88 protein-coding genes and 1 other RNA gene (1 of these 89 only partly in view) are annotated in these 109057 nt (G+C 62.7%); 59 read left to right on the top strand and 30 right to left on the bottom strand.

The genetic code is table 11. The features are described 5' to 3' along the window. Positions 1 to 214: 214 nt before the first annotated feature. The 3 genes from aspA to ACXAF3_RS06080 all read right to left on the bottom strand — a co-directional run bounded on the left by aspA (position 215) and on the right by ACXAF3_RS06080 (position 3813). On the bottom strand, positions 215 to 1675 hold the full coding sequence (aspA, locus tag ACXAF3_RS06090) for an aspartate ammonia-lyase (RefSeq protein ID WP_475111400.1): 1461 nt from the start codon (positions 1673 to 1675) through the stop codon (positions 215 to 217). 207 nt (positions 1676 to 1882) lie between these two features. Continuing rightward, entirely contained in the window at positions 1883 to 2698 is an 816-nt protein-coding gene (locus ACXAF3_RS06085) for a helix-turn-helix domain-containing protein (protein WP_475111399.1), read from the bottom strand. 107 nt (positions 2699 to 2805) lie between these two features. Further along, a complete protein-coding gene (locus ACXAF3_RS06080; protein ID WP_475111398.1) occupies positions 2806 to 3813 on the bottom strand; it encodes a type I asparaginase in 1008 nt (335 codons plus the stop codon). A gap of 367 nt (positions 3814 to 4180) precedes the next feature. Between ACXAF3_RS06080 and ACXAF3_RS06075 the strand changes: the two genes are divergently transcribed. The 10 genes from ACXAF3_RS06075 to lysS all read left to right on the top strand — a co-directional run bounded on the left by ACXAF3_RS06075 (position 4181) and on the right by lysS (position 15499). Next, positions 4181 to 5518 carry a homoserine dehydrogenase gene (locus tag ACXAF3_RS06075; protein ID WP_475111403.1) on the top strand — a complete coding sequence of 446 codons (1338 nt, stop codon included), beginning with the start codon at positions 4181 to 4183 and terminating at the stop codon, positions 5516 to 5518. A gap of 122 nt (positions 5519 to 5640) precedes the next feature. Continuing rightward, positions 5641 to 7032 (top strand): threonine synthase, encoded by a 1392-nt coding sequence (gene thrC, locus ACXAF3_RS06070; protein WP_475111397.1) that lies wholly within the window; start codon positions 5641 to 5643, stop codon positions 7030 to 7032. A 10-nt stretch (positions 7033 to 7042) separates the two neighbouring features. Next, positions 7043 to 8770 carry a single-stranded-DNA-specific exonuclease RecJ gene (gene recJ, locus ACXAF3_RS06065; RefSeq protein WP_475111396.1) on the top strand — a complete coding sequence of 576 codons (1728 nt, stop codon included), beginning with the start codon at positions 7043 to 7045 and terminating at the stop codon, positions 8768 to 8770. A 71-nt stretch (positions 8771 to 8841) separates the two neighbouring features. After that, positions 8842 to 9771: a DMT family transporter gene (locus ACXAF3_RS06060; protein WP_475111395.1), complete on the top strand. Its 930-nt coding sequence runs from the start codon at positions 8842 to 8844 to the stop codon at positions 9769 to 9771. Beyond that, positions 9771 to 10409 carry a LysE family translocator gene (locus tag ACXAF3_RS06055; RefSeq protein ID WP_475111394.1) on the top strand — a complete coding sequence of 213 codons (639 nt, stop codon included), beginning with the start codon at positions 9771 to 9773 and terminating at the stop codon, positions 10407 to 10409. The genes ACXAF3_RS06060 and ACXAF3_RS06055 overlap by 1 nt, the downstream gene beginning before the upstream one ends. 36 nt (positions 10410 to 10445) lie before the next feature. Then, a complete protein-coding gene (locus ACXAF3_RS06050) occupies positions 10446 to 10877 on the top strand; it encodes a hypothetical protein (RefSeq protein WP_475111393.1) in 432 nt (143 codons plus the stop codon). A 65-nt stretch (positions 10878 to 10942) separates the two neighbouring features. Next, entirely contained in the window at positions 10943 to 11338 is a 396-nt protein-coding gene (locus tag ACXAF3_RS06045) for a MerR family transcriptional regulator (RefSeq protein ID WP_475111392.1), read from the top strand. After that, complete coding sequence (locus ACXAF3_RS06040; RefSeq protein ID WP_475111391.1) at positions 11331 to 12428, top strand: permease; 1098 nt, start codon at positions 11331 to 11333, stop codon at positions 12426 to 12428. Before ACXAF3_RS06045 ends, ACXAF3_RS06040 begins: the two co-directional genes overlap by 8 nt. Positions 12429 to 12789: 361 nt before the next feature. Beyond that, a protein-coding gene (prfB, locus tag ACXAF3_RS06035; protein ID WP_475111390.1) for a peptide chain release factor 2 occupies positions 12790 to 13885 on the top strand; the annotation gives its coding sequence in 2 pieces (ribosomal slippage) (positions 12790 to 12861 and positions 12863 to 13885; 1095 coding nt in all). 120 nt (positions 13886 to 14005) lie between these two features. Beyond that, on the top strand, positions 14006 to 15499 hold the full coding sequence (gene lysS, locus ACXAF3_RS06030) for a lysine--tRNA ligase (protein ID WP_475111389.1): 1494 nt from the start codon (positions 14006 to 14008) through the stop codon (positions 15497 to 15499). Between the two features lie 111 nt (positions 15500 to 15610). On the opposite strand, the gene ACXAF3_RS06025 is transcribed toward lysS, so the two are convergent. From ACXAF3_RS06025 to ACXAF3_RS06010, 4 genes are read right to left on the bottom strand one after another with little or no spacing between them, the layout of a single operon-like run. Then, positions 15611 to 16471, bottom strand: coding sequence for a PDZ domain-containing protein (locus ACXAF3_RS06025; protein WP_475111388.1), 861 nt, complete (start codon positions 16469 to 16471; stop codon positions 15611 to 15613). A gap of 5 nt (positions 16472 to 16476) precedes the next feature. Further along, positions 16477 to 17088 (bottom strand): TPM domain-containing protein, encoded by a 612-nt coding sequence (locus tag ACXAF3_RS06020; protein WP_475111387.1) that lies wholly within the window; start codon positions 17086 to 17088, stop codon positions 16477 to 16479. Beyond that, the gene (locus ACXAF3_RS06015; RefSeq protein WP_475111386.1) at positions 17088 to 17831 is read right to left on the bottom strand and encodes a TPM domain-containing protein; all 744 of its coding nucleotides are present in this window, start codon (positions 17829 to 17831) and stop codon (positions 17088 to 17090) included. The genes ACXAF3_RS06020 and ACXAF3_RS06015 overlap by 1 nt, the downstream gene beginning before the upstream one ends. Positions 17832 to 17849: 18 nt before the next feature. Then, entirely contained in the window at positions 17850 to 18464 is a 615-nt protein-coding gene (locus ACXAF3_RS06010; RefSeq protein WP_475111385.1) for a LemA family protein, read from the bottom strand. Positions 18465 to 18564: 100 nt separating this feature from the next. Between ACXAF3_RS06010 and ACXAF3_RS06005 the strand changes: the two genes are divergently transcribed. Further along, entirely contained in the window at positions 18565 to 19101 is a 537-nt protein-coding gene (locus ACXAF3_RS06005) for a YaeQ family protein (RefSeq protein WP_475111384.1), read from the top strand. A 30-nt stretch (positions 19102 to 19131) separates the two neighbouring features. Here the strand turns inward: ACXAF3_RS06005 and ACXAF3_RS06000 are convergent. Next, positions 19132 to 19209, bottom strand: a non-coding RNA gene (locus ACXAF3_RS06000) — sX9 sRNA. Between the two features lie 115 nt (positions 19210 to 19324). Here ACXAF3_RS06000 and ACXAF3_RS05995 point away from each other — a divergent pair. The 10 genes from ACXAF3_RS05995 to ACXAF3_RS05950 all read left to right on the top strand — a co-directional run bounded on the left by ACXAF3_RS05995 (position 19325) and on the right by ACXAF3_RS05950 (position 38162). Beyond that, positions 19325 to 19807: a YajQ family cyclic di-GMP-binding protein gene (locus tag ACXAF3_RS05995; RefSeq protein WP_475111383.1), complete on the top strand. Its 483-nt coding sequence runs from the start codon at positions 19325 to 19327 to the stop codon at positions 19805 to 19807. An 11-nt stretch (positions 19808 to 19818) separates the two neighbouring features. After that, the gene (locus ACXAF3_RS05990; RefSeq protein ID WP_475111382.1) at positions 19819 to 20760 is read left to right on the top strand and encodes a hypothetical protein; all 942 of its coding nucleotides are present in this window, start codon (positions 19819 to 19821) and stop codon (positions 20758 to 20760) included. Between the two features lie 8 nt (positions 20761 to 20768). Next, on the top strand, positions 20769 to 21353 hold the full coding sequence (locus tag ACXAF3_RS05985; RefSeq protein WP_475111381.1) for a uracil-DNA glycosylase family protein: 585 nt from the start codon (positions 20769 to 20771) through the stop codon (positions 21351 to 21353). A gap of 123 nt (positions 21354 to 21476) precedes the next feature. Continuing rightward, positions 21477 to 22199, top strand: coding sequence for a uracil-DNA glycosylase (ung, locus tag ACXAF3_RS05980; RefSeq protein WP_475111380.1), 723 nt, complete (start codon positions 21477 to 21479; stop codon positions 22197 to 22199). Positions 22200 to 22709: 510 nt separating this feature from the next. Continuing rightward, on the top strand, positions 22710 to 24848 hold the full coding sequence (locus ACXAF3_RS05975) for a type I secretion system permease/ATPase (RefSeq protein WP_475111379.1): 2139 nt from the start codon (positions 22710 to 22712) through the stop codon (positions 24846 to 24848). Then, a complete protein-coding gene (locus ACXAF3_RS05970) occupies positions 24845 to 26248 on the top strand; it encodes an HlyD family type I secretion periplasmic adaptor subunit (protein WP_475111378.1) in 1404 nt (467 codons plus the stop codon). Before ACXAF3_RS05975 ends, ACXAF3_RS05970 begins: the two co-directional genes overlap by 4 nt. 203 nt (positions 26249 to 26451) lie before the next feature. Next, complete coding sequence (locus tag ACXAF3_RS05965; protein WP_475111377.1) at positions 26452 to 27264, top strand: hypothetical protein; 813 nt, start codon at positions 26452 to 26454, stop codon at positions 27262 to 27264. Between the two features lie 183 nt (positions 27265 to 27447). Next, positions 27448 to 27666: a hypothetical protein gene (locus ACXAF3_RS05960; RefSeq protein ID WP_475111402.1), complete on the top strand. Its 219-nt coding sequence runs from the start codon at positions 27448 to 27450 to the stop codon at positions 27664 to 27666. A gap of 99 nt (positions 27667 to 27765) precedes the next feature. Further along, positions 27766 to 28785 (top strand): lysozyme inhibitor LprI family protein, encoded by a 1020-nt coding sequence (locus ACXAF3_RS05955; protein WP_475111376.1) that lies wholly within the window; start codon positions 27766 to 27768, stop codon positions 28783 to 28785. 14 nt (positions 28786 to 28799) lie between these two features. Continuing rightward, on the top strand, positions 28800 to 38162 hold the full coding sequence (locus ACXAF3_RS05950) for a calcium-binding protein (protein WP_475111375.1): 9363 nt from the start codon (positions 28800 to 28802) through the stop codon (positions 38160 to 38162). A gap of 94 nt (positions 38163 to 38256) precedes the next feature. Here the strand turns inward: ACXAF3_RS05950 and ygfZ are convergent, their stop codons facing one another. Next, complete coding sequence (gene ygfZ / locus ACXAF3_RS05945; protein ID WP_475111374.1) at positions 38257 to 39300, bottom strand: CAF17-like 4Fe-4S cluster assembly/insertion protein YgfZ; 1044 nt, start codon at positions 39298 to 39300, stop codon at positions 38257 to 38259. A 134-nt stretch (positions 39301 to 39434) separates the two neighbouring features. On the opposite strand from ygfZ, the gene ACXAF3_RS05940 reads away from it, so the two are divergent. Both ACXAF3_RS05940 and ACXAF3_RS05935 read left to right on the top strand, forming a co-directional pair. Beyond that, positions 39435 to 39680: an FAD assembly factor SdhE gene (locus ACXAF3_RS05940; protein ID WP_475111373.1), complete on the top strand. Its 246-nt coding sequence runs from the start codon at positions 39435 to 39437 to the stop codon at positions 39678 to 39680. Next, positions 39655 to 40104 (top strand): protein YgfX, encoded by a 450-nt coding sequence (locus tag ACXAF3_RS05935; RefSeq protein ID WP_475111372.1) that lies wholly within the window; start codon positions 39655 to 39657, stop codon positions 40102 to 40104. Before ACXAF3_RS05940 ends, ACXAF3_RS05935 begins: the two co-directional genes overlap by 26 nt. A gap of 27 nt (positions 40105 to 40131) precedes the next feature. On the opposite strand, the gene nadB is transcribed toward ACXAF3_RS05935, so the two are convergent. Then, entirely contained in the window at positions 40132 to 41739 is a 1608-nt protein-coding gene (gene nadB, locus ACXAF3_RS05930; RefSeq protein ID WP_475111371.1) for an L-aspartate oxidase, read from the bottom strand. 199 nt (positions 41740 to 41938) lie between these two features. Here nadB and rpoE point away from each other — a divergent pair, with 199 nt between their 5' ends. From rpoE to ycjG, 5 genes are all read left to right on the top strand, one after another. After that, positions 41939 to 42553, top strand: coding sequence for an RNA polymerase sigma factor RpoE (gene rpoE / locus ACXAF3_RS05925; protein WP_475111370.1), 615 nt, complete (start codon positions 41939 to 41941; stop codon positions 42551 to 42553). Between the two features lie 111 nt (positions 42554 to 42664). Further along, the gene (locus ACXAF3_RS05920; RefSeq protein ID WP_475111369.1) at positions 42665 to 43369 is read left to right on the top strand and encodes a sigma-E factor negative regulatory protein; all 705 of its coding nucleotides are present in this window, start codon (positions 42665 to 42667) and stop codon (positions 43367 to 43369) included. A gap of 1 nt (position 43370) precedes the next feature. Beyond that, entirely contained in the window at positions 43371 to 44351 is a 981-nt protein-coding gene (locus ACXAF3_RS05915; RefSeq protein ID WP_475111368.1) for a MucB/RseB C-terminal domain-containing protein, read from the top strand. A 6-nt stretch (positions 44352 to 44357) separates the two neighbouring features. After that, positions 44358 to 44816, top strand: coding sequence for a SoxR reducing system RseC family protein (locus tag ACXAF3_RS05910; protein ID WP_475111367.1), 459 nt, complete (start codon positions 44358 to 44360; stop codon positions 44814 to 44816). A gap of 104 nt (positions 44817 to 44920) precedes the next feature. Next, a complete protein-coding gene (gene ycjG / locus ACXAF3_RS05905; protein WP_475111366.1) occupies positions 44921 to 45868 on the top strand; it encodes an L-Ala-D/L-Glu epimerase in 948 nt (315 codons plus the stop codon). A gap of 84 nt (positions 45869 to 45952) precedes the next feature. On the opposite strand, the gene mpaA is transcribed toward ycjG, so the two are convergent. Further along, the gene (gene mpaA / locus ACXAF3_RS05900; protein ID WP_475111365.1) at positions 45953 to 46666 is read right to left on the bottom strand and encodes a murein tripeptide amidase MpaA; all 714 of its coding nucleotides are present in this window, start codon (positions 46664 to 46666) and stop codon (positions 45953 to 45955) included. A gap of 165 nt (positions 46667 to 46831) precedes the next feature. Between mpaA and ACXAF3_RS05895 the strand changes: the two genes are divergently transcribed. The 8 genes from ACXAF3_RS05895 to acpS all read left to right on the top strand — a co-directional run bounded on the left by ACXAF3_RS05895 (position 46832) and on the right by acpS (position 54623). After that, positions 46832 to 48223, top strand: coding sequence for a Do family serine endopeptidase (locus tag ACXAF3_RS05895; RefSeq protein WP_475111364.1), 1392 nt, complete (start codon positions 46832 to 46834; stop codon positions 48221 to 48223). 229 nt (positions 48224 to 48452) lie between these two features. Then, positions 48453 to 50258 (top strand): translation elongation factor 4, encoded by a 1806-nt coding sequence (gene lepA / locus ACXAF3_RS05890; protein ID WP_475111363.1) that lies wholly within the window; start codon positions 48453 to 48455, stop codon positions 50256 to 50258. A gap of 83 nt (positions 50259 to 50341) precedes the next feature. Further along, positions 50342 to 51109, top strand: coding sequence for a signal peptidase I (gene lepB, locus ACXAF3_RS05885; protein ID WP_475111362.1), 768 nt, complete (start codon positions 50342 to 50344; stop codon positions 51107 to 51109). 91 nt (positions 51110 to 51200) lie between these two features. Then, entirely contained in the window at positions 51201 to 51599 is a 399-nt protein-coding gene (locus ACXAF3_RS05880; protein WP_475111361.1) for a DUF4845 domain-containing protein, read from the top strand. After that, on the top strand, positions 51592 to 52284 hold the full coding sequence (gene rnc, locus ACXAF3_RS05875) for a ribonuclease III (protein ID WP_475111360.1): 693 nt from the start codon (positions 51592 to 51594) through the stop codon (positions 52282 to 52284). The genes ACXAF3_RS05880 and rnc overlap by 8 nt, the downstream gene beginning before the upstream one ends. 280 nt (positions 52285 to 52564) lie before the next feature. After that, a complete protein-coding gene (gene era / locus ACXAF3_RS05870; protein ID WP_475111359.1) occupies positions 52565 to 53464 on the top strand; it encodes a GTPase Era in 900 nt (299 codons plus the stop codon). A gap of 27 nt (positions 53465 to 53491) precedes the next feature. After that, positions 53492 to 54247 (top strand): DNA repair protein RecO, encoded by a 756-nt coding sequence (recO, locus tag ACXAF3_RS05865; protein ID WP_475111358.1) that lies wholly within the window; start codon positions 53492 to 53494, stop codon positions 54245 to 54247. Beyond that, positions 54237 to 54623 (top strand): holo-ACP synthase, encoded by a 387-nt coding sequence (acpS, locus tag ACXAF3_RS05860; RefSeq protein WP_475111357.1) that lies wholly within the window; start codon positions 54237 to 54239, stop codon positions 54621 to 54623. Before recO ends, acpS begins: the two co-directional genes overlap by 11 nt. Before the next feature lie 18 nt (positions 54624 to 54641). On the opposite strand, the gene ACXAF3_RS05855 is transcribed toward acpS, so the two are convergent. Further along, positions 54642 to 57515, bottom strand: coding sequence for a response regulator (locus tag ACXAF3_RS05855; RefSeq protein ID WP_475111356.1), 2874 nt, complete (start codon positions 57513 to 57515; stop codon positions 54642 to 54644). 237 nt (positions 57516 to 57752) lie between these two features. Between ACXAF3_RS05855 and cysM the strand changes: the two genes are divergently transcribed. The 3 genes from cysM to mazG all read left to right on the top strand — a co-directional run bounded on the left by cysM (position 57753) and on the right by mazG (position 61813). Beyond that, positions 57753 to 58643: a cysteine synthase CysM gene (cysM, locus tag ACXAF3_RS05850; RefSeq protein WP_475111355.1), complete on the top strand. Its 891-nt coding sequence runs from the start codon at positions 57753 to 57755 to the stop codon at positions 58641 to 58643. After that, positions 58644 to 60890 carry a GTP diphosphokinase gene (gene relA, locus ACXAF3_RS05845; RefSeq protein ID WP_475111354.1) on the top strand — a complete coding sequence of 749 codons (2247 nt, stop codon included), beginning with the start codon at positions 58644 to 58646 and terminating at the stop codon, positions 60888 to 60890. It abuts the gene before it with no gap. 110 nt (positions 60891 to 61000) lie between these two features. Beyond that, positions 61001 to 61813: a nucleoside triphosphate pyrophosphohydrolase gene (gene mazG / locus ACXAF3_RS05840; RefSeq protein ID WP_475111353.1), complete on the top strand. Its 813-nt coding sequence runs from the start codon at positions 61001 to 61003 to the stop codon at positions 61811 to 61813. A 57-nt stretch (positions 61814 to 61870) separates the two neighbouring features. Here mazG and ACXAF3_RS05835 read toward each other — a convergent pair whose 3' ends face one another. Beyond that, entirely contained in the window at positions 61871 to 62869 is a 999-nt protein-coding gene (locus ACXAF3_RS05835; protein WP_475111352.1) for a 2-hydroxyacid dehydrogenase, read from the bottom strand. 193 nt (positions 62870 to 63062) lie between these two features. Between ACXAF3_RS05835 and adk the strand changes: the two genes are divergently transcribed. The 14 genes from adk (at position 63063) to ACXAF3_RS05765 (ending at position 77992) form a co-directional block, all read left to right on the top strand. Then, positions 63063 to 63716, top strand: coding sequence for an adenylate kinase (adk, locus tag ACXAF3_RS05830; protein WP_475111351.1), 654 nt, complete (start codon positions 63063 to 63065; stop codon positions 63714 to 63716). A 154-nt stretch (positions 63717 to 63870) separates the two neighbouring features. Then, the gene (gene hemH / locus ACXAF3_RS05825; RefSeq protein ID WP_475111350.1) at positions 63871 to 64875 is read left to right on the top strand and encodes a ferrochelatase; all 1005 of its coding nucleotides are present in this window, start codon (positions 63871 to 63873) and stop codon (positions 64873 to 64875) included. Between the two features lie 276 nt (positions 64876 to 65151). After that, positions 65152 to 65856 (top strand): hypothetical protein, encoded by a 705-nt coding sequence (locus ACXAF3_RS05820; RefSeq protein ID WP_475111349.1) that lies wholly within the window; start codon positions 65152 to 65154, stop codon positions 65854 to 65856. A 211-nt stretch (positions 65857 to 66067) separates the two neighbouring features. Then, the gene (gene tsaB / locus ACXAF3_RS05815) at positions 66068 to 66781 is read left to right on the top strand and encodes a tRNA (adenosine(37)-N6)-threonylcarbamoyltransferase complex dimerization subunit type 1 TsaB (RefSeq protein ID WP_475111348.1); all 714 of its coding nucleotides are present in this window, start codon (positions 66068 to 66070) and stop codon (positions 66779 to 66781) included. A gap of 13 nt (positions 66782 to 66794) precedes the next feature. Next, positions 66795 to 67592, top strand: coding sequence for an undecaprenyl-diphosphate phosphatase (locus ACXAF3_RS05810; RefSeq protein ID WP_475111347.1), 798 nt, complete (start codon positions 66795 to 66797; stop codon positions 67590 to 67592). Positions 67593 to 67599: 7 nt separating this feature from the next. Beyond that, positions 67600 to 68481, top strand: a complete 882-nt coding sequence (locus tag ACXAF3_RS05805) for an NAD(P)-dependent oxidoreductase (protein WP_475111346.1) — start codon at positions 67600 to 67602, stop codon at positions 68479 to 68481. Between the two features lie 111 nt (positions 68482 to 68592). Next, positions 68593 to 69705, top strand: a complete 1113-nt coding sequence (locus ACXAF3_RS05800) for a tRNA-queuosine alpha-mannosyltransferase domain-containing protein (RefSeq protein WP_475111345.1) — start codon at positions 68593 to 68595, stop codon at positions 69703 to 69705. 173 nt (positions 69706 to 69878) lie between these two features. Beyond that, positions 69879 to 70886 (top strand): tryptophan--tRNA ligase, encoded by a 1008-nt coding sequence (locus ACXAF3_RS05795; RefSeq protein ID WP_475111344.1) that lies wholly within the window; start codon positions 69879 to 69881, stop codon positions 70884 to 70886. 129 nt (positions 70887 to 71015) lie between these two features. Next, on the top strand, positions 71016 to 72584 hold the full coding sequence (locus ACXAF3_RS05790) for an AbgT family transporter (protein WP_475111343.1): 1569 nt from the start codon (positions 71016 to 71018) through the stop codon (positions 72582 to 72584). A 55-nt stretch (positions 72585 to 72639) separates the two neighbouring features. Further along, complete coding sequence (locus ACXAF3_RS05785; RefSeq protein ID WP_475111342.1) at positions 72640 to 72975, top strand: DMT family transporter; 336 nt, start codon at positions 72640 to 72642, stop codon at positions 72973 to 72975. A 280-nt stretch (positions 72976 to 73255) separates the two neighbouring features. After that, positions 73256 to 75406, top strand: a complete 2151-nt coding sequence (locus tag ACXAF3_RS05780; RefSeq protein ID WP_475111341.1) for a TonB-dependent siderophore receptor — start codon at positions 73256 to 73258, stop codon at positions 75404 to 75406. 12 nt (positions 75407 to 75418) lie between these two features. Further along, positions 75419 to 75976, top strand: a complete 558-nt coding sequence (locus ACXAF3_RS05775) for a hypothetical protein (protein WP_475111340.1) — start codon at positions 75419 to 75421, stop codon at positions 75974 to 75976. A 19-nt stretch (positions 75977 to 75995) separates the two neighbouring features. Next, positions 75996 to 77471, top strand: a complete 1476-nt coding sequence (locus ACXAF3_RS05770; protein WP_475111339.1) for a PepSY-associated TM helix domain-containing protein — start codon at positions 75996 to 75998, stop codon at positions 77469 to 77471. Between the two features lie 89 nt (positions 77472 to 77560). After that, positions 77561 to 77992, top strand: a complete 432-nt coding sequence (locus ACXAF3_RS05765) for a hypothetical protein (RefSeq protein WP_475111338.1) — start codon at positions 77561 to 77563, stop codon at positions 77990 to 77992. Positions 77993 to 78218: 226 nt separating this feature from the next. Here ACXAF3_RS05765 and ACXAF3_RS05760 read toward each other — a convergent pair whose 3' ends face one another. The 3 genes from ACXAF3_RS05760 to ACXAF3_RS05750 all read right to left on the bottom strand — a co-directional run bounded on the left by ACXAF3_RS05760 (position 78219) and on the right by ACXAF3_RS05750 (position 81070). Next, positions 78219 to 79208, bottom strand: a complete 990-nt coding sequence (locus ACXAF3_RS05760; RefSeq protein WP_475111337.1) for a transposase — start codon at positions 79206 to 79208, stop codon at positions 78219 to 78221. 613 nt (positions 79209 to 79821) lie between these two features. After that, positions 79822 to 80292: a GNAT family N-acetyltransferase gene (locus ACXAF3_RS05755; RefSeq protein ID WP_475111336.1), complete on the bottom strand. Its 471-nt coding sequence runs from the start codon at positions 80290 to 80292 to the stop codon at positions 79822 to 79824. 58 nt (positions 80293 to 80350) lie between these two features. Then, positions 80351 to 81070, bottom strand: a complete 720-nt coding sequence (locus tag ACXAF3_RS05750; protein ID WP_475111335.1) for an esterase/lipase family protein — start codon at positions 81068 to 81070, stop codon at positions 80351 to 80353. 189 nt (positions 81071 to 81259) lie between these two features. Between ACXAF3_RS05750 and ACXAF3_RS05745 the strand changes: the two genes are divergently transcribed. Beyond that, on the top strand, positions 81260 to 81727 hold the full coding sequence (locus ACXAF3_RS05745; protein WP_475111334.1) for an archease: 468 nt from the start codon (positions 81260 to 81262) through the stop codon (positions 81725 to 81727). A 10-nt stretch (positions 81728 to 81737) separates the two neighbouring features. Continuing rightward, complete coding sequence (locus tag ACXAF3_RS05740; protein WP_475111333.1) at positions 81738 to 83171, top strand: RtcB family protein; 1434 nt, start codon at positions 81738 to 81740, stop codon at positions 83169 to 83171. Here ACXAF3_RS05740 and ACXAF3_RS05735 read toward each other — a convergent pair. Together ACXAF3_RS05735 and ACXAF3_RS05730 are read right to left on the bottom strand one after the other, a co-directional pair. Further along, the gene (locus ACXAF3_RS05735; RefSeq protein ID WP_475111332.1) at positions 83161 to 84525 is read right to left on the bottom strand and encodes a tetratricopeptide repeat protein; all 1365 of its coding nucleotides are present in this window, start codon (positions 84523 to 84525) and stop codon (positions 83161 to 83163) included. The genes ACXAF3_RS05740 and ACXAF3_RS05735 overlap by 11 nt on opposite strands. Positions 84526 to 84593: 68 nt before the next feature. Further along, positions 84594 to 85085 carry a PH domain-containing protein gene (locus tag ACXAF3_RS05730; RefSeq protein WP_475111331.1) on the bottom strand — a complete coding sequence of 164 codons (492 nt, stop codon included), beginning with the start codon at positions 85083 to 85085 and terminating at the stop codon, positions 84594 to 84596. A gap of 185 nt (positions 85086 to 85270) precedes the next feature. Between ACXAF3_RS05730 and ACXAF3_RS05725 the strand changes: the two genes are divergently transcribed. Beyond that, a complete protein-coding gene (locus tag ACXAF3_RS05725; RefSeq protein ID WP_475111330.1) occupies positions 85271 to 86143 on the top strand; it encodes a patatin-like phospholipase family protein in 873 nt (290 codons plus the stop codon). 42 nt (positions 86144 to 86185) lie between these two features. On the opposite strand, the gene ACXAF3_RS05720 is transcribed toward ACXAF3_RS05725, so the two are convergent. Together ACXAF3_RS05720 and ACXAF3_RS05715 are read right to left on the bottom strand one after the other, a co-directional pair. Next, complete coding sequence (locus ACXAF3_RS05720; protein WP_475111329.1) at positions 86186 to 86737, bottom strand: DUF1415 domain-containing protein; 552 nt, start codon at positions 86735 to 86737, stop codon at positions 86186 to 86188. 10 nt (positions 86738 to 86747) lie between these two features. Continuing rightward, positions 86748 to 87284, bottom strand: a complete 537-nt coding sequence (locus tag ACXAF3_RS05715; RefSeq protein ID WP_475111328.1) for a DUF2058 domain-containing protein — start codon at positions 87282 to 87284, stop codon at positions 86748 to 86750. A 330-nt stretch (positions 87285 to 87614) separates the two neighbouring features. Here ACXAF3_RS05715 and gndA point away from each other — a divergent pair, with 330 nt between their 5' ends. Continuing rightward, on the top strand, positions 87615 to 89150 hold the full coding sequence (gene gndA / locus ACXAF3_RS05710) for an NADP-dependent phosphogluconate dehydrogenase (protein ID WP_475111327.1): 1536 nt from the start codon (positions 87615 to 87617) through the stop codon (positions 89148 to 89150). Positions 89151 to 89199: 49 nt separating this feature from the next. Here gndA and ACXAF3_RS05705 read toward each other — a convergent pair whose 3' ends face one another. The 9 genes from ACXAF3_RS05705 to ACXAF3_RS05665 form a co-directional block, all read right to left on the bottom strand. After that, positions 89200 to 89745 (bottom strand): DUF4136 domain-containing protein, encoded by a 546-nt coding sequence (locus ACXAF3_RS05705; protein ID WP_475111326.1) that lies wholly within the window; start codon positions 89743 to 89745, stop codon positions 89200 to 89202. A 37-nt stretch (positions 89746 to 89782) separates the two neighbouring features. Continuing rightward, complete coding sequence (locus ACXAF3_RS05700) at positions 89783 to 92410, bottom strand: S8 family peptidase (RefSeq protein ID WP_475111325.1); 2628 nt, start codon at positions 92408 to 92410, stop codon at positions 89783 to 89785. A gap of 100 nt (positions 92411 to 92510) precedes the next feature. Next, positions 92511 to 93164, bottom strand: coding sequence for a DUF899 domain-containing protein (locus tag ACXAF3_RS05695; protein ID WP_475111324.1), 654 nt, complete (start codon positions 93162 to 93164; stop codon positions 92511 to 92513). Between the two features lie 109 nt (positions 93165 to 93273). Further along, positions 93274 to 94266, bottom strand: a complete 993-nt coding sequence (gene rdgC, locus ACXAF3_RS05690; protein ID WP_475111323.1) for a recombination-associated protein RdgC — start codon at positions 94264 to 94266, stop codon at positions 93274 to 93276. 139 nt (positions 94267 to 94405) lie between these two features. Continuing rightward, positions 94406 to 95476, bottom strand: a complete 1071-nt coding sequence (locus ACXAF3_RS05685; RefSeq protein ID WP_475111322.1) for an alkaline phosphatase D family protein — start codon at positions 95474 to 95476, stop codon at positions 94406 to 94408. Further along, positions 95473 to 96603: an alkaline phosphatase family protein gene (locus ACXAF3_RS05680; RefSeq protein ID WP_475111321.1), complete on the bottom strand. Its 1131-nt coding sequence runs from the start codon at positions 96601 to 96603 to the stop codon at positions 95473 to 95475. The genes ACXAF3_RS05685 and ACXAF3_RS05680 overlap by 4 nt, the downstream gene beginning before the upstream one ends. A 64-nt stretch (positions 96604 to 96667) precedes the next feature. Further along, entirely contained in the window at positions 96668 to 99043 is a 2376-nt protein-coding gene (locus ACXAF3_RS05675) for a TonB-dependent receptor domain-containing protein (protein WP_475111320.1), read from the bottom strand. A gap of 969 nt (positions 99044 to 100012) precedes the next feature. Then, a complete protein-coding gene (locus ACXAF3_RS05670; protein WP_475111319.1) occupies positions 100013 to 101485 on the bottom strand; it encodes an aminoacyl-histidine dipeptidase in 1473 nt (490 codons plus the stop codon). Positions 101486 to 101838: 353 nt separating this feature from the next. Next, positions 101839 to 103803 (bottom strand): VacB/RNase II family 3'-5' exoribonuclease, encoded by a 1965-nt coding sequence (locus tag ACXAF3_RS05665; RefSeq protein WP_475111318.1) that lies wholly within the window; start codon positions 103801 to 103803, stop codon positions 101839 to 101841. A gap of 367 nt (positions 103804 to 104170) precedes the next feature. Between ACXAF3_RS05665 and ACXAF3_RS05660 the strand changes: the two genes are divergently transcribed. After that, positions 104171 to 105247, top strand: coding sequence for a Glu/Leu/Phe/Val dehydrogenase dimerization domain-containing protein (locus ACXAF3_RS05660; protein ID WP_475111317.1), 1077 nt, complete (start codon positions 104171 to 104173; stop codon positions 105245 to 105247). Positions 105248 to 105468: 221 nt separating this feature from the next. Continuing rightward, positions 105469 to 108288, top strand: coding sequence for a M16 family metallopeptidase (locus ACXAF3_RS05655; RefSeq protein ID WP_475111316.1), 2820 nt, complete (start codon positions 105469 to 105471; stop codon positions 108286 to 108288). A gap of 324 nt (positions 108289 to 108612) precedes the next feature. On the opposite strand, the gene ACXAF3_RS05650 is transcribed toward ACXAF3_RS05655, so the two are convergent. Further along, positions 108613 to 109057, bottom strand: partial view of a glutathione S-transferase family protein gene (locus ACXAF3_RS05650; protein ID WP_475111315.1) — the 3' portion only. It continues 167 nt past the right edge of the window; the window shows 445 of its 612 coding nt (coding positions 168-612); its start codon lies beyond the right edge, outside the window — the gene reads right to left on this strand; the stop codon is at positions 108613 to 108615.

The raw sequence follows: 109057 nt of genomic DNA, 5'->3' as shown, positions 1-109057 counted from the left end.
GGGCCCTGAAGGCCGCATCTGCGGCGTTGCAGCTCTTGCAAAGGGCCGGGCCATTCGCGGCGAGCTGCGCCTAACAGCTGCAGCCTTCAGGGCCCGCAGAGGCATTGCGGAATTATTCAGGGGTTCCCTAGGTATCTGAGTGATTCGGGGGTCAGTGACCGGCTGACCACCCGGATCTCTGTCGACCCGGCAGTGTCCATTGCCGGGTCAACAACTACCGCTTCAGCTGCACTTTCCTCGGCTGCGTCATATTCTCCGGCAGGAGAATGTCGTTCAGTTCCTCCTCGCTCAGCAACTTCTCCGCGAGCACCAGTTCCTTCACGGTGCGGCCGCTGGCCAGTGCCTGTGCGGCGATGCGGGTGGCATTTTCGTAGCCGATAAAAGGGCTGACCGCGGTAATCAGGCCGATGCTGTTTTCCACCAGCTGGCGGCAGTGGTCCTCGTTGGCGGTAATGCCCTTGATGCAGCGGTTTGCCAGTGTGTCCATGGCCTGGGTCATCAGGCGCAGTGATTGCAGCAGGTTGAAGGCGATCACCGGCTCCATCACGTTCAGCTGCAGCTGGCCGCTCTCGGCCGCGAGGGTGATGGTCAGGTCGTTGCCGATCACCTGGTAGGCCACCTGGTTCACCACCTCCGGGATCACCGGATTCACCTTGCCGGGCATGATCGAGGAGCCCGGCTGCATCGGCGGCAGGTTGATCTCGTTCAGGCCGGCGCGGGGGCCGCTGGAGAGCAGGCGCAGGTCGCTGCAGATCTTGGAGATCTTCACTGCGATGCGCTTCATCACACCGGAGAAGATCACGAAGGCGCCCATATCGGAGGTGGCCTCCACCAGGTTTTCGGCGCAGACAAAATCGATAGCGGAGATTTCCGACAGGGCGTCGACCACCAGTTGGCGGTAGGCGGGGTCGGTGTTGATACCGGTGCCGATCGCGGTGCCGCCCAGGTTGATCTCCCTGAACAGCATGACCAGCTCTTTGACTCTGTCCACGTCCTCGCGCACGGTGGCGGCGAAGCCGGCGAACTCCTGGCCCAGGGTCATCGGGACGGCGTCCTGTAGCTGGGTGCGGCCCATCTTGATCACATTGGCGAACTCGTCCGCCTTCTTGTCAAACTCCAGGCACAGCTGCTCCATCGCGTGGACCAGGTCGCTGTAGCTGAGCAGTATCGCCAGGTTGATCGAGGTCGGGTAAACGTCGTTGGTGGACTGGGACAGGTTCACATGGTTGTTGGGATGGACTTTTTTATAGTCGCCCTTGCTGTGTCCCAGCAGCTCCAGCGCGCGGTTGGCGATCACCTCGTTGGCGTTCATGTTGGTGGAGGTGCCGGCGCCGCCCTGGATCATGTCCACCAGGAAGTGGTCGTGCAGTTCGCCGGCGATGATTTCGTCGCAGGCGCTGCCGATGGCCGCGGCCAGCTCGTGTTCCAGGTAGCCGAGCTCGCTGTTGGCGCGCGCGGCGGCCTTCTTGACCATGGCCAGCGCCTTCACCAGGTTCGGGAAGTGGTTCAGGGTGATGCCGGTGATCTGGAAATTCTCCAGCGCGCGCAGTGTCTGGATGCCGAAGTAGGCGTCGGCGGGCACTTCGCGTTCGCCGAGGAGGTCGCGCTCCAGGCGCGTCTCGGTGCCGGCGGTGAACAGCGGCATGGGTTTCAGTGTGTGGAAATCGCTCGTCATACTGCTTCCTTTGGGTTATTTGCCTGGCGGTGGTGTTTCCACTTGGGCAGTTTCTGGCGCCCCTGCTGCCGGGAGGCTTTTGCGGGACACGCCGTGAATACGTCCCTGTAGGCTTGTCGGCCGGGTCCCTCCGGCCGACAGTCCCGCAAAAGCCTCCCGGCGGCAGGGGCTTCGCATCTGATCGCAGATGTTGTTAATCACTATCAATTAAAGCGGCGTAGCCAAAAAACTCTGCGGCCCTTCGCCGTCCGAAGCGCGGATGTTCTCGCGGATATTGCGATTGATCTCGTCCGAGTCCGGGCCGAAGACACCGCATAGTTTCAGCGCGCTCCTGACGCTGATATTGCGCCCGAGGGACTCCAGAACCACCTTGGTGCAGACCGGCTCGCGCCTGTCGCTGGCGGAGACGCCCAGCTTCAGGCCGGACAGGTAGCTCACCCGGCTCTTGTAGGTGGGGTAGAGGATCGTCTGCGCAATTTCGTTGCGGGTCAGCGCCTCGTAGCCGATCAGGAAAATGCGCTCGGAGAGGAAAAACATCATGCCCTTGTAGCGCGACTTGTACCACTCTTCGCGGTCCGGGTAGCGCATGCGTTCGAAGCGCTGGAAGTAGTAACCGTCGCCGTCCGACTCGATGCGCAGCAGGCTGCGGATGATATGGTCCTGGAAGGTCATCGAATAGTGGTATTCGAAGTAGAAGCCGAGGTACTTGTCCGCGTGGCCCTGGGAGTCATGCATCAGCGTGTCTATATCCCCGGCGTAGGGGCGCGCGGGCGCGGCGGATATACCCGGAGTGCTGCGCACGCGAATGATCTGCGCGAACTGTTCGTGGGGCATCTGGATTTCATGGGGCTCCACGCCGAAGAAGTCGCAGATCCTGGTCAGGGTGTAGCGGGAGGGCTGGGTGTCCCCGCTCAGGTATTTGTTGAACTGCGCGCGGTTGATATCCATGCGCCGGCAGACCTCGGCGATGGAGCGGTAGTAACTGCATAGCAGGCGCAGGTTGTGCGCTAAGTCGCTGCTCATTTCGGCGGTGTCGTCCAGTCGTCTGTGTTCTGGCTGTGGTTCCGGGTTCTGCTGTGCTTCTGGTGGGGGCCAGGGAGGGGCGGTTTTGCCGCGCCGGTAGAGAATATCTAAGGCGTACACTCTCCACAGAGCGAAGTTGGCATCATTTCCCGTACCTTCTGCGTCGGTACATCCATAGCCAGCAGATGATTCAGCTTCGCGTACGCGGCCTCGGTGGTCATGTCCAGACCGCCGATCACACCGGCCTGCAGCAGCGCCGAGCCGGCCGCGTATTTTTCCAGGTCGACGCGGTTTTCCAGGCACTGGGAGACGGCCACACAGACGGTGCCGCGCGCGCTGGCCTGTTCCAGCAGCCCGGTGAATTGTCTGTCGCCGGTCGGTGCGTTGCCGGTGCCGTAGGTCTCGATGATCAGTCCGCGCGGCCCGTATTCCAGCAGCTTGCCGACGAAGTGGGCGGAAATGCCGGGGAAGAGTTTCAGTATCGCGACGCCGCCATCGGCGCGCTCGGGTATCTGGAAGGCCCGGCGCCCGGCGGCCGGGAGCAGGGTGCCGCGGTCGATCTTCATATGGATGCCGACTTCGCCCAGCAGCGGATAGTTTGGCGATGCGAAGGCGTCCAGGGAGCCGGAGCTGACCTTGGTGGCGCGGTTTCCGCGCAGCAGCTTGCCGTTGAAATAGAGGCACACCTCGGCCAGCGCCTCGTCCGCGCAGAGCAGCAGCGCGGCGATCAGGTTGTTGTGGGCGTCGCTGCGCATCTCCCGCAGCGGAATCTGCGAGCCGGTGACGATGACCGGCTTGTCCAGCCCCTGCAGCGCGAAGGACAGGGCCGAGGCGGTGTAGGCCATGGTGTCGGTGCCGTGCAGCACGATGAAGCCGGCGTAGCGGTCGTAGTGGTCGCGGATGCAGCCGGCGATGCGATACCAGTCGCCGGGCTGCATGTTGGCGCTGTCCAGAAGCTGATCGAACGCGTGGAAATCGTACTCCGGCAGTTCGCCGGCGGTGTTCGCGAGCAGCGTTTCCAGCAGCGCTTCCAGGTCGGTATCCGGCACATAGCCGGAAGCGCTGCGCCGCATACCCAGTGTGCCGCCGGTGTAGAGAATCAGGGTTTTCTTCATAGTGCTCGCCGCTGAACCGGTTTTCAGGTGGCGACATTTTTTGCGAAAGCGGCCCGCGGCGCAATTTCGCGGAGTGACGGCACCTGATGCTAGTAGATGCTTTTATAGCATCTGCTGGCATCTGTGTCTGTTCGGGGCTGGGACGCGCACAGGCTCGACGCTTGTGCGCAATTTTATTGACATTTTCCCCCTTATCTCAGTAAGGTTGTCGTCCTTTTTGTCGATTTCTATACCACTTATTGCGCTGTTGCCTGGCTCGAGTCCGGCGCCGGGGTTTTCGCTATCGCGCCGAGCCCCGCCGCGGCATCGCTCAGGACCTGTTGCGCGGAGGGAAGTTGTGAGCGCACCCGTCGAAGAAACCACCGAACTGGCAAGTCAATCCCCTGCTGCGGACGGCGCGCGGCGCGCGGTGCGCATCGGCATCTGCGGCCTGGGCACTGTCGGCAGCGGCACCGTCAATGTGATGGCGCGCAACTTCGAGGAGATTGCCGCGCGCTGCGGCCGCCCGGTGGAGATAGTGCAAATCGGCGCGCGCCGGGACAATCCGGCCTGCGATACCAGCCACCTGGAGGTCACCCGCGAAATCTTCGACGTGGCCAACAACCCGGACGTGGATATCCTGGTGGAGCTGATCGGCGGCACCACCGTGGCGCGCGAACTGGTGCTGGCGGCGATCGACAACGGCAAGCACGTGGTCACCGCGAACAAGGCGCTGATCGCGGTGCACGGCAACGAGCTGTTCGCCGCGGCCGCGGAGAAGGGCGTGACTATCGCCTACGAAGCCGCGGTGGCCGGCGGTATCCCGATCATCAAGTCCCTGCGCGAAGGCCTGGTGGGCAACCGCATCCAGTGGCTGGCGGGCATTATCAACGGCACCGGCAACTATATTCTCACCGAGATGCGCGAGAAGGGACGCAGTTTTGCCGAGGCGCTGGCCCAGGCGCAGGCCCTGGGTTACGCCGAGGCGGACCCCACCTTCGACGTCGAGGGGATAGATGCGGCGCACAAGCTGGTGATCATGGCTTCGCTGGCCTTCGCGATGCCGCTGGCGTTCGACAAGGTCTACACCGAGGGCATCAGCGGCATCTCCAGCGAGGATATCCGCTACGCCGACGAACTCGGCTATCGCATCAAGCACATAGGGCTGGCGCGGCGCACGGAGCAGGGCGTGGAGCTGCGCGTACACCCGACCCTGATTCCCCAGCGCCGCCTGATCGCGAACGTGAACGGCGTGATGAACGCGGTACTGGTCAACGGCGACGCGGTGGGTCCGACCCTCTACTACGGCGCCGGCGCCGGTGCCGAGGCCACGGCCTCGGCGGTGATCGCCGATATCGTCGATGTGGCGCGCACTCTCGAGGCCAAGCCGGATCAGCGCGTGCCCGCCGCCGGCATCGCCGAGAGCGGCTGGGGCGGCGCCCGGGTGCTGCCGATGGAGGAGGTGGTGACCAGCTACTATCTGCGTATCTCCGCCCACGACAAGCCCGGCGTCATGTCCCAGGTGGCGAAGATCTGCAGCGACCAGGGCATCAGTATCGAGGCGTTGATCCAGCACGAGCCGGCCGAGGGCGAGGCGCTGGTACCGGTGGTGATACTGACCAGCCGCGCCAAGGAGGCGCGCCTGCGCGAAGCGGTGGCGCAGATAGAGGCGCTGGATACCGTCGAGGGGGATGTGGTGCGGATTCGGGTCGAGACCCTAGGTTAAGGCGCTTCCGTTTGCAGGAGTGGCCGTTGGCCGCGATCGATTTCGGAAAATCTCCCAAGAGCGATCGCGGCCATGGGCCGCTCCTACGGAAAATCTTTCAAGTTCAGAAATCGAAAAATACCGTGAAATTTATCAGTACCCGCGGCCGCGCGCCGTCTCTCTCCTTCGCCGACACAGTGCTCACCGGTCTCGCCAGCGACGGCGGCCTCTATGTGCCGGAAAGTCTGCCGACATTCTCCCGCGACGAGATCGCGGCAATGGCCGGCCTGGACTACCGCGCACTGGCCTTTCGCATTATCCAGCCGTTTGTCGGCGATGACCTCAGCGACGGGGAGCTGCGCGGCATTATCGAGCGCTCCTACGCCAACTTCCGCCACAGCGCCGTGGCGCCGCTGGTGCAGACGGATACCAACGAGTGGATTCTGGAGCTGTTCCACGGCCCGACCCTGGCGTTCAAGGATTTCGCCCTGCAGTTCCTCGGCCAGCTGTTCGACCACCTGCTGAAAAAGCGCGGCGAGCGGGTGGTGGTGATGGGGGCGACCTCCGGCGATACCGGCTCCGCCGCCATCGAGGGCTGCCGCCACTGCGACAATATCGACATCTTTATTCTGCACCCGCACAAGCGGGTGTCCGAGGTGCAGCGCCGGCAGATGACCACGGTGCTGTCGGACAATGTGTTCAATATCGCCCTCGAGGGCAACTTCGACGACTGCCAGAATATGGTCAAGGCCAGCTTCGCCGACCAGTCCTTTCTGCCCGACGGGCGGCGCCTGGTAGCGGTCAACTCGATCAACTGGGCGCGTATCATGGCGCAGATCGTCTACTACTTCTACGCCGCCCTGCGCCTGGGCGCGCCGGAAAAAACGGTGAACTTCTCCGTGCCCACCGGCAACTTCGGCGATATCTTTGCCGGCTACCTGGCCAGGCAGATGGGCCTGCCCATCGCGCAGCTGGTGATCGCGACCAACGCCAACGATATCCTGCACCGCTGCATCAGCGACAACGACCACTCGCCCAGACCGCTGGTACACAGCCTGTCGCCCTCCATGGATATCATGGTGTCGAGCAACTTCGAGCGGCTGCTGTTTGACCTCTACGGCCGCGACGGCGGCGCTGTGGCGGAACTGCTGGCGGACCGCGGCGTGCCCATGCGGCTGAGCCAGGCGGCGCTGGACAGGGCGCGCGCGCTCTTCTCCTCCTGCCGCGTCGACGACCTGCGCACCGTCGAGGTGATCCGCGAAGTCTTCGAGGGGAGCGAGTACCTGCTGGACCCGCACACCGCCATCGGCGTGGAGGCCGCGCGCCGGGTGCGGCGGTCGGCGGAGCAGCCGATGGTTTGCCTCTCCACCGCCCATCCGGCAAAATTCCCCGAAGCGGTGGCCCGCGCGCTGCCGACACGTGAAATTCCCCTGCCGGCGCATTTGCACGACCTGTTCCAGCGCGAGGAGCGCATGAAGGTGCTGCCCAACGACCTGTCCCGGGTCCACCAGTTTATGGCGACGGCATTGAAATAGCTGAGCGAGAATGAGTACAAGAATTCAGCGGCGGCCAGTGGATCTCTCCACTGGCCGTTTTGCTTCTGATACCCCGAAAATCCTGCAGCGGGTGCTGCTCGGCCGCGGCGTCACCAGCGAGGCGGCGCTGGATCACCAGTTGGCCAGGCTCCACCCGCCGCAGACCATGCGCGGTCTGGAGGATGCGGTAGCGCTGCTCGCGGACGCGGTGCGGGCGCAGAGGAAAATCCTGATCGTCGGCGATTTCGACGCCGACGGCGCCACCAGCAGCACCCTGGCGGTGCTGGCGCTCGGCGCCATGGGCGCGGGTCCTGTCGACTTCCTGGTGCCGAACCGCTTCGACTTCGGCTACGGCCTGACCCCGGAGATCGTCGAGGTGGCGAAGGACTATGCCCCCGATGTGCTGGTCACCGTCGACAACGGCATCAGCTCGATCGACGGCGTGGCCGCGGCCAGGGCCGCCGGCATGACGGTCATAGTCACCGACCACCACCTGCCCGGAGCCCGGCTGCCGGACGCCGATGCGATAGTGAACCCGAATCAACCCGGCTGCGACTTCCCCAGCAAGAACCTGGCCGGCGTTGGGGTGATTTTCTACCTGCTGAGCCGCCTGCGCAGCCGGCTCGAGGAGATGGGCTGGTTTGCCGAGGCCGGTATCAGCGCGCCGAATATGGCCGAATACCTGGATCTGGTGGCGCTCGGCACCGTCGCGGATCTGGTGCCGCTGGACCACAACAACCGCATACTGGTGCACCAGGGCATAGCGCGCATCCGCGCCGGGCGCTGCCGCCCGGGGATCAGCGCGCTGCTGGAGGTGGCCGGGCGCGATCAGCGCAGACTGTCCACCACCGATATCGGCTTTATCCTCGGCCCGCGTATCAACGCCGCCGGGCGCCTGGACGATATCGGCACCGGCATCCGCTGCCTGCTGACCCGGGATCCGACCGAGGCGCGCGAGCTGGCGGCGGAACTGGACGCCCTGAACCGCGATCGCAAGGCGATAGAGCAGGGCATGCAGCGCGAGGCCCTGGCGGCGCTGGAAAAGCTGCAGCTGGAGGGCGAGATTCCCTGGAGCCTGTGTCTCTACGACGAGCGCTGGCACCAGGGCGTGGTCGGTATTCTCGCCAGCCGCATCAAGGAGAAGTTCCACCGCCCGGTGATCGCCTTCGCCGAGGGGGACAACGGCCTGATCAAGGGCTCGGCGCGCTCGATTCCGGGGCTGCATATCCGCGACGCGCTCGCCGACGTGGCCGCGTCCCATCCGGATCTGATCGCCAAATTCGGTGGCCACGCGATGGCCGCCGGCCTCAGCCTGCGCCTGGAGAACTTTCCGGCGTTTGTGGATGCCTTCGAGATGGCGGTGCGCAGCCGCCTGACGGAGGAGCAGCTGCAGGCGGTCATCGACTCCGACGGCGAGCTGGAGCCCCACGAGTTCACGCTGCAGACCGCCGCCACGCTGCGCGCCTGTGCCCCCTGGGGCCAGGCATTTCCGGAGCCGCTATTCGACGGCGAATTTCTGCTGCTGCAACAGCGTATCGTCGGCGAGCGGCATCTGAAAATGGTCGTCGCGCCGCGGCAGAGCCCGCAGTTGGCGCTGGACGCGATCGCGTTCAATGTGGATACGGACCGGTGGCCGCAGCCGGCGGAAAGGGTCCGCCTGGCCTATAAACTCGACCTCAACGAGTTCCGCGGCCGCGAATCTTTGCAACTATTGGTGAGCTATCTCGAGGCCATTTGATAGCCGTCTGCGCTCTGTGGGAGCCGTTTGCAGGCGCGCGATCGTTTTAAGATTTTTTGGGGATTGATGTAATGAAAGGACAACAGGCAAAGGCCGAGCTGCTTCTGCTGCTGGCGGCCCTGTTCTGGGGGGTCGCGTTTGTGCCGCAAAAGGTCGCGATGGCGCATATGGAGCCGCTGGCATTCAATGCCTGGCGCTTTATTCTCGGCGGCCTGCTGCTGATTCCCATCGTCTACTGGTTTTCCTCGCGGCGGGTGACGGGGCTCGGTGAGGATATCCAGCCCGGAGAGGCGGGCGGGCACCGGATCCGGTCCGGCTGGCGTGCCTGCCTGCCCGGGGGCGCGATACTCGGCTTCTGGCTGTTTCTCGGCGCCGCGCTGCAGCAGGCCAGCCTGCTTTACACCACCGCCGGACGCGCCGGGTTCATCACCGGCTTTTACCTGCTGCTGGTGCCGGTGATCGGGCTGTCCCTGGGGCACAGGACCAACCGCTGGACCTGGGCCGGTATCGCCCTGGCGCTGCTGGGGCTCTATTGGCTCGCCGACTTCAGTGAGGAGTCGCAGCTGATTGGAGACCTGATGGTGTTTGCCAGCGCTTTCGTCTTCGCGGTGCAGGTGCTGTCTGCGGATCACTTCGTAAAGCGCTATGACGCCCTGCGGCTGGCCTGCGTGCAGTTTCTGATGTGCGGGCTGCTGTCCGCTGTGGCGGCGCTGATCGTCGAGCGGCCCACACTGCAGTCGGCCGTGGATGCGGCCTGGCCCATCGCCTATATGATGATATTTTCCACCGCCATCGCCTTCACCTTCCAGCTGCTGGCCCAGCGCCATGCGGCCCCGTCCCACGCGACGGTCATTATGAGCCTGGAAGCGGTGTTCGCGCTGGCCGCGGGCTGGCTGTTCCTCAATGAGGTGCTGAGCGGCCGCGAACTGCTGGGTTGCGGCCTGATGCTGGCGGGGATGCTGGTGAGCCACTATGGGAGCCACAGCGGGACTCACCACTGATGGGCGCTATCGATCTTTCACTGCTGGCACTGTTCGTGCCGACTTTCTTCTTCGTGTCGGTGACACCGGGGCTGTGCATGACCCTGGCGCTGACGATGGGCATGACCCTGGGGGTGCGCCGAACCCTGTGGATGATGGTCGGTGAACTGACCGGCGTGGCACTGGTGGCGGTGGCCGCGGTGCTGGGTATCGCCGCTTTTATGCTGAAGTATCCGGGCGCGTTTCAGATTTTCAAATACTGTGGCGGCGCCTACCTGGCCTGGCTCGGCGTGCAGATGTGGCGCGCGCGGGGCAGTATGGCGGTGGTGGCGCCGGAAGGGCGCGACGGCGCGGCGCCGGCTCCCGGTCGCGGGGCCCTGGCGGCCCAGGGTTTCGTCACCGCGGTGGCCAATCCAAAGGGCTGGGCCTTTTTTATCGCGCTGCTGCCGCCCTTTATCAGCGACAGCCAGCCACTGGCGCCGCAGCTGGTGGTGTTGGTTGCTATCATTCTGCTGTTGGAAACCCTGTGCCTGTTCATTTACGCTGGCGGTGGGCGCACCCTCGGCCGCCTGCTGGCCCGCAGTGAGAATGTGCGCCTCGTTAATCGCATTGCCGGCACACTGATGCTGGCGGTGGGCGCCTGGTTGGCATTCGGCTGATCGGGTAACGACACGCTTTATGGAGGAAGCCCTGTGATGAAAAATACACTGTTGGTATTGCTGGTTACCGCCCTTGCGGTGGGCGCCTGCGGGCAGCGCGCGGAGCAGAAAGTGGAGAAGAGCGACGAAACGGCCGAGCAGAAGCCGGCGGAAACCGAGCAAGCGCCGGTGCAGGCGGAGGAGCTGATCTGGGTCTTCGAGGCCCGCGGCAACCGCCAGTGCGAGGGCGGCGGTATCTCGCTCAAGGAGAGCAGCGCCAAGCTGACCGGCAGCGGCGTGCAGGTGCAGGAGTCCCGCTGCGGCACCCGCATCGACCGCATGTACCCGGCCGTCTGCGGCGGTCCCACCGGTGATATAGTGCTGCACCTGATCGCGATGGGCGCGCTGGACGCGGCTCTGGAGCTGGGGTTTGACCCGGCGGATCAGATCCAGTACGAAAGCGGCGACTGCCCCGACAATAACACTTGACCTTCCACTCGCGGTAACCTTTAGCCTCCTGCATCGCAACGAGATACCCAATCGCGGGAGGTGCCATGAATATTTCCCAGGCGGCGCGGCAATCTGGCCTGACGGCCAAGGCGCTGCGTTACTACGAGTCCATCGATCTGCTTTCCCCGGCGCGCTCGGAGAACGGCTACCGCGACTACGGAGAGCGCGACCTCGAGACGCTGCGCTTTATCCAGCGCGCCCGCGCAGTGGGCTTCACCATCGACGAGGTGCGCGATCTGCTGGAGCTGCACCGCAACCCGTCGCGCCGCAGCCACGATGCCAAGCTGCTGGTGCAGGAGAAGCTGGCGCATATAGAGACGCAACTGCGCAATCTGCGCGAGATGAGAAGCACGCTGCGCAGTCTCGCGGATCGCTGTGCCGGGGACGAGTCGCCGGAGTGCGCGATTCTGGACAGCCTTTGCGGAGGTGCCCGTGACTGAAAAATGCTGTGGACCCCAGCCGCCGCGGGAGGCGCAGGTGGTCGAGTCGCACACCTCCGCCTGCTGCGCGGACGAGCCCCACGGGCGTATCGACTGGCTGCTGTGGATCAGCCTGTCGCTGGTGGCGATTCTCTATACCAGCTATTGGCTACTGGATCTGTCGGCGTTGCCGCAGTGGCTGCACCATATGTCGTCCGGCGTGGTGGAACTGGTGCACACCATGTGGTGGGGTGTCGCGGTAGGCGCGTTGTTTGTCGGCCTGCTGGGCAGGATTCCGCAGGAGCTGGTGATCAAGGTGTTGGGGCGCGGTGGCAGCAAACGCGGCCTGTTTCGCGCGACCCTGGCGGGGCTCTTTTTCGATCTCTGTTCCCACGGCATATTGATGGTGGGCATGCAGCTGTACAAGCGCGGTGCCAGCCTGGGGCAGGTAATGGCCTTTCTGATCGCGAGCCCGTGGAATTCCCTGTCGCTGACGGTGATTCTGATCGCGTTGATCGGCTTTTGGTGGACGCTGCTGTTTATCCTCTGCTCGGCGTTGATTGCGCTGGTGGCCGGTTACCTGGCGGACCGGCTGGTGGATAGGGGCAGACTGCCGGCCAATCCGAATCAGGTGGAGCTGCCGGAGGATTACGACTGGCGCGCGGAGGTGGCTGATTTGTGGGAGCGCGCGGAGCTGACGCCGACCAGTGTCGGCGGCCTGCTGTGGGAGGGTATCCGCGGTTCGCAGATGGTGGTGCGCTGGCTGCTGGTGGGTATCGTGCTGGCGGTGCTGGTGCGCGCCTTCGTGGACCCGGCGGTGTTCCAGCAGTGGTTCGGCCCGTCGCTGCTGGGCCTGGGCGCCACCCTGGTGGCGGCCACGATTCTGGAGGTCTGCTCCGAGGGCGCCACACCGCTGGCGGCGGATATCTTCAGCCGCGCCGGCGCCCCCGGCAACGCCTTCGCCTTCCTGATGGCCGGCGTTTCCACCGACTACACCGAGCTGATGTCGATCAAGGACACCAGCGGCTCCTGGAAGATCGCCTGCGCGCTGCCGCTTCTTACCCTGCCGCAGATAATTGCGGCCGGGTTACTGATGAACCAATTCGCCTAAGCAGCCCTCTCTCCTTTGGGGGGGGGGTGGGGTTGGTTTTGGTTTTGTCTTTTTTGCTGGGATCCTGGGGAGGAACACTCCGTAACTCCTCCCTGGGATTCTTGTCTTTTGTTTCCCCCCTCCCCCCAGTCCCGCAATAGGCTACCGGCATCAGGGCCTTCGCATTGTGCTTCGAAGTTCTTGCAACCTACCGGCTCCGGTGGGTAAGGCGTTGCAGGCGGGTGTGAAGGCGCTGGCAGTGCCGCCCGGGAACCTGCGACGAAGCTCCACTGAACCGGGGAACCGGCGCCCACTGGAACCCCCGGCCCGCGCTGCGGTAGAATGCGCGCCGCTTTATCTTATGTCCGGAATCCGAGAATTCATGGAAATCAATCCCCTCCTCAATCAACTAAAAGACCTCGAAGAGCGCACCGACGTTCTTAGGGGGTATCTTTGACTACGCCAGCAAGAAAGAACGCCTGACCGAGGTCGAGCTGGAACTGGCCGAGCCCAGCGTCTGGGATGATCCCGAGCGCGCCCAGGAGCTGGGGCGCGAGCGCGCCTCCCTGGAGACGGTGGTAAAGACCATCGAAACCCTGGATTCCGGTATCTCCGACTGCCGCGAGCTGCTGGAAATGGCGGTGGAGGAGGGCGACGAGGACTCGGTTGCCGAGGTGTCTGCGGAGATCGAGGGGCTGCAGCAGCAGCTGGGCGTGCTGGAGTTCCGCCGCATGTTCTCCGGCGAGAATGATCCCAACAACGCCTACCTGGAAATCCAGGCCGGCTCCGGCGGCACCGAGGCCCAGGACTGGGCGGAGATGCTGCTGCGCATGTACCTGCGCTGGGGCGAGGCCCACGGCTTCAAGACCACGCTGGAGGAGGTCTCCGCCGGGGAAGTCGCCGGTATCAAGAGCGCCACCATCCACTTCCAGGGCGATTACGCCTTCGGCTGGCTGCGCACCGAAACCGGCGTGCACCGCCTGGTGCGCAAGTCGCCGTTCGATTCCGGCAACCGCCGCCACACCTCTTTCACCTCGGTCTTCGTATCGCCGGAAATCGACGACAATATCGAGATCGAGGTGGACAAGTCCCAGGTGCGCGAAGACACCTACCGCGCCTCCGGCGCCGGCGGTCAGCACGTGAACAAGACCGACTCGGCGGTGCGCCTGACCCATATCGAGTCCGGTATCGTGGTGGCCTGCCAGAGCGAGCGCTCCCAGCACCAGAACCGCGACAAGGCCTGGAAGATGCTGCGCGCCAAGCTGTACGAGCAGGAGATGCTGAAGCGCAACGCCGAGAAACAGGCGATGGAGGAGAGCAAGGCGGATATCGGCTGGGGCAGCCAGATCCGCTCCTATGTGCTCGACGACCAGCGCATCAAGGACCTGCGCACCGGCGTGCAGACCAGCAACTGCCAGGCGGTGCTGGACGGCGACCTGGACCAGTTTATCGAGGCGAGCCTCAAAGCGGGTCTCTGACGAGGCTCTCGCCGGAACCTTTAGGAGCCTGCTTGCAGGCGAACAGGAGCGGAGCTCCGTAGCCCTTCGCCTGCAAGCAGGCTCCTACAGCTCAACAAACTTCACAATCGATAAATCACCATGACTGATACTCAATCCCAGCAAGACGAAAACAAACTCATCGCCGAGCGACGCGCCAAGCTGTCCGCGCTGCGCGAGAAGGGCAATGCCTTCCCCAACAGTTTTCGCCGCGAAAACCTCGCCGCCGATCTGCAGGCCGAGTTCGGTGACAAGACCAAGGAAGAGCTGGAAGAGCTGGGCAAAGTCGCCTGCGTGGCGGGCCGTATTCTCGCTAAGCGCGGTCCCTTTATGGTGATTCAGGATGTGTCCGGCCGCATCCAGCTGTACGCGGACAAGGCCGCGCAGAAGGATATCAAGGAGCGCTTCGGCGCTTGGGATATCGGCGATATCGTCGGCGTGAAGGGCGCGCTGCACAAATCCGGCAAGGGCGATCTCTATGTGACCTGCGAAGAGTACACCCTGCTGACCAAGGCGCTGCGCCCGCTGCCGGAAAAATTCCACGGCATCGCCGACCAGGAACTGCGCTACCGCCAGCGCTATGTGGACCTGATTGCGACGCCGGAATCCCGCGAGGTGTTCCGCATCCGCTCCCGCGTTATCGACTATATCCGCCGCTTCCTGAACGGCCACCAGTTTATGGAGGTGGAGACGCCGATGCTGCAGGTGATTCCCGGCGGCGCCACCGCGCGGCCGTTTGTGACCCACCACAATGCGCTGGATATCGATATGTACCTGCGCGTGGCGCCGGAGCTGTACCTGAAGCGCCTGGTGGTCGGCGGCTTCGAGCGGGTCTATGAAATCAACCGCAACTTCCGCAACGAGGGGTTGTCCACGCGCCACAACCCCGAGTTCACGATGCTCGAGTTCTATCAGGCCTACGCCGACTACAACGACCTGATGGATCTGACCGAGGAGATGTTGCGCGGTATCTGCGAGGAGGTGCTCGGCAGGACCACCATCGAGTACCAGGGCAGCAGCTACGACTTCGCCAAGCCGTTTGCGCGCCTGTCGGTATTCGATTCCATCCTGCGCTACAACCCGGGCCTGTCGCATTCGGATATCGACAACCTGGAGAGCGCGCGCAAGGTGGCGGAAAAGCTGGAGATTCCGTTGAAGGACTCCTGGGGCCTGGGCAAGGTGCAGATCGAAATCTTCGAGAAGACCGTCGAACACCGCCTGGACCAGCCGACCTTTATCACCGAGTACCCGACCGAGGTGTCACCGCTGGCGCGCCGCAACGACGACAACCCGTTTGTCACCGACCGCTTCGAATTCTTCGTCGGCGGCCGCGAGATCGCCAACGGCTTTTCGGAACTCAACGACGCCGAGGATCAGGCGGAGCGCTTCAAGGCCCAGGTGGCGGAGAAGGATGCCGGCGACGACGAGGCGATGCACTACGACGCCGACTATATTCGCGCGCTGGAATACGGCCTGCCGCCCACCGCCGGCGAGGGTATCGGCATCGACCGCCTGGTGATGCTGCTGACCGACTCGCCGTCGATCCGCGACGTGCTGCTGTTCCCGCATATGCGCCCGGAGGCGACCGCGGAGTAAATTTTTCCGCTGATACCGTAGGAGCGGCCGGTGGCCGCGATCGGACTTCCGGCAGTCTCCGGTGCATCGATCGCGGCCATGGGCCGCTCTTACATCGAGTGCGAATCACTTCTAGCCCTGTATCCCCAGCGGCCCGCTGGGCAGATAGATCAGCTCCGTGCCGGAGCTCCCCGCCCTCTGTACTTCCACCGCCACGGTTTTGCCCGGTGCGACCCGGTAGACCTGCGTGCGCAGGTCGCCCATATGGAAGATCCGCTCGCCGTTGTAGGAGATGATCTTGTCCCCCGGGCGCAGCCCCGCGTTGGCCGCCGGCGTGTCGCGCACTACCCGGTTGATGCGCATCTCCTGGCGGCCGCCGATCACCTCCTGATAGATATCGAACTCCTGCTCGCTCAGCTCGTGCGCGAACACCTTGTTCGGGTGGCTGTAGATATTCAGCTGCGCGCGCAGGGCCTTCGCCTCGTCGGAAGACTTGTTTTTCAGGTGGCGGTATTCGTAGGAGAGGCGCATATGGTCGTACTGGAAGCGCTCCTGTTTATCCAGGATAAACTGCGCCCGGTCCGGATTGAGACCGGCATCGATCAGTCGCTGCAGCTGTGCCTCCCGGTGGCGGCGGTAGCGCTCGTGCCGGGGCAGGGGCTCCCGCCGCTGCTCGGCGCGCGCCGTCGCTATTCCGACCGTCGCGGTGCGCTCCTCTCCCCCGGCGGGGGCATAGCGGTCGAGGCGCCGGTGCAGTTCCTCGACCAGTTCCAGCAATTCGGACTGTATCCGCTGTGCCTTGTCGAGCGAGCTCTCGAGCCTGTGTATGCGCCGCTCCAGATCCCCGTCAGCGGTGGAGAACAGCTGTGAAAAGCGCGACTTGCCGCCCTGCTCGCCGGCGGCGTCTCCCCGGGTGAAGGCGCCGTTGACGGCATAGGCGGTCAGCAGCGCCAGAGTTGCGGCGACCGCCAGGGTGGGTTTTCCTATCGGCATGGCATTCAGTCCAGGATGATCAGGTGGTTGGGCAGTTCATTCTTGATCGCGGTGGCTGGCGCGACCTCCTCTAGCAGTTCCCCGCAGCGCTCCACGCAGTGCACAAAGGCTTCGCCGGTTTTGCCGCGTTTGATTTCTCGGATGAAGTTCTCGACGATCTCGCGCCAGTTCTCATCGGTGATCTGCTCGGCCAGGCCCCGGTCTGCCAGTATTTCCACATAGTGCTCGGCCTCGGAGACAAAGATCAGTAGCCCCAGGCGCCCGCGGGTGCTGTGCAGCTCCTGCTGCAGAAACTGCCGCCGGGCCAGGTTGGCCGCGCGCCAGTATTTCACCTTCTTCGGCACCAGCAGCATCGTCAGCGGTCGCCAGCGGAACAGCACCGCCAGGGCGATAAACAGTATCCACTGCAGCGTGAAGGCCTGTTCGTATTCCAGCCACCAGGGCAGAAACTGCAGCAGCGGCGCCAGCAGCAGGGCGAGGAAGGCCGCCCAGAGGGTGGAGATATAGAGGTAGTTGTCCGCCGCCCGCGCCAGCACTGTGACCACTTCCGCATCGGTGCGGGATTCCACATCCTTTATCGTGTCGGCGAGCTTGCGCCGGTACTCGCTGTTCAGCATCACCATCCCCCCGAGGCGCCCCCGCCGCCGAAACCGCCACCGCCGCCGCCGAAGCCGCCGCCCAGGCCGCCCCCGCCGCCAAAACCACCCCCGCCGTAATAGCCGCCGTAGCGGCCGCGACGGTAGCCGCGGCTGCCGGCCGGGGCGCCGAGTACGGAGGCACCGAACAGCTGCAGCATGACCAGCAGCAGAAACAGCCCTACCAGCAGGGCCAGGCGGCGGCCGCGGCCGGTTTCCGTGGGCTCGGCCACATACTCGTTTTTGATCGCGGCGATCATCGACTGGATACCGGCGGTGACGCCGCCATCGAAATCGCCGGTTTTGAATTTCGGCAGTATCTTGGTGTGGATGATATTGGCCGACAGGGCGTCGGTCAGCGCCCCCTCAAGGCCGTAGCCCACCTCGATGCGCACCTTGCGCTCGTTCGGCGCCACTATCAGCAGGGCGCCGTTGTCCTTGTCCTTCTGGCCCAGTTGCCACTCGCGCCCAAGCTGGTAGCCGTACTCCTCGATGGTCAGCCCCTGCAGGTCGGGCAGGGTGACCACCACCAGCTGATTGCTGGTCTCCTTCTCGTGCTGCTGCATCAGTTCGGTCAGGCGGAACTCCGTGTCCGGTCGCAGCAGATTGGCCCTGTCCACCACGCGGCCCGACAGGGGCGGGAATTGCACGTCGGCGAGAGTCCCCGCGGCGCAGAGGAGCGCGGCGAGGGCGAGGGTGGTGGAGGCGAGCCAGTGGCTGGTCATCGGGAAGTGGCGGGCCGGTTACTGGAAATCGACTTGCGGCGCCTTTTCCGCGTCCTCGCTGGTGGCCTGGAAGGTGTCCCGCAGGGGCATGTCGCTGTAGAGGACCATATGCCAGATGCGCCCGGGAAAGGTGCGGATCTCGCGGTTGTAGCGCTCCACAGCCCGGATATAATCCCGCCGCGCAACGCCGATGCGGTTCTCGGTGCCCTCCAGCTGCGACTGCAGGGCGAGGAAGTTTTGGTCCGCCTTCAGATTGGGGTACCTTTCCACGACCACCATCAGGCGGGCCAGGGCGCTGGACAGCTGCGCCTGGGCGGCCTCGAACTGCTGCAGCTTGGCCGGGTCGTCGAGCAGGTTCTGATCCACCTGTATGGAGCTCACTTTGGCGCGGGCTTCGGTCACCGCCTGCAGGGTTTCGCGCTCGTGGGCGGCGTAGGCCTTGACGGTCTTGACCAGGTTGGGGATCAGATCGGCGCGACGCTGGTACTGGTTTTCCACCTGGGCCCAGGCCGCTTTGACCTGCTCGTCGTAAGTGGGGATATTGTTGATACCGCAACCGCTAAGGCCGACCGCCAGCAGGCAGAGCAGGGCGCCGGCCCAGAGGTGGCGGGCGCCGGTGAGTGCAGAGATCATACCGATTACCCCTGTTGTTCAATAAGAGTTTCCCAGGAAACCCACCAAGAATAGTCCGCCGTCTTTCGAATGCCGGGCCGGACGCAGACACGGAATCAAAATGGCGTTAAAAGCGACTATCTTTAAGGCCGGCGTGCAGATTGCCGATATGGACCGGGATTACTATGGCGAGCACCAGCTGACCCTGGCGCGTCACCCGTCGGAGACCGACGAGCGCATGATGGTGCGCCTGTTGGCCTTCGCCCTGAACGCCGCGGACGCGCTCGAGTTCACCCGCGGCCTCTCCTCCGACGATGAGGCGGACCTGTGGCAGATGACCCCGGCCGGTGAAATAGAACTGTGGATAGAGGTGGGACTTCCGGCGGAAGACCGGCTGCGCAAGGCCTGCAGCCGCGCGCAACGGGTATTGGTGTACAGTTACGGGCGCCGCACCGCGCCTATCTGGTGGCGGAAGCAGGGGGAGGCGCTGGCGCGTTTCGACAAGCTGCGTGTCTATCAGCTGCCCGCGGACGCGACTGAGCAGCTGGCGGCCATGGCCGAACGCAATATGGACCTGAATGTGACCATCCAGGACGGCCATATCTGGCTCAGTTCCGACGACAACAGTGTGGAAATCATTCCGCAGATCCTGAAATGATATTTTGTAGGATGGGCGAAGGAGCCTAGAGGCTGTTTCATAACGTAGCGAGCGGGTGACTGGTGGTGGCCGCCGGAGCGGAGGCACCGCAGTGTACAAGTAGTACATGAGGATGCCGAGCACCGCCGGACGCCGCCAGGTGCCCGTGTAGTAGTTATGAAACAGCTTCTAGCGACGTGCCCATCATTTCATCGCAGACAAGCGACTCATAACGGAGAAAACCATGCCATCTTTCGATATCGTGTCCGAAGTGGACAAACACCAGCTGACCAACGCGGTGGACCAGGTGAACCGCACCGTGGCCAACCGTTTCGACTTCAAGGGCGTGGACGCGGAAGTGGAGATGAGCGATTTCGCCCTGGTTCTGCGCGCCGAATCGGACATGCAGGTGGATCAGATGGTAGACATGCTGCGCGCGGCGCTGATCAAGTGCAATATCGATCCGCTGGCGATGGATGTGGGCGAGAAGGAGCAGTCCGGAAAACAGGTCAAGGTCTCGGTGACCATGAAAAACGGTCTCGACAAGGAACTGTCAAAAAAGATCGTTAAGATGATCAAGGATGAAAAACTCAAGGTGCAGGCCGCCATCCAGGGCGATCAGGTGCGGGTCACCGGCAAGAAGCGCGATGACCTGCAGCAGGTGATTGCAATGCTCAAGAGCAAAGAGCTGGAGCAGCCGCTGCAATTCAACAATTTCCGCGATTAACCGGGTTCCTTTTGCGCAATCGACAGCTGTTTATCGTTTTACTGGCCCTGCTATCGCCTTTCGCGGCAGCTTCGGCAGTTTCACCGGCAAAGCTGCTGGCCGCTTACTGGCTCGACGGCAGCGCCGGCCTGGATATTTCCGGGTTGAGTTTCTGCGGCGGCGAGCTGTTGGCGGTATCCGATAAAAATTCTGCGGAGGTCTACGCGGTCGGCTTTTCCTCCGGAGGCGCCGCGCTGAAATCCCGCGAACGGATCGCCGGGCTGCAGGTGCCCGCCGGAGGGTCCGCGGGTTTGGTGGCCGGGCTGCTGGATCTGGCGAGGCCGGACGTCCCGATGGATTTCGAGGGCATCAGCTGCGATGACGGTCAGATCTATCTGCTCAGCGAGCGGCACAGCCGCATCGCCACACTGGCCGGCGGGGAAGCCGCCTGGCTGCCGCTGCGCTGGGCCGAGGCGGCGCGGGCGCGCGGCTACCTGAAGAAGTTCAATGCCGGCGCCGAGGGCCTGGCAGCTATCGGCGGCGACTTCTGGATCGCGATGGAGCGCGAGCCCCGCGGCCTGCTGCGCCTGAGCCCCGGCGCCGAGCCGCAAACCTTCACCATTCCGGCCGTTTCCGGGTTGGATTTTCGCGGCCGCGCCGAGGATATTACCGGTCTCGCCTATTACGACGCTGCCCTGTTTACCCTGGAGCGCAACGCCTTCGCCGTGTGCCGGCGCTCGCCGCAAACTCTGCGGGCCGACTGGTGTATCGACTACCGCACCATCGAGGAGGCGCCGGAATTCGTCTACGAGGAAACAAAATACGGCAAGGGCGAGGGGCTGGCGGTGAATGCCGACGGCATCTATGTGGTGCTGGACAACAACAACGTCGGTCGCGCCGCCGATCCCGAAGACAGGCGCGCACTGCTGCTGCACCTGGCTTTCCCCGGGAGCGCGCGACCGAAAAGTCCTTGAGGTAAGTTTTGACCCCGGACCGGCTCCCAACCCTGCTCGAAGAGGTCCGCTCCTGCCGCCTCTGCGAGGAACATCTGCCCCTGGGCCCCAACCCGGTCCTGCGCGCCGCCGAGTCCGCGCGCCTGCTGATCATAGGCCAGGCCCCCGGCACAAAAGTGCACGCCACCGGCATCCCCTGGAACGATCCCTCAGGCGACCGCCTGCGCGACTGGCTGCAGATGGAGCGGGAGACCTTCTACGACGAATCCCGCATCGCGATAGTGCCGATGGGCTTCTGCTACCCCGGCCGCGGCAAGGGCGGCGACCTGCCGCCGCGCCCCGAGTGCGCCCAGACTTGGCACGAGCGGCTGCTGGCACAGATGCCGAATTTGCAACTGACACTGCTGGTGGGACAATATGCCCAGCGCCACTACCTGCCGCACTGGCACGGCAGCATCACCGAGAATGTGCGCCACTACCGCGACGCGCTGCCGGCGGGCTATTTCCCTCTGCCGCACCCGAGCCCGCGCAATACTCTGTGGCTGCGCCGGCGGCCCTGGTTTGAGCAGGAAGTGGTGCCGGAGCTGCGCTGCAAGGTAAAGGAAATCCTGTAGGAGCCTGCTTGCAGGCGAACAAGTCCCTCGAACGGGCAATCATCGCGCCGAGTGATGGGCATGTCGCTTCGCTCCTTTGCCCATCCTACAGCTAAAGTCAGATAACTTTCGTATAGGAAAAGCATGCAGGCCCCGGAAAATATAAAAATCCATCCCTCCTGGTACCAGGTCCTGAAAGACGAATTCCACAAACCCTATATGGCCCGGCTGCGCGAATTTTTGCGCGCGGAAAAACAGGCCGGCAAGCGCATCTACCCGCCGGGCGGCCAGATATTCAACGCCTTCAACTCCACCCCCTTCGACCAGGTCAAGGTGGTGATCCTCGGTCAGGACCCCTACCACGGCGCCGGCCAGGCCCACGGCCTGTGTTTTTCGGTCATGCCCGGCGTGCGCATACCGCCGTCGCTGCAGAATATCTACAAGGAACTGGAATCGGATCTGGGTATACCCCCGGCCCACCACGGCTGCCTGCAGCCCTGGGCGGAGCAGGGCGTACTGCTGCTGAACGCGACTCTGACGGTGGAGGAGAGCAGGGCGGGCGCCCACCAGGGCCGCGGCTGGGAACAGTTCACCGATACAGCCATTCACAAGCTGGCGGAAGAGCGCGAGGGGCTGGTGTTTATTCTCTGGGGCAGCTACGCGCAGAAGAAGGGCGCCTTTATCGATCGCAACAAACACCTGGTGCTGCGCGCACCGCACCCTTCACCCCTGTCGGCGCACCGCGGCTTTTTCGGTACCAGGCCTTTTTCCCAGGCGAACCAGTGGCTGCAACAGCACGGCCAGCAGCCGATCGACTGGGCGCTGCCGGCGGCTTCGGAACTGCGGCGGGTTGCGGTGGAAATCTGATTTATGCGCGACGCTACAAATGCGCTGCGCTGCGACGTCTGGTGGGGTTCGCTGGAATTCCTTGCCCCTATTTGTAGGAGCGGCCCATGGCCGCGATCACTCTCGGGGATAGCCTTGCAATCCGATCGCGGCCATGGGCCGCTCCTACGCTGTGCTTATTGAATCGGAATTACACCAGCGGACCCAGACTCCAGCTGTAGGTACTCCGGTATTTTCAATAAACATCCATCCGCCGCTGCCGTTTGCTAGCTGACCTTCGATTTTTAGGAGGTCGGCGCTGCCAAAAACTCAGGTCTCGCCGCGACACTTTTTCCGCTTAGAAATCTCCTCGATTATTTTTGATTAATGTGTAATGGTGCGTAATGGATGTGTTATCCGCCATGTGACACAATTCCCCTGTTTGCAATAAACATTGCGTAGTATTCGTTCGCAACGGATCGCCATTCCTAAAAAACTTTTTTGGAAAATCGTTTGGCGAAAAGCAATACTATCGCAACCTTGGAGTGCGGCGTGGCGGTATCTATAGAAAAAGAAAGTTACTTTTCCTGCCTTTCCATTGTTTCCAGATTTCACCACCTAGCAACAAATCCTACGCAGCTGAATCGCGAATTCCCCGTATCTGACCATTTGGCGGTGCACGAAGCGATAGCCGCTGCAGGTTTTCTCGGGCTTACAGCCCGGCTCGTTCAGCGAAAGACCGGCGCGCTGAGCGAACTGCCGGTGCCAGCCGTAGTGATTTCGGCGGAAGGGGAATGCACTATTGTGGGGCGTATTCACGACGGCAGAGCGCTTCTCCAGAAGGCCGGTGATCCCAAGCCCTATACGGTTCCCGTCGAGGAATTGGCCGATACCGATACGGGACTAGTTACCCTGTTGGTTTTTCGGCGAAAGGGTGTACTTTCCGCAATTCAGCAGAAATTCGATATTTCTTGGTTTATTCCGTCGATCCTCAAATACAAAAAGCTGCTGGGTCAGGTACTGCTGGCCTCTTTCTTTATCCAGCTGTTTGCACTGGTTACGCCGCTATTCTTCCAGGTTGTTGTGGACAAGGTGCTAGTACATCAGGGGTTGACAACACTGGATGTCCTCGCAGTGGGTTTTCTGGTTGTCTGTATTTTCGATGTACTACTCAACGGCTTGAGGACCTACCTGTTCAGCCATACCTCCAACCGCATTGATGTCGTGCTGGGCGCACGGTTATTTCACCACCTGCTGCGCCTGCCGATTGCTTATTTCCAGAGCCGCCGCGTCGGCGACACGGTGGCCAGGGTGCGCGAGTTGGATTCGATTCGCCAGTTTATAACCGGTTCGGCTCTGACGCTGTGTGTGGACCTGTTCTTCACCCTGGTGTTTTTTGCAGTGATGTTCCTATACAGCCCCACTCTGACCTGGATAGTGCTGGCTTCCCTGCCGCTCTATGTGATTCTCTCGCTGGTAATCACGCCAATACTGCGCAATCGGCTCAACGAGAAGTTCAAACTGGGTGCAGAGAACCAGGCCTTCCTGGTGGAAGCCTGCAATGGGGTGGAGACACTGAAGAGCCTGGCGGTTGAGCCGCAGATGCAGCGCCGCTGGGAGGATCAGCTCGCGGGCTATATAAACGCCTCCTTCCGCGCCCTCAATCTGGGCAATATCGCCAATCAGGCCGCCAGCCTGATCAACAAGCTGGTGACCGTCGGCATCCTGTGGGTGGGGGCGCACCTGGTGATCGCGGGTGAGCTCAGCGTGGGTATGCTGATCGCCTTCAATATGATCGCCGGGCGGGTCAGCCAGCCCATCCTCAAGCTGGTGCAGCTGTGGCAGGACTTCCAGCAGGCCGGCATTTCCATCAAGCGCCTCGGCGATATCCTCAATACACCCAGGGAAGCCGGGCACGACCCCAATCGCACGACACTGCCGGACATCCGCGGCGAGATCCGCTTCGAGCATGTGAAGTTCCGCTACGGGCCCGACAGGCCCCTCGCCATCGACGATATCCAGCTCGCCATCAAGCCCGGTGAGGTGGTCGGCATAGTGGGCAGGTCCGGTTCCGGCAAGAGTACCCTGACCAAGCTGGTGCAGCGCCTTTATGTGCCAGAAGCCGGGCGGGTTTTGATCGACGGCGTCGACCTGGCCCTGGTGGACCCGGCCTGGCTGCGTCAGCGGGTGGGGGTGGTGCTGCAGGAGAGCTTCCTGCTCAACCGCACCGTGCGCGAGAACATCGCGCTGGCAGACCCAGGGGCGCCTATGGAGAAGGTGATAGCCGCAGCCAAGCAGGCCGGGGCCTACGACTTTATCCTGGAGCTGCCCGAGGGCTTCGACACCGTCGTCGGCGAGCAGGGCAGCTCCCTCTCCGGCGGCCAGAAACAGCGTATCGCCATAGCCCGTGCGCTGATGTCGGACCCGCGCATACTGATCTTCGACGAGGCCACCAGCGCACTGGACTATGAATCCGAAGCGGTGGTGCAGGCGAATATGCGCCAGATCTGCCAGGGGCGCACGGTGCTGATCATCGCCCACCGGCTGTCGGCGGTGCGCGATGCCAACCGTATAGTGGTGATGGATAGGGGGCGCATCGTGGAGCAGGGCGGGCCCAAGCAGCTGCTGCAGAAGAACGGCCACTTCGCCCGATTGAATGCGATGCAGTCCGGTCTGCGGGAGGTGGTATGAAGAATATGCCTTCGCTGTTGAAGCCGAGCCGCTGGATCAATAAACGGGATTCTCTGCTGGATTTCGTGCCCGCCGCCCTGGAGATAGAGCAATCGCCCCCCAATCCCCTCGGCCTGTGGCTGATCAATGCCATCTGCGTCTTCTTTGCCATCGCCATCCTGTGGGCCGTCTTCGGCAAGATCGACATAGTGGCCGTGGCGGAGGGTACCGTGGTGCCGGATGGAAAGGTGAAGACCATTCAGGCCAATGAGCTTTCGGTGGTGCGGGAAATCCACGTGACAGAGGGCAGCCGGGTAGAGGAGGGAGACCCGCTGATCACCCTGGATGCCACCAATGCCTCCGCGGACCTGGAGCGCCTCTCCAGCGAACTCGAGATTTCGCGGGCGCGCCTGGCGCGAGAGCGTGTCTTCTCCACCTATTTGCCGCGCCTGCGCGAAGGGGAAACCGCCGCGGCACAGCGGGCCAGTAGCGAACTGGAGGAACAGCTTGTAGCTGCCGGTGCCCAGAACCAGCTTTTCTTCCAGCAAAACCTGTTGCACGGCTATTTCACCGATTACCTGGCCGAAAGCGATCTGATCAACCAGCAGATAGACTCCAAGCGGAAGGAACTCGCCATGTCGCGGGCCCTGGTGCGCAAGGCGGAAAAGACCCTGCCGATACTCACCGAGCGCACCGATTCCCTGAAAAATCTCCTCGGCCGCAACCTGGTTGCACGGGACAAATACCTGGAACTGGAACAGCAGCGCATAGATGCAGAGGAAGAACTGGCGCTGGAGCGGGCGCGTATCGAGCAGCTCCTGTCTCAGCTCCGGGAGCTGGACCTGCAGCAATCGGCACTGCTCAGCAAGGCCCTGTACAACAGCCTCTCGCAGCAGGAGGAGCTGGGGCGCAATATCGCCGCGCTGGAAAAAGAGCATGAAAAGGCGCAACTCAGAAACCGCCAGCAGGTAATCCACGCACCCATCGCCGGTACCGTGCAGGAGCTGGCAATCCACACCCGCGGCGCCGTACTGGAGCCGGCCCAGGCCCTGATGCAGATAGTACCCGCCGGCAGCACGCTGGAGGTTCAGGCCTGGGTGTTGAACAAGGATATCGGCTTTGTCGAGGAGGGGCAGCCGGTGACCGTCAAGATATCCACCTTCAATTTCACCAAGTACGGTACCGTTTCCGGCACAGTCATCAACCTTTCCGAGGATGCTGTTATGGATGAGGAAAAGGGCTATCGCTATCTGTCCAGAGTCCGCCTGGATACGCAGAGCCTGAAGCTGCCGGATCGGGAGCTGCCTTTGCGGGCGGGGATGCATGTGGTTGCCGAGGTGAAGACCGGGAAAAGAAATATCTACGAATACTTTGTCAAGCCGATACGGGAGTCGCTTGGCAGCAGCTTTGGAGAAAGATAGGCATGAATATCAGTAGCGTCCGGATCAACGCAAACCCCCTGTGCTCAAGCCTTCCTTGCAGGCGATTCAACTGGCTGCGCGCATTTATGGTGATAGTTTCACTGCTGGTCGCAACCGCCTGTAGCACACCTCAGAAGGAGGACACGTCAGCCAGGATACAAATCGAATCAAATTTCTCAGGCTGCACAGCGGAAAGTGTGCCAGTGGAAAAGATGGTCTGTGAAGATAAAAAGCTGCAAGAGCTTCATGCGGAGCTTCAGGATATTTACTTACGGCTTCAGGCAATACCGCAAGCTCGTGCTCTCGCAAGGGAAACGTGGCAATCCTGGCTCCGAATCAGGAATGGCTGCCCCCACGAGCAGTGCGTGGAAATGGTATATCGCCTGCGTATCGACCGTATGCGAATGGCCCTGAACGAATGTGAAAGGGACAAAAGATGGATGCAGGCGATGGCAAGACCTACCGAGCACTGCCAAAAATCACTGGCGGACCTGGAGATCACGAAAAGAGGCGGAATAATGCCTATGTCGAGCGTAAAACCTCTGGAACTAAAATCCTATGGGAAGCTTATCCCGACCAAGAAAACTGGCGAAGCTCCTGGGTATCCCCAGATTCAGAATATCCGCACGGGAAGGAGGAGTAATTCAAATCACTTGGAAAAGACGATTTACAGCAGGAAGGCATCTTCGGTGCAAGATCGGGATAAAGCAAAGGAGATAAAGCCTGGATTTGACTGTAATCTGAAGCTGAATTACAGCGAAAAGCTCATATGTTCGGATTCGTATCTGTCCAGCCTGGACAATCACCTGAATATTCTTTACAGAAAATACCAAGAAATAACCCTTTCTCCAGAGACCTTGAAGGGCGATCAATTGAGGTGGCTGAAAAAGCGCAATTCCTGCAGGGAATATAGCTGCATAGCAGAAATTTATAATATCAGGATTTCTGAAATCATCCGGGAAACAAAAAAAATTGATAGTGGGTATTCTGTATCTAGTGGAAATGTTTACGATTAAAACAAAGGCGAAGTCATCGAGGAGCGTGACGGGGTCAAGGAGCGTGTGACGGGGTCAAGGAGCGTGTGACGGGGTCAAGGAGCGTGACGGGGTCAGGCCTTACATTTGACATCCGAGATTGCCGACTTGGAGGTGATTTATAGTGAGCAGGGCATCAAATGTAAGACCTGACCCCAGTGGCGCCTGGCCGGTGCGGACACCTTGAACGGTGGCGCAGGCATGGACTTTCTGTACGGCGGTGTCGGTGATGACACCCATATATTTGGTGTGCCGGATCGGGAGCTGCCTCTGAGGGCGGGAATGCATGTGGTTGTCGAAGTAAAGACCGGGAAGAGAAATATATACGAACACTTTGTCAAGCCGATTCTGGAGTCCCTTGGGAGTAGCTTTGGGGAAAGATAAAAGGCTAAATGCTAGTAATTTTTTTCGTAAACGGTGTCTCACGTCTGGCCATTTGTTAGGCAAGCGATATCTCGAAGCAGTAGGGTAGGAGTTACGAATATGGGAAATAAGACAACAGGTTATGTTAGTTATTTTGCGATTGCTTTTCCTTTAGCGGTTCTATGGCAGGCCGCTTCCGCCTCTGACACAAGATTAGGGCCAAGCTTTGATTGTAGTAAAGCTTCGACAAAAGTTGAGAAAACGATTTGCGCAGATAAGGGATTACGCTTGTCAGATCGCGCGCTCGATAAACTTTACAGAGCCAAGAGAGCCATTCCAGCGCTTCGGGATAGCGTTAAGGAATCGCAGCTTGAGTGGCTCCGTACTGAAAGAGCAAGGTGCGAGCTGAAAGACAGTGAATCCAGCCGGGTAGCCTGCTTGGATGCTGCGTATCGAAAAAGAACGGAAGAGCTGCACCTTACAAAGGTATATCCATCTGATAGGTCGAAAATACCCCCCATTAAATTTAAGTTGATGACTGGTGGTCAATACCCGCTGTGCCGAGACTATGTGGACATGCTAAACCAGGCAGGCTATATCGATGCACCGCTTTGTGAAAGAAAAATCCTACCAGGGTTCTCTAAATTTAGAGCGGTAGAATGGACTGAAATAACGGACAAGGAAGAAATAATGAGAATAAGGAAAGAGCAGATAAAGATGGATTATCTGTGGCCGCCAGGACGCCAAAAAAGAGCGAAACAGGTATGGTTGTCGGCAAAAATGAAAATGGATGCGGGGAATTGGCCGGGGTTACAAATAGCTCGTATCGATATCGATCACGATGGTCAGGTGGATACAGCTTACCGATTTACATATCCGAATCAAAATAGGAGTAAATATGGTAAATGCGCTCACTTAACGTCTTATTTTGTTGTTTATGATGATCAGGAGAAGAATCGTAGAGTGTATGAAGATCCGCAATTGAGTTTGCAGGGGCCATCTCTCGATGATGAGTTATTCTACTACGGTGGCCGTGCCTTTAAAGCTCGCTGGGATGGCTGGATTGCTCAGTACCAGATAAAAGTTAATGAGCTTTCAGGAATACCTGCTCAGGTTTGTGGAATAAGTATGGTTCAATAGGAAGAAGATGACACATGATTACCGTAAACGGACAGCTGACGGAAGAGCAGTATAAGGAATTGCGCTGGAATGTGATTCGTTACATGGAAGAAGTGGGTGGTGAAATCTCATGGGAGCCGTATCTTGATTCGGCAAATCCACCACAAGTTACCATTGGAGTGGGCTTCAACATTCAGGGGCACCCTGATTTAAGGTTGCGCGTATACACGGAATTGCTGGGTTTGGATTTGGTAGGTGATGCAAATTATATAGATCGATTGGATGCAGCTATCGAAAATGGCCAGTTGGATACTCTGAATGGCATCATGCTGGAACGCTACAATGCCGCCACTCCTGAGCAGCAATCTGGAATGCCAAGCTCCTTCACAATTCCCCATGACGACCTTGAGACGGCGACGCAGACAATTCGCCGGATTTTTGACGAAGAAGCTGGTGATCCGGCTAGTCCAGAGGTGGGAACCTTCGAAGCAAGATTGAATGAGTGGCTTGGCGCTGAAACACTTGTTACCTCCAGCGAGCGAGTGGCATTACTATCGTTGATGTACAACAACGTACTGCCAAGTAGCCCGAAGTTGCAGGCAGCAGTACGTGATGGTAAGCGTATTCGCGCCTGGTTTGAAATTCGGTATGCCAGTAACCCTGAAGAAGGTGGGAATAAGAGAGATAGCGGCCTTGCCAAGCGCCGTGCATATGAAGCGGCTTTGTTTGGTTTGTATGATAACCGCTCTGAACAAGAGCAGGCGCAGGATATCTTTGATTTCTTGAATTCTGCCGATCCTTATGATGGGAGCCAAAGGGTTATCGATCGAATCCTTTACTATGAAGGTTATACTGGAACCTCAGGCTACGTTTTCAATAGTTGGATCAATGAGAGTACCGTTCGAGACTACGCGATCAAAGATCCAGGTTTGATCCAGCAGGTATCTTTCCAGACTTTATTTCTGCCAGTTGTCAATGAGCTGGCTGAGCTCTATGCGACTGATGGTTTGGCTGAAACGGATGAATCTATCCGTGTAGTTCGGTCGCTTACTTCTGGTGCAGCCATCGACAATGAAGCGGTTATTGGTCTGGAAACCAATGGTGCGATTCAGGCGACGGACTTTGGAGAGGCTGGCAATGGCAATGATCTGTTGATCGCCGTTAAGGAGTCCGGACAAATTCTTAACGGCGGTGGAGGCAGCGATGTGCTTATCGGGGCATCGGGTGTCGATACTCTGAATGCTGGCGATGGCGGTGATGTTCTGATTGGTGGCGGCGGCGGAGATGAGCTACTTGGTCAGAGTGGTGAAGATACTCTGGTAGGTGGTGATGGTGCAGACACGCTTAATGGTGGAGCAGAATCAGATCTTTTGCTTGGTGGCGATGGCGGGGATACATATGTTTTCGTCTCCGGCGACGGTGTAGACACCGTAGTAGATAGCTCGACGGGCAATACCCTGCAACTGGACGGTAGCGCCATCCCCGAACTGACAGGGGTCTCCACCTCGAATAAAATCTACGAGAACGAAGACGGTGATATTCGTCTGGTCAAAACGGGCGATGGTTTTGTCGTCATCTATGGTGATGCGTCCCAACCGGTTTCCGCCATCCATGTTAGCGGTTCGGATGAAGACTTCGGGCTAACCCTCAGTGATTACCAGGAAGAGGATACTGCCCAGCCAGAAATGGATCCGAACAGTTTTAAGGTAGGGGACAGCAATCTTGGCACGGAGGGGAATAAAGAGTGGTTTGATTTCGATTACAGAAGCAGAAACTCGGATTTCAAGTCGCAACCGATATTCTTCGATGCAAGCCTGATCAGCCCGGACAATCCGGATTTTCCTGAAGACCCCGGGGTCAAAAGCTGGCTGTTTGATGGCGGGGATGCCAATGACACACTGATTGCCGATACGGACCATATCAATCCCGGACTTTTCGGTATGGATGGTAATGACACTATCGTCATCGGGGCTGCCGGTTGGGCCTGGGCTACCGGTGGCGAGGACAACGATTATATCCGGCATACCAGTGGCGAAGGTCGCCTCTTTGGCGATTATCATATTCCTGAGGAGCCGCCGGAAGAATACCGTGAGTACGACGGAGAGGGCGAAGATATATTGATCAGTGAGTCCACGGGCTTTAAAACCCTGGACGGCGGCGGTGGCGAGGACATATTGATCGCGGATGCCGGTGGCGAGGGCTGGTTTGCGGGAGGGAGTGGTTCTGACCTGATTCAGGGTGGAGCTGGCAAGGATTATATTTTTGGCGACGGTCGGATAGCACTGGACCAGGAATGGAATGAAGGTGAAGGAACTGTCTATGTACAGTATCGAGTACAGGACATTTTTATCTCCGACCTGGAATACGACGACGTTATTGATGCAGGGGAGGGGGAGAACGTTGTGTTCGGCGGTGCAGGTAGCGATACCATCACCACCGGAGATGGAGACGATGAAATCTGGGGTGACGTCGCTAGCAGCCAGTTCCTTGGCTCAAACATACTCCCGAACGATATTCCATTGGATATGCATGGGGACGATGTGATCTATGCCGGCGGCGGCAAGAATCAAATTGTCGGCGGTGGCGGCCATGACATCGTTTTCGGCGGCGAAGAGGTTGACTGGATCTGGGGGGATGGTCCCACTCACAAAGACCTTGAAGGCGGCAATGACTACCTCAACGGCGGCGCCGGCAACGACTATATCCATGCCGGTGGTGGTAATGACACTCTGATCGGAGGGGCCGGCTTCGATTTTATGCGCGGCGGCGATGGCAACGATACTTATATCTTCAATTCGGGGGACGGGATTGATTACATTGAAGATAGCGACGGCGACAACCGGATCGTGATTAACGGCGTTTCATTACAAGATAGCCATCTGTATCTGTACGGTGACTTGGGCTATGGGACGGATATGGATATGTCGATCGCCTATGGCAGCGGCGACATGCTCGATCTTCCCGAAGCAACCCTAACTGCCAGTACGGTAGTGATAGGCGGAGTTGCCTACGACTTTTCCGATCTCAGGAATGCCTACACCCAGCAGTGGCTGCGTAGAGCCGATGCCATGCTGGATGCCGTCTCGGGCGACTCTGGCGGTTCAACCGAAAGTGCGAGCGCTGAACCTGAAACCCAGAGCGCCGCTGCCCTGAATGCTGCTATCGCCCCCATGGAAGTCGCGGCAACAGAAGCAAGCACGACGCTTACCGCCTGGTACGGGGGGCAGCTGGTCGCCATCGATTCCAGCGCTGTTGGCATAGACCCTCAGGATCCCAGCACCTGGCTGCAAAGCGGCGCCGTCTCTCTTACTGGCATACTCACCTTCTACACCGATGCTGAAGGTACCGTCATGGCCGGCGTTCCAGACGGCGAGGGCGGCACACTGGTGCCAGCGGGCGCAGTAACGGAATACCGGCTGCTATCCGACGGTTCCCTGTTTTCCCGCGAACCCGACTTTGCGCAGGGGGAAGCCCCGGCTCTGGGGCAGGGCGCAGAGCCGCCCGCTGGTGCCGAAGGTGACACCTCCGGCATTAATGCCGACGACGAGATTATCGATGGCACTTCTAGCGACGACACCGTTAACGGCGGCGCAGGCCGTGACCTGATTCGCGGTGGCGGTGGCGCCGACACACTCGACGGCGGTATTGGTGGCGACATACTGCTTGGCGGCGCCGGAGGTGATACTTTGCTCGGTGCCGACGGTGGCGACTTCCTCTATGGCGATGCCGGTGACGACCTGCTGCAGGGCGGTGCCGGCAGCGATAGCCTTCAGGGTGGCGATGGCAACGATATTCTTCAGGGCGGCGCCGGCGACGACCTGCTCAAAGGCGGCAGTGGCAATGACTCCTTGAGTGGTGGCGCCGGCTCGGACCAGTACTTCTTTGGTCTCGGCGATGGTCAGGACACTATCGACAACAGCGGCGATACCGGAACCAGTACCATCGCCTTTGCCGAGGATATCAGCCCCTACGCCGTCAAGGTGACCCGCAGCGGTGACGATCTGGTTCTGGAGGTCGGTGACGGAGGGGATTCAGTCACAGTTACCGGCTACTTCGCCAGTGATGCCACTACGGTACGCGCCGTGGACCAGATAGAGTTCAACAACGGCCAGACTGTTTGGAGTGTCGACGATGTCAAGGCAATGGCGCTGATTGGCGATGCTACGGACAACACCCTGCTGGGCTACAACAACAGCGACGATATCCTGGTTGGCGGGGCCGGCAACGACCTGCTTAGCGGCGGCGCCGGCCATGACAGTCTCGAGGGCGGTGCCGGCGACGACACTCTGCAGGGCGGCAGTGGCGACGATACCTACCTGATTAATTTGAACGAAGGTGAAGACCGTATTGTCGAGCTGGCCGGGGAAAACAACCGGCTGCAGTTCGGTGCGGACGTGGCCGTTGCGGATGTGAAAGCCATCCGCAATGGAGACGATCTGGTGCTCTCCATTGCCGCTGGTTCCAGTGCTGTTACTGTTGCCAATTACTTCGGCACTGCGGGAGAAACGCTTTCCACCATAGCGTTTGACGATGGCACTAGCTGGGATCTGGCCCAGGTGAAGCAGCTGGTGCTTACCGGTACCGATGCTGCGGATACCATTACCGGTTACGACTCCGACGATACCCTGGACGGCCGCGCTGGCAACGATCTGCTGACCGGCAACGGCGGCAGTGATACCTATCTGTTCTCTGCTGGCGATGGCGCGGATCGGATAGTGACCGGCGAGCAGGATAGCGCCACCACGGAAACCATCCGTTTCGACGACACGGTCAGCGAAGCCTCGGTTGCCGTCGTGCGCCAAGGCGACGACGTGATCCTGAACTACGGAGATGGAGACTCGGTAACGGTAAAGGATTTCTTTGTCGCGGAGGCTACGACGGCTTCTGCCATAGACCGGGTGGAGTTCAACAGTGGCACCGTGTGGACCGCCGCGGATCTGAAAGCGAAAGTCCTGTTGGGTGACGGCGAGGCCGACACCATCGAGGCGTACAGCTCGGACGACCTGCTGGTTGGCGGTGGTGGCGACGATACGCTGCTGGGCGGCGGCGGTGACGACACTTATCGTTTCTCCGCCGGTGACGGCGCGGACCTGATTGACGACGAGTCCGGAGACCAGGATCGAATCGAGTTCACCGATGTGAATCCCGCGGACCTGCTGCTGCGCCGCGATGGCAACGACCTGCTGATCACCAATAGCGGCAGCGGCGACACCATCCGCGTGCGCGATCAGTTTGCGCTGGTGGCCGGCGCGGTCAGCGCTTCGGCTATCAACAGCATCACCTTCGCCGATGATACCGTCTGGGATCACGAACAGATCAAACAGCAGGCCCTGGCTGGCACCGGGGTGGCGGACGAGATTTTCGGCCATGCGGATGCGGATATCGTACACGCCGGCGCCGGGGATGACATTGTCTACGGGGCGCTCGGCAATGACACCATTTATGGTGAAGGCGGCGCAGATACCCTGTACGGCCAGGGCGGCGACGATGAAATCCACGGGGGCGATGGCAACGATTACCTCGATGGTGGTTCCGGCTACAGCCGCCTCTACGGCGATGCCGGCGACGATACGCTGATTGGTAGCGGCGAACTGGACGGCGGCGACGGCAACGACACCCTGAACGGCCAGGGCGGCGATATCCTGATCGGCGGAACCGGCAACGATACCCTGCAGGGTGCTTCCGGTAACGACATCTACCGCTTCAGCGCCGGGGATGGCATCGATCAGATCGACGACCAGGGCGGTGACCTGGATCGGTTGGAGTTTACCGACGTCAATCCCCAGGACCTGCTCCTGCGCCGCGATGGCAACGACCTGGTGATTACCAATTCCGCAACCGGGGACAATATCCGCATCGCGGATCAGTTCTCCAGCCAGGCGGGAGTTGTCGCGGGAACCGGTATCGACGGTATCGTTTTTTCCGATGCGACTGTCTGGGACTACGAGCAGATCAAGCAGCAGGCGCTGGCGGGTACCGATAATGCCGATACCATTTACGGCCATGCGGACGACGACAGCGTAACTGCCGGTGCCGGCGACGATACCGTCTACGGCCAGGGTGGTGGCGATACTCTCTTCGGCGGCCTGGGCCAGGACAGCCTCTACGGCGGCAGCGGCAATGACGAGATCCACGGTGGGGATGGAGTCGATACCATTTTCGGTGGCAGCGGCAGTGATCAGCTCTTCGGTGACGACGGCAACGACGTACTCGAGGACTACTCTGGTGTGAATACGCTGCACGGCGGCGCCGGCGACGATCAGCTGAGCGGAAACGGCAGCCTGTTTGGCGATGCCGGTGCCGACACACTGACGGGTACCGGCGTGCTGGACGGTGGTGCCGGTAACGACACCATCTCTGGCGAGGGCAGCGATACGCTGATCGGTGGCAGCGGCGACGACGTGATCACCGCATTCAGCGAGGCCTTTACCCAGAACAGCAATGTGATCGAGGGTGGTACAGGCAACGATATCCTGTTCGGCTCCTTCGGCGATGAGGAGTACCGTTTCAACCTCGGTGACGGGCAGGACACCCTGACCGAGCGTCGCCAGGGCGAGGACTACAGCAATGTGGATCCCTCATTGGATACCCTGGTGTTTGGTCCGGGCATTGCCCAGTCCGATCTGCAGTTCGAGCGCCACGGCAACGACCTGCTGATCGCGCACAGCAACGGCACCGACTCCATCCGGGTCACCGACTGGTACAGTGGCGTTACCGACCATTTCAAGATCAACTCAATTCAATTCGACGATGGCTCCAGCCTGAGCCTCTCCGAAATAGAGACTCTTGCGGTTACTCACGGTACTGCCGCAGACGATACCCTGGCCGGTTATCGAAACCTGGATGACACCATTCGCGCCGGCGAGGGCAATGACCAGGTCTGGGGCCGGGACGGCAACGACACCATTTACGGCGAAGCCGGGGACGACTATCTCGATGGCGATGCCGGTGACGACCGGATCGAGGGCGGCGCCGGCGCCGACACGCTGGTGGGTCGCGCGGGAGCGGACACCCTGATCGGCGGTGCGGGAGATGACAGCTATATCTATCTACCGGGGACCGGTGCTGATGTGATCGACAACAGCGGCGGCGGCTACGATGGCCTCTTCTTCAACAACGGCATCGACAGAGACCGTCTGAGCTTCCAGCGCGACGGCGACGATCTGCTGGTTCTGGTGGACGGGGATCCCGAACAGTCCGTGCGGGTACAGAATCACTTCCTCGGCGGCGACCACGCCATCGACTTTGTACAGCCGGACGGCGGCTTTTTGCTGGATGAGGCGGAGATCAACCAGATGGTTGCTGCCGGCGGCAGCGACTTCGATGCGGTAGTCGAAGGCACCGCTAGCGGGGAGCAGCTGGTCGGTACCACTGGTAAAGATCAAATAAAAGGCCTCGCCGGTGACGACACACTCTTCGGTATGGCCGGTGACGATGAATTGCTGGGCGGTGCGGACAACGACTACCTGGCCGGGGGCAACGGCTCCGGCAGTGGCTCCGGCAACGATACGCTGATGGGTGAGGGCGGTGACGACATCCTCTCCGGTGAGGATGGCGACGACCTGTTGATCGGTGGTCTTGGTGACGACCGCTACTACTACACCGCCAATGGCGGTATCGATATCGTCGACAACACCGGCGGCGGTTTCGATGGTGTTTTCTTCCTGGGCGGCATTGCCAGAGGCCAGTTGAGTTTCCACCGGGAGGGTGACGATCTGGTGATGCTGGTGGACTCCGACCTGAACCAGCAAATCCGGGTTACCGATCATTTCCTCGGCGGCGACACTGCCATCAGCTATGTACAGCCCGACGACGGCGGTGCATCGATTATGGCGGCGGATATCCCAAGTCTGCTCGAGGCATTGCCGGATGAAGGCGGCAGCGGTGGCGATCCAGTTGATCCCGGCGAGGGGGAAGAGCCTCCGGCGCCCGAAATCGGCGGCGACGATACGGTAACCGGTACCGCGGGCGACGATGTCCTCTTGGGTGGCGAAGGTAACGACACGCTGCAGGGCGGCAGCGGCAACGACCTGCTGATTGGCGGTGCCGGTGACGATCTCTATATCTATACCGGCGGTCAGGACAGGATAGACGGCTCCGGTGGCGGCACCGACACTTTGCGCTTTGCCAACGGCATTACCTTCGGTGAAGTGGCCTCCTACCTCAACAAGTCGGGCGATGACTTGATTTTGAAAGTCAACGGTGGGCCCGACCAGGTCGCGATCAGCGGTTTCTTCCTCGGTGGCGAAAACCTGGTGGAAACCATCGAGTTCGAAACCGGAGGTTCACTGACGGCCCAGCAAATATTTGATGCTTTCGGCTTAACCATGCCCACCCCTGACACAGGTTTCGATACCACTGTCGAGGGCACTACCGGAGACGATGCCGCTTTGTCCGGCACGGCCGCACGTGATCTTATTTGCGGCGGCAATGGTATGGATGTGCTGAACGGCGGCGCCGGCGACGACCGGCTCGAGGGTGGCAATGGTGCCGATACGCTGGCCGGCGATGCCGGAGACGATCTGCTGATGGGTGGCCGCAACGACGATATCTATATCTTCCGTTCCGGCGATGGGCAGGACATTATCGACAACAGCGGTGGCGGCAGCGACGAGCTGCATTTTGACGGCGTTGATTTTGGCCAGGTCTCCAGCGGGCTGATGAAGAGCGGCAACGATCTGGTACTGAATATCAGCGGCGGCAGTGATTCTGTCACCATCAGGAATTGGTTCCTGGGTGGAGACTATGTGGTGGACAGCATCACATTCGCATCCGGCGGCAGCATCACATCGGAGCAGATATTCGGTGCCTTCGGCCTTTCGAACCCCGATCCTCTCGGTTCTCCCGATTATCAGGGGCTGCCCGACGAGCGCGGCTATGCCAACCTGGTCGCTGCCGATGCGGCTGCGCAAACCATTTTGGGCTCATCGGATGCCGACTTTATCGATGGTGGTGCTGGCGATGACGCTATCGCTGGAGGGCTTGGGAATGACTACCTGATAGGTGGCGATGGCAGCGATACCTATCTGGTGGGTGCGGGCACCGGGCAGGATAGGATCAACAACCTGTCCAACAATCCCGGATCTGATGTGGATGTCTTGCAATTCCTGGCCGGCTTCGATGAGGACAATCTCTGGTTCAGTCGCGATGGCGATAACCTGGTTGTGGATGTGATCGGCTCCGATGAGCAGGTAACCATCCAGGGCTGGTACGCGGACAGCGGTCAGCAGTTGGATGAAATCCGCACCGCTGACGCAGTGCTGCAGGCTGACATGGTCGACAACCTAGTGAATGCCATGGCGGCCTTCGGAGCACCGCCCGCAGGGGATGCCCAGTTGCCGCAAGAGGTGCGCGATGAGATAGAGCCGGTAATCGCTGCCAACTGGCAGGCAGCTTAATTATGTAGGAGCGGCCCGTGGCCGCGATCGATGTCGGAGATAATCCGATAGTCCGATCGCGGCCATGGGCCGCTCCTACATAAACTGATTCGGCTTATGCGAGTGGATCTGCATCCGCGTCGTAGGGCAGCTCCAGAATCTCCAGTGCGCGGCCGTCTGCGAGTCGCAACTCTTCGCCGGCGGCCACCTTGGCAATGGTCAGCACCGCCAGCAGCTCTATCCCCTCCTCACTGCGGCAGGCCTCCACCAGGTTGCCGATGCTCGACTCGCCCTCGCCGTAGATCTCCAGTCCCGGCGCGGGGATCTCCCCGGAGGTGCACCTGGCGCGGTACAGGCGGCGTTTGGCGGCGCCGCGGAACTGCATGCGCGCGATCACTTCCTGGCCGGTGTAGCAGCCCTTCTTGAAGCTGACACCGCCGAGCAGGTGCAGGTTGGCCATCTGCGGAATAAACATTTCGCTGGTGGCGGCGTACAGCTGGGGGATGCCGGCCGCTATCCGCAGCTGCTGCCAGTAGTCGTAGCCGGCGGCCTCTGCCTCGGCATTCAGTTGCTGCCAGAGACTCCGCGCCTGCTGGTTCGGCACCAGTACCGCCACCTGTTGTTCGTTCAGCGCCTGGGCTATGGCGCGCTCGCCGTTCAAGTCAAACGGGCGAACTTCGCCGGCGCTCAGGCCGTCCAGCCCCAGCAATTGAGCCGCGCGTGCGGGCGCCTTCTTGCCCTGCAGGCCGAGCCAGCGGCATTCGTCACTGATGTCCGTCAGCTCTGTCTTGAAGAAGACCGCGTACTTGGCCAGCGCCTCGCGGGCAATGGGGGCCAGATCCCGCGGCAGGCGGAGAATCAGTTCATCCTGGGACAGCTTGAGCGCGCTGAAGGCGCTGATCATACGGCCCTTGGGGTTGCAGTGGCTGCCGAGGCTGCTGTGGTTGTCCGGCAGGGTGACCAGGTCGCAGGTGAGCTGGCCCTGCAGGAACTTCTGGCTGTCCGGCCCGGCGATGGAGATGGCGCCCAGCGGACTCAGGTCGATCAGGTGCAGCTCAGCCTCCGTCTCCGGGAAGTGGGCGCGGGGGCTCTGGGTATCGGCACCCTCCCAGATGGCGCCTTCGCCGCTCAGAAATTCCTGCCACTGCTGCTGGTCCATTGTCCTGCCACCTCCGGGTTGTCTGGAGCGGATTATTTGGGGGTAGGGGCCGCTTTTTCAAGTTTGTTGTGGCTTTTCAACTTTGCAGGGGAGGGGGGTATACTGCGCGCTCTTTGACTGGGTTGGAATGAAGTATGGATCGCAACCGCCTGTTTTGGGCCAGCCGCCGCGGCATGCTGGAGCTGGATCTGGTACTGCTGCCGTTTCTGGAGAATGTCTACGACAGCTTGGACGAGGCCGATCAGCAGCGCTATATCAAACTGCTCGACGAGCAGGATCAGGATCTGTTCGCCTGGTTTCTGCGTCGCGAGGATCCGTCCGATCCGGATCTGTTGCGCATAGTGCAGATTATCCGTGACAACACAGGCCTGCAAGAATAGCCGCCCTCAGTATTTCGAACGCTGCGCCCGGCTGAATTGTGCCGTGGCGCCCTCCCGCCTTCTGTTTATTCTGCTGATTCTGATCGCGCTGCAGGCCCTGGCGCTGCTGTGGTGGTGCCGCCTGCCGCTGTATCTGTTCCTGCCGGCGGCGCTCGCGGTGCTGGTCTATGCAGCCTTTGAGTGGCGTCGCCTGAAATCGATGTGCGGGGTGCTCGGCACCCGCGAGCGGCGCTGGTTCTGGCAGCCGGCGGGCGGACAGCCGCGGGAATTCGAGTTTCGCGGCGAGCTGGTGTTGTGGCGCTGGCTGATCGTGATCAACGGGCGGGATCTGCGCGGGCGGCGCCTGCGGCTGGTATTGGCGCGGGACTCGATGGCGCGGGACGACTGGCGCCGGTTGCAGGGGGCTTTGCGGTATTCCCGCTAGGCGAACACAAGGTTCGCCCGGCGAAATTCAGACAAACTGCCGCTGGTCGGCGAAATTCTCCGGCACCAGGATGGTGTCCATCGCCAGCTCGCGCAGGTCCGGATAATCCAGCGAGTAGTGCAGGCCGCGGCTCTCCCGCCGCTCCAGGGCCGAGCGGATGATCAGTTCGGACACCAGCGCCAGGTTGCGCAGTTCGATCAGGTCGCTGCTGACCTTGTAGTTGGCGTAGAACTCGCGGATCTCCCGCTGCAGCAGGCCTATGCGGTGCTGGGCGCGCAGCAGGCGCTTGCGGGTGCGCACTATGCCCACATAGTCCCACATAAAGCGGCGCAGTTCGTCCCAGTTGTGGGAAATCACCACGTCCTCGTCCGAGTCGGTCACCCGGGATGCGTCCCAGGCCGGGGCCGGGCGGGGCGGCTGCACCGAGTCCAACGTCTGTTCCAGGTGCAGCGCCGCGGAGCGGCCGTAGACCAGGCATTCCAGCAGCGAGTTGCTGGCCAGGCGGTTGGCGCCGTGTAGGCCGGTAAAGGTGGTCTCGCCGATCGCGTAGAGCTGGTCCAGGTCGGTGCGGCCGTGCTGGTCCACCATGATGCCGCCGCAGGTGTAGTGGGCTGCCGGCACCACCGGAATCGGCTCCCTGGTGATGTCGATGCCGTACTGCAGGCAGTTCTGGTAGACGGTGGGGAAGTGGCCGCGCACGAAGTCGGCGTCCTTGTGGGAGATGTCCAGGTAGACACAGTCGGCCCCCAGGCGCTTCATCTCGTGGTCTATGGCGCGCGCGACTATGTCCCGCGGCGCCAGTTCGCCGCGCTTGTCGAAGCGGTGCATAAAGCGGCTGCCGTCCGGCAGTTTCAGCTGCGCGCCCTCGCCGCGCAGCGCTTCTGTGACCAGCGATGCCTTGGCTTTTGGATGGTAGAGGCAGGTGGGGTGGAACTGGTTGAACTCCATATTGGCCACCCGGCAACCGGCGCGCCAGGCCATTGCGATGCCGTCGCCGCTGGCGCCGTCCGGGTTGCTGGTATAGAGGTAGGCCTTGCTGGCGCCGCCGGTGGCGAGCACCACCGCCTTGGCCTGGAACAGCTCCACGTCTTCGGTATTCTTGTTGTAGATATAGGCCCCGGCACAGCGGAAGCGGCCCTTGTCCGGGTCCGGCTGGCGGATCAGGTCCAGGGCCACATGGTGTTCGAAGCAGTCGATATTCTCCGCCGCGCGCACCCGCTCGATCAGGGTGCTGTGCACCGCGCGGCCGGTGGCATCGGCGCTGTGGATAATGCGGCGGTGACTGTGGCCGCCTTCTTTGGTCAGGTGGTAATCGCCTTCCTCGCGGGTAAAATCCACGCCCTGGTCGATCAGCCACTGAATGGCGGCGGTGCTGTTCTCCACCGTGAAACGCACTGCCTGCGGGTGGCAGAGGCCTGCGCCCGCGTCTAATGTGTCAGCAATGTGGGACTCCACCGAGTCCATCTCGTCGAGCACGGCGGCAATACCGCCCTGGGCGAACCAGGTGGAGCCGTCCTGCAGCCGCTGTTTGGACAGCAGGGCCACGCGATAACGTGCCGCCAGGTGCAGGGCCAGGGTCAGACCCGCGGCGCCGCTGCCGATCACCAGCACGTCGTAGTTTGCTTTGGCATTCATACATTTCATTTATGTTTAGGGGTCGCGTAGTATAGCGCCTCCCTGAATTTCGTCGATTTGACCCGGAACTTATGTCCTATCGCCAGTGTCTTGAGTGTCTCGAACACCACAGAATAAACGCCTGCGCCGGAAGCCCCGTTTTCGCATCGGGTGGCGCCCGCGGTTCGGCCGCTGGTCATGGGAGTAAGGGGAGTAGGGGATGACAGCGCAACCGGCGTCGCCGAGTGACCGCCAACTGGTAGAGCGGGTACAGAAAGGGGACAAGCGCGCCTTCGATCTGCTGGTGCTGAAATACCAGCACAAGATAGTGGCGGTGGTGAGCCGCTTTATCAAGGATCACAGCGAGGTGCAGGACGTGACTCAGGAGGCCTTTATCAAGGCCTACCGCGCGCTGGCCAACTTCCGCGGCGACAGCGCCTTCTACACCTGGATGTACCGCATCGCGATCAACACCGCCAAGAACCACCTGGTCTCCCGCAGCCGCCGTCCGCCGTCCTCGGACGTGGATCTGGAGGACGCCGAGTTTTACTCCGGCGCGGACCTGCTGCGGGACAACGAGACCCCGGAAAACCAGCTGTTCCGCGACCAGCTGGAGGCCGCCGTTCACAAGGCGATACGCGCGCTGCCGGAGGATCTGCGCTCGGCGGTGACCCTGCGCGAGCTGGAGGGGCTCAGCTACGAGGAGATCGCCGAGGTGATGGGCTGTCCGGTGGGCACGGTGCGCTCGCGCATCTTCCGCGCCCGCGAGGCCATAGATCGCACGGTACAGGCGGTGATGGCCGGGGAACCGGAGACTCTCGGCGACCGCGGTTAGAAAATTTTTTGCCGCCGGCGAAACAAACCGCCGGATACCGGGTCTGAACAGATAACCAACAAGGGTGCCTGCGGGCGCTGAAAAAAGATCGCACAGAGAGGGTAAACCCGTATGTCCCACGGGAATCATCAGGAACGTCTGAACGAGTCGCTGTCGGCACTGATGGACGGTGAAGCCAGCGAGCTGGAGGTGCAGCGCCTGCTGAAGGCGAGCGCCGCTTCGCCCGAGATGGGGGCGCGCTGGTCGCGCTACCAGCTGGCCGCGAGCGCGCTGCGCCGCGAGTCGGTGGCTCCGGTGGACAGCGACCTGGCGGCGAGGATCTCCGCGGCCGTGGAGCAGGAGCCGCCCCTGTCCGGATCCGGTGGCGGCGCCGAGGCGGCCGACGGCCTGGCCAACAGCCGCTGGTGGCGGCCCCTTTCCCGGGGTGCCGTGGCGGCGGCCGTGGCCTTCGCTGCGATTTTCGGCGTGCAGCAGCTGCAGCTCTCTCCCGCGGGGCAGGGCGTGCAGGCGGGTGCCGAGCTGGTGGCCGAAGTGGAGCGCCCGGTACAGCCGGCAGTGCAGTCTTCGCCGCAGCCCTCCGGATTCTATGTCCCCGCGCCGTCCACGCGCTCGGTCAGCACCGCGACGCCGCGCCTGCTGCCGGACCAGCAACCCGGCGTTGCCGGCCAGGCGGTCATCCAGCAGATGCCCACGCCCGAGCTGATGCGCCACCTGAACCGGGTCATGATCCAGCACTCAGAGCAGGCCGCCCACGTCGGCAGTCAGGGCATGGTGCCCTTTGCCCGGGCCACCTATGGCGAAAAAGTTGGAATGTAGCGTGCGTGAATTCGTGAACAAGCTGCGGCCCCGGAGCCGCCGTATCCGCAAAGCCAACAGTCTCCTGTTGGCTTTGTTGCTGCTGGCGCCCCTCGCCCGCGCGCAGGAGGCCGCGACCGGGAGCACCGCCGGTGCGGCGGAAGAAGTGGAACAGTGGCTCGGCAAGCTGTCCCGGGCGGTGACGGAGCTGGAGTACAGCGGCCTGGTGACCTTCGAGCACGCCGGCATGCTGGAGACACTGCAGGTCGTCCACGCGGTGCGCGACGGCGAACAGGTGGAGCGGGTGCGCTATCTGAGCGGCGAGCCGCGCGAACTGATCAGTCACGGCAGCGGCAAGCACTGTGAACGCGGCACCGGCCCCCTGGCCCGCGCGGCACTCTGGAGCCGGGCCGGGCAGCAGGAGGTGCAGCGCGCCTACCAGTTTATCCTGCGCGGAGAGGAGCGCATCGCCGATCGCGATGCGGTGGTGATAGAGGCGCGCCCGCGGGATCTGCACCGCCTTGGGCTGGTCGTGAGTCTCGATCGGGAAACCGGTCTGCCGCTGAAGTCCATGCTGGTGGGCACCCAGGGGCGCGTCTTGGAGCGCTACCAGTTCGTGCAGCTGGACCTGTCGCCGGTACAGGACGGCGACCTGCAGCCCCAGTCCCCCCACGCGCGCCGCATCGACAACAGCAACCCCTGCAGCACCTCTCAGAGCCGCTGGCAGCTGCGCTGGCTGCCGGATGGCTTCAAGGCGGTATCGGTCAAGCCGCTGTCCGACGGCGATATGCTGGTGTTCAGCGATGGCCTCAGCGTGTTTACCGTTTTCATACAGCGGCTCGGTCCCGAGCTGAACTTCAAGGGCCGCGCGATACGCGGCGCCACCGTGGCCTATATGGACCGCATCGAGGTGGACGGCGTCGACTACACGGTGACCGTGGTGGGTGAGATCCCCGACACCACGGCGCGGCGCGTCGCGGCCGCCGTCGCCGTCGAGGGGTAAGCGGCGGTGGTGGAAGAGCGCGGCCGGGTGGTGGCCATAGAGCCGGGGGCCATCTGGGTCGAGACGATCCAGCGCGGCGGCTGCGGCGGCTGTGCCGCCAAAAGCGGTTGCGGCACCGGCCTGCTGGGTGACTACCTGTCGAGCCGCGACGCCAACCGCATCCGCGTCGCGCTGAACAGCTGGGACTCTGACGATATCTCCCTCAATGACACCGCGGTTATCGGTATCGGTGAGCGGGCCCTGAGCAGCAGTGCGCTGCTGGTCTACCTGCTGCCGCTGCTCTCGCTGCTGCTGGCCGCGTTGGCCGGGGAGGCCCTCGGCGGAGAAGCCGGGGCCATGCTCGGCGCCCTGGCCGGACTGCTCGTCGGCGCCGCGCTGGTGCGGCTGTACAGCCGCCGCCAGGCCGCCAATCCCGCCTATGCGCCGATTCTGCTGCGCGTGGAGCCGGCCCGCCGCCCCCTGTAGAGCCAGTCTGCGGCCGGCGCGGCGCCTTTTCTCCCGGCTCCAGATCCTGTCCTGGGGCCCGTTCACACTAAACTCTTATCTCCGACTGTCTTTGGAGGTTTCCCATGCAGGCCCGCTGTTATGCGGAAAGCTGGCCATTGCGTACAGCCTTCGTGATATCCCGCGGCGCGCGCACCGAGGCGCAGGTGGTGGTGGTGGAGGTGAGCGCCGACGGCGTGACCGGCGTCGGCGAGTGCACCCCCTATCCGCGCTACGGCGAAAGTGTCGAATCGGTGCTCGGCCAGCTGCGACCGCTACTGCCAGAGGTGGAGCGGGGGCTGACGCGGGTGCAGCTGCAGTCGCGGCTGCCGGCCGGCGCCGCGCGCAATGCGCTGGACTGCGCCCTGGCGGACTGGGAGGCGCGGCGCGGCGGCGCGGCCTTTGCCGGGCCGCAATCCCTGCCCACGGTGCAGACGCTGGTGATCGACACGCCGCAGGCCATGGCGGATGCGGCCCGGGCCGCGGTGGCGCAGGGTGTTTCGGTGCTGAAGCTGAAACTGGACGACCGGCAGGTACAGGAGCGGGTGGCCGCGGTGCGCGCCGCCGCGCCGGCTGCGCAGATGGTCATCGACGCCAACGAGGCCTGGCCCGCCGAGACACTGCCCGAGCGCTGCCGCCAGTTGAGCGAGCGGGGCGTGGCGATGCTGGAGCAGCCGCTGCCGGCGGGCGACGACGCCTTTCTGGAGACCTTTGCCCACCCGCTGCCCATCTGCGCTGACGAGAGCTGCCACACCCGCGAGGATCTGCCGCGGCTGCGCGGCCGCTACGAGATGCTGAACATCAAGTTGGACAAGACCGGTGGTATCACCGAGGCCCTGGCGTTGGCCGAGGCGGCCAGACTGCAGGGCTTCGAGCTGATGCTCGGCTGTATGCTGTGCACCTCCCGCGCCATTCGCGCGGCCTGGCCGCTGGGGGAGAAGGTGCGCTTCCTCGATCTGGACGGCCCCACCTGGCTTGCGCGGGATGTGCAGCCGCCGCTGCGCTTTGAGGCGGGGCGGGTCTACTGGGTGTAGGCCAATAGAGGCTTTCCAGGGTGTTCCGCTGTGGGTGCAGGGGCGGGTCCGGTGGCGGGCCCTTCGCATCGAATCTATTCGAACCTATGGCTCTTGGTGGGATTCGGTGAGGAGGTCGATCAGCGCCTGCAGGTAGTCCTCGCTGGCCGCGTCGGCGGAAATCGGCGGGAATTCCACCGTGATACAGGGCAGCTTGCGCTCCGCGCACCAGGTGCCGAATGACCCCGGTGTCAGGTAGCCCACATCGGTGACCAGCGGCAGCTCCAGTCTCCGCGACAGCCAGTGGCCGAGCGGACTGTCGTCCGGGTCCTCCACGCAGGCCAGCGGCTCGTGGATGGACACCACCCAGCGGGGTTGCAGTCGCTCGATCAATTGACACAGGGCGTGGGTCTCCGCCTCCGAGCCGCCCACACTGCCGGTGCCGAGGCGCACGTCGCGCTCTTCCGCGGCGCTGTTCCAGCGGTAGACGCTGCCGCTGGCATCCCAGTTGGCGGTGGCGAAGTTGCGGTTCAGGTCCACGCCGCGGGCATTGGCCCTGGTGCCGAGCTGGCAGCCGTCGGGATTGACGGCCAGAATCACGTGGTGGCTCAGCATCGAGGGCTGCAGCGAGCGCAGCGCGCAGGACAGGGCCACCACCGCGGCTACCTCGTCGCCGTGGGTGCCGGCCATCACGATTCCCGGGCTGGAGCCGCTCTGGGCGGGAAAGTAACACAGCGGCGCCCCCAGTTCGGATTGCCCGTACTGCAGGCGGGGGTGGCAGAATTGGCCGCGCTCGGTGCGCGGGCGCAGTGCGGTCATTCTTTACACTGTTTAACAGTCGCGGAAGAACTTTCGTGGCCAAATCGCCACTAAGAACTAACTTGATTGCCCCCTGAGGCGCCCTCATTTAGCGAGGGAAACCCCGCGGGGGATTCGAAAACCATTGATTGCATATTAGAAGGGATTACTAGGGGTAACAAACTTATGGTTACACGCTGTACGCAGTATTTGTTGGCTCTCTGCCTTTTGATATCGGCGTCTGCTGCCTCCGCCCGCGGGTTGCCGGAGCTCACCGATCTGATTGAGGACAACTTCTCCGCGGTAGTGAAAATCAATACCGTGGAGCGCAGCCGGGTCACTCGCGGTGTGCCGCCGCAGTATCACCAGGATATTCCGGATATTTTCCGCCACCTGCTGGAGCCGCGCCGCCGGCAGCGCCCGGTGGCCAGTATGGGTTCCGGCTTTATCATTTCCGAAGATGGCTACATAGTCACCAACAACCATGTCGTGGACGGCGCCGACGAGGTCACCGTGACCCTGACCGATCGCCGCGAGTACGAGGCCAAGGTGATCGGCACCGATACCCGCTCCGACCTGGCGCTGCTGAAGATCGACGCCGAGGACCTGCAGCCGGTCCGCTGGGGCGACTCGGAGGAACTCAAGGTCGGCGAGTGGGTGGTGGCCATAGGCTCGCCGTTCGGCCTCGACTACTCCGCCAGCGCCGGCATCGTCAGCGCGATGGGGCGCAGCATCCCCAACGAGAGTCGCGAGAACTATGTGCCGTTTATCCAGACGGACGTGGCCATCAATCCGGGTAACTCCGGCGGACCGCTGTTCAACATGGACGGCGAGGTGGTCGGCATCAACTCGCAGATCTACACCCGCAGCGGCGGCTCCATCGGTCTCTCCTTCGCGATTCCGGCGAGCCTGGCCCGGGACGTGGTGGCCCAGCTGAAGGAGAAGGGCCGTGTGGATCGCGGTTGGCTCGGCGTGGGTATCCAGGATGTGGACCGCAATATGGCCAAGGCCATGGGTCTCGGCAAGCCCGCGGGCGCCCTGGTGGCCCAGGTGGAGGCCGGCGCGCCGGCGGCCCAGGCGGGTATCAAGGTGGGGGATGTCATCACCCGCTTCGACGGCGAGAAGATTCTGGTATCCGGCGACCTGCCCCATGTGGTCGGCCAGACCCGCCCCGGCAGCCAGGTGGCGGTGGAGTTGATGCGCGAGGGCAAGCACAAGACGGTGCGTGTGACCGTCGGTGCACTGCCCGGCGATGAGAGCGAGCAGCACGCGGGGGTCGCCCCGTCCACCGATGTGGGTGGGCGCCTGGGTCTGATCGTCGACGAGATCCCCGATGCGCTGAAACAGCGCTGGGGCGTGGATTCCGGTGTGTTGGTCAAACAGGTGGTACCGGGCAAGCCCGGTGCCAAGGCGGGCCTGCGCAGCGGCGATATCATCGCCCAGCTGGGCTTCGAGGAAGTGGGCAACCTGAAGGACTACAAAAAGGTGGTCAAGGCGCTGCCCGCCGACGAGCTGCTGCCGATCCGCTTCTTCCGCGCCGGCCAGCCCACCTTCCGCACCATCCAGATAGAGGACTGATGCGGGCAGACTCGTCCGGAGCAGAGTGGGGCACAGGATGTGCCTCACCAATGGTGAATGCGCGCGCTGACGCAGTGCCATCGCAGGGCCCCCGGCCGCCGCCCGGGCACCTGGGCGCGCGTTGCGCATTCATCATTCCGCATTCCTCATCGTTCCTGTTAGACTTGCGCCACACAACCGGCACGTCCGCCGGCTAACGATTTGATTTTCAAAGGATTTCTACCCTCACGTGGCCACAGATCTCTCCCATATCCGCAATTTTTCCATCATTGCCCATATCGACCACGGCAAATCCACCCTGGCGGACCGCTTTATCCAGGTCTGCGGCGGCCTGTCCGATCGCGAGATGGCCGAGCAGGTGCTGGACAGCATGGACCTGGAGCGGGAGCGCGGTATCACCATCAAGGCCCAGAGCGTGACCCTGGATTACACCGCGCGCGACGGCAAGACCTACCAGCTGAACTTTATCGACACCCCCGGTCACGTGGACTTCTCCTACGAGGTGTCCCGCTCCCTGGCGGCCTGCGAGGGCGCGCTGCTGGTGGTGGACGCGGCCCAGGGGGTCGAGGCCCAGTCGGTGGCCAACTGCTACACCGCGATAGAGCAGGGCCTGGAGGTGATACCGGTACTGAACAAGATGGATCTGCCGCAGGCGGACCCGGACAAGGTCGCGGCGGAAATCGAGGACATCATCGGCATAGACGCCAGCGAGGCGACCCGCTGCAGCGCCAAGTCCGGCCTCGGCGTCGAGGACGTGCTGGAGGATCTGGTGCGCCTGGTGCCGCCGCCGGAGGGCGACGTGGACGCGCCGCTGCAGGCGCTGATTATCGACTCCTGGTTCGACAGCTACCTGGGGGTCGTCTCTCTGGTTCGGGTGGTGCAGGGCACCCTGAAGACCAAGGACAAGATAGTCACCAAGTCTGTCGGCCGCGCCCACGTGGTGGACAGCGTCGGCATCTTTACCCCCAAGCGCAAGGAAACCGGTGTGCTGCGCGCCGGCGAGGTGGGCTTCGTCGTGGCCGGCATCAAGGACATTCACGGCGCGCCGGTGGGGGACACATTGACCCACGCCAAGGGCGCCGAAGAGGTAGCCATGCTGCCGGGTTTCCAGAAGGTCAAGCCGCAGGTTTACGCCGGTCTCTTCCCGGTCAGCTCCGACGACTACGAGGCCTTCCGCGATGCGCTGGAGAAGCTGTCCCTGAACGACGCCTCGCTCTTCTACGAGCCGGAGACCTCCGACGCGCTGGGCTTCGGCTTCCGCTGCGGCTTCCTCGGCATGCTGCATATGGAGATTATCCAGGAGCGCCTCGAGCGGGAGTACGACCTGGACCTGATCACCACCGCGCCCACCGTGGTCTACGAAGTGCTGCAGACCGACGGCACGGTGGTGATGGTGGACAATCCGTCGCGCCTGCCGGACGTCGGCTCCATCGAAGAGATGCGCGAGCCCATCGCAGAGGTCAATATCCTGGTGCCGCAGGAATACCTGGGCAATGTGATCACCCTGTGTGTGGAGAAGCGCGGTGTCCAGAAGGACATGCAGTATGTGGGCAGCCAGGTGTCGCTGCGCTACGACCTGCCGATGAACGAGGTGGTGATGGACTTTTTCGACCGCCTCAAGTCGGTCAGCCGCGGCTTCGCCTCCCTGGATTACAGTTTTGTGCGCTTTGACCCGGCAAAACTGGTGCGCCTGGATATCCTGATCAACGGCGACCGGGTGGACGCCCTGGCTCTGATCGTGCATCGCGACCAGGCCCAGCAGAAGGGCCGCGCCATGGCGGAGAAGATGAAAGAGCTGATTCCGCGGCAGATGTTCGACGTGGCTATCCAGGCCGCCATCGGCGGCCAGGTGATAGCGCGCACGACGGTCAAGGCACTGCGCAAGAACGTCACCGCCAAGTGTTACGGCGGCGACGTGACGCGCAAGAAAAAACTGCTGGAAAAACAGAAGGCGGGCAAGCGCCGCATGAAGCAGCTGGGCCGTGTTGAGGTGCCGCAGGAGGCCTTCCTGGCGGTCCTGAAAGTGGATCAGTGATCGCCGGTCGGTGGTGAGGGGCGAAGCGTTTTGGCCCCTCACCACTCGGCACTTGTAAACAGTATGGAAGAACCGAGAAACCGATGGATATCAATTTTCCCCTGATTCTGCTCTGGCTGGTCATTATCACCGGCGGTATCTGGCTGATCGACAGTCTTTTTTTTGCCGGCCGGCGCAAACAGGAAGCCGGGCAGCGGGCGGAAGAGCCGGTCGTGGTGGAGTACGCCAAGTCCTTCTTCCCGGTACTGGCGATCGTCTTCGTACTGCGCTCCTTCGTCGTCGAGCCCTTCCAGATTCCGTCCGCCTCCATGGTGCCTACGCTGCAGGTGGGGGACTTTATCCTGGTGAACAAGTACGCCTATGGCCTGCGCCTGCCGGTGTCGCGCACCAAGGTGGTGGATATCGGTGAGCCGCAGCGCGGCGACGTGATGGTCTTCTTTCCGCCGCATATGAATGACACCTACTTTATCAAGCGGGTCATCGGTCTGCCCGGAGACAGAGTTGAGGTGAAGAACAATGTGCTCTACATCAACGGTGAAAAGGCGCAGCAGGAACTGATCCAGGCGCTGCCGCCCGGCAACCCGCAGGTCGAAGTGCTGTGGGAGGAGATCTACGGCCGCCGCCACCTGATGGCCAAGGACGTAAACTCGAGCCGCTTCAGCAACTTCAGCGCCGTGGTGCCCGAGGGACACTATTTCATGATGGGCGACAATCGCGACAACAGCCTCGACAGCCGCGCCTGGGGTTTTGTGCCGGAGCGGGATGTGGTCGGCAAGGCCTTCGCAATCTGGATGCACTGGGATAAATTACTGAGCCTGCCCAGCTTCAGTCGTGTGGGCAAAATCCAGTAAAGCGGGTGCGATCGAACAAATTACAGCAATAAAGATCGAGGGCAATTCCATGGGTGGGTATATCCGTACTTCTCTTAAGCACCAGCGCGGTATGAGCTACTGGGGGTGGCTGATGGTAGTGGCGGTGCTCGGCTTTATCCTGACGTGTGTCTCCAAGATGGGGCCCGCCTATATTGACGCCTATTATGTGGACGAGGGCCTGCGCAAACTGGCCGAAAACCCCGGCCTGCGCGAAATGAGCCGGGGCGATATCAAGAAGGAGCTGGACCGCTTCTTCCTGATCAACAATGTGCGCGGCGAGCCTACCCAGGCGGTGCAGGTTATTCGCGGGGCCGACAGCCTGCTGGTGAGCATCGACTACGAGCTGCGCCAGCCGCTGATTCAAAACGTGGACGTGGTGATGAAATTCAACAAGCAGCTCAACACCGCCAAACCCGAACTGTGCTGCGAGCCGCTGGTAGACCTGGAGCAATTCCGGAAACGTGACTGATCTTTCCAATGACCTGCTGCTGGAGCGCCTGTGCCGGCGCCTCGGCCACAACTTCGAGCGCCGGGACCTGCTGGAACTGGCGCTGACCCACCGCTCCCACGGCAGCCGCAACAACGAGCGGTTGGAATTTCTCGGCGACTCCATTCTCGGCTTCACCATCGGCGCCGCCCTGTTCGACAAGTTTCCCGAGGGCCGTGAGGGGCAGCTGAGTCGCCTGCGCGCGCAGCTGGTCAGCGGCGAGACGCTGGCCAAACTGGCGCGGGAAATGGAAATCGGCGACTGCCTGCGCCTCGGCGAGGGGGAAATGAAAAGCGGCGGTTTCCGCCGCGCCTCCATCCTCGCCGATGCGGTGGAGGCCCTGATCGGTGCCATCTATCTCGACGCCGGCCTGGAGAGCGCCCGCGAGCGCATACTGGCCTGGTACCAATCCCGGCTGCAGAACCTCTCCCTGGAAACCGCCAAGGATCCCAAGACCCGCCTGCAGGAGTGGCTGCAGGCGCGACACAAGCCGCTGCCGGAGTACACTGTGGTGGATATCGCCGGCGCCGAGCACGCGCAGCAGTTTGTGGTCGAGTGCAGAGTCAGCGGCCTGAATCAGCCGGTGCGCGGCCAGGCCAACAGCCGCCGCGCGGCGGAGAAGGCGGCGGCCACCGAGGCCTATAATCGCCTTACCGGGCAGGGCTGACCCTACAAATTATTGGGGCCCGGGAAGAATAGTAAAGCCCAATGCGAAGGCCCTGCTGCCGGGAGCGGTTTGCGGGATGTTGACTCGGGCCATCCATGGCCCTCGCCCTTCGGGCGCCTGCGGCGTCCAAAACGGCTATCCTGCCGTTTTGTATGAGGCAGGGATGCCGATTAGAGCTTACATGGATGTATTTACGGCGTGTCCCGCAAACCGCTCCCGGCAGTAGGGCCGCCACGAAGCCCGCTACCGGGTACTCGGGATAACCTTTCGGAGAATTTTTTTGAACGAACAACCCTCCCGCTGCGGCTATGTCGCCATCGTCGGCCGCCCCAATGTGGGCAAGTCCACGCTGCTGAACCATTTGCTGGGGCAGAAGCTCGCGATCACCTCGCGCAAGCCGCAGACCACCCGCCACAATATGCTCGGTATCAAGACCGAGGGCCCGAACCAGATCATCTTCGTGGATACCCCCGGCCTGCACGCCGACCAGGACAAGGCCATCAACCGCTATATGAACCGCGCCGCCGCCAGCGCCGCGCGGGACGTGGACGCGGTGGTGTTCGTGGTGGAGCGCACCCGCTGGACCGAGGGCGACCAGTTGGTGGCGGATAAGCTGCGCGGTATCAAGTGCCCTCTGATCATCGCCGTCAACAAGGTGGACCAGTTGGAAGACAAGGGCGAACTGCTGCCGCAGCTGCAGGCGCTGGCCGAGAGCCACCCCAAGGCGGAGATAGTGCCCATCTCCGCCCTGCGCGGTATCAACCTGGACACGTTGGAAGCCGTGATACTGCGGCATCTGCCCGAGGGCCAGCACTTTTTCCCCGAAGACCAGATCACCGACCGCAGCTCCCGCTTCCTCGCTGCGGAAATCGTGCGCGAAAAGATTATGCGCCAGCTGGGCGCCGAGGTGCCCTACCAGGTCACCGTCGAGGTGGAGGAATTTGCCCGGGACGGCCGTGTCCTGCATATCAGCGCCGCGATACTGGTCGAGCGCGCCGGGCAAAAGCGCATCATCATCGGCAACAAGGGCGAGCGCATCAAGAAGATCGGCAGCCAGGCGCGCGAGGACATGGAGCGCCTGTTCGACAGCAAGGTCATGCTCAACCTGTGGGTCAAGGTGAAATCCGGCTGGTCCGACGACGAGCGCGCCCTGCGCAGCCTCGGCTACCGGGACGAATAAACGCGGCCGAAGACGCACCCGCACGCTATGTCACAGCAGCCCCTGCAGCCCGCCTATATACTGCACGCGCGCCCCTATCGGGATTCCAGCCTGATCCTGGAACTGCTGACGCCGGAGTTCGGGCGCATCGGCTGTGTCGCGCGCGGCGCGCGACGGGACAAGCAGCGGCGCCAGCAGTCGCTGCAGCCATTTGCGCCGCTGCTGGTGAGCCTGCTCGGCCGCGGCGACCTGAAAACCCTGGGGCCGGTGGAGAGCGCCGGCAGCGTGCTGTGGCTGAAGGGCAGGGCCGTCTACGCCGGCCTCTATGCCAACGAACTGCTGGTGCGCCTGCTGGCGGTGGGGGAGGCCCAGTACGCGCTGTTCGCCTGTTACCAGAAGCTCTTGCAGACCCTGGCACAGCTGGACGGTCGCGACTCTGAGCAGCTGGAAGCGCCGCTGCGGCGCTTCGAGCTGCAGCTGCTGAGCGAACTCGGCAGCTGCCCGCAACTGGGGTACTGCGCGCACAGCCAGGGCCCGGTGGCCGCCGGCGCAGACTACCGGTTGGAACACGATACCGGATTCGTACCGGTTCACCGCATCGATGGTGCGCCGCGCTCGGCCGCTGACTTTTCCGGCGCCGACCTGCTGGCGCTGGAGCGGGCGCTGAGCGGCGGCGATTTCGAGCGCGCGCTGCTGGCGCCGGCAAAACGGCTGACCCGCCTGCTACTGGCGCCGCTGCTGGGCGATCGCCCACTGCAGAGCCGCGAACTCTTCAGACAGGTTTACCGCAACGATGATCGTTAGTATCGGCACCGATATCTGCAGCTATACCCGTATCGAAGCCGCCTGGCGCCGCTTCGGCGACCGCTTTGTCGAGCGGGTGCTGTCCGAGGGGGAGAGGCGCACATTCGCCGAACTGGCGATCCCGAATCGCGCCGCCTATCTGTGCAAACGCTTCGCGGCCAAGGAGGCGCTGGGCAAGGCGCTGGGCACCGGTATAGGCGCGGGTATTTCCTGGCAGCATATCGAAGTGCGGCGCCGCAGGGGCGAGGCGCCGCAGGTGGTTCTGAGTGGCGCGGCAAAGGCGCGCGCCGATGGCATGGGGGTCAAGCGCATTCACCTGAGCCTGTCGGACGAGAAGGACTTCGCCCTGGCGTTTGTGATTTTCGAACGGGATTAGTGTCAACAAGCTGTCAGCCTAGGCCTGGGCCCTTTCCCCGGCCTCCAGCCCAAACAGCGCATCCAGGTCCTGCTCCGAAGCCCATTCGCGCAGCGCGCGGATTTCCCTGACGACCGCCTCCAGGCTCTGTTCGCTGATTTCCGCGGAATCCAGCTCCTGCAGCGGGCGCAGCTCCTCCTGCAGCCTGCTGGTGGCCTCGCGCAGACGGGTTACGCCGCAATAGCAGCAGCCGCCGTGCAGGCGGTGCACCAGCTCGAACATGCCTTTGTGGTCCCCGGCGCTGTGCAGCCGCTTCAGCTCCTGTTCGTCGCTCACCAGGCCCTTGACCAGCATCTGCAGCATGTCCCGCGCCAGCGCGGCGTCGTTGTTGCTGAGGCTCAGACTCTCGCCGATATCCACCAGCCGCAGGCGTTCCAGGTCGCGACTCTCGGGCGCCACCGGGGCCAGTATCTTCATCCAGCGTTTGATCATATCGGACAGCTGCGCCTCGCTGACCGGCTTGCTGAGGTAGTCGTCGAGCCCGGCGGAGAGCAGGCGCGCCTTCTCCTCTGCGCCGGCGTGGGCGGTCAGGGCGATAATCGGTATACGCCGGCCCGATTCCCGCTCGCGGATACGGCGCGTGGCCTCGATGCCGTCCATGCCGGGCATCTGGATGTCCATAAAGATCAGGTCGAATCCCCGACCACTATCTCCGGCCTCTTTCCAGAGGTTCAGCGCCTCCTCGCCGCTGGCCGCGACGGCGGCGTCCACCCCCTGGGCGCGCAGCAGCTCACTCACCAGCAGGCGGTTGGCCTCGTGATCGTCCACCGCCAGCACCCGCGGTGTCGCGGACCAGGGCAGGACCGGGTGCAGGCCGCTGGGGCGGCTCTGGCACTGTTGCGGCACAGCGCGCTTCAGCGCGCGCAGCAGGTTGCCGCGGGTGACCGGCTTGCCGAGGAAGGTGAGGACCCGGGTGCGCAGCTGTTCGTAGCAGCGGCGCATATCCACCGGCGACCCCTGCAGTATCACACGGCACTGGTAGGTATCCACCAGCGACTGCACTGTGCCGATGAAACTGTCGAAGTCCTCTTTGCCGGCGCCGCCGGCGATGGCGGTGTCGATAATCACCGCATCGGGCAGCGCGTCGTGACGCCACATCTGTTCTATGGCCGGCTGCAGGGTGTCGGCGTCCGTCAGTTCGACCAGCTCCACCTGCCACTGTTTTAGAAGCTGCGCCACCTGCATGCGCGTCATGCGGTTTGGGTCGGCGAGCAGCAGGCGGCATCCGGGGAACTGCTCGCGCGTCGGCAGGCTGCGGTTGCGCTCGAGCAGCAGCGGCAACAGCACCCAGTAGGTGCTACCGCCGCCGGCGGCCTCATCGATGCCGATATTGCCACGCATACGCTCCACCAGGCTGCGGGCAATGGCCAGCCCGAGACCGTTGCTGCTGATCTGCTGGTTGTGCTGCTGGGTATCGCTGACGAGCAGCTGGTGCAGTTCGCGGCGGCTCGGCTCGTCGATGCGGTTGCCGAGGTCGGTGACGCTGATACGGATCATCAGCTCCGAATCCTTGCTGCTCTGCACACTCATGCGCACCGGGATATTGCCGTTCTCGGAGCAGCGTACGGCGTTGCCCACCAGGTTGGTCAGGATCTGCTTGATGCGCAGCGGGTCGCCGACCAGGGTGCCCGGCAGCTGGGCGTCGATCAGCGGCACCAGTTCCAGCCGCTGTTCGTAGGCGAAGGGCGCCAGTATCTGCAGCGTCTCCTCCAGCAGCTGCCCCAGGTTCATCGGGATATGGTCGAGCACCAGGTTGCCGGACTCGATGCGGGAGAAATCGAGGATATCGTTGATGGTCGTGAGCAGGTTTTCCGATGAGCGCAGAATGGTCTGCAGGTAGTCCTGCTGCAGTTCGTCGACATCGGTTTTCAGCAGCAGGTTGGTAAAGCCGATGATGCCGTTTAGCGGCGTGCGGATCTCGTGGCTGGTATTGGCGAGGAAGGTGGATTTCACCCGGCTCGCCTCCACGGCTTTCTTGCGCGCCAGGTCCAGTTCGATGTTCTGCTCCTCCATGCTGTCCAGGGACTGGCGCAGGTCTTCCATCGACTGCAGCAGGCTGGCCTTGTACTCCTGCTGGTAGCTGGCGAGGTTTTCCGCCATCTCGTTGATCTGCCGCGCCAGCCGGTTCAGCTCGCGGTTGTCTGTTGCCTCCGCGCGCCTGTTGAACTGGCCGCGGCCGATGGCCTCGAGAACCTGGCCCATCCTGATCAGGCTGTGGGCAACGCGTTCGGACAGAAATACGGACCACACCAGTGCGGCCAGGGTGCAGATAATCAGCCCCAGCAGCCCGATCAGCAGCACCTGGTAGGTGCCGACGAGGAAATAGGGGCGGTGCAACTCGATCGCTATCCAGCAGGTGATTTCGTCTCCTTTCAGAGGTTGTAGCACCTGCAGGCTCTCTTCGCGCTCAAAGATGAACGCGTCGCGCCCCAATACGTCCGCGGCGCTGATCGATACCCGCGGGCGCGGGCCCACGCTGTCCAGCAGGCGCAGGCCAGTGTCGGGGTCCAGAGGCTTGCCCGAGGCCGGTTCGGTGGAGTAGATCTGCACCGAACGCACCATGTCCTTTTCCAGCATCAGCGTGAGCAGACTGCGGTGCAGCCACTCCATGCGCAACTCTAGCGGCTGGCCGCCGGACAGTTCGATCAGCTCCGCCAACTGCTCGGCACTGGCGCGGCCGTGGTTCAGCAGCAGCTGGCGGCGGTCGTGCATCTGCTGCAGCGTGAACACCACGCCGAGTATCAGCGCCAGCGCCAGCGCCGGCGCCAGGGTAAAGCGGAAGAGTATCGCGCGCAGGGAGCGAAGCTGGGGCGGCGGGTCCTGTGCCGGTTGCAGGGGCTTGGATACGGCCATGGCGGAGGGATAGTTGGGTTATTTTTACCCGATTCTACGCCTCTAGCCCGGATATTGCACCGGCAGTCGCGCGGATCGGGCCGAGCGCGCGGAGATCGGGGCGCTCGGCGCCGTGCCGGCCGGGCCCGGCAGTATATGTCGCTAACTAACCGGTCTATAGCCGAGGTTCGCAGTCGGCGGGCTGGAATGTAGAATGGCGGCCCACTTTTGGTCTTCTTTTCGTTATCGGGATGCCCTATGGATTACCCCACGATTGCCGATTGCGTAGGCAACACGCCGCTGGTGCGGCTGCAGCGCCTGCCTGGCGATACCAGCAATACCATTCTGCTCAAGCTGGAGGGGAACAATCCGGCTGGTTCGGTCAAGGACCGTCCGGCGCTGTCTATGATCGCCCGCGCCGAGGCCCGCGGCGATATAGCACCCGGTGATACGCTGATCGAGGCCACCAGCGGCAATACCGGTATAGCGCTGGCCATGGCGGCGGCCATCAAGGGCTACCGCATGATCCTTATTATGCCCGAGAGCGCGACCGACGAGCGCAAGGCGGCCATGACCGCCTACGGCGCCGAGCTGATACTGGTGAGCGCCGAGGCCGGTATGGAAGGTGCGCGCGACCTGGCGCTGCAGATGCAGGCGGAGGGGCGCGGCCTGGTGCTGAACCAGTTCGCCAACGACGACAACCCGCGCGCCCACTTCGAGGGCACCGGCCCGGAGATCTGGCGCCAGACCCAGGGGCAGATTACCCATTTCGTGTCCTCCATGGGGACCACCGGCACTATCATGGGATGCGGGCGCTATCTGAAGCAGCGGAATCCGGACATACAGATTATCGGCCTGCAGCCCACCGAGGGCTCCAGTATTCCCGGTATCCGCCGCTGGCCGCCGGCCTATCTGCCGAAGATCTTCGTGCCCGAAGAGGTGGATCGGGTGATGGATATGGACCAGCGCGAGGCGGAGGCCATGACGCGCCGGCTGGCGCGGGAGGAGGGGATCTTCTGCGGTGTCTCGTCCGGCGGCGCCGTGGCCGGGGCCCTGCGCCTGTCGGCTGAGGTGGAGAATGCCACCATCGTTGCCATCATCTGCGATCGCGGGGATCGCTATTTGTCTTCCGGCCTGTTTGATCAGTAAATGGTTCAAGTAAGAAAACACCACTCCGTTGGCGGCGACGGCGAACTGGATCTCGAATCCTGGCTGCGCCATATCCAGACACTGGCCGGGCTCGACGGCAGCGCGCTGGTGACGCTGCGCCGCGCCGCCGAGATGAGCGCCGAGGCGGAACAGCGGGCCATCGCCGCGGAAAATATCTGGGCCGAGGGGGCCAGCAGTTACCGCACCGGCCTGGAGATGGCCGAGATACTCGCCGACCTGCAGATAGACGCCGAAGCCCTGTGCGCCGCGGTGCTCTACCGCGCGGTGCGTGAGAAACGCCTGGAGCTGAAGGTCGTCGAGGAGGCGTTCGGCAAGACGGTGGCCAAGCTGATCCGCGGCGTGCTGCGCATGGCCGCGATCCGCAGCCGCAGCGCCGATACCGGCGAGGAGACCACCAGTGTCGCGGTGGAGGAGCACTCGGAGAATATCCGCCGCATGCTGGTGGCATTGGTGGATGATGTGCGCGTGGCCTTGATTAAACTGGCCGAGCGCACCTGCGCTATCCGTGCGGCGAAAAATGCGGAACCGGCCAAGCGCGAGCGGGTTGCCCGCGAGGTGGCCGACGTCTACGCGCCGCTGGCCCATCGCCTCGGTATAGGCCATATCAAGTGGGAGCTGGAGGACCTGTCCTTCCGCTACCTGGAGCCGGACGACTACAAACAGATAGCCCGGCTGCTGGACGAAAAGCGCCTGGCGCGGCAGAAGTATATCGACGAGGTATTGGAGCTGCTGCGCGGCGAGCTGAAACGGGCGGATATCGAAGGCGAGGTCTACGGCCGCGCGAAGCATATCTACAGCATCTGGCGCAAGATGCGCCGCAAAAATATCGGCTTCTCCCAGGTCTACGATATCCGCGCGGTGCGCATACTGGTGCCGACGGTACGCGACTGCTACGCGGTACTCGGCATAGTGCACAACCTGTGGCGCAACATCCCCAACGAGTTCGATGACTATATCGCCTCGCCGAAGGAGAACGGCTACCGCTCGCTGCACACCGCAGTCATAGGCCCCGAGCGCAAGGTGCTGGAAGTGCAGATACGCACCTTCGCCATGCACGAGGAGGCGGAGTACGGCGTCTGCGCCCACTGGCGCTACAAGGGCACGGATCAGAAATCCGAGGGGCAGGACGGTTACGAACAGAAGATTTCCTGGTTGCGCCAGGTGCTCGATTGGCACGAGGAGGTGGGCGGCAACCCGCTGCAGGACGACCTGCAGAGCAGCGAGGCGGACACGCGCATCTATGTATTCACGCCGGACGGCCATGTGGTGGATCTGCCCCGCGGCGCCACGCCGCTGGATTTCGCCTACAAGATCCACACCGAAATCGGCCACCGCTGCCGCGGCGCCAAGGTGGACGGGCGCATAGTGCCGCTCAACCACGAGCTGCAGACCGCCAACCAGGTGGAGATTCTCACCGGCAAGCGCGAGGCGCCGAGCCGCGACTGGCTCTCCGCCGGTATGGGCTATATCACCACCTCGCGCGCCCGCGCCAAGATCATTCACTGGTTCAAACAGCAGGCCCGCGACCAGAATATCGCTGATGGCCGCAGTATCCTCGATGGCGAATTCAAACAGTTGGCGCTGATCGATTTCGATTTCGAAAAACTCGCCAAGAAGCTGAATATGCACTCGCTGGACGATCTCTATGCCGCGGTCGGCGCCGGCGATATCGGCGTGGGTCAGGTGTTGAACGCCGCCCAGCGCATGGTCAAGGTCGACAAGGTGGAGCCGGTGCCCTCGCTGACCGCGCCGGTGGCGCGCGGCGAGGGCAAGACGGATGTGTATATCGACGGCGTCGGCAACCTGATGACCCATATCGCCCGCTGCTGCAACCCAGTGCCCGGCGACGACATCATGGGCTATATCACCCTCGGCCGCGGTGTCTCCATTCACCGCAAGGACTGCGCCAATATGCTGCGCATGCAGGCGGAGGAATCGGAGCGGGTGCTGCAGGTGGAGTGGGCGAAAAAGCCCAAGGAGCTCTATGCAGTGGAGATTATGATCGAGGCCTACGACCGCCACGGCCTGCTGCGCGATATCACCACCATGCTCGACAGCCAGCGCATCAATATCACCGCGATGCAAACCAGCACCAACAAGCAGAAGCACACCGTGGATATGGTGTTGACCGCGGAGATCCGCAATTTCGAGGAACTCTCCCGCGTGCTGCACCGCATCAACCAGCTGCCCAATGTGGCCTCGGCCAAGCGGCGGATACTGCACTAGCGGAGGGCTGGGGAAAGAATGCCTGAGCCAATTGCGAAGGCCCTGATGCCGGTGAAAGGTTGCAGGGCCGCCACCGGCTTCGCTTACCGGCAACTGGGGAAGTAATTGCGATGCAGCCAGAGAAATACACAGTAGAAGACCTGCTCCACCTGATGGCCCAGCTGCGCAATCCCGAAGGCGGCTGCCCCTGGGATCTGAAGCAGAGCTTCGCCAGCATAGTGCCCTCCACCATCGAGGAGGCCTACGAGGTCGCTGAGGCGATCGAGGCCGAGGACTTCGAGCATCTGCACGAAGAACTCGGCGACCTGTTGTTCCAGGTCATCTTCTACGCCCAACTGGGTAGGGAGGCGGGGCACTTCGACTTTTCCCGTATCGTCGACACACTGGTACGCAAACTTCTGCGGCGCCACCCGCATGTTTTTCCCAGCGGTGAGCTCTACGGCGACAACCGCGGTGAGGCGATCGACGAAGCCCGGGTCAAGGAGAACTGGGAGGCGATCAAGGCCGCCGAGCGCGATGCCAAAGGGGAGGGCGGCGCTTTGGGGGGCGTGGCCCAGGGACTGCCGGCGCTGACCCGCGCACTAAAGCTGCAAAAGCGCGCCGCAAACGTCGGCTTCGACTGGCCGGCTATCGGCGGCATGCTGGACAAGATCGAGGAGGAAATCGCCGAACTGCGCGAGGCGGTTGCGGCGGAAAACCTGGAACACGCGCGCGAGGAGCTGGGCGATCTGCTCTTTTCCTGTGTCAACGCCGCGCGCCACCTGAAGGCGGACCCGGAAACGGCGCTGCGCCAGTGCAACCGCAAGTTCGAGCGCCGCTTCGGCGCGGTGGAGGCGGCGCTGGAGGAACAGGGGCGCCGGCTGGAGGACGCCAGCCTGGAGGAGTTGGATCAACTCTGGGATAGGGCCAAGAGTGCTGAGTGACGGGGGCTGTGTCCTGGGCCGCGCGGTGTAACCGCCGCTCGCCGACCCCTCGCCGTTTCAGCCCGGTGCAAGCAGCTGGTTCGCGCAGCGCCCCGTCCGCTCAAACTCCGCCACATTGGCCAGTGTCGTCTTGGCGATATTGGTCATGGCCTCGCGGGTGAAATAGCCCTGGTGGCCGGTGATCAGCACATTGTTGAAGGTCAGCAGCCGCGCGAATACATCGTCATCGAGCACCGTATCCGAGTGGTCCTCGAAGAAGAGGTCCTCCTCCTCTTCGTATACGTCCAGGCCAAGAAAACCGATCTTCCCCCCTTTGAGCGCGCGAATGATGGCCGCAGTATCGATCACCGCGCCGCGGGAGGTGTTGATCAGGCAGATGCCGTCGCGCATCTCGGCGATGGCGGCGTCGTCGATCATATGCCGGGTCTGTGCGGTCAGCGGGCAGTGCAGGGAGATGATGTGGGACTGGCGGCAGAGGCTGTCCAGGGATACGTACTCCAGGCCCAGATCGCGGCAATCGGGGTTTTCCACCGGATCGACACCGAGCAGCCGGCAGCCGAAACCGTGCATGATGCGTGCGAACACCGCACCGATCTTGCCGGTGCCCACCACGCCCACGGTTTTTCCGTGCAGATCAAAGCCCATCAGGCCATCCAGGGAAAAGTTGCCCTCCCGGACCCGCGCATGCGCGCGCAGCAGCCGGCGGATCAGGCACAAAATCATGCCCACGGCGTGTTCCGCCACCGCATAGGGGGAGTATCCGGGTACATTGGCCACCAGTATGCCCAGTTTTTCCGCCGCGCGAATGTCCACATGATTGAATCCGGCCGAGCGCAGCGCAATCATCTGCACGCCCTGATCGCGCATCTGTTCGAGCAGTGGTTTCTGGATCGGATCGTTGACGAAAACGCAGATTACAGGTGCGGACTTGCTCAGCGGCAGCGTGGTTTCGTCCAGGTGGGTATCGATATAGTGCAGTTCATGGGCAAAATTGCCATTGAAGCGCTCGAAGTAGCGCTTGTCGTAGGGTTGCGCATTGTAGATGGCGATTTTCATCGTTTGGTCATATTTTGGGCAGGGTGTTTCTGACAAGAATAGCCCCACCTGCGCAGACCGTTATTCCGCCGGGGCGCGGCCCGCCCGGGCCCGCGCCGCCAGCCTTGCCCAAGCTGGGGGCAGCGTGTAAGGTAGCGCTCTTTTGGCGCGGCAGGCATTGGCACGCGGAGACTATTTTGGAGGCTTTCTGACTATGCGAATCATTCTCTTGGGAGCGCCGGGGGCCGGCAAGGGCACTCAGGCCCAGTTCATTACAGAGAAGTTCGGCATTCCGCAGATCTCCACCGGCGACATGCTGCGCGCCGCGGTGAAAGCGGGCACCCCGCTCGGACAGCAGGCCAAAGACATCATGGCCGCGGGCAAACTGGTATCCGACGATCTGATCATCGCCCTGGTCAAAGAGCGTATCGCCGAGCCGGACTGCGCCAACGGATTCCTGTTTGACGGCTTCCCGCGCACCATTCCCCAGGCGCAGGCGCTGCTGGATGCGGATATCGCCATCGACCATGTGCTGGAGATCGCCGTCGATGACGAAGAGATCGTCAAGCGCCTGTCCGGCCGCCGCGTACACGAGGGCTCCGGTCGCGTATACCACGTTATTTACAATCCGCCCAAGGTTGAGGGGCAGGATGATGTCACCGGAGAACCGCTGATCCAGCGCAGTGACGATACCGAGGAAACAGTGCGCAACCGCCTGTCTGTCTACCATGAGCAGACGGAACCGCTGGTCGGTTTCTACCGCGAACTGGCAGAGCGCTCCCCTGACACGGCGCCCAAGTACAGCAAGGTGATGGGTGTCGGCTCCATGGAGGATATTCGCGAGAAGGTACTCGCGGCCCTGAGCTGATCGTCCGCCGTCGCATCGCGCCATCAGGCTCCCATACGGGGGCCTTTTTTGTGTCTGTAGAGGCAAAGCGCTTCGCCGCTTCCCGGCCCCAGATGGCCGGCTACTTTAGTTGTCGTTAATATCTGCGAAATCCGAATTCCTGATAGGTCCAACTATGTCCACAGCCGTAATCCTGATGAACCTAGGTACGCCCGCGGAGCCTACGGCGCCTGCGGTGCGGCGCTTTCTGCGCGATTTCCTGTCGGATCCGCGGGTGGTGGAGATCCCCCGGCCCCTGTGGCTGCCGATATTGCACGGCCTGATTTTGCCGCTCCGCCCGCCGCGCATCGCTCCCGCCTACGGGGCCATCTGGAATCGCAGTGCCGACGGCGAGCCGGTACAGGGTTCACCGCTACTCCATTACACCCGCCGCCAGGCGGAGTTTTTGCAGGAACACCTGGGCGAGCGGCGCGCGGATATTGCCGTCGCCTACGCCATGACCTACGGCGAGCCGGAGCTTGAAGCCGTCGTCGAAGGGTTGCGCAGGGAGGGCTTCGAATCATTTGTAATTCTTCCCCTCTATCCCCAGTATTCCGCCACCACCACCGGCGCCATCTATGACCAGGTGGCGCAAATCTATCGCAACAGCCGCGATATTCCGGATATCAGCCTGGTGCGCGACTATTACCGCAACCCTTTCTATATCCGCGCACTGGCAAATTCGGTGCGGGGGCACTGGGAGAAGCGCGGCGCGGCCCAAAAGTTACTGCTTTCATTTCACGGTATTCCCAAGGCCAATATCGACAAGGGTGACCCCTACTATCGGCAGTGCTCCGAGACCGCGGAACACCTGGCGGCGGAGCTGGGTATCGAGCGCGACCGCTGGCAGATCAGCTTTCAGTCCCGCTTCGGCAAGGCGGAGTGGCTGCAGCCCTACACCGATAAGACGCTGATCGAGTGGGGGAAAAATGGCGTTGCCAGTGTCGATGTGATCTGCCCGGCGTTTGCGGCGGACTGTCTGGAGACCCTGGAGGAGATCTCGGTAGAGAATCGCGCTAATTTTCTCAAGGCGGGCGGTAAGGATTACCGCTATATCCCCGCGCTCAATCTGCGCCGGGATCATATCGAGGCGCTCGCGGCGATTGTCGAGGAAAAGCTGCCGCTCAGGGCCCGGACCTAGGGCCGGTTTTTTTGTGTTTTGTCCTTAAAAACTGGTTTGCGCGTTGAATTGGCAAAAAAGACACGCTTTTTAATAAAAATTTTCTCATTTTTCTCCTTTTTTCTTGCAAAGCAGGTTTTTTTTATTAACTTTGATACAGTTGCATCGAATTAAGGTGCAGCCTGCTGTGCATTCAATAATTGCTGCCTCGGCGGCGGTTCTTATTCAGCAGCAAACGGCAATACTGCCGGCACACTTTCGGATGTACTTCTTCTTATATCAGAGAGGAGACAAGGGATGGCACGAGTAGCGAAAAAGAAAGCGCGGGCAAAAGCTCCGGCTGCGGTATCGCCGGTAGTCGCCAAGGCGCAAAAAGCGGTGGATGCGGCGGCTAAGTCGCTGGATACACAGCTGGATCGCGTCGCCAAGGCGCGCGCCCGGGTACAGAAAAGCGGTACCGCGGCTGCAAAAAAATCGCTGAGCAGCGCAAACGCCAAGGCGAAGGATTTACGCGTCAAGTTGGCCGCGGCGAAGGTGGCCCTGGCCAAAGCCAAGGCGATGGATGCGGTGCGCCAGGCCGAAGAGGCGGCCAAGCAGAAGGTGGCCGATCTGGCTGAGAGCCTCGCCACCAAGGCGGAGAAGGATCTCGCTGCAGCGCTGAAGGCCTTCGAGACGCGCTGGAAGAAGGCCCGCAGCAAGGCCGATGCCAAGAAGGTGAAGGCGGCGGAGAAGAAGGCCGAGGCCAAGGTGAAGGCCGCGGCCAAGAAGGCCGCCGCCAAGGCCAAGGCCCTGGAGAAGAAGGCCGCGGCCAAGGCGAAGGCCGAAGCCAAGAAGGCGGCTAAGAAGGCTGCAAAGAAAAAAACGGTGAAAAAGAAGGCGGTCAAGAAGGCTCCGGCCAAGCGGCCCGGACGCCCGAAGAAGGCCGCCGCCAAGACCGCCGCGCGGCGCGGTCGCCCGCCCAAGAAGGCCGCGCGTCGCGGCCGCCCGCCGAAAAAGTCCTGACCTCCGGCAGGCCAGCCGCCGTATTGCGGCTGGCCGCCGCCGCTCTCTCAGCCCCGGCTCCGGCCGGGGTTTGTATTTGAGCTCCCGGTCCTCCCCCTGTGGGCAGCCTGCGGCTGCGCAAAACGGCATCCAGGCCGTTGGGGGGATTGCACATGACTCGCTACAGCGACCGTGCCACAATTCGCCCCCCATCAACTGATCTGAGAGCAATGTGAAGATTCTTGCCCTGGACACCACATCCGGAGCCTGCTCCGTGGCCCTGTATTGTGACGGCCATATCCGTGAGCGGTTCGTGCGGGCGGAAAGGGATCACACCCGCCGCCTGTTGCCGATGGTCGACGAACTGCTGTCGGAGGCCGGGCTCGTCCTCGGAGATCTGGACGCGCTGGCGGTCAGCCGCGGCCCCGGCTCCTTCACCGGCCTGCGCATCGCCATCAGTTGCACCCAGGGGCTGGCATTCGCCGTAGACAAGCCGGTAGTGCCGGTATCCAGTCTCGCCGCCCTGGCCGCCGGGGCGCGCAGGGTGCACGCGCAGTGGCAGGCGGCCCCCATAGTTGCGATGCTGGATGCGCGTATGCAGCAGGTCTACTGGGGCGTCTTCGGCGTGGACAGGCCCAACGACAGCCTGCTGCCGGAAGCGGTGCAGGACCCGCAGCTGGTGCTGCAGTCGCTGCGGCAGGCGCAGGGGCGTGGCGACCTGCCGCAGCGGCTTTACGGCGCCGGCCCCGGCTGGCACTACGGTGAGCTGGCGCAGGCGCCGGTGGCGGAAAGGGTGATCGATGCCCCGATCCACGCGCGGGATATCGCCGAACTGGCGCTGCCCCTGTGGCACAGTGGCGCCGCCGTTTCCGCTGAAGAACTGGAGCCTCTGTATCTGCGCAACGAGGTTACCTGGCAGAAGCGGCAGAAAATCCGTTCGCAGTAGCAGAAGCGATTCCATGGAACTATTTCAGATTGTCGTGCTGGCCCTGATTCAGGGCCTGACTGAATTCCTGCCCATCTCCAGCTCCGCGCACCTGATTCTGCCCACGGAGGTGCTGGGCTGGCCTGATCAGGGGCTGGCTTTCGACGTGGCGGTACATTTCGGCTCGCTGATCGCCGTGGTGACCTATTTCCGCAGGGATATCTGGGCGCTGCTGCGCGATGGGCTGGGCGGCCTGGTGAACGGGCACTTTACCGATGACGGGCGCCTGGCCTGGCTGATCGTGCTGGCCACCATTCCGGCGGGGCTGGCCGGGCTCGCCTTCAAGGGCTTTATTGAAACCCACCTGCGCTCCGCCGCCGTGATCGCGGCCACGACGATTGGTTTTGGCGTGTTGCTGTGGTGGGCGGATGTGCGCGGCGCGCGCACCCAGACGCTGGCGCAGCTGAACTGGAAAAAGGCGCTGCTGATCGGCGTGGCCCAGGCCATAGCTCTGATTCCCGGCACCTCCCGCTCCGGCATTACGATGACCGCCGGCCTGATGCTGGGTATGAAGCGGGAGGCGGCCGCGCGCTTCTCCTTCCTGATGTCCATCCCGGTGATCGCCTTGAGTGCCATGCTGCTGACATTTGATCTGCTGTCGCTGGACTCTGTGCCCTGGAAGGACATACTGCTCGGCGCTGTGTTGTCCTGTATCAGCGCCTACCTGTGTATTCACTTTTTCCTGCAATTTATCAGCCGCATCGGCATGGCACCCTTCGCGATCTACCGCCTGCTGCTGGGTGCGGCGCTTATCTGGATGATCTGGGGGTAAAACCGCTATGGCGACTGTCGCGTTTCTCGGTCTCGGAGTCATGGGCTACCCGATGGCCGGGTTTCTGTCCAAGGCCGGCCACAGAGTGCAAATCTACAATCGCACCGCCAGCCGCGCCGAGCAGTGGTTGCGGGACTACGCCGGCGAATCTTTCGCGACGCCGGCGCAAGCCGTGCGCGGAGCGGAAATCGTCTTCGCCTGTGTGGGTAACGACAACGATCTGCGCCAGGTGGTCACCGGGGAGCAGGGCGCCTTCGTAGGTATGGCCAGCGGCAGCCTGTTCGTCGACCACACCACCGCTTCCGCCGACGTGGCCCGCGAACTGGCCGCGATCGGCCGGGAAAAGGGGATCGGCTTTCTCGACGCGCCGGTTTCCGGTGGTCAGGCGGGGGCGGAAAACGGCGCGCTGACGGTCATGGTGGGCGGTGACGAGGCCGACTACCGGCGCGCGCTGCCGCTGATCGACTGCTACGCGCGGGCGGTCAATCTGCTCGGCCCGGTGGGCAGTGGCCAGCTGTGCAAGATGGTCAACCAGATCTGTATCGCCGGCGTCGTACAGGGGCTGGCCGAGGGGCTGCACTTCGCCAAGGCCGCCGGTCTGGACGCGGAACAGGTGATCGATGTCATCTCCAAGGGCGCCGCGCAGAGCTGGCAGATGGAAAACCGCTACAAGACGATGCTCGCCGGGGAATACGAGCACGGCTTCGCGGTGGACTGGATGCGCAAGGACCTGGCGATTGTGCTGAACGAGGCGAATCGCAACGGCGCCCTGTTGCCGGTCACCGCACTGGTGGACCAGTTTTACAGCGAGGTGCAGGCCCTCGGCGGCGGCCGCTGGGACACCTCCAGCCTGTTCGCGCGGCTGAACAACGTGCGCTCCTTCGACTGATTCATTGCGGCTATTAATGGCACAATCTGTAGGAGCCTGCTTGCAGGCGAAATTCCCCGGATTCCGGATAGTATTCGCCTGCAAGCAGGCTCCTACAGATATTGTTCAAGTATGAAAGCCCTGCTGCTCTCCGCCTACGACGCCGACAGCCACAAGCGCTGGCGCAAAGGCCTGGTGGCCGCGATCCCCGACTGGCAGTGGACAGTGCTGACCCTGCCGCCGCGCTACTTCAGCTGGCGCATCCGCGGCAACAGCCTCAGCTGGGGCAGGGGAGAGGCACTGGAGACGCTGCGCCAGCCCTGGGATCTGATTGTCGCCACATCGATGACGGACCTGTCGGCCCTGCGCGGCCTGGTGCCGCAGATCGCCTCTGTGCCGACCGCGGTCTACTTCCACGAAAACCAGTTCGCCTATCCGCTGAGTGCGGACGCGCATCGATCGGTGGAGCCGCAGCTGCTGAATATCTACACCGCGCTCGCCGGCGACCTGCTGCTGTTCAATTCTGACTACAACCGTCGCACCCTGCTCGAGGGGGCGGTGGAATTGCTGAAGCGCTTTCCGGACTGTGTGCCGCCGGGTCTCTGCGCGGAGATAGAGCGCAAGTCGCGCATATTGCCGGTGCCGCTGGAAACATCGGTATTCACCGAACCCGAAGAGCGCCCCGGCAGGCCGGCGTTTATCTGGAACCACCGCTGGGAGTACGACAAGGGGCCGGACATATTGCTGGCGGCCCTGCGCCGCTTCGCGCAGCACAAGCGGCCCTTCACGCTGCATGTCGTCGGGCAGCAGTTCCGCCGCCAGCCGTCGGAGTTTGCGCAGATCCGCAAGCTGCTGCAGAAACACGGTGCGCTCGGGGCCTGGGGTTACCAGATCCAGTCGGCGGACTACCGGTGCCTGCTGCGCCAGAGTCACGCGGTGCTGTCCACGGCCCGCCACGATTTCCAGGGCCTGGCGGTACTCGAAGCGGTGGCCGCCGGCTGCCAGCCGCTGGTGCCGGACAACCTGGCCTACCCGGAGTGGTTCGGCCGCGGTGGCTACCACTTTCCCGAGGATGTGGAGTCCTGCGCGGCCAATCTGAGCAAGGCCATGCTCAAGTGCGCCGACAGCATCGAGCGCGGCGAGCAACTCAAGGTGCCGGACGTGACTTCCCTCAGTTGGTCCAACCTGACCGGAGACTACCGCCAACTACTGGGCGAACTGGCGGCTGGTGGAAACCCGTTGTAGGAGCGGCCCGCGGCCGCGATCAGTCCCCGCCAATTGCACAGATCGATCGCGGCCATGGGCCGCTTCTACAGGGCGAGATGTGGCCCGCACTCCCGGCCATACAACCCCAGCGGGGAAAAGGTTATTATGCGCCCTTCATTTCCCGAGAATGCAGCACGGACTACGAAGGATTTATGACCAAGCAGCGCATACTGACCGGCATCACCACCACCGGCACTCCCCACCTGGGCAACTATGTGGGCGCCATCCGCCCCGCCATTGCCGCCAGTCAGCAGGAGGAGAACCAGTCTTTCTACTTCCTGGCCGACTACCATGCGCTGATCAAATGCCAGGAGCCGGAAAAGGTGCACCAGTCTACGCTGGAGATAGCGGCCACCTGGCTGGCCCTGGGGCTGAATACCGACAATGTGGTCTTCTACCGCCAGTCCGATATCCACGAGATTCCCGAGCTGACCTGGCTTTTGACCTGCATGACCGCCAAGGGGCTGATGAACCGCGCCCACGCCTACAAGGCGGCAGTGGACGCCAACCGCGCCGACGGCGAGGACTCGGATTTCGGTATCACCATGGGCCTGTACAGCTACCCAATCCTGATGGCTGCGGACATACTGATGTTCAACGCCAACAAGGTGCCGGTGGGCAAGGACCAGGTGCAGCATATCGAGATGGCGCGGGATATCGCCCAGCGCTTCAACCACCACTACGGCGAGCATTTCACACTGCCCGAGGCGGTGGTGGACGAGCACGTGGCCGTACTGCAGGGGCTCGACGGCCGCAAGATGAGCAAGAGCTACGGCAACACCATCCCGCTGTTTTTGCCGGAGAAGCAGCTGAAGAAACATATCAACAAGATCAAGACCAACCTGCTGGAGCCGGGGGAGCCGAAAGACCCGGACACTTCCACCGTATTCCAGATCTGGCAGGCCTTCGCCAGCGAAGCGCAGACCGCCGAGATGCGCAGGGCCTTCGAGGAGGGGATCGCCTGGGGCGAGGCGAAGAAGCAGCTGTTCGAGCTGATCAACGGCCAGCTCAGCGAGGCGCGCGAGCGCTACAACGAGCTGCTGGCCAATCCGGCGCAGATCGAAGCGGAGCTGGAGAAGGGCGCTGAGAAGGCCCGCGCCTATGCGGCGCCGTTTATCGAGCGGCTGCGCCACGCGGTGGGTATCCGCAAGATCGGCTGAGACCGGTCGAATAAACTGTAGGAGCGGCCCATGGCCGCGATCTATCTGTGTTATTAAGCAGCACTGATCGCGGCCATGGGCCGCTCCTACAGAAACACATAATTACAAAACCAATAACAGGGATAAATCATGGAAAACATTCAGGCAAATCCCGGCTCGGCCAACGACGGCGTCGCCAAAAGCGGCTGGATCAACCGGGCGCTCAACTTTATCGAGGTGGTGGGCAACCGCCTGCCGGATCCGGCGGTACTCTTTCTGATTCTGATGGTCGCCATCTGGGTGCTGTCGTGGATGCTGTCCGGTGTCAGCTTCGACACACTGCACCCGGCCACCGGCGAGGCGATACAGGTCACGAATCTGCTCTCCGGGGAGGAAATCGCCCGCTTTCTGTCCAGCATGGTGACGACTTTCACCGGCTTCGCGCCGCTGGGGGTGGTGCTGGTGGCCATGCTCGGCGTCGGCGTGGCCGAGCACAGCGGCTTCATCAATGCGGTGTTGAAGAAGCTGCTCGCGGTGACGCCGCAGATGCTGCTGACGCCGATGCTCATTTTAGTGGCGATTGTCAGCCACACAGCGGTGGACGCCGGCTATGTGCTGGTGATTCCGCTCGGCGGGGTCATCTTCTACGCCGCCGGGCGCCACCCGCTGGCCGGTATCGCCGCCGCCTTCGCCGGCGTCTCCGGCGGCTTCTCGGCCAACTTCGTGCCATCGGCGATAGATCCGCTGCTGCAGGGCTTTACCCAGACGGCGGCGCAGATCGTCGATCCCGACGTACAGCTGAATCCGCTCAATAACTGGTTCTTCACCTCCGCCTCCTGCCTGGTGATCACGCTGCTCGGCTGGTGGCTGACCGACAAGGTGATAGAGCCGCGCCTGAAAAATGTGGCCATCGACGGCGACAAGGAAGATATGCCGGCGATTCACGATCTGGGCGAGCGCGAGAAGCGGGCGCTGTACCTTTCCGTGGCGGTGATGGCGGCAGGCATTGTCGGCCTGGTGGCCTGGATGCTGCCGGAGACTTCCGCGCTGCGCGATGCCCAGGGACAGCTGGCCTCCTTCGGCGCGCCGGTGATGAAGTCCATAGTGCCGCTGATCTTCCTGCTGTTCATTATTCCCGGTGTGGTGTTCGGCTATGCGGCGGGTACCTTTAACAAGAGCAAGGACGTCATCGATGCGATGTCGAAGACCATGGGTTCCATGGCCTACTACATAGTGATGGCGTTTTTCTGCGCGCTGTTTATCTCCGAATTCGCGCGCTCCGGCCTCGGCACACTGCTGTCTGTGGAGGGCGGCAACCTGCTCGCGGCAATGAACCTGCCCGGCCCGGTGACCCTGATGGGCATTATCCTGCTGGTGGGCTTCGTGAACCTGTTTGTCGGCTCCTCCTCCGCCAAATGGGCGCTGCTGGCCCCGATCTTTGTGCCGATGCTGATGCAGATCGGTTTCTCCCCGGATCTGACCCAGGCGGCCTACCGGGTGGGTGACTCCTCCACCAATATCATCACGCCGCTGATGCCTTACTTCCCGCTGGTGGTGGTCTACTGTCAGCGCTATGTGAAGGGCACCGGTATCGGCACCCTGGTGTCGATGATGCTGCCTTATTCGCTGGTATTCCTGCTGTGCTGGTCCCTGTTCCTGGTGGTCTACTGGACGCTGGGCTTCCCGCTGGGGCTGCAGGCCAGTTACACCTATCCCTGAGCACTCAAAGGACCGGGGGCCCCGAGGCCCCCGATTCCCGGGAGCGGCGAGTAACATGCAAGTAGCGTATTTGTATCTGGCCATCGCCATAGTCGCCGAAGTCGCGGCCACCACCGCGCTGAAGGCGAGTGAGCAATTTACCAAGCCGATCCCGACGCTGATCGTCGTGGTCGGCTACGGTGTCGCCTTTTATCTGTTGACGCTGGTGTTGCGCACCATTCCGGTGGGGGTCACCTACGCCATCTGGTCGGGGCTGGGCATAGTGCTGGTGGCGATTGCCGCTGCACTTGTCTACCGGCAGATACCGGATCTGCCGACCCTGATCGGCATGGGGCTGATTGTCGCCGGCGTGGTGGTGCTCAACCTATTCTCCGGCGCGTCCGGCCACTAAATCCGCTTCTCCCTCCCGAGTTCGCGGGCTCTTCCGCATTCTCCTTCTGCGGTGTGTCAGCTATCCACCGTATTTCCCGATCGATTAGATGATTCTCCAATCCGGGCTTTCCGCGGCGGGAGAGGCGCGCGAACGCCCCTGTCCCTAAAAAATAATTCCAATAATTTTGCAAGTGATAACGATTCCTATTAGTATTCGACCTGTGATGACCGCAGCTAAGGCGGTCGCCTGGAACAAGTCATTTCGCCAAGTCATTTCGCAGAGTCACCGAGGGATCGCCATGGGTACCGTTCGCAATCACCCTTCTTCTTATCGACGCAGTGCCACTTCCGTATGGGGGCGCTCGCTGCTGGCTGTCGCCATTGCGGCCGCCGGCAGCCAGGCCCTGGCGCAGGAGGGGCAGCGGCAGAGCCTGGAAGAGGTCTCGGTGACCGGCGAGCTGAATCTGTCGCGCCAGACCTCCATCGGCAAGCTGGATGTGCCGGTCACCGAGACACCCTTCTCGGTATCCCTGCGCAACAGGGACTTCCTGGATGAGATAGGAGCCAAGTCGGTACAGGATGCGCTGCAGCACTTCGCCGGTGTCAACGGCGGCACCTACGGTATCGACGCCCGCGGCGACTGGTCCACGGTGCGCGGTGTCGAGCCGCTGCTCTATATCGACGGCCTGCAATCCATTTTCGGCAGCTACAGCGGCGCCCGCGCCAACGCCTACGGGTTCGAGCGGGTGGAGGTACTGAAGGGCCCGTCTTCGGTGCTCTACGGCCAGGGTTCCACCGGCGGTATCGTCAACCTGGTATCCAAGCGCCCGCAGGGCGATTCCGGTGGCGAGGTGCTGGTGCAGGCCGGCGACTACGACCGCAAGGTGATTGCCGGCGATATCAGCGGCGCCCTGGACGGCGAGGGCAGGTGGCTCTACCGCGTTGTGGGTTACCAGCGCGATGCCGAGGCCCAGGTCGACCATGTCGACGACAACAGCCTGCTGCTGATGCCGTCCATCTCCTGGCGCCCGGGCGCTGATACCGAGATCACCTTGCTGACCAGTTATCAGAAGGATGAAACCGGCACCTCCACCGCCTTCCTGCCCTGGGGCGGCACCCGCATCGACAATATCAACGGCGAGATCCCCACGGACACCTTCCTCAGCGAACCGGGCTGGGACAAGTACGACACCGAGCAAACCAGTTACGGCCTGTGGCTGGATCACCGCCTGAGCGACAGCTGGAGTATCAACGCCAACGCCCGCTACGTAGAGGGCGAGGTGGACTACAACTCCATGTATGCGGACTTCGACGTGAACCGCCTCAATCCGAATATCCGCCAGATTTCACGCACCGTCTATATGAGCGATGCCAGCAGCGACCTGCTGATTTTCGATCTGCGTACCACCGGCAATTTCACCATCGGTCCGCTGGAGCACCAGCTGTCCTTCGGTCTCGATAGCCAGGATGCAACTATCGATAACAACCGCATCCGTCTGCGCGGTGCCGGCGGCGTTATCGATATTTTCAATCCGGTTTACGGAAACCTGCCCAGCGAAGCAATACAGCCGCTCGATCTGCCTGAAACCACTACCGAGCAGCTGGGCTTCTACGTTCAGGATCAGGTCAGACTGCATAACTGGATCTTTACCGGCGGTCTGCGCCGTGACAATACCGAGTCCCACACCGCCGGCGGCGCCTCGCGGGAAGACGACGCGACCACTATGCGCTTCGGCGTTATGTATGCGTTCGACAGTGGCCTCTCTCCCTATATCAGTTACACGGAATCCTTCGAGCCCACCGCGGGCGCCGATCGCCTGAACCGGCCGTTCGATCCAATCGAAGGCGAGCAGGTGGAAGCCGGCGTGAAGTACCAGCCGGAGGGGAGCAATCTGCTGCTGACCGCCGCCACCTACGAAATCGTGCAGAAAAACCGCCTGACGCCGGACCCGCTGGATCCCTCTTTCAGCGTGCAGACCGGTGAAGTCACCATCGATGGTGTCGAACTGGAGGCGAGTGGCAGCTGGGGCAATTTCGAGTTGGTCGCGAACTACAGCACCACCAATGGTGAAGTGACCCGCAGCAACAATCCCAGCGAACTGGGTAAGGCGCTGGTAGCGGTACCGGAGGAGCAGTTCTCCCTGTGGGGCAGTTACGAATTCAGCGACTGGCTACCCGGCCTGAAAGCCGGCCTGGGTGTGCGCCATGTGGGCGAGAGCTATACCGGTACCAGCCTGGATCCGCGGATTCCGACGGAAATCTTCCCGACGAACAACCCGAGCTATACCCTTTACGACGCAACCCTCGGCTATACACTGGAGAGCTGGACATTCCAGCTGAACGCGAAGAATCTCACCGACGAGATCCACACCACCTCCTGTCTCTACCGAGGGGACTGCTTCTACGGCGAGCGCCGCTACGTCACGGCAGAGGCCAGATACACTTTTTAAGGCGAACAATCAATGGCATCTTCCCTGTGGATGAATGCGCTGGCGCCGCTGCTCTGCGGCGCCGGTGTATTGTTGTTGTGGCGTTCCTGGCGCGGGCAGAAACTGTTCGGCAATTTTTCCACTGCCGCCGGGTGGCTGGCCGTGCTCGCCGGTATTTTGCTGTGGGCAAGTGCGGCGGGCGGCGAGTTCGGTACCAGTTATGCACTGATTGCCGTCAGCCTGATTGCCTGGCTTATCTGCGCTTTCGGTGTCGAGCGTCGGGAGGCCAGGCCGGCGCGGAACGCCGAAGGTGTTGTCGCGGATACACTCGGCGATACCTCCCGCTGGCACAAGCTGGGCACCTTTATGACCGCGGGTCCTATCGCCTGTGTCGCCACCTGTCTGGTCACGGTTGCCGTCAGTGGCCTGTTGCCATTCGCCTCCGGCAATCGCATGGCGTTCGCCGCCCTCGCGTACCCGCTGGCCTGGGGGGCTGTCTCGGTGTGGATCTGCGCGAGTGCGCATCTCGCCCGCAATACCCTGCTTCTCCTTTTGGTTGCGGCGGCTGCCGCAGCCGTTCTTTTTTTGTGACTCTCGGTAAAAAGCTCCCATGAAGCTCAAACCTTCCCCCGCACTGGTAAAAAGCGCCCTGTCCGCCCACTCGGTGGTCGGGCTGGTGATCGGTTTTCTGATGTACCTGGTCTGCCTGACCGGTGCCCTGGTCGTGTTTAAGGATGCGATACAGCGCTGGGAGCAGCCGGATGTGGCGGAATTCAGCGAGTTCGACAGCACTACGATAGAAACCGCACTGAACGACTACCTGAGCAGTCGCGAGAAGACGCCGGAGTCCCTGTACGTGGTGCTCCCTAGCGACCACGAGCGGCGTATGCATCTGTCCGACAGGGAAGGGGAGTGGCTGTTGCGGGAGGACGGTACCCTGGGGCCCGAACCGAAGGAGGGCCTGGCGCATATGCTGCTGGAGCTGCACTACTACCTGCACCTGCCGTCGAATATCGGCCTGCTGCTGGTCAGCGCCCTCGGCGCCATGCTGCTGGGGCTGATTATTTCCGGTCTGCTGGCGCACCCGCGTATTTTCAAGGACGCCTTCCGCTTTCGCCTGGGCGGCTCGCGCCGCCTGGAGCAGGCGGATATCCACAACCGCCTGTCGGTCTGGGGCCTGCCGTTCCATCTGATGATTGCGCTCACCGGTGCCTTCTTTGGACTGGCGGGCCTGCTGCTACTGGTGGCCGCACCCGCCTACTACGACGGCGACCGCGAAGCGCTGATCGCCGATATATACGGAGGCGATCCGGTGGTGGAAGCGCCGGTGCAGAGGGTGGACGTGGCGGCCGCGCTGGCGGATCTGGCGCAGCGGGCACCCGAGGCGGAGCCGATTTACCTGGTGGTGCACAAGCCCAATACCAGCGGGCAATTCCTGGAAATCGCAGCAAGCCTGCCCGGCCGGCTGGTCTACTCGGAGATGTATCGCTACGGTGCGGACGGCACCTTTATCAATCACCAGGGGCTGTCCGACGGTATCGCCGGGCGCCAGATTCTGTATTCCGTGTACCGCATCCACTTCGGCCACTTTGGCGGCGAAGGGGCGGCCTTCTGGGTCAAGCTTGCCTACCTGCTGCTGGGGCTGGCGCTCACGGTGGTGTCGGTGAGCGGCGTGAATATCTGGCTCGCGCGCCGCGGCGGGCGCGACTGGGTCAACGATTTCTGGTGCGCGGGTGTGTGGGGCACGCCGGCGGCCATAGTCTTGGCCGCGCTCGGCACTGTTGTCGGGGATCTGCCCCTCATTGCGCTCTTTCTGGCCGGCCTGGCCGCCTGCCTCGGGCTCTGCCTGTGGCTGCGGGACGAAACCCGCAGCGCGGCGCTGCTCAAGTGGATCAGCGCAGGGCTGCTGTTACTGCTGGTGGTTGCACATGGGCTGGTCTATCCGGCGCAGTTTGGCCTGGGCTATGTGCTGGCGGTGCATATGGTCGCGTTGTTGCTTTCGGCCTGGTTTGCGTGGTCGGGCTATCGCCAGGGGGCGGGGATCAAGGTTGCGGAAATGGCTCGAGGGAATAGCCTGGCGGTCTGAAGGAAGCCCGCAGCAGCTGGGAATACGAAAATGATCAGGGCCGCTACCTGTCGAGAGAGGTCAATGCCTACGGCCAGACCACCCGCCGGGTGATCGAGCGCAACCAGCTGGGTCTGCCGATCGCGGTTGCCGACATGGCGGGCACAGTGACCCAATTCGAGTACGACGCCTTCGGCCGCAAGCTGCTCGAATATAACGAGACCGGTGCCCACAGCATCACGCTGCTCGCCGCCGCAGGCAGCCACTGCCCGGCCGGCAGCGTCTACCAGCAGACTGCGCAGCAGGCCGGCGGCGCCGAGTCCCTGACCTGCTTTGACGCCCTCGCCCGCGAGACCCGCAGCGCCACAAGAGGCTTCGCCGGCAACTGGGTCTACGCCGATACCCAGTACGATGCGCTCGGCCGCGTAGTGCGCAAGTCCGAACCTTTCCGGGGCAGCGCGCAGTACTGGACCGAGATGCGCTACGACATCCTCGGTCGCGTCACCGGCACCGATCAACCAGCAAAACTAGACACCCACTAATTGAGGAAGGCAGAGAAAACCAGCAAAACTAGCAGCAAAACTAGACACCCACTAATTGAGGAAGGCAGAGAAAACTGGCTCGAAGACAGCAGCACAGCTATGCGGAAGCTTACGAGGTGGGGAAACTGTCTGATTTTGGTGGTATCACGCGCCAAACGTGGTATTTGGCGTAAAGAGAGATATTTCGCCACAAGCCGGCGATGGACTCTGCAGAAAAAATAAAAGTTCAGGGAGAAGCTGGCGGTGAGAGATACCGCTCGCACTCACGAATACCCTGCACCCAGCGTTTGCCGAGCCGCTCACAGGCACTGCGCACAGAGTGAGCGGAGCCTACCAGAGACTTGAAGCGGCTTTGGAAGTTGCGGTTCAGGTAGAGCCAGTGCCGAGGGTCTATCTGCAGTCGGTCGAGAATCGGTGGCAGGGTGTTTTCGATGGCTCCGCGCTTGTCCTCACGCAGGCAGCGCCCGCTCCAGTCCACCAGTTCCAGATAGTCTTGCAACCGGAAAGGCAGCCCCGCCGGCATGGGTTTCCTAGGATTGCCGGCGAAAGGGAAGAGTTGGTCCGGCTGCTTGCCGCCTTTAGCCGCAGAGATGCGCCGCTGGATAGAGGTGTGGTCCGATGCTTCCGGTGTGTCCGCTATTTTCGCGCGGATCGGATTTAGATCCACATAGGCCAGGCAGGCGGCCAGAGCCCTTTCATCGAGCAGTGCCTGGGACTTGAAGCGTCCCTCCCAAAAGCGGCCGGAACAGCCGTCCTCCCGATTGGCCTCGCGGGCGATGGATTCGTTCAGCATGCGCATGAACCAGCTGATATCCATCAGCCGCTCCCGCCACGCCTCCGCCACCTCCTCAAGCCGTGCCAGCTCAACCTTGTTCAGGACCTCGTTGCGGGCAAAGCGCTGGGAGAGCAGGCTGCCCTTGCAGAGCCGGTGCCAGCGCTCCACCACCTCGCGCAAATCCCAGCCGGTTGCTTGTGCCTTATTGACATGCAGTACCACATGGTAATGGTTGCTCATCACTGCGTAGGCGCAGATATCCAGCGCGAATACCTGAGCCAGTTCCAGCAGCCGATCCTCGATCCACTGGCGCCGGTGTTCAAAGCACTGTCCGGTACGTTCGTCCCGTCCGCACAGAAAGGCGCGACGCACGCAGCGGGAGACGCAGTGGTAGTAAGGGGTTGTCTCCAGAGAAATAAGCGACTTGCGCGGGAGTGTCATATCTGTTCATTCATCCATGTGTATAAATGACCAGTATTTTGGGCGAAGTAATTCGCAATGCAACACTCTGGCGCGAAAGAGCCCTTCTTATTTAGTGGGTGTCCTGATTAGGTCTTAGGTCTTTTAGTGGGTGTCCTGATTAGGTCCTTCTGATTAGGTCCTTTCTGATTAGGTCCTCTGATTAGGTCATCCTTCAATTCATGGGTGTCCATGATTCATCCTGCTGATTAGGTCGTCCTGATTAGGTCCGGTGGGTGTCCTGATTAGGTCCGTGTCCTGATTAGGTCCCTGATTAGGTCCATGGGTGTCCATGATTCATCTCCATGATTCATCCTGGGTGTCCATGATTCATCCATGATTCATCCATGATTCAATGATGATTCATGGTCGCGCATGGGTGTCCATGATTCAATTCATGGGTGTCCATGATTCACCTAATGATTCACCTATTCATGGGTGTCCATGATTCAGGTGTCCATGATTCATCCATCCATGATTCATCCATCCATGATTCACCTGCTTTTGGAGCCTGCTGTAGCGGCTCCCTTTTATTATGACTGGCCGGGGCGCTGGCTCGCGCTCTGACTGCCGATAGGGGTGTGGAGTCTATACCTTATTTTATCGCCGCCGCCTCGAGCAACATCTCGATATGGGGAATTCCATCTTCGTCGTAGGGCTCGGAGACCTGCTGGAAACCGAACTCCCGGTAGAAGCGTGCCAGATATTGCTGCGCGGATATCCTGATCGGAGCGCTCGGATACTCGCGCGCGGTGTGCGCTATAGCGCGCCGCATCAACTCCCTGCCGAGTCCGCTGCCGCGGGCCGATGCCGCCGTCAGCACGCGGCCGATAGACGGCTCCGCGTATTTCTCGCCGGGAAACACCACGCGCAGATAGGCCTGCAGTTCCGGCTGGCTGGCGTCAGCCCGCCAGGCGGCCAGGTGCCAAGCGCGCTGGTCTTTGCCGTCCGCATCCTGATAGGGGCAGTTTTGCTCCACCGTGAAGACTGCCTGCCGGACTCTGAGAATTTCATAGAGCTGTGCGGGGGTGAGTTCCGCGAAGCTCAGCCACTGCCAAAGGAGCATCTGTCACTGCCTTCTTCGTTATTCGGTGCGCGGGATAGGGCCTGTTTTTAACAGCCCGCTAGTTGGCGGCGGAAACCTGCGGCGTCGGCTTGAAGGCGCCGTGTTGCAGATAGTGAATCACCTGGCGGATGACCTTGTCATTTTTCATCATGAAGACATGGGTGACGGGCAGCTCGATATGGTCGTTCATGCCCTCCAGTTTGGTGCTTTCCACGGATACCTTGCCGTCGTCGGCGCCGGGGATCATCTGCGACAGGATCAGGTTGATACTGCGGGTGCCGGCGATGATGCCCACGTCGAAATTCGCGCCGCCGAGCCGGTTCGGGACGCTGAGTGCACCGGTGCCCAGCTGCAGGCCCGCATCGCCAAACACAAAGTGGAATCCGGGAAAATCCCCCAGCTTGTCCACCACTTCGCTACCTTTGTTGGGCGGCCCGAGCATCACCACACGCTTTAGGTTTTCAATCGGCACCCGGCTCAGGTATTGCCGCACCAGGATGCCGCCCATGGAGTGGGTGACGAAGTTGATGTCGCCGTGCCCCTGGCACTGGTCCAGGGCGGGCGCTATGGCGCTGCCGGCGAGTGTCTCGATGGGGAAGTCGGTGGAGGGATAGTCCACATTGACGGTGGTGAATCCGGCGGCGGAGATGGCCTTCTCCAGTTTGGCCATGGAGGCGTCGGACTTTCCCAGGCCGTGCAGCAGTATCACGCAGGCGGCGTGGCCGTTGGCCGACAGGCCCAACAGCGCCAGGGACAGGAAGGCGGCGGCTATCTTCATGAATTTGCCCATATTTTTTTGACGCAATGCAGTATGCGCAGTCGCGGGAATATTGCCAAGCCCGGGCGGGGGCCGAATACGTTGCGGGAAGAATTTGCCCGCGTTGGTGCATCGGCTAGATTTCAAAGATCAACCCCGAAAAAGCTGTCGCGAGCCCAGGGTGGACCGCGTCGGTGCCAGAGCAATGGATTGTCTTTCAGCGTCGTATTTTCTTTCCGCGGGGGCGCCGGCTTGAGTGCCCACTGGCAGCACTTCAGCCACGAGGCGGATATGGGCCTGCGCGGCTATGGAGAAACGGTGGCGCAGGCGTTCGAGCAGGCGGCGCTGGCACTGACCGCGACCATTACCGACCCGGCGCGGGTGGCGCCGCGGCAGTGTATCGATATCCACTGCGAAGCCGCGGACCCGGAGCTGCTGCTGGTGGACTGGCTGAACGCGCTGATCTACGAGATGGCCACGCGCAGGATGCTGTTTTCCAGTTTTGAGGTCACCCTGGCGGACGGCGGTCTGCGCGGCCGGGCCTGGGGCGAAGCGGTGGACAGAGAGCGGCACAGCCCCGCGGTGGAAGTAAAGGGCGCCACCTACACGGCGCTGAAGCTGGAGCGGCAGAAGAGTGGCGACTGCGACTGGCTGGCGCAGTGCATCATCGATGTGTGAGTGGAGAACAATGAGCGGCAAATATCCCCTGGAACGCGAATCCGAATTCAGCTGGCGTATAGACCCCACCGGCAAGATGCGCGTGCCCGGCATTATCTACGCCGACGAGGCACTGATCGGGCAGATGGACGACAAGGTGTTCGAGCAGCTGTGCAATGTGGCGAGCCTGCCGGGCATAGTGCAGGCGGCCTACGCGATGCCCGACGCCCACTGGGGCTACGGTTTCCCGATCGGCGGCGTGGCGGCCTTCGACCCGGACGAGGGCGGCGTGGTTTCCGCCGGCGGCGTCGGCTTCGATATCTCCTGCGGCGTGCGCGCGCTGCGCACCGGGCTCACCGTCGACGACATAGAGCCGCTCAAGAAGCGGCTGGCGGATGTGCTCTTCAGGCAGGTGCCGGTCGGCGTCGGCAGCACCGGGCGCATCCACCTGAACGACAAGGGCATGACCGCGATGCTGAAGGGCGGCGCGCGCTGGGCGGTGGAGCAGGGCTACGGTGTGCCGGAAGACCTGCAGCATATCGAGGAAATGGGCTGCATGGCCGGCGCGGACCCGGGAGAGGTGTCCGCCCGGGCGCGCAAGCGCCAGTGCGACGAGATGGGCACCCTCGGTTCCGGCAATCACTATCTGGAAGTGCAGCGGGTAGCGGAAATCTACGACCGGCGCATCGCCACCGCCTTCGGCCTGAACGAGAACGACGTGGTGATCTTTATCCACTGCGGCTCCCGCGGTCTCGGCCACCAGATAGGCACCGAGTTCCTTAAGTACATGGTGCTGTCGGCCAGCAAGCACGGCATAGAATTGCCGGACCGGGAGCTGGCCTGTGCGCCGATCCACTCCGAGCTGGGCCAGGCCTATCTCGGCGCCATGCGCGCCGGTATCAACTGCGCGCTCGCCAACCGCCAGATCATCACCCACCTGACGCGGCAGGTGTTCGCGGAGGTGCTGCCGAAGGCGGATCTGACGCTGATTTTTGACGTGTCCCACAACACCTGCAAGGTGGAGACTCACCTGGTGGAGGGGCGAAAGCGCAAACTCTACGTGCACCGCAAGGGCGCCACCCGCGCCTTCGGCCCCGGTCACCCGGAGATTCCCGAGACACTGCGCGCGGTGGGCCAGCCGGTGCTGATCGGCGGTTCCATGGGCACCGAGTCCCATATCCTCGCCGGTACGGAAGAGGGTACGGAGCTGTCGTTCAACTCTGCCTGTCACGGCGCCGGCCGCGCGATGAGCCGCCACAGGGCCACCAAGCTGTGGCAGGGCCGCTCGCTGATAGACCAGCTGGCGGACCGCGGCATCGTGATCCGCAGCCCGTCGATGCGCGGCGTGGCCGAGGAGGCGCCCGGGGCCTACAAGGATGTGCGCGCGGTGGTGGATGCGGCCGAGAGGGCGGGGCTCGCGCGCAAGGTGGCGCGGCTGGAGCCGCGGGTCTGTATCAAGGGTTGAGGCGGCCCCCATTCCCTGAGGGCGCTATTCGCGTTGCGGCGGTGCCGACCGCCCGCTGCAGCAGATGGCGGTTTGCCGCGCTGTCGGGTTTCAGTGCCAGGCGCTCGTTGGCCAGTGCCTCCGCCAGGTCCTTCATTCCGGCGCGCAGCGCCGCCTCGCTCAGCGTCCAGTCGATGATATCCCGTTGCGCATGGCTGCCACCGAACCCCCTGGGGATATGGCGCGCGCCGTGCAGGTGTTCCACCGCCCTGCGGTAGTCGCCGCGCCAGAAGGCGCTGAAGCCCTCGATCAGCGGCAGGCCCGTGCGCCAGGCCCAGCGGGCCACGTCGCTGTCGTTGCCGCGGGCGGCGCGGATGCTGTTGACGATACGCTCCACCTCCGCATCGCGCCCGGCGCCGAGAAAGGCCATGGCCGCGTGCCAGTCGTTGAACGGGTAGTGGCGGCCGTCGGCGTGCTCCTCCCAGGCGCGGGCCAGATCCTGCCAGCGCTCGCCCAGTTCTAGATTGCCGAGGGCGAGCCGCCAAAGCAGCGCCGAGGCGTCCACCAGATCCAGGGCCATGGCGCTGCGCGGGCCGCGCACGAAGTCGTCGTAAATCGCCAGCGCCTGCGACCACTGTTCCAGGTCCAGGTGGTACAGGGCCCTGTGCCACCAGTTGTGCACGCGAAAGAAGTTGTCCGCGCCGGCCCAGAAGGGCTCGCGGCTTTCCATCCACGCCACCCCCTCTTCGGCGCGGCCCTGCATCTCCATTACATGGGCCACCGCGTGGTGGGCCCAGCAGTCGAAGGGTTCCAGTTCCAGCGCGCTGCGCCCGTAGTCCTCCGCGCGCCCGTAGTCGGCGCACTCCTCCAGGCCGAAGGCGTACATGCCCAGCAGCATCGAGTAGGCGGGAATCTCCGCGGACCAGTGGGGCAGGATCCGCGCAATGCGATCGCGCAGGTCGCGGGTGCCGGCGCGGTAGAAATCCACCAGGTGTCCGCACTGAATCCCGATCAGGTCGTGAGGATACTGCGCGTTGTGATAGTCGAGCGCCAGCGCGGCCCGGTGCCAGTTGCCGGCCAGCAGTGCCGTGAGCGCGGCGATATGGGACTGCGCGCGCGCATCCAGCGGCAGCGATCTGGCCCGCAGCACGCATCTCTGCGCCTCCAGTGCGGCGGCGGGTTCGGTGGCGACGGCGAGGATATAGGCCTTGAGGATATAGGCGTGCGCAAACTGCGGCGCCTGCTGTATCGCCTCTTCCAGCGGCGAGAAGGGATCGCCGCGGTACAGGTTGAAGGCTTCCAGCGATTCGCAAAAGCGGTCTGCGGCCGTGGCGGTGGCGCCGGGAAGGGGGTTGCCCTGTCGATCGGTCAACATAGCGGCGGTTGGCCTGTTCGGGGGTTCCCCAAAAGTGTAGGCCGGGCGCGCGCACCTGCCGCGGCGGCTCAGTTCCGGCCCAGGGACTCGATGAACTGCTGCGGTCTGTCGGGGGTGACCACCAGGGTGCGCTCCGGGAACTTCAGCACCACCGCTTTCGTCATATCGGTGGCGAAGGCGCGGTAGCGGCCCAGGCGCTGGTTGCGGAGCAGGCCGGTAAAACCGAACAGGCCGCCGTTGCCGAACAGGCGGACCGAAGCCCGCATGGCCTCGGGATCGACTCTGGCCTCGCTCAGGTTTCGCAGCGGGATTCGGGTCTTCCAGCCGGGGCGGAGAATCAACAGCGTTCCCTTCTCGATTCTGTAGCCGCGTATCGCAAAGAAGGCGCTCAAAAGGAGGATGGCGGGCGGCAGGAGAATGGACAGGGTATAGAGGTGCGAGTGGAGCTCCGGTGCCTTGCCGATCAGCAGCAGCGGAATGCCGACCAGAACCAGTGTCGACAGCGCCGTAATCCATTTCAGCTGGCGGCTCCAGGGGGCTCGAAACTCGATCTTCTGCATGGCTGTCGTGATCCTGCTGGTAGGCGGTTTGCACTCAATAGCGGCTCGGCAATGTGGATCGCCGGGGCAATCATACCGCCCGGGCGACGCTGGGCGAAATAGACAGTTATTCTGGTCGGATAATCTCGCGGGCCTGACTTTACAATGGCAGCGAAGTGTTGCAACAGCGGTTTCTGGCGATGGAGATGGAAGTTTCCGCAACGGGCAAAAGATCTGCCCTGGTCGTAGAGGGCGGCGCGATGCGCGGCATTTTCGCCGCGGGCGTGCTGGACGCATTTATCGAATCGGACTACGCGCCGTTTGATTTCGCGATCGGCGTATCCGCCGGCTCGACCAATCTGATCGGCTACCTGGCCGGGGATCACGGCCGCAGCCGCAGGATACTGCTGGACCACGCGCGGCGCGCCGATTTCATCGACTGGCGGCGCTACCTGAAAGGCGGGCACTTCTGCGATGTGGGCTGGCTGTGGCACGCCTCCTACGACGAGGTGCCGCTGAATATTCAGCGCTATCTCGGCAGGGGGGTGCCCCTCTATGCGGTGACCACCAGTATCCAGACCGGGCAGGCCTGCTACCTGAAGGTCACGGCGGAAAATATGCACGAAGTCTTCCCGGCCTCCTGCGCCATTCCGCTCTTCTATCGCGAATTCCCGCGTGTCGACGGCGAGCCGATGACCGACGGCGGACTGGCGGACTCGATTCCGGTGATCCGCGCCTATGAGCAGGGCGCGCGGGAGATCACGGTGATACTGTCGCGCCCGCTCGGCTATAGAAAACGCGAGAGCCCGGCGCCGAAGCTGATGAAGCAGTTTTTCCACGAGCACGCGCGCCTGTTCGAGGCGGTGCTCGACAGGGCGGCGCGCTACAACCGCGCGCTGGACTTTATCCAGTCGCCCCCAGAGGACTGCCGCGTCCGGGTCATCGCGCCGCCGGCGGATTTCCCGGTCAGCCGTTTTACGCAGGAGGCGGAACTGCTGGAGCGGGGCTACCAGTGCGGCAGGGAGGCGGGATTCGAGCACCTGCGCGCGGAAAGCCCGCCCATACCACTCAACACCTGAGTGCCGATGCCGCTATCTCCGGTATCGGTGCAGGCTGGGCAATCAGCGAAACAGGTAGGGAAAGAGCGCGCGTTTCTGCGCCTCGCTCAGGCCCTCTACCCGGCGGATATTCTTCTCCGGAATCGCGTCCGGATCCGGGTACTTCTCCAGAACCTGTTCGATGCTGGCCTCGCGCAGCAGGTGCAGTATCGGGTAGGGGGCGCGGTTGGTCAGGTTCTCCGCGTCTTCCGGCTGGGTGCCGGCGAACTGGTAGTGGGGGTGAAAGCTGGCCAGCTGGTAGATACCGGTGTAGCCGTGGCGCTCGATCAGCCACTCGGCCAGGTCGAGAAACTGATTGTAGTCGGCGAAGTCCCGCAGGTGCCCGGGAATGATCAGCAGCGTGGTTTCCAGCTCCTCGGCGGGTGTGCTGTCCAGCAGGCGCATCTCCAGCAGCAGTTCTGCCAGCAGCGATTCGTCGTCCCGCGCCTGGCTGACTGCAAAGCGGATCTGCCCCGCGCGCATCGGTTTGCGCGCAAAGGGGCAGAGGTTCAGGCCGACCACCACATCGGCGAGCCACTGCCGCACCGCCGCGACGATTTGCTGTTCCGCTGACAAGGGCGGCCCCTCACCACATCAGGTCGTCGGGAATCTGGTAGTCCGCGTAGGGATCGTCCTCGTCCACCGCGGCGCTGTCCGCCGCCGGCTGCACCACGATATTTGGGTCGCGCTCGGCGATCTTGTCGGCGATGACCCGCGGCACCAGTTCGAACTGCTCGTCCAGGCCGACGATCACCAGCCGCCCCGCCACCAGGTGGTCGCGCACTGCCTCGCTCACGTAGAGAGTCTTGATCTTCCTGTCGAAGGTGAAGTTGTAGGCGATATCGCCGTTGCCCTTGGGCTGCTTGTTGCTGGCGACCATCTGTCTGATCTGCGCGGCTATGGCCTTCTGCTGTGCGGCCGCCTCGCGCTCGGCGTTCAGGGCGCGGTCCCTGGCCGCCTTCTCGGCGCGGGCCCTCTCTACCGCCGCCCTGGTTTCGTCCACCTGCGGCTGTGCGGACTTCTTGGCGACTTTCTGCTGCTTGCGCTTTTCCTTGCTGATCTGCTTGGCTTTCTTGCTGTCGACGAGGCCGGCTTTCAGCAGCTGGTCTTGCAGTGAGGACATGGTTGTAGTTCCTGCCAGTTCGGTAGTGGCCGGGCCCTCCGGCGTGAAGTTCTGTCGGCGCGGGTGACTGGTCAGCCGGCCTTTGGCGCCGGCACTTGGGGGGAGTGCCGGAGCGCATTTTAACCGATGCCGGCGCCCGGTCGATACCGCGGGGTGGCGCCTGCGACCGCCCCCGGGGGGGGTTACCCGGGATTGGCCGCGTCGGCGCGCAGAGACAAGTTTATACTCAGCAGGGAAGAAAATTAGGTCGGGCATTGGCTCTCCCGGCGGTGTGCGCGGATTGCTATACTCCGCGCCCCAATTGTCTGACCACAAAAGGCGGAGCTATCCATGTCTGATTCACTGCGCGACGATTCACTCTGCGATATAGGCTTTATCGGCGCGGGGGTGATGGGCAAGAACCTGATTCTGAACCTGGCCGACAACGGCTACAGGGTCTGCGCCTACGACCTGGATCAGAACCGCGTCAACGCCCTGCTGGAGCAGGACGAACGAGAGCGGGGTGATCAGCCGCCGCGGGTGCTGGCCTGTAACTCCTACACCGAACTGCTGGCCAGGGTGAAGGCGCCGCACTTGATCATCCTGTCGGTACCGGCTGGCGCGCCGGTGGACGATGTCTGCAACAAGCTGCTGGATGCGGGCCTGAAGGCCGACGATATCGTCGTCGATACCGGCAACAGCCTCTGGACCGACTCGGTGGAGCGCTGCAAGCGCTACGAGGGCAGGCTGATTTTCTTTACCACCGCCGTGTCCGGCGGCGAAGTCGGTGCGCGCTTCGGGCCTTCGCTGATGCCGAGTGGCGACCCCTACGCCTGGAGCCGCATCGAGCCCGTGTGGCACGCGATCGCGGCCAAGGTGGATCCGGCCAGCGGCGAGCCGATCGAGCGTTTCGAGCCGGGCAACCCGGTCAAAGAGGGCGAACCCTGCGCCGCCTATATCGGCCCGATAGGCTCGGGCCACTATGTGAAGATGGTACACAACGGCATCGAGTACGCCGATATGCAGATGATCTGCGAGGCCTATCATGTGATGCGCAGCGCGCTGGTCATGTCGCCGGCGGAGATAGCGGCGGTGTTCCGCGAGTGGAACCGGGGGCCGCTGAACAGCTATCTGATCAATATCAGCGCCGAGGTGCTGGACACGGTGGATTCGGAGACGGGCCTGCCGCTCGTGGACGTGATTCTGGACCGCGCCGGACAGAAGGGCACCGGCCTGTGGACCGCGGTCAGCAGCCTGCAGGTGGGCTGCCCGGCGCCGAGTATTGCCGAGGCGGTCTACGCGCGCGCCCTGTCCACGCGCAAGGTGCTGCGCACCCGCGCGGCGAAGAAGCTGCAGGGGCCGGCGCTGCAGCCGCTCGCGCCGGAGAAACGCGCCGGGGCGATAGCGCAGCTGCACGACGCCCTCTACTGCGCCAAGATCTGCGTCTACGCCCAGGGTTTCGACCTGATGAAGCTGGCGGCGCGGGAGCAGGGCTGGCAGCTGAACTTCGCCGAGATAGCGCGCATCTGGCGCGCCGGCTGTATTATCCGCGCGGTGTTCCTGCAGTCCATCAGCGATGCCTACGAGCGCGACGGCAAGCTCTCCAACCTGCTGCTGGATGACTTCTTTGCCGAACAGATTGCCGACAACCAGGGCAACTGGCGCCGCGCGGTGGCGGATGCGACCCTGAACGGCATCCCGGTACCGGCGCTGTCTTCGGCACTCAGCTATTACGACGCCTTCCGCAGCGAGTCCCTGCCGGCCAACCTGCTGCAGGGGCAGCGGGATTTCTTCGGCGCGCACACCTTCTCGCGCAACGATCGCCCGGAGCCGCAGAAATACCACGTGCAGTGGAGTGTGCCGGGGCGCCCGCTGGTGGAGATCTGAGTGCGGCGGCGCTCTCTGCGCGGTGCTGCCCGCCCGCAATGCGGCGGCTTCAGCGGCTGCGGGGGACGGGGAATTTTCTGAATATCTCGTCGACGGCCGCCGCCAGGGTCGCGCGCGGATTCGCCATCATCTTCTGGGTAATCCGCCCTTGGGTCCGGCCCCGCCAGATCATTTTTTTCTGGCGCACATCGAGTATATCGATGGTCAGGCGGCCCTCGGTATATTCGTCGATATCCGTCGCGTGGCCCGGTGGCAGCTGCCGGTAATACTCCACCAAAAACGGATAGCGGGCCGCGGCGCCGCCGGTGGTGCCCGAGACTCCGCGCACCTTCAGCCGCTTTTCCGTCTGTACCGACAGGCTCACCAGCAGGTCCGGGTCGCCGCTCTGCACCATGCCGCGGGCATTGAGTTGGCGCGCCACTTCCGTCTTCAGGATCGACTTCACCTGTGAGTGGGCGCCGCTTTCCGGCACAAAGCCGAAGCTTTTGTACTCGCCCCAGCGGGCCCCGCCGGAGGCGGCGGAGGTCGCCGGATTGTCGGCGCAGCCGGCCAGCAGCAGGGACAGCAACAGTGCGGCGCCTATCCAGATCCTCATACGCGGTGCTCCATAAAACGGGTTTCCGTGTTTGAGCTTAGTCGAGGATACGCAGGACTCTGAATCCCCCCGGCCGCTTGCCGCGGCCCGCCGCGCCGCCGGCGCTGGCCTGCACATCGCCGAAATAGCTCGCGACCAGGCTGAGCCCCGGCAGGTCCCGCTCCAGTGTAAAGCTTTCCGCCCCGCCGGCGGGGTGGAAGGCGCAGGCCTCGCCCGGCTCGCAGATGGTGCCGTTGCCGTTCAGGTCGGAGCCGGCGGCGATGGCGTAGTCGCCGGGCGCCACGCCGCTGAACTCGAATGGGTAGGCGCCGTCTTGCGTCGACATGTCCAGCTGCTGCAGGGTTTCGTAGTCGCCGTTGCCGAGGGGTTTCAGCAGCAGGATATACAGGTGCCCGGCGTAATGGCCGCTGCTGCTGTGGCCCACCTGCATATTGACCGGCAGGTGGAAATCGTCGGCGCCGTTGATCGAAAAGACCACCTGGCTGTTGTAGATGCCGTCGGGCAGTCCGCTGCGATCCACGCTGATCCGGTAGCTGCCGAAGCCGTTGGCGTCCACGGATACCGCTTCGACGCCGGTGATCCAGCTGGCGTCCTCCCCGGCGGCGGCCACCGAGGCGCCGGCGGCGCCGATATTTTCGATCGTCACTTCCAGCGCATCGTGGATATCGGCGAAATTCAGTTCCTCCGGCGTGGCCCGGATCACCGGTTGGGTGATTTCCGCGGTGGCGGCCTGCACCGCCTTGTAGGCGTCCAGCAGGCCGTGGCCGTAAACCGGGTCGCGCCCCGCCTCGCCCAGGTCGCGGGTGAGCTGGCCGCTGGCCAGTAGCGCGTCTACATCGTCCGGCGTCAGGGCCGGATTGACGGCCTTCATCAGCGCGAAGACCGCGGCGGCGTGGGGGCTCGCCATGGAGGTGCCCTGCAGGCTGGCGTAGCCGGCGGTTTTCGCCGCGCTTTCGTCGACATAGGTGCTCAGTACGCCGTCGCTGAAGCCGTCGCCGTTGGCGTCGGCGGTCATATCGCCGCCGGGGGCGGCCAGGTCGACCCAGTCGCCAAAGTTGGAGTAGGGGGCCTTGTCGCCGTTGAAATCGGTGGCGCCGACCGCGATGACGCCGTCCATGGCCGCCGGATAGACCCTGGTGCTGCTGTTGTCGTTGCCGGCTGCGGCCACCAGGATAACGCCCTGTTCGCGCGCCCGGTTGAGGGCCTCCTGCAGTGTCTGCGACAGGCCCTGGCCGCCGAAGCTCATATTGATTACGTCCGCCCTCCGCTCCGGCAGCGCGCCTGAGGCGTTTTCCAGCCCGGCGGCGTAGAGCACCGCCTGGGCCACGTCGTAGCTGTTGCCGCCGGAGACCCCCAGCACCCGCAGCGGCATGATGCGGGTCTGCCAGCCGGCGCCGGCCACACCTTCGGTGTTGTCGCTGGCCGCGCCGGCGGTGCCGGCCACATGGGTGCCGTGCCAGGAGCTGCGGTTTTGGAATGCCTGGTCGCCCTCGTCCTCCGGATCCGGGTCCCTGCCGTCGCCGTCGCGGGCGCTGTCCGCATCGCTGATAAAGTCGTAACCGTCCACCAGCTTGCCGTCCAGGTCCGGGTGTTCGCTGAAGATGCCGGTGTCCAGCACCGCGACTACGACGTCTCCGCTGCCGCTGGTGATATCCCAGGCCTCGGGTAGGTTAATGCTGCGGTAGTGCCACTGGCGCAGGTAGAGGGGATCGCTGGGGGCGCGCAGGGCGCGGTAGCGGTAGTTGGGCTCCGCGTAGGCCACCTCGGGGTCCGCCTGCAGGGTCTTCAGCGCCATCAGGGTGTGCAGCTTCTCCAGCGTGCGGGCGCTGGCACCGGGGTGGGCGCGGGACAGCGGCGACAGCCGCGGCGCTTTGGAGAGGGCTTCCGCCAGGCGCTGGCGGCGCGGCAGCCCGGCGCCCGCGCGGCTCTGTGGCTGCAGCTCACCGCCCTTGTTTTTCCATTGCACGATCAGTTCGCCGGGGACAAAGTCGTCGCCCACCGACGGGGTGGAGAGCAGGGCGCCGCGGTCGTCGCTGCTGTCTATCTGCAGCGTGTAGCCGCTGATGCCGGCCTCGGCGTGCACCCGCAGCAGGAAATCGCCGCTCGCCGGGACCCGGATCGACTCCTCTGCGCTGAGGGCGCCGGTGCTGGAGGCAACCGGATTGTCGGCGTCGCCGGCGGTGTAGAGGTAGAGATCCAGATCGTTTTCGAGCGGCGACAGCAGCTTGTGCGCGTGTACGCTGAGGCGGATGCGCTGGCCCTCGGACAGGGACAGGCGGAACCAGTCGTCTGTGTCGCCGGTGTCCTTGAATCTGTGCCCCGCCTCGCCGCTGCCCCGGGCGCTGGCGAAGCCCCCCAGCACCACCGGGTTGCCGAGCGGCTGCGCCTCTTGTGGGGTATTGTTGGTTTGGAACGGCGCCCACGGGTCGTTGCTGTCGGAATCCGTATCGCTGAAGCGCTCGGCGCGGACGCTGCCGGCTATGCGGTGGCCGCTGGCCCCGCCGTCACCCGGCTGGTCGCCGCCGTCGTTCCCGCCACCCGTGTCACCGCCGCTGCCGCCGCCGTTCTGTGTCGCGGCGGGCGAGGAATTGCCTCCGCCCCCGCCGCCACAGGCGCCGAGGGAGAAAAGCAGGGTGGCGAGCAGGAGTCTGGCGAGTGGCTTCATGGCGGTGGGGCTGTCTGGTCTGATGTTATCGGTCCGCTGTTTCGACAGAGGTTGCCGACGGATGATCCCAAATGCCCGGCCCCGGCTCAACCGGGCGAGGTCAGTCTCCGCATGCGTCGTGCAGGCGCCACCACTGGTAGGGGGCGTCCTGGGGCCAGCCCATTGGTGAGTCCTCCCATTTCTCCTGTCGGCCGAGTGGGGTCAGGTCCAGGAAGGTCCAGTTGCTGCCCAGAGTCTCCACGCCGCGGCCGCTGGTGTGGTAGGTGTGAAAGACCCGGTCGCCGTCGCGCAGAAAGACGTTCAGCCCGAAGCCGCCGTGGATGTCGAAGTCCGGATTGAAATTGTCGAGGCTGGAGTACCAGGGAACACTCCAGCCCATGCGCTGCCGGAATGCCTCGATTTCCGCTATCGGGGCGCGGGATACCAGTGCCAGCGAGGTGTCGCGGGCGTGCAGGTGCGCCAGATGGCCGATATTGTCGACGAACATGCAGCAGCCGGAGCAGGGGCTTTTGTCGGCGGGCTTCAGCATATGGTGGTAGACGATCAGCTGGCGGCGGCCGCTGAATAAGTCAGGCAGCCCCACCCGGCCGCCGGGGCTTTCGAAGGCGTACGCCTTCTCTACGGCGACCATCGGCAGCCGGCGCCGCTCCGCGGCCAGCGCATCCCGCGCGCGGGTGGCCGCCTTCTCCTTCACCAGCAGCCGCTCGCGCGCGGTTCGCCATTCGGTTCTGGAAACGATTTTGGGCAGGGACATGGCATTCTCCTTGTCGGTCAGTACCCGAGCTGGTCGAACGGGGGCGGCGCAAATCGACAGCTGCTTTCCGCAAGGAGAGGTTTTTGTCGGGCGATAAACCGCCGCAAAATCAGAAAACCACTTCCTCCACTTCGGCGGCCGCCTGCTCCGCCTCGGCGCGGCCGGCCCGGGCGACGATTTCCTCGACGCTGGCGGACTCGGTATTGGCGCCGCCGAAGGCGGCCAGCAGATCCTTCAGCAGCGCGGAGATCTCCAGAGTCATCACCGAGAAATCCGCGTCGAAGCGCTGGGCGGCGTTTTCGGTATCGGCGCTGTCGGCCTTCTCGATCAGTTCGTCGCCGAACTTCAGTTTCTTGATCGCCAGCTGGTCGTCGACGATAAACTCGACGCCGCCGCGCCAGAGGAGTCCCAGCTTGTGCACCTGCAGGCCGGCCACCAGGTGGTTGTGGATCTCCTCGGCGCACAGGTCCTGGTTCTTGCAGCGGATCACGCTGCCGCTGTCCTTCGGATCGCGCAGCTCGCACTCGTGGCCGAACTCGAAGCGGGCCGGCGCCTCCGGTGCGGAGAGCCATTGGGTCATGGTCTGCTGCGGCACATTCCTGGCCGCCAGCGGCACCACCGCCAGGCTGCTGATCGCTTCGCGCAGATTCTCCAGCAGTTCCTCGGCGGCCGAGGCCGAGGAGGCGTCCACCACCACCCAGCCGTCCTTAGGCGCGATATAGGCGTACTGCAGGCGCGATCTGGCGAAGGCCTTGGGGCGCATCTCCAGCAGTACCTCGTCTTTCAGGTTCTGCCGCTCCTTGCGCCCCACCTGGCGCGCCTCCTTCTCGGAGATGGCCTGGGCCAGCTCCTCGACCTTCTCGTTGACCACCGCGGCCGGAATGACCTTCTCCTGCTTCTTGGCGCAGACCATCAGGTAGCCGTTGGCCGCGTGCACCAGCTGGCTGCCGTGGCGCCCCAGCGGCGGCACCCAGCCGTAGCGGGCCGCATCCTGGCTGCCGCAGGGCACGAAGGCCTGCAGCTCCAGCAGTTCGTTCAGTTTTTCGGCAGTGAGGGTGAATTCCCTGGTGAGGCGGTAGACGCGCAGATTCTTAAACCACATACATCGGGCCACTTGTTCGGTTGTTCTTGAGCGGCCGGCAATTATGCGGAATGTGTGCGGGTACGGCCAGGGACTCTGTCCGCAATCGGGGAGAAAAAACGGGTGGGCGACAGTTTAACCCGGCAATCACCATGCCGGATCAGCGGTAGGGCGAAAGCCGAGAAAGTTGCACCGCCTGTGAGAGTACCACGGTGCCCGCAGTGTCCTTGAGGCTGATCGTCACCTGCGGATCTTCCCTGTCCCAGTCGATATCGATGACCCCGTAGTTGGCCGCATTGTAGGCCTGGCCGACGCGGTGCCGGTTGGGGCTGACCTTTTTCCAGGTCTCGGTGAGCCCCGACGAGGTCAGCTCCAGCAGCGGGTAGGCGACGGCATCCTCCACCCGGCTCAGTTCGCCCCAGTGGGTGTCGCCGCTGACAATGATCACACCGTTGACCCGGTGTTTGTCGATCAGTTTGAACAGCCGCTCGCGCTCGTGGGGAAAGTTGGCCCAGGATTCCCAGCCGCTAAACTCCGGCAGCAGCTGCAGACTGGAGGCGATGATCCTGATTTCCGCCGGGCGCTGCAGCTCCGCTTCCAGCCACTGCCACTGGCGCTCGCCGAGCATGGTTTTGCTTCGATCGGTATGCGGCAGATAGGGGCCGAGATTTTTCCGCGACCGCCACAGCCGGTAGCGGATCGGGTTGACACTGAGAATCCGGTCGCGGTTCCAGCGCAGGTCCGGCATGATGATCTGTACCCGTTTGCCCTCGGGGCCGTATAAGTAGCTGGTGTAGATGCCGTCCGGCCGCGCGCGCCGCGGGGAGTCGGCCGGTTCCCGGAAGAAATCCAGCATCAGCTCGCGCGAGGCCTGCTTCTGCGGGTATTCCCTGCCCGCATCATTCTCACCGTAGTCGTGGTCGTCCCAGATGGCGACGACCGGTGTCTGTGCACGCAGTTGTTTGAAGCCCTCTATAGCGTCCAGTTGCCGGTACTTGTCCGCCAGCAGTGCCATATCCTCAGTATCGCCATAGACATTGTCGCCGAGCATCATAAAAAGTTGCGGCCGCTCCGCGTTGATGGCCTTCCAGATCGGCTGCGGTTTGTTTTGGTTGGAGCAGGAGCCGAAGGCGATGCGCTGCAGCGGATCCGTGTCGCCGGCGGCAGCGGCCGGGGGGAGCTGGAAAATCAGGAGCAGGGCGCAGACCAGTGTGTGCCAGTTCAATGTCATTTCAAAATCGCCTCTATGGCCGCGCCGATATTGCGATCGAAATCGTCGGGCTTTTGCCCGAGTAATCTCAGGGCGGTCGCCGTCACCTGATTCTGATAGAGGGGATCGCCCGCGGACGCTTCGCCGATGTTGCGGATATCCGGCCCCAGTGCCGCTATCCAGATTTCATCGCTACCGGCGATACCACTGCGGAATGTCGTCAAGTCGTCGAAGTGGTGTTTGACTGCCTGTTCGCTCGCGTGGTGCGGCCAAGTGTCTGCGTCGCGGCCGCGGCCGTGATCGACGGTGATGAGCAAGTTGGTATTGTCCCGGTAGTTGTCCAGGGACTGCAGCGTCTGCCACAAGTCCGCGAGGAAGGCGTCGGCGCGGTGCGCGGCGCGCAGGTATTGGTGGTATTCCCCATCGTGGGCGAAGTCGTCCGTCTCTCCGAGAGCGATGTAGAGCAACCGCGGTTTGTGTTGCAGCAGGTACTCCCGGGCGAATCCATAGGTGAAGGCGTCCAGGCGCACATTCGCCCAGGGGCTCGGCGTCTGCGCCTGCAGTTCGTTCAGGAAGCGGGCGCGCGCGGAAAGACCGGCCCAGTCGGCGCGCTCGAAGCCGGCATTGACATAGACGCCGCTGCGCTCGCGGTTGATGATGGCCGGAAATACGTCCCAGCTGCCGAAGGCGGCCACTTTGCCGGAAAATTCGGCCTGCGCATTCAGCCACTCCAGAAACGTCCTGTTGCGGTTGGCAATGGCCTTGTTGGAATGGATCTCCGGATCCGCGCGCCCGGTCAGAATCTCGTTGTAGCCGGGGTAGGAGAACCACCAGGGATTGCTCACGTTGACGGTGGAGCCCCGCCAGCGGTTGCCGAGCAGGGCGCCGCGTTTGTGCACGGCGCTCCACAGGAAGGGCATCAGTTTGCGGCGCCTCACCTCGGCGGTGTCTCCGCCGAAGTCCCCGCGCAGGCTTTGTGGGTGTTCGGTGATACGGTCGTTGTGCAGCAGCGCCTCGTCGTAGCCGGCGAAGACCTCCTGCCAGCGCAGGCCGTCCAGTGTGACCACGACCAGGTTGTCCGCGCAGTAGGCCGCGGCACTGAAAAGCAGCATCGGCAATGTAATTGCGGTGAGAAGAATTTTTTTCACGAAGACTCCACGGAAAAACGGCGGGTGGTGGGAGGCACCCGCCTCGGTCTGTCGTCCGCGTCGATCAGAAGTCGATGGTCGCGGACAGGGAAGCGGTGCGCGGCGCACCTATCCAGGCGCCGTCGGTGACCACTGTGCCCAGGTACTCCTCATCGAACAGGTTGTTCACCACCAGGTTCAGGTTGATGCCGCTCATGAAACTGCCGGCACCGGACAGGTTGACACCCAGATAGGCGTCGGCCACCAGATAAGATTCCGCCGTCCAGGTGTTGGCCAGGTCCACATAGCGGTCACCGGTGAACTTGGTGGAGATGCCGCCGTAGAAAATGTCGGCGCTCCAGTCCAGGCCGACGACCAGCAGCTGGTCGGCGATGCCGATCACATCGTTGCCGGGCACCAAGCCCAGGGCGGTGTCCACGGCCCGGTCGCCGGTGCCCAGGTAGCTGGCGTTGATCGCCGTGTAGGAGGCGTAGAGGTTGAAGCTGTCGGTCAGCGCCAAAGCGCTGGCGAGATCGTAGTTGAGCAGCAGCTCCAGGCCTTCGGATTCGATACCGCCGGCATTGAAGTAGGTGCCGTTGGTGCCGATATCGTAGGCAGGCCCCGCGGCGGTGTCGTTGCCGAGGAAAATAATGCGGTTGTCGAAGTCGTTCCGGAAATAGGTGGCGGTGGCCCAAAGCGCGTCGCCGGCGTAGCGCAGACCCAGCTCGAGCGTCTCGGAGGTTTCCGGTTCTATCCTGTTCAGGTCGGACTCCGGCCGTTCGAGAATATCGTCGCCGATGGCCTTGTAGTTCTCGGCGTAGCCGGCGAATAGCTCGGCACCCGCCAGCGGCGTCTGCCACACCAGGCCGGCGGAGAGGAGCAGATCCGAGTCCGAGTTCACCGAGGCATCCGGAGTCTGGTGGAACAGGTCCTCGCGCTCCACGTCTACCAGGTACTGCTTGGCGCCCAGGCTCAGGGTCACGCTGTCGACGGTCAGCGAGTCCTGCAGATACCACTTGTGGGTCTCCTGCGGGTAGCTGCGGTCGTACTGCACCCAGTAGGGCGTGGATTCGAAGCTGTGCCCGCGCGTCGCGTCGGTGATCCTGTGCCAGTCGCGGTGCTCGTCGCGGGTGGCCTTCTCGTACCAGTAGCCACCGCGCAGCTCGTTGGGGAGGCCGGCGATGGCGCTGTTGTGGGTAAAGTCGAAGGTAAAGCCGCTGCGCGCTTTCTCGTAGTGGGTGTGGCGGTAGGACATGACCGGGATGGCGCCGGCGGGATAGCAGGCGGGATCGTATTCCGGCGCGGCCTGGCCGTAGATGGTGACTATGCCGGATTCGCAACCCGTGGACGGTGTCAGAGCATTGCCGTCGGTGTCGACGAAATAGAACTGGTCGAAATCCCCATCCCTCCTGGCCGTGGTGCCGCCGAGGAATTCCGTCTGACCGCCTGTGCCGTCATCGGTGACATCCTTCAGGTAGGGCGGCAACCAGTCGCCGCGGCCCTCGTTGCTGTGGTGGTAGTAGCCGCCCTGTACATTCAGCGTGTCGGTGATATCGAAGTCGAACTGCGCGTAGGCGAGCAGGTTCTCCCGCAGTGTGGACCAGCCGCGGCGGTAAAGCTGGTCGACGTAGGGGACACCGCTCCAGCCGCCGTTCAGGAAGTCGGTATCCGGAAACTGCTGGAACTGCGCGTCGGAGTAGACGCGCTGGTAGTTGTCTTCGTGGATATCGTCGTAGGCCACATAGCCCTTGATGCTGCCGGTTGGATAGGTCACCACCAGTTTGGCCGCGATATGTTCGCGCTCGTTCTCGGCGGTCTCGGTAACCCAGTCGGTGGCCTGTTGCCTGGCGTAAGAGATCCAGGCTTTGCTGTTTTCGGCGAAGGTACCGGTGTCGTAGCGAAAATAGATACGCTGCGCGTCGAACTCACCCAGGGATGCTTCGGTGCGGGTGCGCCGGGTTTCCAGAGGGTCGTCGGTCCGGTAATCGATGGTGCCGCCGAGTGCCTCGTGGGAGCGGGAGGCGATATCCGCGGTGCCCTGGGATACGGCCACGCCGCCGATATTGGCCGGATCCACAAAGCGGTTTGCCTTTGCGCCGCCGCCGTAGCCGGAGCCGCCGTTGGGGATGCCGTCGATGGTGGTGCCTATCTGCTGTTCGTCGAGGCTGGTGGTAAAGCCGCGCACGGTGATATTGGTGGACCAGTCGTCGAAACCGTAGGTATCCCCCTCATTCACCGACACGCCCGGCAGGTTGTCGATCAGCGCATTGACGCTGGTGATAGTGGACTGCTGCCGGCGCATCGCCTCAGTCACAGCACTGCTGTTGAACGCCTCACCGGTACCGAGCACGACGACTTCTTCGAGTTTTTCGTCGCTGCTTTCCTGGGCTGCCAGCACATTGGCCGCCATGGCGGTAGCGAGAGAAATGGCCGTGGCCAGCTGTTTTTTTGTGGTCTTCATCGGGATGTCCCTGATTCTATTTGAATGGCGCTAATCCTTCGGCAGTCTCGGGGTATCCGCAAACGGCTGTGCCCGCTGATCGTTGTTTTGACTGCCTTATCATTCGCGCTGGGTACAATGCCTCCTGGTGATGACTTGTTTTTTACGCTTCGGTGAATTTAAAGTGACGGAGATATTGATGTGGCAGCCGCGGCCTGCTCGGGGACCTGCCGCGCTTCCGAGCAAATAATAAGTAGGCTCTTTATTCAGCCGGGAGCTGGTCTTTTGACTCGTATCCTTGTTTTCCTGCTATTTCTTTTTCTTTCCTGTAGCGTCGGCGCCGCCGAGCTGCCCCAATGGCAGAGGGTGCAGTTGGAAAAGAAAGCGTGCCTGCGCGGCGGCGCGTCGGGCGAATGCCGAAGTGCAGGTGGCGGGGATTCGTGGGAGCCGCTAGGGAGTGATTCAGCGGTTTCTTAAGACCTCTGAGTCAACGTCGACGGTCAGAATCATTGGGGTTCTTAAGCTTTTCGTAAGGAAAGTGAAGGGGAGTAAAATCTGACTGTTACCGCATGCAGTGTTTTTCTGTGTCGAGACCTTCCCCCCCCCAATGCTGCTGATTGGTTCAGCAGTTGCCTTTCTTGGCCTGTCCCGGCGGACAGTGCTTTTGATGTCCGCCAACCACAACGCCGGGGATTCTAACTTTGGCGGGCTCCAGTTTGACACTGGAGCCGACAAGTTCGCATCCATTGATGAATATTACCGCACAAAATATTAAGGCTATTTTTAACTTCATCCGGGAGGCCTCTCTAGAATAATCGGGTATCCAGCGTAGCGTCTTACCGTATTGGCGGCCCATTCAATTTCCGTGCTTTTCTTTATATTTGAGCGCTATGTCTCACGGGTAATACTACAGGGGGTGCGTTCAATAGGGAGGCGGTAATGGCCATCTACAGCCCCGGCTCGATTGGCGCCGGGGCAGGATGCTTGGGATCAAGCCTGTGTCGGGATGGCTGCAACGACCTTCAGGAAGTACTCCCAGAAATTCGCGACGCTCTGGATGTGCACCCGCTCTTCCGGCGAATGCGCGCGGCGGATGGTGGGGCCGAAGGAGACCATATCCCAATTCGGGTAGGGCTTGGCCAGCAGGCCGCATTCGAGGCCGGCGTGGATGACTTTCACTTCCGGCTCCGCGCCGGTCATCTCCCGGTACACCTCCTTCATCAGCGCCAGCAGCGGGGACTGGGGGTTCGGGGTCCAGCCGGGGTAGGCGTTGTCCAGCGAGGTGCGGGCGCCGGCCAGCTCGAAGGCGGCGGCGACGTCGAGACCGTGCTGGTCGCGGGCGCTGTCGGACAGGCTGCGCACCAGGCACTGAATGCGCACTTGGTTCTCTCCCTCCACCTCTTCGGTCACCACGCGGGCCAGGTTGTTGGAGGTGTCGGCGATGCCCTCCAGTGCGGTGCTCATGCGCTCGACCCCGTTGGGGCAGCAGCGGATGGCGCGGATCAGTTTCCGCTGGCTCTCCCTGTCCATGACAGTGGCCGGCGCATCCGCGGCTTCGAGGGCGATATCCAGCTTGGCTTCGCTGTCCAGTTCCCGCGCTATGAGCGCGCTCTCGCGCGCGACGATTTCCTTCAGGCCGGCCGCGGCCTCCGCCGGTACCGTAACGATGCTGAAGGACTCGCGCGGTATCGCGTTGCGCAGGCTGCCGCCGTCGAGGGCGGCGATGCGCAGGTCGCCGATTTCGCGTTGCGCCGCGTCGACAATGCGGTTGGCGATCTTGTTGGCGTTGCCGCGGCCCTTGTCGATATCCAGACCCGAGTGGCCGCCGCGCAGGCCGCGCACGCTGAGTTTGAAGGCCTGGTGGCCCGCCGGCAGTGCCTCGGCGGAGTAGGGCAGGGCCGCGTTGACGTCCACGCCGCCGGCGCAGCCGATATAGAGTTCGCCCTCGTCCTCCGTGTCCAGGTTCAGCAGCAGGTCGGCCTCGAAATAGCCGGGCTTGAGGTTCTTGGCGCCGGTCATGCCGGCCTCCTCGTCGATGGTGAGCAGGGCCTCCAGGGGCGGGTGGGGGATATCGGTGCTCTCCAGCAGCGCGAGTATCGCGGCCACGCCGATACCGTTGTCGGCGCCGAGGGTGGTGCCGGTGGCGGTGACCCATTCGCCGTCTATCTGCGGGCGTATCGGGTCATTGAGGAAGTCGTGGTCGGAGTCGGCGTTTTTCTGCGGCACCATGTCCACGTGGCTCTGCATGGCGAGGATCTTGCGGTCCTCCATGCCGGGGGTGGCCGGTTTCTTGATGATGACGTTGCCGATCTCGTCCAGCTGCACGTCGAGGCCGCGGGCTTTGCAGAAGTCGACAATATAGGCCACCACCTTGTCCTCGTGCTTGGACGGGCGGGGGATTTCGCAGAGTTTGGCGAAGTGTTTCCACAGCGGAGTCGGGTTCAGTTCGGCGATGTTCGTCATTGTTAGGTCTCGTGTTTGGATTCTGCAGGAGCGGCCCATGGCCGCGATTGATCTAGGGAACCTCTGAATAACCCCATAGCCTCTCTGCGGGCTCTGAAGCATGCAGATGCAAGGCGCAGCTCGCAGCGAATGGCCCGGCCCTTTGCAAGAGCTGCAACGCAGCAGCTGCGGCCTTCAGGCCCCGCCCTGCGGGGCTTTCAGAGCGATTCACACTCTGCGTTGTGGCTTCTTGAAAGGTCTAGACATTCCTGCGAAGCCGCGCCTTGATTGTGAACCGCTCTGAGAGCCAGAGGCATCACGGACTTATTCAGAGGTTCCCTGGAGCGGGTATCGATCGCGGCCATGGGCCGCTCCTACATGGGTAGCTTATATTCGGGTTTGTCTGCGTCCACCAGCTCCAGCGCGATGCGGCGCTTGTCCACGTCGACGGCCGAGACCTTGACGGTGACCTGCTGTTCCAGCTGATAGCGCTTTTCATTGTGCTTCAGGAGCAGGTGCTTGCCGTCAAATTCCGGCAGGTTTTTCTTGTCGCTGTTCAGGCGCACGAAACCGTCGATGCCGTTGTCCTCCAGCCTTACTCCCAACCCGGCGCCGTTGACGAGGGTGATCCGGCCCGTGAAGGTTTGGCCGATCTTGTCCTGCATAAACTGGGCGTAGAGCCACTGTTCCAGGGCGCGGTTGGCCTGGCGGCCGCGGGTCAGACTGTCCTGCAGGGCCTCTATCCGTTCGTCGCTGAGGGCTTCCGCCTTCTGCCCTGCGGCCGCGGCGCGCAGCACGCGGTGGTTGTGCAGGTCGTTGTACTTGCGGATCGGCGAGGTGACGGTGGCGTAGGCCTCGAGTCCGAGGCCCAGGTGGGCACCGGGTTTGTTGTCCAGCTGGCCGGGGCGCAGCATGCGCTTCAGTACCGCGAGCAGGTTGCGCATCTGCGGTTCGTCGTGGGTCTCCAGGTATTTCACCAGTGCCAGGTAGTTGTCCAGCTGGTGCAGATCCTTTTCCGCGTGCTCCGGCAGCAGCTCCTTGAGCAGGCTCTTCACCTCGCCCATGCGCTCGTCGCGGAAGCCCAGGTGTACGGAGAAGCAGCCCAGTTGCAGCTGCGCGAGCTTCTGGCCGATGCTGATATTGGCGGCGAGCATGGCTTCCTCCACCATGCGCTGCGCCACGTTGCGCTCGCGCTTTTCGATGCGCTCGATTTTGCGCTGCGCGTCCAGGTAGATTTCGTAGTCGGGTCTGTCTTCCATGATCAGCGAGTGGCTGGCGCGATAGGCGGCGCGGGCTTCGCCCAGGGCGGCCAGGTGGCGCAGGCTCTCTTTCTGTTCCTCCGGCACGGCGGTTTCGTCGCCCTCGATAAACTGCGCGACCTGGTCGTAGCTCAACTTGTGTCGGGAGCGGATGGCGGCGAACTCGTAGCGGCTTTCACCGATACTGCCGTCGCTGTCGATATCGACATGCACTACCAGCACCGGGCGCAGCTCGCCGGCGATCAGGGAGAAGAGGTCCTCGCACAGCTCGCGCGGCAGCATCGGCAGGGTCTCGCCGGGCAGATACTGGCTGTGGGCGCGTCTGAAGGCCTCCCTGTCCAGCGGGCTGCCTTCCTCTATAAGGCTGGAGGGGTCGGCGATGGCGATATGCAGGGTCCAGCCGTTGTCGCGCGCGGTTACCGCGAGGGCGTCGTCCATATCGCGGGTGCTCTCCGCGTCGATGGTGGCGAAGCCGATTTCCGACAGGTCGGCGCGCTCGGCGGCGACGGCGGCCAGTTTCTCCCGGAGTTCCCGTGCCTGCTTCACCGCCGCCTGGCCGAACTGCTCCGGCAGCCGGTGCTGGGCGACCACGAAGGCGTGTTCTATGCCGGGCATATCCGGCTTGCCGATTACTGTCTCGACCCTGGCCTGGGCCTTGCCGTCCTTGAACGGGTGGCGGTTGATCACGCAGGCGATAAATTCGCCCGGCTGTGCCTTGCCGCGGGCCTTCGGCGGCAGGAAGATCCAGCGGCTCAGACCGTTCTGGCTCGGCTGTATGAAATGCCCCTGGCCGCGCTGCACATACTGGCCGACCAGATACTTGAGCTCGCTTTCGAGCAGTGCGTCGAGTTCCGCCGACAGCTTGCCCTTGTCCTCTTCGTTCAGGCTCACGCGCACGCGATCGCCGGGGAAGACGCGCTCCATCTCCGCCGGTGGCAGAAAGGCCTCGCGGCCGTCGTCCAATACCACGAACCCGAACTTGCCGTTGCTGCCGCGCACCCGGCCCTCGGCGAACTCCTTGCTGGAGCGGATATCGGACTTCAGTTGTTTGAGTTGTTGCAGCGCGTCGGCATTCAGCATCTGAGTGTCTCTGGCGGATCGAATTTGGGCGCGGATTCTAGCAGACCCGTGTGACGCGGTGTATCGGCCCGCGGACCTTACACTGGGCGTTGAGGCGGTCGGCGGCGGCCGTCGCCGCCGCTGCCGACCCCGCGGGCAAAACAGGCGACAGGGGTGGGTGACCGGGGTGTCACCTGCGTTCTTGTGCAACAAATCATCCTAATTTATCGGGTTTGTAGTGATGATTTAGCTTGTGTATCGCGCGGTTGTGCAAAATTTGCAAACTTTGTCTGCCGGAGGTGGATATAATCTTACCTTCCGATAAAAACAGATAAGGGCTGTGGTTGTTCCCCAGCTGTAGAACCGGTCTTCCGGAGAGGAACAGTAAATGAGTATTTTTTCCCATCCCGCCTACGATAAGCACGAACAAGTGGCTTTCTATCAGGACGCCAAAAGCGGCCTGAAGGCGATTATTGCGGTGCACAACACCAATTTGGGACCCTCACTGGGCGGCTGCCGCATGTGGCCCTACGCCGATGACGGCGAGGCGCTCAACGATGTGCTGCGCCTGTCCCGCGGAATGACCTATAAGTCCGCCATGGCGGGCCTGAAGCTGGGTGGCGGCAAGTCCGTCATTATTGGCGATCCGCGTAAGGACAAGACCCCCGAGCTGCTGCGCGCCATGGGCGAGTTCATCAACACCCTGGGCGGCCGCTATATCACCGCCGAGGATTCGGGCACCAGCGTCGCCGATATGGAGATCATCGGCGAGCGCACCCAGTATGTCGCCGGCGTTATGCACGGCGCCGAACACGGCGGCGACCCGTCCCCGTCCACCGCCTACGGCGTTTTCGTCGGCCTGAAGGCCGCGGTTGAACACCGCTGGGGTAAGACCGACCTGAACGGCCTCAAGGTATCCCTGCAGGGCGTTGGCAATGTCGGCTTCCGCCTCGCCAAGCTGCTGAAGGAGGCCGGCGCCGAGCTCTTCGTGACCGATATCTTCCAGGACAATATCGATCGGGCGGTGAACGAGCTGGGTGCAACCGCGGTGGGTGCCGACGAGATTTTTGACCTGGATGTGGATCTGTTCGCCCCCTGTGCGCTCGGTGCCGTTCTGAACGACGACACCATCTCCCGCCTGAAGGTGGGCGCCATCGCCGGCGCGGCCAACAACCAGCTGGCAGAGGAACGCCACGCCAAGGTGCTGCGCGAGAGGGGCATACTGTACACGCCGGACTATGTGATCAACGCCGGCGGTATTATCGATGTCTACTACCAGCAGCAGAATATTCAGGATCGGGACAAGGTCCGTGCGCACATAGAGACCATCGGTACCACGCTGAAAGAAGTGTTCCAGCGTGCGGATGAATGCGGCGAGACCACTGCACATGTAGCCGACCGTGTGGCGGAAGAACGCTTCGGGCACGAGGATGCGTTAAAAAAAAGTGACTCAGAAGCCGCGTAATATTTGAGCAGCGGGCCCGGCCCGCTGCTGGCGATTCCCCTTGAGCGATTTGCGTCATCGCTTCTCTCTGTGAGGTATTTGTTTGGGCACTCCGGTGCCCATTTTTTTTGCCCGCTATTTGTCGCATCATTTGTGTCGCTTGGCGAAACAGACGCCGCCGAAGCGTAAATCTTGCCTACACTTTTCTCCTTGGAACCCGGTATCTGTCAGGGAAAAACATAATGCATCTGCGCTTATTGCTCGCGAGCCTCCTGCTCGCCACTCTGGCTCTCACCGCCTGCGGCGGATCCGACGACGAGGACAGCCACCGCGCCCTCTCGGTGGACAGGGAAGCTGCCGCAAGCAGCCGCGCGGCGGCATCGGACAAGCGGGCCTATGTGCCGGCGCCCAAGCTGGATATTCCCTTTCACAAGGAGGTTCTGGACAACGGCCTTACCGTGATAGTGCACGAGGACCACAAGGCGCCGGTGGTGTCGATCAACATCTGGTACAAGGTGGGTTCCAAAGACGAGAAGCCGGGCAAAACCGGTTTTGCCCATCTGTTCGAACACCTGATGTTCAACGGTTCGGAGAACTATCCGGGCGAATATTTCGAACCCTTCCAGCGCTCCGGTGCCACCGACATGAACGGCACCACCAACAACGACCGCACCAACTATTTCGAAACGGTGCCCAAGGGGGCGCTGGACATGGCCCTGTGGATGGAATCGGACCGCATGGGGCACTTCAAGGGCGCTATCACCCAGGAGGTGCTGGACGAGCAGCGCGACGTGGTAAAGAACGAGAAGCGCCAGGGGGAGAATGCCCCCTACGGCAAGGCTTTCGACACCATCGCCAGCAGTACCTTCCCGCCGTTCCATCCCTATTCCTGGACACCCATCGGCTCCATGGAGGATCTGGATAACGCCAGCCTCGAAGACGTAAAGCAGTGGTTCAGCGACTACTACCAGCCGGCCAATGCGATTCTGGTGATCGCGGGGGATATTACCGTGAAGGAGGCGATGGCCAAGGCGCGGCAGTATTTCGGCGATATCCCCAGTACCGAGGTGCAGCCGCGGCTGAAGAACTGGGAGCTGCCGGCGCAGGTCAAAAAGCGCGAGGTCATGTTCGATCGGGTACCGCAGACGCGTATCTACAAGGTGTGGAACGTGCCCGCCATCGGCAGTGAGGAGGAGGACGCCCTCGACCTGATGACGTCCCTGCTCGCCAACCGCAAGAATTCGCTGCTGTACCGCCGTCTGGTGCGCGAGGAGCAGGTGGTTACCGGCGTGAGCGCCTTCTACTACGGGCGCCAGCTGGCCGGGCAGCTGATCATCATGGTGGACGTCAAGCCTGGCCAGCCGCTGGAGAAGGTGGAAAAACTGCTGGATCAGGAGCTGCGCCAGTTCGCCAGGAACGGTGTCAGCGCCGAGGAGCTGCGCCGCATCAAACAGAGTGAGTTTGCCGGTCTGGTCAAGGGGCTGGAAAAAACCGGCGGCTTCGGTGGCAAGAGCGACATCCTCGCGCGCTCGGAATTCTACTACGGCGATCCGGGGGCGCTGATCAAGGGCCTGGAGGACTACGCGCGGGTGTCCGCGCTGGAGGTGCAGGATGTCGCCAGCCGCTGGCTCACACCGAACAGCTACACGCTGATTATCAAGCCCAGGCAAAAGTTCTCCGCCGCGGCCCAGGGGGTGGATCGCAGTAAGTTGCCGGAGGTCGACAAGACCGTCGAGCTGCAATTGCCCGAGCAGCAGGCCTTTACCCTCGACAACGGCCTGAAGGTGGTGCTGGCGGAGCGGCACGATACGCCGGTGGTGCTGATGAACCTGCAGTTTCGCAGCGGCGCGGCCGCGGACGGCGGCAAGCCGGGCCTGGCCTCGATGGCGGCGCAGATGCTGGGCGAGGGCGCCGGTGACCTGGACGGCCTCGAGTTCAGCGCCCGCGAGGAGGAGCTGGGGGCGACTATCGGTGCCGGCAGCGGCCTGGACTACAACAGCATCACCTTCAGTGCGCTGAAAAGCCAGCTGGCGCCTTCGCTGGAACTGTTCGCCAAGGTGATTACCCAGCCGCTGTTCCCGGAGGAGGATCTGGCGCGGGCTAAGTCCAACCGCATCGACGCCATAGCGCAGGAAAAGGCGCAGCCCCAGGGACTGGCCCTGCGCGCGCTGCCGCCGCTGCTGTTCGGTGAGGCGCATCCCTACGGCGCTCCGCTGACCGGATCCGGCACCGTGGAGGGAATAAAGGCGATCACCCGCGAGGATCTGGTGCAGTTCCACAACCGCTGGGTGCGCCCCGACAATGCCACCCTGACCGTTGTCGGCGATGTCACCCGGGAGGAAATCGAGCCGCTTCTGAACAAGGCCCTGGCCGACTGGAAGGCGCCCGAGACCGGGCTGCCGGAAATCCGGATACCGCCGGTGGAGCGGCCGCAGAAGGCGCGGGTGTACCTGCTGGACCGCCCCGGCGCGCAGCAGAGCTATATTATGGCCGGCCTGGTGATACCGCCCTGGCAGCCGCAGGGCGCCGAGGCCTTCGACGCGATGGCGAGCATCATCGCCGGCAAGTTCACTTCGCGGGTGAATATGAATCTGCGCGAGGACAAGCATTGGTCCTACGGCGCCCGCGCCCTGTCCCTGGACACCGAGGGGCAGCGCCCCTATATCCTGTTCGCGCCGGTGCAGACCGATAAAACGGCCCCCGCGATCGAGGAGCTGTTGAAGGAGTACCGCAATTATCTCGGCGAGCAGCCGGTGCGCGAAGAGGAGCTGGCGGACTACCGCGACGACGAGGTGTTGAAGCAGAGCGGGCGCTTCCAGACCAAGGGGCAGCTGCTCTCAAGCATCACCTGGCAGGTGGAGAAGGGCCTGCCGCCGGAGTATATCGCCGAATATCCGCAGCGGGTCGCGGCCCTGACAGCGGACGAGGTAGAGGCGGCTGCGCGCGAGTTCCTGGCGCCGGAGCAGTTCACCTGGGTGATCGTCGGGGATCTGGACGAGATCCAGAAGGATATCGAGGCGCTGGACATAGGGCCGGTCAAGGTTTTGCCGTCCGCTGATTAGTCGGGCAATGATCGCGGCCGTTGGCCGCGACCGGAATTTGCTCGGGCTTCTGTGCTAGGGAACCTCTGAACAATTCCGCAATACCTCTGCGGGACCTGAAGGCTGCAGCTGTTAGGCGCAGCTCGCCGCGAATGGCCCGGCCCTTTGCAAGAGCTGCAACGCCGCAGATGCGGTCTTCAGGCCCCGCCCTACGGGGCTTGCAGAGCGATTCACACTCTGCGTTGCGGCTTCTTGAAAGGTCTAGACATTCCTGCGAAGCCGCGCCTTGATTGTGAACCGCTCTGAAAGCCAGAAGAGGCATCGCGGAATTATTCAGAGGGTCACCTAGGCCCTGGCACTGGGCCGCGCGCTCAGCTGCTCGTGCCAGCGCACCAGATTCGGGTGTTTCTCGGCATTCGGGCGCAGCTGCACCACCTTGCCGAAATCCAGCGCGCACAGCATGCCGATATCGGCCACCGAGAAATAATCGCCCACCAGGTACTGGTTCTCCGCCAAGTGGCCATCCAGTACTTCGAAGAACTTCAGCGCTCTCTTGCCGCAGTCCTCGCCGAAGTCCGGGAATGTGGTCATGCGGTCGGCGAAGAAGCCGGAAGTGTGCTGAAAGCAGCCCCCCACATTCATCATCATGTTGAAGTCACCGCGCCGGTTCCACATCTCCACCAGGGCCTTCTCCCTGGCGTCGCGGCCGAACAGCGGCGGTTCCGGCTGCTGCTCCTCGAAGTAGCGCTGGATAGCGACGGACTCCGCGATGCAGGTGCCGTCGTCCAGT

It is taken from the genome of Microbulbifer sp. ABF4_143, from assembly GCF_056160225.1.
Note: the sequence above shows the minus strand (reverse complement) of the source record. Positions and strands in the feature narration are given on the sequence as shown.

Excerpts from the sequence above, each read along its gene's own strand:
- ACXAF3_RS05750 (WP_475111335.1), bottom strand. The coding sequence starts at position 81,070 with ATGAAGATAGCCGCCGCCTTCCTGTCCCTGGCGCTGTTGGGCCTGTCG.
- ACXAF3_RS05660 (WP_475111317.1), top strand. The coding sequence starts at position 104,171 with ATGAGTATTTTTTCCCATCCCGCCTACGATAAGCACGAACAAGTGGCT.
- adk (WP_475111351.1), top strand. The coding sequence starts at position 63,063 with ATGCGAATCATTCTCTTGGGAGCGCCGGGGGCCGGCAAGGGCACTCAG.
- ACXAF3_RS05740 (WP_475111333.1), top strand. The coding sequence starts at position 81,738 with ATGAGCGGCAAATATCCCCTGGAACGCGAATCCGAATTCAGCTGGCGT.
- ACXAF3_RS05780 (WP_475111341.1), top strand. The coding sequence starts at position 73,256 with ATGGGTACCGTTCGCAATCACCCTTCTTCTTATCGACGCAGTGCCACT.
- rdgC (WP_475111323.1), bottom strand. The coding sequence starts at position 94,266 with ATGTGGTTTAAGAATCTGCGCGTCTACCGCCTCACCAGGGAATTCACC.
- ACXAF3_RS06050 (WP_475111393.1), top strand. The coding sequence starts at position 10,446 with ATGAAAAATACACTGTTGGTATTGCTGGTTACCGCCCTTGCGGTGGGC.
- ACXAF3_RS05940 (WP_475111373.1), top strand. The coding sequence starts at position 39,435 with ATGGATCGCAACCGCCTGTTTTGGGCCAGCCGCCGCGGCATGCTGGAG.
- ACXAF3_RS05775 (WP_475111340.1), top strand. The coding sequence starts at position 75,419 with ATGGCATCTTCCCTGTGGATGAATGCGCTGGCGCCGCTGCTCTGCGGC.
- ACXAF3_RS05770 (WP_475111339.1), top strand. The coding sequence starts at position 75,996 with ATGAAGCTCAAACCTTCCCCCGCACTGGTAAAAAGCGCCCTGTCCGCC.
- ACXAF3_RS05655 (WP_475111316.1), top strand. The coding sequence starts at position 105,469 with ATGCATCTGCGCTTATTGCTCGCGAGCCTCCTGCTCGCCACTCTGGCT.
- ACXAF3_RS05700 (WP_475111325.1), bottom strand. The coding sequence starts at position 92,410 with ATGAAGCCACTCGCCAGACTCCTGCTCGCCACCCTGCTTTTCTCCCTC.
- ACXAF3_RS05705 (WP_475111326.1), bottom strand. The coding sequence starts at position 89,745 with ATGAGGATCTGGATAGGCGCCGCACTGTTGCTGTCCCTGCTGCTGGCC.
- ACXAF3_RS05675 (WP_475111320.1), bottom strand. The coding sequence starts at position 99,043 with ATGAAGACCACAAAAAAACAGCTGGCCACGGCCATTTCTCTCGCTACC.
- ACXAF3_RS06025 (WP_475111388.1), bottom strand. The coding sequence starts at position 16,471 with ATGCCGATAGGAAAACCCACCCTGGCGGTCGCCGCAACTCTGGCGCTG.
- ACXAF3_RS06055 (WP_475111394.1), top strand. The coding sequence starts at position 9,771 with ATGGGCGCTATCGATCTTTCACTGCTGGCACTGTTCGTGCCGACTTTC.
- acpS (WP_475111357.1), top strand. The coding sequence starts at position 54,237 with ATGATCGTTAGTATCGGCACCGATATCTGCAGCTATACCCGTATCGAA.
- ACXAF3_RS05735 (WP_475111332.1), bottom strand. The coding sequence starts at position 84,525 with ATGTTGACCGATCGACAGGGCAACCCCCTTCCCGGCGCCACCGCCACG.
- ACXAF3_RS05810 (WP_475111347.1), top strand. The coding sequence starts at position 66,795 with ATGGAACTATTTCAGATTGTCGTGCTGGCCCTGATTCAGGGCCTGACT.
- recO (WP_475111358.1), top strand. The coding sequence starts at position 53,492 with ATGTCACAGCAGCCCCTGCAGCCCGCCTATATACTGCACGCGCGCCCC.
- ACXAF3_RS05955 (WP_475111376.1), top strand. The coding sequence starts at position 27,766 with ATGGGAAATAAGACAACAGGTTATGTTAGTTATTTTGCGATTGCTTTT.
- ACXAF3_RS05920 (WP_475111369.1), top strand. The coding sequence starts at position 42,665 with ATGTCCCACGGGAATCATCAGGAACGTCTGAACGAGTCGCTGTCGGCA.
- mpaA (WP_475111365.1), bottom strand. The coding sequence starts at position 46,666 with ATGACCGCACTGCGCCCGCGCACCGAGCGCGGCCAATTCTGCCACCCC.
- ACXAF3_RS05730 (WP_475111331.1), bottom strand. The coding sequence starts at position 85,085 with ATGCAGAAGATCGAGTTTCGAGCCCCCTGGAGCCGCCAGCTGAAATGG.
- rpoE (WP_475111370.1), top strand. The coding sequence starts at position 41,939 with ATGACAGCGCAACCGGCGTCGCCGAGTGACCGCCAACTGGTAGAGCGG.
- recJ (WP_475111396.1), top strand. The coding sequence starts at position 7,043 with ATGAGTACAAGAATTCAGCGGCGGCCAGTGGATCTCTCCACTGGCCGT.
- lepB (WP_475111362.1), top strand. The coding sequence starts at position 50,342 with ATGGATATCAATTTTCCCCTGATTCTGCTCTGGCTGGTCATTATCACC.
- ACXAF3_RS05855 (WP_475111356.1), bottom strand. The coding sequence starts at position 57,515 with ATGGCCGTATCCAAGCCCCTGCAACCGGCACAGGACCCGCCGCCCCAG.
- ygfZ (WP_475111374.1), bottom strand. The coding sequence starts at position 39,300 with ATGGACCAGCAGCAGTGGCAGGAATTTCTGAGCGGCGAAGGCGCCATC.
- ACXAF3_RS05805 (WP_475111346.1), top strand. The coding sequence starts at position 67,600 with ATGGCGACTGTCGCGTTTCTCGGTCTCGGAGTCATGGGCTACCCGATG.
- ACXAF3_RS05695 (WP_475111324.1), bottom strand. The coding sequence starts at position 93,164 with ATGTCCCTGCCCAAAATCGTTTCCAGAACCGAATGGCGAACCGCGCGC.
- ACXAF3_RS05665 (WP_475111318.1), bottom strand. The coding sequence starts at position 103,803 with ATGCTGAATGCCGACGCGCTGCAACAACTCAAACAACTGAAGTCCGAT.
- ACXAF3_RS05685 (WP_475111322.1), bottom strand. The coding sequence starts at position 95,476 with ATGACATTGAACTGGCACACACTGGTCTGCGCCCTGCTCCTGATTTTC.
- ACXAF3_RS05755 (WP_475111336.1), bottom strand. The coding sequence starts at position 80,292 with ATGCTCCTTTGGCAGTGGCTGAGCTTCGCGGAACTCACCCCCGCACAG.
- ACXAF3_RS06080 (WP_475111398.1), bottom strand. The coding sequence starts at position 3,813 with ATGAAGAAAACCCTGATTCTCTACACCGGCGGCACACTGGGTATGCGG.
- ACXAF3_RS05760 (WP_475111337.1), bottom strand. The coding sequence starts at position 79,208 with ATGACACTCCCGCGCAAGTCGCTTATTTCTCTGGAGACAACCCCTTAC.
- ACXAF3_RS05790 (WP_475111343.1), top strand. The coding sequence starts at position 71,016 with ATGGAAAACATTCAGGCAAATCCCGGCTCGGCCAACGACGGCGTCGCC.
- ACXAF3_RS06060 (WP_475111395.1), top strand. The coding sequence starts at position 8,842 with ATGAAAGGACAACAGGCAAAGGCCGAGCTGCTTCTGCTGCTGGCGGCC.
- cysM (WP_475111355.1), top strand. The coding sequence starts at position 57,753 with ATGGATTACCCCACGATTGCCGATTGCGTAGGCAACACGCCGCTGGTG.
- ACXAF3_RS06045 (WP_475111392.1), top strand. The coding sequence starts at position 10,943 with ATGAATATTTCCCAGGCGGCGCGGCAATCTGGCCTGACGGCCAAGGCG.
- ACXAF3_RS05970 (WP_475111378.1), top strand. The coding sequence starts at position 24,845 with ATGAAGAATATGCCTTCGCTGTTGAAGCCGAGCCGCTGGATCAATAAA.
- lysS (WP_475111389.1), top strand. The coding sequence starts at position 14,006 with ATGACTGATACTCAATCCCAGCAAGACGAAAACAAACTCATCGCCGAG.
- ycjG (WP_475111366.1), top strand. The coding sequence starts at position 44,921 with ATGCAGGCCCGCTGTTATGCGGAAAGCTGGCCATTGCGTACAGCCTTC.
- ACXAF3_RS05725 (WP_475111330.1), top strand. The coding sequence starts at position 85,271 with ATGGAAGTTTCCGCAACGGGCAAAAGATCTGCCCTGGTCGTAGAGGGC.
- relA (WP_475111354.1), top strand. The coding sequence starts at position 58,644 with ATGGTTCAAGTAAGAAAACACCACTCCGTTGGCGGCGACGGCGAACTG.
- ACXAF3_RS05895 (WP_475111364.1), top strand. The coding sequence starts at position 46,832 with ATGGTTACACGCTGTACGCAGTATTTGTTGGCTCTCTGCCTTTTGATA.
- ACXAF3_RS05995 (WP_475111383.1), top strand. The coding sequence starts at position 19,325 with ATGCCATCTTTCGATATCGTGTCCGAAGTGGACAAACACCAGCTGACC.
- ACXAF3_RS05715 (WP_475111328.1), bottom strand. The coding sequence starts at position 87,284 with ATGTCCTCACTGCAAGACCAGCTGCTGAAAGCCGGCCTCGTCGACAGC.
- ACXAF3_RS05800 (WP_475111345.1), top strand. The coding sequence starts at position 68,593 with ATGAAAGCCCTGCTGCTCTCCGCCTACGACGCCGACAGCCACAAGCGC.
- ACXAF3_RS05835 (WP_475111352.1), bottom strand. The coding sequence starts at position 62,869 with ATGAAAATCGCCATCTACAATGCGCAACCCTACGACAAGCGCTACTTC.
- ACXAF3_RS05670 (WP_475111319.1), bottom strand. The coding sequence starts at position 101,485 with ATGACGAACATCGCCGAACTGAACCCGACTCCGCTGTGGAAACACTTC.
- ung (WP_475111380.1), top strand. The coding sequence starts at position 21,477 with ATGCAGGCCCCGGAAAATATAAAAATCCATCCCTCCTGGTACCAGGTC.
- ACXAF3_RS06005 (WP_475111384.1), top strand. The coding sequence starts at position 18,565 with ATGGCGTTAAAAGCGACTATCTTTAAGGCCGGCGTGCAGATTGCCGAT.
- ACXAF3_RS06010 (WP_475111385.1), bottom strand. The coding sequence starts at position 18,464 with ATGATCTCTGCACTCACCGGCGCCCGCCACCTCTGGGCCGGCGCCCTG.
- ACXAF3_RS05880 (WP_475111361.1), top strand. The coding sequence starts at position 51,201 with ATGAGCTACTGGGGGTGGCTGATGGTAGTGGCGGTGCTCGGCTTTATC.
- ACXAF3_RS05820 (WP_475111349.1), top strand. The coding sequence starts at position 65,152 with ATGGCACGAGTAGCGAAAAAGAAAGCGCGGGCAAAAGCTCCGGCTGCG.
- mazG (WP_475111353.1), top strand. The coding sequence starts at position 61,001 with ATGCAGCCAGAGAAATACACAGTAGAAGACCTGCTCCACCTGATGGCC.
- ACXAF3_RS05795 (WP_475111344.1), top strand. The coding sequence starts at position 69,879 with ATGACCAAGCAGCGCATACTGACCGGCATCACCACCACCGGCACTCCC.
- ACXAF3_RS05950 (WP_475111375.1), top strand. The coding sequence starts at position 28,800 with ATGATTACCGTAAACGGACAGCTGACGGAAGAGCAGTATAAGGAATTG.
- ACXAF3_RS06085 (WP_475111399.1), bottom strand. The coding sequence starts at position 2,698 with ATGAGCAGCGACTTAGCGCACAACCTGCGCCTGCTATGCAGTTACTAC.
- ACXAF3_RS06020 (WP_475111387.1), bottom strand. The coding sequence starts at position 17,088 with ATGCTGAACAGCGAGTACCGGCGCAAGCTCGCCGACACGATAAAGGAT.
- hemH (WP_475111350.1), top strand. The coding sequence starts at position 63,871 with ATGTCCACAGCCGTAATCCTGATGAACCTAGGTACGCCCGCGGAGCCT.
- gndA (WP_475111327.1), top strand. The coding sequence starts at position 87,615 with ATGTCTGATTCACTGCGCGACGATTCACTCTGCGATATAGGCTTTATC.
- nadB (WP_475111371.1), bottom strand. The coding sequence starts at position 41,739 with ATGAATGCCAAAGCAAACTACGACGTGCTGGTGATCGGCAGCGGCGCC.
- ACXAF3_RS06015 (WP_475111386.1), bottom strand. The coding sequence starts at position 17,831 with ATGACCAGCCACTGGCTCGCCTCCACCACCCTCGCCCTCGCCGCGCTC.
- aspA (WP_475111400.1), bottom strand. The coding sequence starts at position 1,675 with ATGACGAGCGATTTCCACACACTGAAACCCATGCCGCTGTTCACCGCC.
- ACXAF3_RS05785 (WP_475111342.1), top strand. The coding sequence starts at position 72,640 with ATGCAAGTAGCGTATTTGTATCTGGCCATCGCCATAGTCGCCGAAGTC.